Genomic DNA, 87145 nt, shown 5'->3' on the forward strand with positions numbered 1-87145 from the left:
GAGCGATGCCTGCAGCTGCGTAAAGTTGGTGTTTGCCTTAAGATCGGGATAGGCCTCGGCCACGGCGAAGAGCTGGCGCAGCGCACCGGTCAGCACGTTGTCGGCTTCCATCTTGGCCTCGGGCGTGGTGGCCTTGACGGCGGTGTTACGCGCGCTGATCACGGCGGAGAGCGTCTCCTGCTCGTGCTTGGCGTAGCCCTTGACGGTCTCGACCAGGTTGGGGATCAGGTCGTTGCGGCGCTGCAGCTGCGTGTCGATGTTCTGCCAGGCGTTATCGATGCGGTTACGCTTGGTGACCATGTTGTTGTAGATGCCGGCGATGGCGCAGACAATCACAATGACAACAACGATGCCGATGATGACGGTAATCATGATGTCTCCGTTTCGAATGGCCGCGGCGGCATGCGCCAGCTGCCGTTGGTATAACGCTACTAGTATACCCGCAACGTTTTGCCGTGCCGAACTTTCCGGCAAGCGTTATGTTTTCGGCGGGGTTGGCACCGGGACAAAGCACGCGAGGTACAGGTGTAAGATATGCGACAGATTGACGAGTGTTGTCTTTGCCCTGAGGATGGCGATACCAGTGGACCTTCGCATCAAGAAAACCTACCGCGCCCTGTTCGATGCCTTTACCGAGCTTCTCGAGGAGCATCGTTTTGAGGACCTGACGGTTGCCATGCTGTGCGACCGCGCCATGATTCGCCGCACGACGTTCTACAAGCACTTTCGCGACAAGAACGATTACTTTGCCTTTTATATCGATGAGCTCATGTCGGGCTTGCCGCAAAAACAGCCCGATGAGGCCGGCGCGGTATCTGCCGAGGACGTGCGCGCGCTTCGGCACGCGATTTTGGACGATGCCATGGATTTGATTCTGACGCACGAGCGGCTCATGGATAACATTTTGGCAAGCAGCATGTCGGGCATGTTGACCAACGTTATTTGCGACCGCATTGCCCGCTCCATCCGCGAGCGTGTGATGAACGTGCTTGCCGAGGATGCCCTGGCCCCCGTGTCACTCGAGACGACGTCTGAGTTTGTCGCCGGCGGTATTATTCGACTTTTCACGATATGGTGGGAATCGGGCCACGATCTTGAGCGCCGACCTGAGATAGCCGACGTGGTCGATGCGTTGTTTGAGCGGACCATGACACCGGTGCATCACTAGGAGTGGCGGAGAGAGGGGGATTCGAACCCCCGGAACGCTCTCGCGCTCAACGGTTTTCAAGACCGCCGCATTCAACCGCTCTGCCATCTCTCCATGAGTCGTAATGATAGCATCGTTTTGAATTTGCAACAGGGAAGGCGAACGATGACGATCACCGAAATCGACGAGAAGTTCATGCGCGAGGCACTGGCCGAGGCGCGCGCCGCCGCGGCGGTGGGCGAGGTGCCCATCGGAGCCGTAGTGGTGCGCGACGGTGAGATCGTCGCGCGGGCGCACAATCGGCGCGAGCTCGATCAGGATCCTTCGGCTCATGCCGAGTTCGCGGCCCTGTGCGCTGCCGCCCAGGCGCTTGGCCGCTGGCGCCTTTCCGATTGCACGGTTTACGTGACGCTCGAGCCATGCTGCATGTGTGCGGGCCTTATGGTCAACGCGCGCGTGGGGCGCTGCGTGTATGGCGCGGCTGATGCCAAGGCGGGCGCGTTGGGTTCGCTGTATGACCTGAATGCCGATTCGCGCCTGAATCATCGGTTTAACGTTAATGCCGGCGTGCTGGCGGATGAATGCCGCGAGCTGCTGAGTAGCTATTTTGGCGGTCTGCGCGGAGCGGGCGGCGCTGGTTGCGGTTGTGGGGCCGATCTTGAGGCACATGCCGCTCATGCCGAGGCGCTCGCGTGTGCCGAAGAGGATGCTGGCACGGCGGTTGATTTTGGCCCCGTGCAGCGCCGGCCCCGCCGTGTGCTGCTGGCGATCGACTCCTTTAAGGGCAGCGTGTCGAGTGCGCAGGCGGAGGCGGCGGTTGCCGAAGGCGTGCGCCGTGTGTGGTCCGATGCCCAGGTGGCCGCGTTGCCGCTGGCAGATGGCGGCGAGGGGACGCTCGATGCCATCGCCGCATGCGGTGGCGAGCTCTCAACCTGCGATGTCGCAGGCCCCTTGGGCGACCGCGTGTCTGCCCGGATGCTGGTGGACGACGAGCGCGACTCGGCTGTAATTGAGATGGCCGAGGCGGCGGGTATTGGGTATTCGCCTTGCACGGAGTCGTCGGCGCTGGCTGCTACAACCTATGGCGTGGGCGAGCTGATGCTCCGTGCGGTTCGTGCCGGGGCAAAGACTATCTATATTGGCTTGGGCGGCAGCGCCACCAACGATGGTGGCGCCGGCATGCTGCAGGCGCTGGGCGCACGTGTGGTCGATGATCAGGACTGCGATGTCGCCCCCGGTCTTGCGGGCCTTGAACATGTGTCGAGTATCGATTTGACGTCAGCGCTTCGTGCACTGAGCGGCGCTCGTATCGTTGTGCTTTCTGATGTCGAGAACCCACTCGTGGGGCGCCGCGGTGCGCTGGCAGTGTTCGGTGGACAGAAGGGTCTGCCGGCGGATGATGCCGAGGCGCTGGGCAAGTACGACAGCTGGATGGTCGGCTACGGCCGCCTGCTCGATGCGGCAATTACCGGGGTGCGGGCTCAGGGATTGTTGCGCCTGCCCGAGGGTGCGCGGACATTTTGCTCGGTGCTCGGCGTGCCCGGCGCGGGTGCTGCCGGTGGCTTGGGCGCGGCGTTACTGGCGCTCGGTGCGGAGCTACGCTCGGGCGTGGAGACGGTGCTCGATCTGATTGGGTTTGACGAGCGCGTACGCGATGTCGACCTGGTCATTACAGGCGAGGGCAATATGGATGAACAGTCCGCCGCTGGAAAGGCGCCGGTTGGTGTGGCTCGCCGCGCCAAGCGATATGGCAAACCGGTGGTTGCCGTCGTGGGTGGTCGCGCCGTCAACCTGGATGTGGTGTGTGTGCAGGGCATCGACTTGGTGCTTCCGATCTGCCGCAAGCCCATGCCCCTCGACCAGGCGCTCGAACCACGGGAAGCCACTGCCAACCTCATCTGTGCCGGCGAGTCAGCCGCCCAAGCCTATGACCTCGCTCGCCTCTATGGCCTATCTCCCTATAAGTTGCGGTGGAATACGGAGTGTTTTTGCCTTTAAGGTGCCAATTCAGTCCGTATTCCACCGCAACTTCGAGAATGACCATTCGAGGTTGGCTGCCTTGGGTCTTGGGTCGGACCGTTTGCCACGAAATGCGACCATCTACTACGTTAAGCCGGCCACCCTCGACCATCCCGGAATTTGCAAAAACAAAACCGCAGGTAGAAAGCTTGCCGATTTTCGAAAAAGTCGGCTATGGTCGACCCCTGTGGCCTAGACGTAGTAGATGGGCCCTTTCTGTGGTGCGGCACCAAGCCGGTCATTTTGGGATGGGACTATTTTGACTACTCATTGGCTGCTCTGGCAATCGGGCTGCAAAAGTAGTCAAAAAAGCTCCGTCCCAAATTAGCTACCTTGCTCTGGCGGGCGGGAGCAGGTAAGATATACCGAGCGCCTAGCGCGTTCGATGGGTTCGGATGACGACATGTTCCGAATCTGGTCAGGTCCGGAAGGAAGCAGCCATAAGGAGCCTCTGTCGGGCATCCGAATCCATCGAGCGCACGGGCGTTTTTTGGTGCCGCGACATGGCCCGGCCGGCGGCGAGGTGTTTGGTGTCTCGCTGGTCCTCGGCTTTGCCTGCGGGATCGCTCGACTACCAAACAGCCCGCCGGCACCGGGACCGCATCGTCCAAAAATCACCCGTAAAGGCGCGTTAGCCTAATTAAATCTATCCCTTAAGGAATGCTGCTCGTTGGCGTTGTCTGGGCATTGATGGCTACGTGGTTCAAGAGGCGGCGGTGCTGTTGCTTGAATTTTTGCAGTTAAAGAGGCTCGTTTCCCTAGGTTGGGGAAACGGGCCTCTTTTTGTCTCTGGGCTTGTGGATTGGTGAAGGCAGAATGCTCTGGCAGCTATTTTGAGTTCCTGATGCGGCGTGTGGCTGTGGCGGTTATTCCGAGGCCTGCGGCGGCGATTCCTGCGAGTGCTATTGCGCTCGGTGCTGTGTCGCCCGTGTTCGCGAGCTTGCCGGCGGTCGTATCTGCTTGCTTGCCGCTGCTCAAGTTCGCCTGCTTGGTGGAGCTTGGTAGGGCGTCTTTGCCGGTTGCAGGTGAGGCAACGGGCGGTGTCGCCTCGGCGGGTTGCGTTGAGCCGGAGGGAGGCACTGTCTCGGCGGGTTTCGTTATCTCGGGCGAGGTGGTCTTGTCTGCCGCGGCTTTCGCCTCTTCGTATGCCTTGCAGGCGTCGTCATAGGCCGCTTGCGCCTTTTCCAAATCGCCGAGGAGCGCATTTCGCTTGGCTATGTCCTCGTCGATGTGGGCTTTAGCTTCCTCTGCCTCACTTTCGAAATACTGAACCTGTTTTTCCTGGCTTTCGAGCCGGCGTTGGTAGCGGTGAAGATCATCTTCACAAGATTCTTCTCGCCTTTCTGCCGACATGATCTCACTGCGCAACTGCTTTATTTGCTCCTTAATAGCTGTGCTGGGCTCCTCGTCGCCGAGTGCTTCAAGTGCCTTATTCAATTCTGCCTGAAGGCCGCTTGTCCGGTTGTGGGCCTCATCGTATTTGGCTTGGGCTGCATCGACGTTCGCTTGCATGGCGGGAAGGGGTTCCCTCCGTTTGGCGGCTTCCGCCACCACCATGTCGTAGAGTTCTTGAAATGCGGCAATGTCATCATCGATTTCCGCAAGTTTCTCGGGACTTGCGGCGTCTTTTGCGGCTTCGAGGTTTTTGAGTGCTTCCTGCATAGCTGCATACGCTTTGTCTTTTTCGGCAGCTAGGGTTTCGCTCGAGGCCGCTGGATTGTCGCTTGCTGCATTCGTTTGCAAGGCAACTGCACCGGTGGGGGAACTGGTTTCTGCCGCGATCGCCGTTGCGGGGGCGATTCCTGTGACAAGCGCCACGGAAAGGGCGATGCCCATAGTTGCTCGTCTTGCTCTTCTTGCGAGAATGTCGTTCATCTCGGCACCTCATTTCAAGGGTCGGCGACTAACTTGGTAGCACTAATGTAAGTATATCAGGCGGTTTGCCCGCCATTGATCGGGCGTGCGCGTATGCCCCTTGATTAACAGCCATTAAATCTATCCCTTAAGGAACGCGGCTTGCTGGTGTTGTCTGGGCATTGATGGCTGCGTGGTTCAAGAGACGGCGGCATTACCATTTGTTTTTTCAAGTAAAGAGGTCCGTTTCCCTGGGTTGGGGAAACGGACCTCTTTTTGTCTCTTGGCTTGTGGATTGGCGAAGACAATAACCGCTGGCAGCTATTTTGAGTTCCTGATGCGGCGTGTGGCTGTGGCGGTTATTCCGAGGCCTGCGGCGGCGATTCCTGCGAGTGCTATTGCGCTCGGTGCTGTGTCGCCCGTGTTCGCGAGCTTGCCGGCGGTCGTATCTGCTTGCTTGCCGCTGCTCAAGTTCGCCTGCTTGGTGGAGCTTGGTAGGGCGTCTTTGCCGGTTGCAGGTGAGGCAACGGGCGGTGTCGCCTCGGCGGGTTGCGTTGAGCCGGAGGGAGGCGTCGTCTCGGTCGGTTTCGTTATCTCGGGCGAGGTGGCCTTATCTGCCGCGGCTTTCGCCTCTTCGTATGCCTTGCAGGCGTCGTCATAGGCCGTTTGCGCTTTTTTCAAATTGTCGAGGAGCGCATCTCGCCAGGCTGTGAACCGGTCGATATCGGCTTTATATTTCTCTACAGCACGTTCACAGTCATTAACTCGTCTTTCCTCTCTTCTGAGGCGGTACTGGAACTCGCGGAGCTCCGTTTCGCAATAGTTTACGTGCGTTTTTGCCGATATGATCTCACTGTGCAACTGCTTTATTTGCTGTTTAGTAGTTTCGACAAACTCCTTGTAGCCGAGTGCTTCGAGTGTCTTAAGCATCTCATGTTTCTTCTCTAATTCTGCCTGGAGCTCGCTTACCCGGTTGATGGCCCCGTCGTATTTGGCTTGGGCAGCATCGATGTCCGCTTGCATGGTGGGAAGGAGTTCCCTCCCTTCGGCGGCTTGCGCCGCCATCTTTTCGCGGTACTCTTGAAAACGGGTAATGTCATCATTGAATCTCGCAATTTTCTCGGGACTTGCGGCGTTTTTTGCGGCCTCGAGGTTTTTGAGCGCTTCCTGCATGGCTGCATACGCTTTTTCTTTTGCGGCGGCCGCGTCTTCTGTCTGCGGGGCGCCCGAATTGCCGTTGGCGGCGCTCGTCTGCGAAACGGCCGCACCGGTGGGGGCGCTGGTTTCTGCAGCGATCGCCGTTACGGGGGCGATTCCCGCGACAAGTGCCGCGGAAAGGGCGATGCCCACAGTTGCTCGTCTTGCTCTTCTTGCGAGAATGTCGTTCATCTCGGCACCTCATTTCAAGGGTCGGCGACTAACTTGGTAGCACTAATGTAAGTATATCAGGCGGTCGACCCGACACTGGCTGGGTGTGCGCGTGCCTCTCCGCTTCTTTGGAAACCGAATCCCATTAGAAATGGCGAGTTGTTTACTCGTCTTTTGGGCTCACCGTACTATCATGATTCGAATTGAGTGTGAATGATGATAGGGAGCGCCTTTTTATGATTGAGCTGCTCAGGCGTTTTGGTGGCAAGTTTCGCCGGTATATGGTGATCGGCCCTGCGTGCAAGCTGATCGAAGTGATTTTTGACCTGCTGACGCCGTTGGTGATTGCCCAGATGATCGATAAGGGTATTGGCGCACACGATGTCAACGCCGTTATCCACTACGGCATGGTACTTGGCGCCATGGCTGTGATCGGCATCTCGTTTACGCTCGTCTGCCAAAAGATGGCGGCGCTCACCTCGCAGGGCATGGGCACCGATATCCGCGGTGCGCTCTACCAGCACATCAACAAGTTGAGCTATGCCGAACTCGACCGCTTTGGCACGCCGTCGCTTATCACCCGCATCACCAACGACGTCAACCAGGTGCAGCTCGCTGTGGCGCTGGGCGTACGCATGCTCATCCGCTGGCCCTTCTTGGCGGTGGGCTCTATGTGCGCGGCCCTTGCCATCGACCTTAAGCTCGGCATGATCTTCTTGATCTGCACGCCCGCTATCGGCCTGGTGTTTTGGTTTGTCATGGCGCGCTGTATCCCGTATTACAGGCAGCTGCAGGCAAAGCTCGACCGCATCGCGCTTATCTGCCGCGAGGGGCTTTCGGGCGCCCGCGTTGTTCGCGCCTTTGTGCGTGAGGACCACGAGCGCGAGCGTTTTGCCCAAGCCGCCGATGACCAGGCCAATACTGCCATCGCGGTGGGCAAGCTCTCGTCGATCCTTAATCCCGTCACGTTTCTTGTGATGAACCTGGGCGTGTGCGCCATCCTGTGGGTGGGCGGCATCCAGGTCAACGTGGGCGAGCTCACGCAGGGTCAGGTCATGGCGTTTGTGAACTACATGACGCAGACGCTCACCTCCATCGTGTACGTCGCCAACCTGGTCGTGGTCTTTACCAAGGCGAGCGCCAGCGCGTCGCGTATCAACGAGGTGCTCAATTGCGTGCCGAGCATCGCTGACGAGGGCAACCAGCCGGTCGCGCTGCCTGAGCCGAGCGACCTGACGGGTGGCGCTGTTCCGGTCCCTGCGCTGAGCTTTGACCATGCGAGCTTCTCGTTTGGCGCCGGCGCTGCCAACGCCGTCAACGATGTGACCCTGGAGCTGCCGCTGGGCAAGACGCTCGGCATTATCGGCGGCACGGGCAGCGGTAAGTCGACGCTCGTCTCGCTCATCCCGCGCCTGTACGATGCGAGTACCGGCAGCGTGAGCGTGATGGGCGCCGACGTGCGCACCTGGCCGCTCGACCAGCTGCGCCGTGTGGTCGCGACCGTTCCACAGCGCGCGTCGCTGGTGAGCGGCACCATCCGCAGCAACCTGACCTGGCGCGATGAGGCGGCAACCGACGAGGAACTCTGGGCGGCGCTCGACATGGCGCAGGCGAGCGAGTTCGTGCGCAACAAGCCGCAGGGGCTCGATGCCCCGGTCGAGGCGGGCGGTAAGAACTTCAGCGGTGGCCAACGCCAGCGCCTGACCATCGCGCGCGCCCTGGTGGGCTCGCCTCAGATATTGATCATGGACGATTCCGCCTCGGCGCTCGACTTTAAGACCGACGCGGCGCTTCGCCATGCCATCCGCGAGCGCAGTGTGCGCGGTGCCGCCGAGGGCGGGCTGCCGCTCACGACCGTCATCGTGAGCCAACGTGTCTCGACCGTTCGCGATGCCGACATGATCTGCGTACTCGACCACGGCTCGGTTGCGGGCCTGGGCACGCATGACGAGCTGTACGCGACCTGCCAGCTCTATCGCGAGATTTGTCAGTCGCAGCTGCGCCGCGAGGAGCTCGAGGGCCAGCAGGGGAGCACGACGCCCGCGTCCGCTCCGACCGCCCCCGCATCCGTCTGCGCAAAGGAGGGATGCTAAATGAATCCGTACACTTCCTCCGGTTCGGTCGCCACGATGACGGCCAACGTGTCCGGTAACGATAACCTCAACGACCTGGGCGACGGTCCGCGCCAGCCCGGCGATCCCGAGCGCTATCCCGTGGGTGCGGTGACCCGCCGCTTGCTGGGCTACGTTCGTCCGCATCGCATTTCGTTTGTTGCGTCGTTTGTGAGCGCCGCCATCTCCGTGATTCTGCAGCTCTACACGCCCATCCTCATCGGCGAGGGCATCGACCTGATCGTTGCCGCCGGGCAGGTGGACTTTGACGCACTGCTGCCGCTCGTTACCAAGCTCGCGATTGTCGTCGTAGGTGCTGCGGCCTTCCAGTGGCTACAGGGCTACTGCGTCAACCGCCTGTCCTACGAGACGGTGCGCGACATGCGCGTGGAGGCGAGCGACAAGCTCAGCCGTATGCCGCTCAGCTTTATCGACAGCCATGCCCACGGCGACCTTATGAGCCGCGTGGTCAACGACGTGGATCAGGTGGGTGACGGCCTGCTGCAGGGTTTTACCCAGCTTTTCACCGGCGTTATCACCATCGTGGGCACGCTCGCGTTTATGCTCTCCATTAACCTGACCATGACGCTCGTGGTGGTGCTCGTCACGCCGCTTTCCATCTTTGCTGCCGGTGCTATTGCCAAGCTCTCCAACAAGAGCTTTACGGCTCAGCAGCGCATTCAAGGGCAGCTCGGTGGTCATATCGAGGAGTATGTGGGCGAGCAAAAGCTTGTCGACGCCTTTGCCTATGGCCCCAACGCTCAGCAGCGCTTCGATGCCCTCAATGCCGAGCTCTACACCGCGGGCGAGTGCGCGCAGTTTATGGGTTCGCTCTCCAACCCCGGTACGCGTTTTATCAATAACATCATCTATGCCGTGGTCGCTGTGATCGGCTGCGTGGGCGTGATCACGGGCGTGCCCGCGGCGCTTACGGTGGGCGGCGTGCAGATCTTCCTGTCCTACGCCAACCAGTACACCAAGCCGTTCAACGAGGTCACCAACGTCATTACGCAGATCCAGACCGCGTACGCCTCGGCGCGCCGCATGTTTGCGCTGCTCGATGCGCGCGAGCAGGAGCCCGACGCGTCGGACGCTGTAGAGCTTGTCGCCCCGCAGGGCGAGGTGACTTTTGAACACGTGGACTTTAGCTACGTGCCCGACCGCAAGCTGCTGCAGGATATCTGCATCGATGCCAAGCCCGGTATGCGCTTTGCCCTGGTCGGTCCTACGGGCTGTGGCAAGACGACGCTCATCAATTTGCTACTGCGTTTTTACGATATCGATGCCGGTCGCATTGCGGTCGATGGCCGTTCCTCGCGTGACTACACGCGCGCAAGCCTGCGCCGCGCCTTTGGCATGGTGCTGCAGGACACTTGGCTGTTCGAGGGCACGGTGGCGGAAAACATCGCCTACGGTTGTCCCGATGCCACGCGCGAACAGGTTGTCGAGGCGGCCAAGCGCGCGCACGCGCACAAGTTTATCGTGCAGCTGCCAGGCGGCTACGATACGGTGATCGGCGAGGACGGCGGCACGTTTAGCCAGGGTCAAAAACAGCTGCTGTGCATCGCACGCGTCATGCTCACCGACCCGGCGATTTTGCTGCTGGACGAGGCGACCTCGAGCATCGATACCCGCACCGAGCTGCAGGTGCAGGCGGCATTCGATGAGCTCATGGCCGGTCGCACAAGCTTTGTCGTGGCGCATCGCCTGAGCACCATCCGCAACGCCGACTGCATTTTGGTGATGCGCGACGGCCAGATTATCGAGCGCGGCACGCACGACGAGCTGCTAGCGGCAGGCGGCTTCTACGCCGAACTCTACCGCAGCCAATTCGCCCAGTAAGCAAGCCCGTGGGGCAAATTAATCAATCGACAGACGGTGGTTTACATCTGTCACGTTAGTACTAAGATATTCATCTAATAAATTGCATTAGTGGCTTTAGTTTTGGGGGAAACGAGGCAACGTGACTATGACGTGCTCTTTGGTGGTTAACAGCAAGAGCGGTAATACCAGGATGGTTTCGGGTGCGATCAAGCGTACGCTGCAGGCTGCGGGTGTTGAGTTTGTCCATGCCGCGGCGTTGAGCGACGATGCGGATGCAGATCAGGTTGCGCTCGAGGCGCAGGGCGCCTGCGCGGCCGACACGGTGCTCGTCGGTTTTTGGTGCGACAAGGGCGCGTGCACGCCTTCGGTCGCGGCGTTGCTCTCCGCCTTGCACGGTAAGCGCGTGTTCCTGTTTGGCACCTGCGGCTTTGGGGCCGACCAGAGCTACTATCAGCAGATTATCGACCGCGTAACTTCCAATTTGGCTGGGGATGCCGAGCTTGCGGGCTGGGCGATGTGCCAGGGCAAGATGGGCCCCGCGGTCAAGCAGCGCTACGAGGCCATGCTCGAGCAAGATCCCGACAACGCTCGCTATAAGATGCTGCTCGACAACTGGGTTGCCGCGAAGGACCATCCCACCAAGGAAGATCTGGACAACATGGCTGCAGCCGCCAAAAAGGCCGTGCTGGGGGAGTAGCTCCCATCGCTGACGGCGGTCGGTCCATCTTTCTAAATGAAACGTCCTCCCGGGCGTCGGGGGCACGAAGTTCCCTGCTCTACAGTCCTGCGCAAGACGAAGGCCACATTAAGTGGCCTTCTTTGCGTGCGGAACTCGCGATGAACTTCGTGCCCCGCCGTCCGGGAGGACGCCTCTTTATTGATGGGAGGCCTGATAGGTCGATGGTTCCGTGCCCGGATGCGTCCAAAGTGGGACGGGCTTTCCGGATGGGCAGGCTTTCGAAAAATGCGTCCCGGAATTTGCCTTTGGAATGGGACGTAGTTTCCCGTTGAGGTGCTTTGCGGAAAATGCATCCCACTCTGGGCGGTCGAAGTGGGACACACTTTCCCAAAGGCGCTCCAACGGGAAATTGCGTCCCATTATTCGGTCAAGAAACGGGATGCATTTTCCCAATGAGAGCAAAACCGGAAAATGCATCCCACAATCAGCCCTCAAAGTGGGACGCCGTTTCCCAATGAGGCTCAAGCGGAAAATGCATCCCGGAATTTGCGCTCAAAGTGGGATGCGGTTTCCGGTTGAGGGTCTAAGGGGAAAATGCGTCCCAGAATCGACGCTTGAAATGGGATGCAGTTTCCCGATGAGGCACTCGACGGAAAATACATCCCAGAAATGGCCTTTGAGCTGGGATAAGATTTCCGCGGCATCTCGGATTCTCAAAAATGAGACACGCCGTTGGCGAAAATGAGACACGTGATATCGGGCATCGGATGTATCATTTGCAAAAATGAGTCCACTCCACTCGAATAAAGCGAGGTCCCTCATGTACGTTCCACACCCCCGTATCCGTAGGCTGTCGAAAATCCCGCTTGTTGGGACGGCGGCGCTTGCTGCGTTGATCGCCACGAGCGTCGCCTGCTTCACGGCCACGCCCCAGGTTGCCCAGGCGGCAGACGCGCCCGCAATCACCGATATGACCGAGCAGGATTATCAAGCCCTGGGTCTGGGCACGAGCGAGGACATTCCGGCCGATGCCGTTGGCCCCTATTCCACTGATACCCCCACGACGTTTGCCACGCGCAGCGAGGTCTATATGGCAGCTAACGGTAGCCATGGCAATCGCTACACTCTGCGCGACAAGCTCGAGAACGTCGAGCGCGGTGACATTGGCGGCAGCAGCAAACTCACCGATGGCTATGGAAGTGTGTGGGGCGCCGCAAAGTTCTGGCAAAACGTCAACAACTTCGATACGAACAGCGATCTCTACAAGCATAGCGACTACGGTGGCGGCACCTGGTCGTACCTAAGCAACAATGAGTCCTCAACAGTACTCGCCAACGACAACAACGGTTTCTCGGGCATTCACGCCACGAGTGTTGAGTTCTGCAGCGACGCCAGTACGGGCAAAAAGAGCCGCGTTGCCGAGCTCCGTGCCTACGGCGACAGTTCCTCCACGACGATTGACGGCAAGTCATACGCCGGAAAGGTTGAGCTGGTCCTCTACTCGTTTAGCAACGGGCGTACGCGCACTCTCGACACACACCTGCCGGTGACGGTCAACACTAATATGATGTACGAAGGCCGTTTTAAGTACCTGGATGCCGGTTACCTGCAAGAGCACGACGCCGTCTTTGATGTCGAGGCGGGCGATGTCGATGGCGACGGCGTCGACGAGCTTTTTGTCTACGCGGGTTGCTATGTCGACGAGAACGGCGTGCGCAAGGCTGTAGTCGACATGTATGACTTGGAGGGCGGCAACTGGAAGCAAAGCGTCGTCAAGATCGATGCCGGTAACGCCGCGGACTACACCACGCACAACAAGGGCGGGAACGACTCCTGGACGCAGCTTCAGTCAGCTCCTGTCGTTTCGCTAGCGGCCGGCGACCTCGATCGCGATTTTTGCGATGACCTCGCCATCGTGGTCTCGGCACCCTACGGCAAGAAGAATATTGATAAGTCGACGCATTGCGAGCTGTTTTCGTGGGATGCATCCAAGGGTGCGCTCGTCCATGTCGATGCTCTGGGCGACGCGGGCGCAATCTCCCTCTCCGCGAACGGCAAGACCATGGTCGCTGCGAATGCGACGTTCGGCACGTTTGCCGCCTACGATGAAGAAGGAAAGAAGACGGGTGAAACCGTCACGGGCCTTATTCTTGCGGGCTATGACTGGCAACGCAGCGCTTTTGATTACGGCGCTTCTGACGGCAGCAAGGGGCTGTACGGCGCGCTGTACCGCTACGCGTATTTTGACTCGGAGTCTGGCGAGTTCAAGCTTTCCGATTGTAAGGAATACAGAGACGGGCTCCTCGCCTCCTATGGGCTGATGCATGTGCCCAACAGCGCATGGAAGGATAGCGCTCAGGATAAGCGCTATCCGTGCACCTTGGCGCCTATTGCCCTTGCCACTGCCAACCTTGACGGCCTGTCCGAGCAGCTGGCGGTCGACGAGGTGCTCGTGGGCGGCGATGTGTTCCGCGACTTTGCCTGCAACACGGCACAGAGCGGGGCTCAGGGCTTGGGGTCCATGGTCGGAACCATGAGCATGAGCGGTCAGCAATACAACAGCAGCAACAAGCATGACCACAAGGGTATAGAGCAGGTGTGGATCAGCGACGTCAAGGCGGGCAGCGTCTCGGGTTCGGACCGCTATAACGAGAGCTTTATCGCCGTGGTGGGCAAGCACCGCGACGAGGACCTGCGCAAGAACGATGACTACTATTGGATGACCGCCTCGCATTTTTCGCTCGACGAGAACGGAAAGGTGCGCCGCGGCGAGGAGCAGGTGATTAGCGAGAGCAACCGTCGCGGCACTACCTACGGCACATTTATCTCGCTCGCGCTGCCCGATGTCGACAACGACAGCGTCAAGATCACGTACAAGGACCGCTACAAGGTCTATACCAACCCGCGCGTGCTTGCCGTGCTGCAGGATGCGCCCTATGTTGAGGATCTGGAGCAGGCATACGGCTATCTGGTGTTGGGCGGCACGTCATACGGAGAGGAAAAGGGCACGGGGACATCCCAGGGCTATACCATTGGCGCCGAGTTGGGCGTTGCCGTCGAGGTGCAGACCGGTCCGCCCCTGGTCGCGATGAATGCTTCAGTCGATTTTGCCGCCGAGGGATGCTATGACTACCGGAGCGAGCGCACGGTCAGCGCAAGCGTAAGCTATGAGTCGCATGCCGGCGAGGGTGACAAGGCCGTGCTCTACACGATTCCGATGGTCTATTACGAGTATGAGATCGAAAATGAGGAAACTGGTGGCAAGGGCGTGATGGCGGCGCCCGTGTCGCTCGGCGCGCAGACCTCGGTCGTTAATGTCGAGGCCTATGACCGCATTGCCAAACAGCACAATATGACGCCGCTCAGCTACTTTTTGACCAACCGGTCGGGAGAACCCGGAACCTATCAAACGACGCTCAACGGCGAGACTCCCGTTGGGGATTCCTTTGGCCTGGGCAAGCCTGGCGTAACGCGCGCCTACACGCACGATGGGTTTAACGGCGCCGCCGCGCAGTCGGGGGCGAGCATTGAGCAGACCATCGAAGTCGAGGAGGGCAAGGAGCAGGAGCTCGAGCTCGGCTTGACGCTGAACGGCAGCGTTGTCATGGGCGCGAAGCTCGCAAAGCACGAGTTGTTTGGCGGCCTGTGCTTTGGTGCCAACGCCGGCTTTACTACGGGTAACTCCTCGAGTGAATCGACCGAATACGGCGGCACCGTCGACAACCTGCCCGAGGCCGCGCAGGGCAAGTACGGTTTTGTGTGGCGTCTGGGCGTCAACGCGGTGGATGTCGACAAGTTCGAGGCAGACTCGGGCGACAAGCTCGGCACCAAGGACACCGACCAGTTCTGGATCGTGGGCTATGACGTTAAGGACGTCGAGATGCCCGACGCGCCGGCCGTGACGGGCTTTACGGCAAACGCCGTCGATTCGACCAGCGTTACGTTTAGCTGGGACGATGTACTCGCAAACAAGAGTGGCTTTAGCTACGGCGTGGGCATGCTGCAGAGCAATGCGGCGGATGCGGTCGTCAATAGCTGGAAGATTGCCGACAACACGCAGACCTCGCTCAAGTGGGATGGGCTGCAGCCCAATACGGAGTATCGATTCGCCATCGCCGCCGTTAAGAATGGATCCACGACCGAAACAGGTATTCGCTCGGCAATCATCACGGTCAAGACCATGCCCGATGGCATGACGATGACCGTGAGCGGACCTGCGGCGGATGCTGCGGAGGGGTCGGATCTTGGATACGACTCTTCGGTTGAGCGCGCGGCGGGAAGCCAGCTGACGCTCTCGGCGATTGGCCATGTGAAGCAACTCGGTGCCGACGATAGCGAAACAGGGCTGGCACCGACCTATATGTGGTACCGCAAGGGCCGCGGCGAGACAGAGTTTAAGCTCGTGGGTGCCGATGGCAACCTCGCGGCTGGAAGGGCCTCAAAGCTCGAGATTGACCTGACCGCAGACGATGACGGTGCGCAGTATTACTGCCACGTGGGATACATCGACGTGGGCCTCGACACCGGCACGACGCTCGTGAATATCGAGGCCGAGGAGACGGCGCCCACAACGGTGAACGCCACCCCGATCCGCACGCGCCGCCTGTTCTCACAGGCAAGTGCGGGCGCCAAGAAGTTCCTGGACCATACGCTGGTAAACACCGCCGGCCCAACCGATTCCGAAGGCTCAAAGGACCCCGAGACTCCTGAGACCCCGACGAACCCGGACAAGCCCAAGTCCGACAACGGAGCTAAGACCGACACCAAGGTCAAGACTACGACCACAGCGAAGAACCTCGCAAACACCGGCGACCAAACATTCGCCCTAGTCGCCACCGCAGCAGCGGCGGGAGCAACGCTCGTAGTGATAGCCCTCATCATGCTGATCAAGCGCCGCAAGACCCACTAGTAGCCAGTCGAACATATCGACAACCCAAAAACCCGGGTAGCCAAAAAACAGGCCACCCGGGTTTTCTGTTGAGTGGAGACTCCGCAAGCGGAAACTGCATCCCACAATTAGCGCCCGGAACGGGACACATTTTCCGTCAAGCCCTCATCCGGAAAATCCATCCCAGTTTGAGCGCCCAGACCGGGACGCACTTTCCCAAAGGGTCCTCAACGGGAAACTGCGTCCCATAATTAGGCCGAGAAATGGGATGAACTTTCCCAATGAGAGCCAACCGGAAACCACGTCCCAGAATCAGCCCCCAAAGTGGGACGCACTTTCCCAACGAGCCTCAACCGGAAAATACATCCCGGAATCCAGCTGAATAGTGGGACACACTTTCCCAATCGGGTCCCAAGCGGAAACTGCATCCCATTCCAGACAAGAATTCCGGGACACACTTTCCGCAAACAAAGAAGGCCACATAACGTGGCCTTCAACTTATATATGTTCGGCGATACACCCAAGACAAGCCACGCTCCAACAACAGGGCGTCTGTCCGGGCGGAGGTATGTAAGGTTCATCGCGAGTTCCGCACGCAAAGGAGGCCACTTAATGTGGCCTTCGTCTTGCGCAGGACTGTCCGAGCAGGGAACCTTACGTTCCGCGTCGCCGGGCAGACGAACCAGTTAAGACGCGCTGCTACTTGATCTTGGTCGTGCCCGGTGCCAGGTTGGGGTCGGTCTCGTTGGCCTCGGTCTGGAAGTGCTCGGTGTACACGTTCTTGCCGTCGCGGAACATCTCGTAGTATTGCATCTTGGCGTAATCCTCGCGCGCCTTGGTTGCGGCAGCGGCAGCGGCGTCGTCACCGGTGACGTTGGAGGAGAGCGCCCAGCGCAGGCTGGCGTCCTCGTAGCCCACCGAGTTGATGGCGGGCAGCGACTTACGCAGCGTCATGTGCGCTTTCTGGTAGTCGGTCAGCGGGGCGCCGATCAGCTGCATCAGCTGGGTGGACAGGTAGTTGGTGGACAGGTCGTCGGTCTCGCTCGTCTGGTCGCAGCCGGCAACGTCGTAGTTGGCCCAGATGATGTAGTCGGTCTGCCAGAGACGCTCCTGATGCGTAGCGTCGTCCTCGCCGGTAAACCACTTGTCATTGAACTTGGACGGGAAGAACGGCTGGTGGTCGCCCCAGAACACCACGACCACCTTGCGGTCGAGCTTGCTCAAGGCGTTGAGGAAGTAGCGCAGCGCCTGGTCGGACTGCTCGATGCACGAGACGTACTCGTCGACATCGGAGAGCGTGCCGTCCTCGATGGTCTTGGCGTCCAGATCGGTCGTGTCGATGTTCAGGTGCATCTGCTTGTCGACCGGCAGCAGGCCCGTATCGTAGCCCGAGTGGTTCTGCATGGTCACGTCGAAGATAAACTGCGGATCGGCGTTCTGGTTGAGCATCTCAAGAATCTTGTCGTAGGTAGCCTGGTCGGTCACCATGCCGCGCAGGGTATCGGCGCCCTGGAAATCGTTGATGGACAGGAACTGGTCAAAGCCAAAGTCCTTGTAGACGTTCTCGCGGTTCCAGTTGGTGGCGTGGTTGGGGTGCATGGCCGTGGTGGAATATCCGAGCGACTTGAACTGCTCTGCCAGGTTCCCGGTCGTTTCCATGTTGTAGATGGTGTAGGGGTACACGCCCGAGCCCAGGTTGGCCATGGAGTTGCCGGTCATAAACTCAAACTCGGTATTGGCGGTGCCGCCGCCGTAGGCGCTCACGTAGAGCTTGCCGCGGCTGAGGCAGTTGGACAGGTTCTTAAAGTACTGCGGGCCTTCGTAGCCGGCGCGCATGTTCTGGTAGATCGAAAGATCCGAGAAGGTCTCGTTCATGATGGCGATGACCGTGGGCTTCTCGCTGTCGAACTGCTCCTTTGCGGCGGCGCGCTCGTCGCTCTCGGCCGCGTCGGACTTGTCGTAGGCCTTGGCGTACTTTTTGAGCGTGGCCTTGGCATCGTCGACGGAGTAGTCGGCGGGTTTGGGCGGCTTGATGGACTGCGCTGCGCTAATGAAAGCGGGCAGGTAGCCCTCGCGCCAGTAGCTCTCGAGCGGGCGCCAGGTGTAGACGGTGATGCCGAGGGTGTTGTAGTAGTCGATGAGGGTGACATGCGCGGTCACACCGCCCAGGCACAGCACGGCGACGAGCAGGTTGGTGAGCAGCATGCGCTTGGCGTTGGCGGCGCCCTTCTGACGGTGCGGTGCCACCAGGCCGGCGTACTCGCACAGCAGCATGGCGATGGCGGTAAAGCCCATGGACAGCACGCAGAACAGTGAGATCGAGAAGGTGTAGCCGGTGCCGGCGACCGCGGCGGCGGTGGAGATGGCCGAAAGGTCGCCCGGCTGGATGGGCATGGATTTAAACGTGATGACGAAGAACTCGGCAATGCCCAGGACAAAGAGGGCAAAGGCCAGGACCGCGGGAGCTGCGCCGTGGCGCTGGAACAGGAAGAACAGGCCGGTCATGAGCGTGGTGATGATGGCCCACTCGAGCAGGATGCACAGGGGGTAGACCCAGGTAAAGTCGTGGTTGGACGATACCTCCATGCCTAGCAGCGCAAAGACGCCGGCGAGCAGCAGGCACAGCACGGCGGCGACGAGTGGCTTGCCCACAAAGGCGCCGCGCAGGCGGGCGAGCTTGCCGGTGGGAGCGGGGGCGTCGGGCGCGGCGAACGCAAAGACGCGCGGGGCGATGCGGTCGCGTGCGATGCTGGCCCAAGCGCAGCCGGTGAGGATGGCGTTGGTCAGGATGAGCATCACAAAGGCGAGCGGCTCGTTTTGGGCGACGAGGCCAATGGCGCCCCAAATGGTCAAAAAGAGCTGGAACAGGCCGAAGGCGACGCTCCACCCAAGAGCGCTTTTGGCAACGGTGCCCGACTGAGCGCGAATGGCCTTGGCCTCGCGCAAGACAAGGTAGACGGTCGCCGCAAGACCGACGAGCGAGATGGCGGCAGCGAACATGCTGAGACTCCTCACAAACTAAAACGTACGAAAGCGGGGGTTTACCCGATTGTTACCAAGATATGCGCTGCAATTGGTGTCTGCGCACAACAACCAGCCATATTAACGCGCACGTGTGGCGGTGTGGCGCAATGTAGTGGCGACCTGCGCGATAATGGACGGGAATTACACGGAAACGTAAAGGCTTTTTAAAGAAATGGCGAGGGTAGGGCGATGAGCGAGCAGGTTTGTATGACGGGCGCCGAGTACTGCGGCGGAGCTGCGGGCGTGGATACGTGCGGCTATCCGGTCGAGACGACGGGCAATGCGGTGCTGGACACGTTGGAGCGCCGTTCCTCCACGCGTGCCTTCGCGCGTGATGACGACGACCGTCCCGTGGCGGTGACCGACGAGCAGCGTGCGGCGATTTTGCATGCGGCGAGTCGCGCGCCGTCGGCGGGCGCCATGATGATGTATTCCATCGTGAGCATCCGCGAGCAGGCAACGCTCGACCGCCTGGCCGACCTGTGCGACCACCAACCCATGATTGCCAAGGCGCCCTGGGCACTAATATTTGTGGTCGATTATGCCAAGTGGATCGATCTGTTTGAGCACGTGGGCTGCTTTGAGCCCGAGTTTGTCGAGCGCACGGGCAAGGCGCCCCGCCGCGCGCCGGGTTTGGGCGACTTTGCCATCGCGGCTCAGGATGCCGTGATCGCCGCGCAAAACGCCGTGGTTGCCGCCGAGGCCCTGGGCCTGGGGAGCTGCTATATCGGTGATATCGTCGAGAATGCCGAGGAAGTTGCCGAGCTACTTGATCTGCCGCCCTATACCATGCCGCTGTCGATGCTCATCATCGGCACGCCCCGTAAGGAGCGCCCGGCAATCGCGCACCCCGTGGTGAACCTGGTGCACGAGGAGCGCTATCGTCGCGCCGATATCGCGACCATGGATGCGCAGGTGGCCGAGATGGATGCGATGTTCCGTCCGCATGCTCGCGAGGTGGGGGAGCGCGTCGTGGATATCTACACTCGCAAGCACGCGAGCCCCTTTATGGCCGAGATGAGCCGCTCCATGGAGTGGTGGTTCAAAAACTGGCTTGGAAAATGACGAATGTGACAAATGGACAGTCCCTTTGTCACATTCCATATCGCCGCGGTAGCCTAAAGACTGTATAAATCTTTATCTAGCTGGGAAAACAGTGCCATTCAAACATGGGCCGATTACCTATAATTCCTTCGAACATTAAAGTTGGGAGGAAACCGGCTTATGGAACAAAAGGCCAAGGAGGCAGCCTCGCACGCTGCGATTCCTGTGAGCATCTCGGCGATGCTCGTCACGCTGGGCGTGGTGTACGGCGATATCGGCACCAGCCCTATGTATGTAACCAAGGCGCTCGTTGCCGGCAACGGCGGCATCGGAAGCGTCACGGAGGAGTTCGTGCTCGGCGCGCTCTCCCTTGTCGTGTGGACGGTCACGTTGCTGACCACTATCAAGTATGTGCTCATCTCGCTGCGCGCCGATAACCATGGTGAGGGCGGCATCTTTGCCCTGTACAGCTTGGTTAAGCGCTGCGGTAAATGGCTCATCATCCCCGCCATGCTGGGTGGCGCCGCGCTGCTCGCCGACGGCATCCTGACGCCGGCCGTTACCGTTACCACGGCCATCGAGGGCCTGCGCACCATCCCCGCGGTCCATGCCGTGCTGGGCGATGACCAAGGCCGCGTCGTCGCCATTACGCTCGCCATCATCATCGCGCTCTTCTTGGTACAGCGCATCGGTACGGCCAAGATCGGTCACGCCTTTGGCCCCATCATGACGCTGTGGTTCCTGTTCCTGGGCGGCACGGGTCTGTTCTTTGTTTTCCAGCACCCCGCCGTGCTGCTGTGCCTCAACCCGGTGCGCGGCATCGCCTTTTTGCTGAGCCCCAACAACCACGCGGGCATCATGATTCTGGGCAGTTGCTTCCTCGCCACCACCGGTGCCGAGGCGCTCTACTCCGACATGGGCCACGTCGGCCGCGGCAACATCTACGCTACCTGGCCGTTCGTTAAGTGCTGCCTGCTGCTTTCCTATATGGGCCAGGGCGCTTGGCTTATGAACAACGCTGCCAACCCCGAGCTCATGGGCATTGCCGACCTCAACCCGTTCTACCAGATGCTCGCCCCGGGCCTGCGCCCGTTTGCCGTCGGCCTTTCCACCGTCGCGGCCATCATTGCCTCGCAGGCGCTCATCACCGGCGCATTCTCGCTGGTGTCCGAGGCCAGCCGTCTGGATCTCATGCCGCACATGCAGGTCTTCTACCCTGCCGAGACCAAGGGCCAGCTCTACATCCCCATGGTCAACAACGTCATGCTTGTCGGCTGCGTCATCGTGGTACTGCTGTTCCAGAACTCGGCGCATATGGAAGCCGCCTACGGCCTTGCCATTACGCTGACAATGATGTGCACCACGCTGCTGCTCTTCTTCTACCTGCACGAGGAGCGCAAGCTCAAGGTTGCTCCGTGGATCTTCGCAGCCTTCTTCCTTTTGCTCGAAGGCTTCTTCTTCGTGAGCTCGCTCACCAAGTTCTTCCACGGCGGCTACTTCACCATCCTCATGGCTGCACTCATCATGGGCATCATGGTGTGCTGGTACAACGGCACGGCTGTTGAGCAGCGCCAGTTTACGCTGCTGCCGCTGCGCAGCTACCTGCCGCAGCTCAAGCGCCTGCGCGATGACGATCGCTACGAGCGCCTGAGCGACAACGTCGTGTACCTGACCAAGGACACCCATACCGATTACATCGACCGTGATATCGTCTACTCGATCTTGGACAAGCATCCCAAGCGCGCCCGCGCCTGGTGGTTCGTGAATGTCGAGACCATGGACGAGCCGCATACCTTTGCCTATTCGGTCGAGACGTTCGGCACCGACTACGTGTTCCGCGTGCATCTGTACCTGGGCTACAAGATTAACCAGCGCGTCAATGCCTATCTGCGTCAGGTCGTTCAGGACCTGGCTGCCACCGGCGAGCTGCCGGCGCAGACGCATGACTACTCGGTCTACAAGGATCCGGGCAACATCGGTACGTTCAAGTTCGTCCTGATTCGTAAGCTTCTGGCGCCTGAAAGCGATGTGGAGCCGAGCGAGCGTACGGCCATCACGCTCAAGTACATCATCCGCCGCGCCGCCGGCACCCCTGCACGCTGGTACGGCCTGGAGAACTCCAACGTGAGCTTTGAGTACGTGCCGCTGTTCACCAAGTTCAAGGCCGTGAACAAGATGCAGCGCCTGGCCCCCAACGAGCGGCCGTAGACGTCGGCGGCTACACGGAGTTGGTTTTTGATGGATAAGCATGAGGCCGGGGAGGTAAACATGGATACAAAGGCGCTCGATGGCCGTGAGGCGGTGGTCGAAATGGTGCGTGAGGCGCGTGTCGACGCCGCCGAAGATCGGTTCCTTACGAACCGTGCCAACATGGATATGGCCGACCGCGTGATCTCGATCGTGGCACTGGTATTTGGAGCGGTGTGCGTGTGTGCCCTGCTCGCGCACGTGCTGTTTGTCTAGCGACCGCCGGTTGCAAAGGCTATACACTTGGAACCACCACAAGGGAAACCACCACAAAGGTGCCTGTCCCCTTTGTGGTGGTTTTTGTTTTTGAGAGAGGGGCGGGACGCTGATGGACGTCCGTACGGACGGCGATATTGCCGATAGCTTTTGGTGGCGGCGCACAACGCTGACGCGCCGCACTCCTCTGTATGACGCCTGCGTATCGGTGGGGCTGCTGGTCGCGGCGACGATTGTGGGCGCGCTGCTCGACCATCCGGGTCTCGCGCCGAGCATCATGATCGTCTATGTGTTCGCCGTTCAGCTGTGCGCATTCTTTACCTGGAGTCGCCTGTATTGCTTGCTGAGCTCGGCTGCCGCCGTGGCGCTCTACAACTTCTTGTTTGTCGACCCGCGCTACTCGCTGTCGCTTATCGACCGCGGCTATCCCGGCATGTTCTTCATCATGTTCGTGGTCTCGCTTGTGTCGAGCTCGATTGCGTTGGCCCTGCGCCGCGCCTTGGCACAGGCTGCCGCCAGCGACCGCCGCACGCATATGGTGCTCGAGACCAACCGCATGCTGCAGCGGTGCGCCGGTCAGCATCAGATCGTTCACGCCATGGCCACGCAGCTGGCGCGTCTTTCGGGCTGCCCGGTCGTGTGGTACAGCGCCGACGCCGAGGGCGATGACCTGCTGCCACGCGCGACTTACACGGCCGTGGGCGATGCCGCACCGGTGCACGAACTGGCGCCGCAGATGCCGCCTCGGCTCTCGGCGTCCGCCTATGTGGGAACGCCGCTCGATGCCACCTATGGCGGCTCGGCGTTTTATGGCATCTACCTGACGGTTCGCACAGGCGACGGCTTCGCGCGCTCGGGCGACCCCGCCTCGGTGGTGGGCGTGCTGGCTATCGTTGCCGAGCCCGACGTGCTGACGCATGAGGAGCGGACACTTGCCGATGCCATCGTGAGCGAAGGCGAGCTGGCGCTCGATCGCGCCCGCGCCATGGAGGCCCGCGAGGAGGCGGCGGTGCTTGCCAAAAACGAACAGCTGCGCGCCAACCTGCTGCGCTCCATCTCGCACGACCTGCGCACGCCGCTCACCAGTATTTCGGGCAATGCCGACGTGCTGCTCGACCAGGGCTCGACCGGCACCGCGGTGCTCGATGCCCAGACGCGCCGCGGCCTGCTTCTATCCATTCGCTCGGATGCGCTGTGGCTCAACGCCACCGTCGAGAATCTGCTCGCTATCACCAAGCTCGAGGGTGGCGGCATGCATCTGTCGACCACGCTCGAGCTCATGGACGATATCGTCGAGGAGGCGCTGCGCCACGTAAGTCCGGCCGTGCGTGAGCACGATCTTAAGGTGGTGCCGTGCGACGAGCCGGCGCTCGTCAACGTCGATGCGCGCCTGATGGTGCAGCTGGTGGTCAATCTGGTGAACAACGCCATCACCTATACGCCCGCAGGCTCGCATATCGTGATTTCGATTGGCGTCGACGATGGACGCGTGGCGTGCTCGGTGGCCGATGACGGTCCGGGCATTGCGCCCGAGGATCGCGAGCGGATCTTCGAGTCGTTCTATACCGCCAACCATGGTCTGGCCGACAGCCACCGCAGCGTTGGCCTGGGTCTTTCGCTCTGCCGTTCCATTGCGTTGGCACATGGCGGTAGCATAGAGGTTGCCGCGGCGGACCCGCACGGTTCGGTCTTTACGATTGAACTTCCCGCCGCCGACGTTTCGTTTGATAAGGAGTAGCGCTGTGCCGAACTCTGCCGTAAAACCGCTCATCTTGGTCGTTGAGGACGACCCCGCCGTTCGCAATCTTATTGTTGCCGCGCTCGAGGCGCACGGCTTGCGTCATATGGCCGTGGAGACCGCCCATGCCGCCATCGCCGCCGCCTCATCGCAGGCGCCGAGCATCGTGCTGCTCGATCTGGGCCTGCCCGATATGGACGGCGTCAAGGTGGTGGAATCGGTGCGCGCATGGTCGGGTATGCCGATTATTGTGGTCTCGGCGCGCAGCGAGGATGCGGACAAGATTCGCGCGCTCGATGCCGGCGCCGACGACTACCTGACCAAGCCGTTTTCGGTCGAGGAGCTGCTCGCGCGCATTCGCACGACGCTCAGACGCCTTTCGTATGCGCAAACGGGCGGTGTTTCCTCTGAGGGCTCGTTCGATGCCGGTGAGCTGCATATCGATTTTGATGCCGGCATCGCCACGATGAATGGCGAGGAACTGCATCTGACGCCGATCGAGTATAAGCTCCTGTGCCTGCTGGCGCATAACGCCGACAAGGTACTGACGCACCAGTTTATCCTGCACGAGATTTGGGGCACGGCAACTAAGAGCGACCTGGCGAGCCTGCGCGTCTTTATGGGCACGCTGCGCAAGAAGATTGAGTCCGACCCCGCGCATCCGCGCTATATCCAAACGCACGTGGGTATCGGCTATCGCCTGGTCACCCAAGGGTAGGACGGCGTCCGCCATCCCACTATGAGTTGCGGTGAAATACGGTCTAAATTTGCCTAATTCCTGGCAAAGCAGTCCATATTCCACCGCAACTTTGTTATTTGCCCTTGGGCTTGCTGGCGTAGAACTTCTTCTTTTTGGGCTTGCCGGCAGGGGAGGGTTTGCCGGCAAAGTTCGACTTGCCGTTGCCGGCCTGCGCGTGCGCGGGCGCCGTTGCGCGAGGCTTGCGGGCCTCGGGGTTGCGCAGCTCCTCGACGCGCTCGGCAATTTCCTCGGCGCTAAAGCCGACCTCGGCCATGGCGTCCTCGATGGGCAGGCGGCGCACGATATAGCAATGGTGCACCTTCTGGTTGCGTGCGAAGTCCTCGGGGATGGTCTGCGCCGTAATGTCTTCCAACACGACGCCCGCGCGTGCGAGCTTGCGCGTCTCGGGGCGGAAGCCGCGCAGGTTGCAGCTAAAGATGGCATGCCCGCCCTGTGCGAGCAGGCGCGACACGCCGGCCAAAAGCTCAACATGGTCGCGCTGGACATCCCAGGTGCGACGGCCCATTTTGGACGAGTTCGAAAACGTGGGCGGGTCGACAAAGATCAGGTCCCAGCGGTTGCGCGTCTGGCGCTGGTCGCGAATCCAGGCGAGCACGTCGTCGCGCACAAAGTGATGCTGCGGACCAACAAAGCCGTTCTGGCGCATATTGCGCTCGGCCCAGTCCAGGTAGGTGTTGGAAAGGTCGACCGTCACGGTCTCCTCGACGCCGCCGTCTGCCGCGTAGCAGGTGGCAGTGCCGGTATAGGCGAACAGATTGAGGAAGCGGCGTGCCTGTTTGGCGTGCTCGCGCACCAGGTTGCGGGTGACGCGGTGATCCAAGAAGATGCCCACATCCAAATAGTCGTCAAAGTTGACGGCAAAGGTGAGTCCGCCCTCTTCGATGAGCGGCAGGCGACGGCGCGCGATGTTGGCGCGCTCGCCCGAGCCGCCCTTGCCGGCGCCCTGCTTACCGTACTGCGAGCCGCCGCGCGAGCGCATGCGGGCCTTGGCGTGCACATGCTCGGCGGGAACATCTAGGATGCGCGGCGCGATGGCCAAGATGTCGAGCATACGGGCCTGGGCAAGTGCGGGATCGATGGTCTTGGGCGCGGCGTATTCGGCGATGACGAGCCAGCGGCCCGGCGTCTGCGGGCAGCCCTCGTACAGGTCGATGGCGGCGGAGTAGTCGGGCAGGTCGGCATCGTAGACGCGGTAGCAGCTCACGCCCTCGCGCTTGGCCCACTTGCGGCGCAGACGGGCGTTCTTGCGCAGGCGGTTGGCGAACTGCTCGGACTCCGGGATGAGCACGGGCAGCGGCTTGCCGTCGCCCAAGTCGAGCGTGGCGGCAGGTTCGGACATGGGGGTGTTGGCGGCTTCGCCTTCGGCGTCCGTGGACTGTTCCTCGGCGTTTGCGCTGGTCGCAGCCTCGAATGCCGCGGCGGCGTGGTCGAGCGAGGGCCAAACCTCAATAGTTGCCTCTTCGTTATTGGGCATGACGGCGATGGAACGCTCGGGCTCGGCGTGGAGCGCGCGGGCCAGCAATCCGTCGCGGGTGAGCGCGGCGACCGGTGCCGAAGCGAGCTCGGGCGCGCGGCGCAACTCGCCGACCAGCGTCATGGCGTCGTGCATGAGCGAAAGCGGGGTCTCGGTGATGTCTGCGACCACGGCGGCACCGGCGACGGCGCCCGCATGGTCCAGCACGGTGGCGGGCTTGGCGGCACAAAAGTCGACAAAACGCTTGTAGCCGGCGCACTTGGCCATGCGCTCGGCAGTCTTGCGGGCGGCGGGGTCGATGTTTACGGCCACGATGCGCGCCTGGCGCTCGCGCGCTGCCGCCTCGCGCTCGCGCGCCTCGGCAAGCAGCTGCTCCCACAGGGCGGCGTCGTGCAGCTGCCAGCCCTCAAAGCCCCAGCGCTCGCGTGCGGCGCCCGGGGCGCGGTCGGTCAGAATGTTCACGGCTTCCAGCAACAGGCCGCCGCCGGCGCACGAGGCATCGATTAGCGTGGGAAGGGCTTCATTCTCGTAATTGTCGGCCGTCAGCTCGCGCTCGCACAGTGCGGTCCAGCCGACCTGCGCCAGCACCAGGGCGGCGTAGTCGGGGCGCAACACGTGCGCGCCCTCGCCGGCACGGGTCGCCGCGGGCGGCAGGCGCTTGAACAGCGGGTCGCCCGAAAGGTCCAGGCTTATGCTCGCGCGACGCTGACGCAGCGAAAGCAGCAGGTGAACGTCAGGGTCGGCGGCATCGACGTCGGCGCGACGGCCCGTGTTCTCGGCCAGGCGGTCACACAGCGCGTCCTTGGCGCGCAGGGCCGAGAAGCGCGTGTTGCGCAGCTGCTCGGTCACGCCGCGGGCGGTGATGGCAATGGTGGCGCCGGGGCGGATGACGGTCTCCCAGGCGATGTCGTAAACGCTATCGTACAGCTCGTCGGCGTCCTGCGCCTCAAAGCGCCCGAGTACCACGAACACACGGCTCGCCAGGCGCGACCACAGACAGGCGCGGTAGCCTTCTTCGAGCTCGCCCTCAAATGTAGCGCGGCCCTTCAGCCGGCGAACATGCGAAAGCCCGAGGCGTTTAAGCTCATCGGCGAGTGCGGACTCAAAGCCCTCAGGGCAGCTTGCGTAAAATTCCATGGGTGACCTCTCTGGTTGCGTCGCTCCATTATATGATGGATACTTCGTTTACTCTCGCCCCCGAAAGGAACCCATATGATTGATGCGTGCCCCGATTCCGCCGTGCTCTTTTTTGACGTGGACGGCACGCTGACGTCGTTCGATCCCGACAACATGACCGACAAGGACTTTTCGGCGGTTCACCCCTCGCAGGCGGTCGTCGAGGCGTTTCATCGTCTGCGCGACGCGGGACACCAGGCATTTATCTGCACGGGTCGTCCCTTGTGGCTGATTGCCGATGGCCTGCGCGCGCTGAACCCGGCGGGTGTCGTTGCCATGGCGGGAGCGACGCTCGAGGTCGAGGGCCGCATGGTGCATGAGGACTGCTTTGACGAGGACGTTGTTGAGGAGCTCGCGCGCCGCGTTGTGGATGCCGGCATCGAGGTTTTTTTCGAGTCCAATGCTGCGACCTTTGCGCTGGAGCCCGTGGGCGTTGAGCAGTCGTCTCTGATCGGCACGTCTGTGGTACACAGCGCCGAGGAGATGCGCGTCGACGGCAGTCTGCGCGTGGGCAAGGTATGCCTCAGTGTGCCCAGTTTGGCTCGCGTGACCGGCGATGACGGCTTTATCGATCGCGAGTTTGAGCTGTGCAACACCGGTGGCCAGAATCGCGAGCTGAGCCCCAAGGGCATTGACAAGGGCGTGGGCGTGGCGCGAGCGCTGGCGTATCTGGGCCGCACTGGCAATGCACGCACCTTTGGCTTTGGCGATTCGGGCAACGACCTGGGCATGCTCGCCGCCGTCGAGACAGCCGTGGCCATGGGTAACGCCATGCCCGAGGTCAAGGCGGTCGCCGACTACGTGACCGACGATGTCGCACACGACGGTACCGTCGCAGCGATGCAGCATTTCGGCCTCATCTAATGAATCTCGCGTTCTGACGTTTGCTCAAACTGCGACTCTTTGCTTTTGCATGCGCAATCGATTTATCAATCCAAACACTGAGGTGTTTATACCGTTCGCCGAGAAGATAAAAAACCGCAGCTCACGCCTTGATAAACGTAGGTAAAGTGTTTAGCAGTTTAACGCCCGTGTGCAAGCGAAAGGAATCAGGCAGATGGCAATCAAGGTGTTCGCTGACGGTGCAAACCTCGAGGGCATGCTCGACATGTACGAGAACGGCAACGTTCAGGGTTTCACGACCAACCCGTCCCTTATGAAGAAGGGCGGCGTGACGGATTACCGCGCGTTTGCCAAGGAGGTCCTGGCCCACATCACCGATGTGTCCGTCTCGTTTGAGGTCTTTGCCGACGACGTCGAGACCATGGAGGTCGAGGCCCGCGAGATCGCTACCTGGGCCGAGAACGTCTACGTCAAGATTCCGTGCGTGACTACCAAGGGCGAGTCCACCGCCGAGCTGGTCCGCAAGCTTTCGGCCGACGGCATCAAGGTCAACGTCACCACCATCTTTACGCCTAAGCAGGTCGATGAGATGGTCGAGGCCGTTGACACCGAGACGCCGTCCATCATCTCGCTCTTTGCCGGCCGCATCGCCGACACCGGCGTCGACCCCATTCCGTTTATGACGGAGTCGGTCAAGAAGGCCGCCGCAAAGCCCAACTGCGAGGTCCTGTGGGCGTCCACGCGCGAGCTCATTAACATTTACCAGGCAGAAGCCTGCGGTTGCCAGATCATCACGGTGCCCAACAGCATCCTGGCCAAGCGCAAGAATATCGGTCGCGACCCGTACGAGGTCTCGCTCGACACCGTCCGCGGCTTTGCCAAGGATATCGCGGCGCTCGGTTTCCATATCCTGCCGTAGCGCGAACACCGACTGTACCGTGGGCTGTTCGCCCCGGCCTTTCCTTTCCCTATCGCTCACGCGCTCCGCGAGGGTCGCGCTAGGCAAAGGAAAGGCCGGGGCTGCCGGCACGAGCTTGCCAGCAAGTTGGCGATTGGCTTCCATATCCTGCCGTGGGCAAAGGTACCCCCGCCTGCGCCGTGCAAAATTGAGAGTATTCAGCAAGGTAAAGGTCTTTATCAGTTGACCGAAGCATGGAACGGCCCCCGTTTTGGCTCTGACGACGCTAAAACGGGGGCTGTTATTTGTTTTTTCGTCTCTGAGGGGCATCCGGAACGGTGGAATTTGCAGAATACTCGCGATTTTGCACATCGCTACAGGGGGTACCTTTGCTTTGGCGGTTTACTTTCCCTGCACCATGGTGAGCGAGATCTTCTTGCGGTCGCGATCGACCTTTTCTACCCACACCTTGACCGTGTCGCCGACGCGCACCACGTCGCTCGGGTGCTTGACAAAGCGATTGGCCAGCTTGGAGATATGCACGAGGCCGTCCTGGTGCACGCCCACGTCGACGAACGCGCCAAAGTCGACGACGTTGCGCACCGTCCCCTTGAGCTCCATGCCGGGTTCCAGGTCGTCGATGGAAAGCGCCGAGCGGCTAAAGACCACCTCGGGCGCGTCGTCGCGCGGGTCGCGGCCGGGCTTCTTGAGCTCGTTGACGATGTCGATGAGCGTGAGGGTGCCGCAGTTCAGGTCACTTGCCAGCGCCGAGATACTGCCCAGACGGCGCTCGATGTCGGGCACGCCGCCGCGGCTGAGCTCGCTGGCTTTAACGCCGGCGCGTTCCAGGACGGACGTGGCCACCTCGTAGCTCTCGGGGTGGACGCTCGTCGCGTCGAGCGGGTTCTTGCCGCCGCTGATGCGCAGGAAGCCCGCGGCGTTGAGGTATGCCTTGGGTCCTAGTTTGGGGACCTTCTTAAGCTGGCGGCGATCGGTAAAGGCACCGTTTTCCTCGCGGTAGGCCACGATGTTTTTGGCCACGCTCGGCGTGATGCCCGATACGTATCCCAGCAGGCTCGCGCTCGCGGTGTTGACGTCGACGCCCACACGGTTGACGACGTCTTCCACCACGTGGCCCAGGGTGCACGAAAGCTCGGCCTGGTCAAGGTCGTGCTGGTACTGACCCACGCCGATGGACTGAGGCGGAATCTTAACGAGCTCTGCCAACGGATCCTGCAGGCGGCGGCCCAGGCTCATGGCGCCACGCACGGTGACGTCCAGGTCGGGGTATTCCTGACTGGCGAGCTCGGAGGCGGAGTACACCGACGCGCCGGCCTCATTGACGATGGTGTAGCGAAGGCTGGGCGCCTGCTCGGCAATGAACTCCGAGACGACTTCCTCGGTCTCGCGGCTGGCGGTGCCGTTGCCGATGACGATGGTGTTGACGCCATCCTTCTTGACGAGGCGGGCGAGCTCGCGCTTGGTGCCGGCGACGTCGTGGCGCGGCTTGGTGGGGTAGACCACGCCGTGGTCGAGTAGCTTGCCGGTCTCGTCCATGACGGCGACCTTGCAGCCGGTGCGGTAGCCCGGATCGAGCGCGAGCACGCGGGCGCCGCGCACGGGGCGTGCCGAGAGCAGGCCCTCGAGATTCTTGGCAAAGACATTGATGGCCTCGGTCTGCGCACGGACGGTGAGTTTGGCGCGGGCCTCGCGCTCCAGCGAGGGGGCCATGAGGCGCTTGTAACCGTCAGCGATGGCGGCGTCAAAGACGGGAGCAAACACGCCCTGACGGCGGGGCCAACGGCTGCCGAGGCGTGCCGTGGCGGCAGCACCGTCGACGTTCACGCGCACGCGGAGCTTGCCCTCGCGCTCACCGCGGTCGATAGCCAGCACGCGGTGGTTGGGTATACGGCGCAGCGGCTCATCATAGCTGTAGTACGGCTCGTAGGGGGTCTTCTCGGTGGGGTCGGTGGCCTCGACGACGATATCGGCGGTGTTTTGCGTAAAAGCGCGCAGGTCGGCGACGTTCTCGGGGTCCTCGGCCACCGTCTCGGCCACGATGTCCGCCGCGCCAGCGAGCGCCTTCTCGGGCGTGTCGAAGCCGGCTTCCTCGTTGACGTAGGCCGCGGCGGCATCGAGTGCGCTGCCCTTGGCCGAGGCCTGCATGATGATCATGTTGGCAAGCGGCTCCAGGCCTGCCTCGCGGGCCTTCTGCGCGCGGGTCATGCGCTTTTTGCGGTAGGGCTTGTAGAGGTCCTCGACACGCTGGAGCTGCGTGGCCTCGCGAATCTGCTGCTCGAGCTCGGGCGTGAGCTTGCCCTGGGCGTCGATGAGCAGAATGACGTCCTCTTTGCGCTGTTCAAGATTGCGCAGGTAGGACAGGCGCTCGTCGAGTGCGCGCAGGGCGACGTCGTCCATGCCGCCCGTTGCTTCTTTGCGGTAGCGCGAGATAAAGGGGATGGTGTTGCCCTCGTCGATGAGCTTGACGGCTGCCTCGATGTTGGCGGCCTTAAGGTTGAGCTCGTGGGCGAGCTGGGCGATAAGATCCATGGGACTCCTTGCGTTTAAGGTGCGTTTGCAGCACAGGGCTACCAAGGATACCACCCGTTTCAAAAGACTGTTTTGGGCCCGCGCCACGAAAACGACCTATCTACTACGTTTGAACCGTATGGGTCGACCATCCCCCGGTTTTCCGAGAATGCGCAAGCCGTCTACCTGCGCTTTTGATTTTAGGAAATTCGGCATGGTTGAGGGCGGTCGGTTAAACGTAGTAGATAGGCCCATTTCGTGGCGAACGAATCAAGCCGAGGTGCAAAATAGCCCCCGCCCCAGAAAAATCGTCGGCAAGGTAGCAAAATGCCCCGCGGGCAGGAGGCTGCTCGCGGGGCAAAGAAGAGGGGCTTGTTGGTGACGGACCGAAGGGTTCGGCATGGGGTTTCTGCCGCGGTCGCTCTTAAGGCATTACAGCTCGACGAGCTGGCCGGTCTCGGCGGCCTCCTTGATAGCGTTGAGAAGCGTGAGCGTCTTAACGTTGTCGGCGGGGGTCACGACGGGCTCGACCTCGCGGCGGACAACCTTCACAAAGTGCTTGAGCTGCATCTTGTGTGGCAGTGCCGGGTCGACAGCCGGAATCTCCATCTGCAGCGGCTTGTGCCAGTTGGAGGCGCCGTCGTAGGAGAACTGGTGCAGGCGGGGCAGCGACAGGGCGCCCTTAGTGCCGCCGATAAAGTAGGCGTCGGCGTCGAAGGGGCGGTACTGCGGATCCTCGCGAGCGGTTGCCTCCCAGTTCCAGGGGCTGGCGGTGGCGTCGGAGATGGTCATGCTTGCGAGCGCGCCATCGGCAAAACGGACGTTGACCACGGCGGAGTCCTCGGTCTCAAAACCGCGGGCGGCGCTGGACTGCATACCCTGGACGGCAACGGGCTCGCCCAGCAGGTAGCGGAGCAGGTCGACGTCGTGCACCAGGTTGACCAGGATCGGGCCGGCACCCTTCTTGCGGCGCCATTCGACATCGAAGTACTCGTCATTCTTATAGATCATGTAGTGGAAGCTCGACACGGTGAGCTTGCCCAGCTCGCCGGACTCGATGATCTCCTTGGCCTTGTTGACGAAGGGGTTGTGGCGACGGTGCTGACCCACGAGCACGGGCACGCCGGCGGTCTCGGCCTCGGCAGCGAAAGCCTGGGCATCCTCCAGGTCGTTGGAGATCGGCTTTTCGACCAGCGGCACGATATTGCGCTTCACAGCCTCGCGGGCAACGCCCAGGTGCAGGTCGTTGGGCGTGGCGATGATGACGGCCTCGGGCTTAACCTCGTCCATCATCTGGGCGGGATCGGTGAAGAACGGCACGCCGGCGGCCTCAGCCGTGGCGCGGGCGCCCTCAAAGGCGTCGGCGATGGCGACGAGCTCGGCCTCGGGCTCCTCGGTGACAAAGCGGATGTGGTTGCGGCCCATGGCGCCGGCGCCGATAACGGCAATGCGGACGGGGTTGAGCTCAGACATTTCGACTCCTTAATACTGGTGACCGGTGGGATGCGACAAAGGGGCTGTCCCTTTGTCGCATCGGTAAAACTAGGCGGACTTCTTCTTGCTGTCGGAGACCATCATGTAGACGGTGAGCACGACGGCGATGGCGGCGATCACAATGGCGCCGTAGAAGGACTGCTGGTAGGCGGCGCTGCCGGCCTCGGCGTGATACAGCACGGCGGTGATGGGCTGGCTGATCCAGGTGGAAGCGGCATAACCCAAAAACATGATGCCGTAGTTGACGCCGATGTTGCTGGTGCCAAAGGCGCCACCGGTGAGCGGCGGGTAGATGACGAGCAGAGCGCCAAAGCTAAAGCCGAGCAGGGCGAGCGCCACAAAGAACATGCTCTGCGTAAAGCTCATCGACATGATGACGAGTGCGACGATGGTGACGACAAGGCTGATGAGCAGCGACTTATAGGCGCCGAGCTTGTCGATGATCTGGCCAAAGGACAGACGGCCGACCAGGTTGGCGCAGGTGTTGACGGAGACGACCACGCCGCCGAGGGCGACGGCCGCGGCGCTCGTGGGGTCGGCGAAGAGCTGGACGGCGGCGATGGAGGCAACCTTGCCCACGAGCAGGGTGCCCGCGGTGGCGGCAAAGGCGAAGGTGACGATGAGGACCCAGAAGCGCGGGGTCTTGACCATCTCGCCCGGGGTGAGGTCGCCGAAGGTGCCGGCATGCGCGCCGCCCTTGGGGGCCTCGAAGCCCTCGGGCAGCCAACCGGCCTCGGGGGCCTTCAGGAACAGGGCGGAGGCGGCGATCGTCACAAAGAAGATGACGCCGAGCGCCTTAAGGGCGCCAAAGATGCCCAGGCTCGGGATGAGCAGCGAGGCGAGCACCGGGGACAGCACGGCGGGGCCGGCGGTCGAAGCGGCCAGGGTGATGCCGGAGGCGAGACCCTTCTTGTCGATAAACCACTTTTGGCCGGTGGTGAGCGCCGGGTTGTAGCCCAGGCCGTTGCCGATGGCGGCGACGAGCGAGAACCACAGGTAGAACTGCCACGGCTCGGTGACGGTACCGGACATGAACCAGCCCAGGCCGTAGCACACGGCGGCGGCGATCACGACGTTGCGCGGGCCGATCTTATCGGAGATGCGGCCGGCGAAGATGCCCGTCACGGCCATGATGGTCTGAAAGACCGGGAAGGCCCAGGTAAGAGCGCTGGACCACTCGGGGTAGACGGCGAGCAGGTTCTTGCTCACGACGGAATACAGCGCGATGGAGCTGATGAAGAACATGGTGACGCACGCGGCGGAAAGCACGACGGCGCGACCCTTGTTGGAGTTGGTGGAAGCCATTGGACTCTTTCTAATCGATACGGGGGAGGAACAGGCGTGTCTGCGGGTCCTCCCTGTCGGGTTGGTTTACTGGTCAGTCGGCTTGGCGACGCCGGACTCATCGGACCAGAGCTCGACACCCTTGTTCTTAAGGTAGTTGTCGGCATAGGCGCGACGGCCGCCGGGCTTGGCGGTGAGGTCGCCCATCATGTTGGAGAAGCCGCCGTCGACCTTGATGGCGTCGCCGGTGGTAAAGTCCGAGCGCTTGGACGCCAGGAACATGACGGCGTTGGCGATATCGCTGACCTCGCCGATGCGGCGCGTGGCGATCAGGCGGCTGCGGCTCTTTTCGACCTCGGGGTCGGCGTAGAAGTTGGCCGACATCGGGGTCTTAACGAAGCAAGGCTCGACGCAGTTGGAGCGGACGCCGTAGGGGCCCCATTCGGCAGCCAGCATCTTGGACATCATGTTGACGCCCGCCTTGGTGGAGCTGTACACGCCCGAGAACGTCTCGGGGGAGTGGCTGGCAACGGTCGAGATGTGCACCAGGCGACCCTGGCCGGCCTTGATCATCTCGCGACCAAAGCGCTGCGAGGTGATGAAGTAACCGGTGAGGTTGACGTTGAGCACCTGCTCCCAGTCGCTCAGCGGCAGGTCCTCCATGGCGGCGAAGCGCAGGATGCCGGCGGTGTTGACGAGGACGTCGACGCGGCCGAAGTCGGTGATGGTGGCGTCGACGGTGGCCTGAACCTCGGCCTCATCGGTGGCGTTCATCTTGTAACCCTCGGCGTGGATGCCAAACTCGGCGGCGAGGTCGGCGGCTGCGGCCTTGACCTTTTCCTCGTCCAGGTCGAGCAGGACGACGTTGGCGCCGTTGCGGGCGAACTCGCGGCAAATCTCGACGCCCATACCGCCGAGCGCGCCAGTCACGGCGCAGACATCGCCCTCGAGCTTAAGCCAATTGCTCATAGGAACTTCCCTTCTTGTGCCTCCCGGTGGGTCGCTCCCATTAACCGACCCACGTGGTTTTCGCTGGTTATCGTATGCTTTGCATTTGCGCAGGTGAATTGCATATTTGTTAGAATGGCGTTAACCGTAGGTTTATACTGTGCGATGCAGTTTTTCTCAATCGAGCGCGTGACCTGCCAAAACGACCCCCTGTGGCGCCATGCGTTCACAGGCGCGAAAACGGGAGATTGACGTGTACGATCGACGACTCGAGGCCATATCGGCCGCCGCGGAGCTGGGAAGCTTCTCACGTGCGGCGGCAAAATTGCGCGTGTCGACCCCGGCGCTCGTCAAACAGGTGTCGGGTTTCGAGGCCGAGTTTGGCATCACGTTGTTCGAGCGCTCGCATTCGGGTGTTAAGGTGACGCCGGCGGGCGCTCTGCTGGTGGACGACGCGCGCTCGATCATGCGGCAGTCCGAGGACGCGCTGCGCCGCGCCCGACGCGCGGCGGGCGATGGCGGTGCTGTGCGTCTGGGTGTGTCGATGATGTGCCCGGGGCGCCAAACGCTGTCGATGTGGTCGGGCGTACACGAGCTGGAACCGTCGCTGCGATTTGAGATCGTGCCGGTAAGCGACCTCTATGACGAGCGCGAGACCGTCATGCGCAGCCTCGGTCGTGAGGTCGATGTGGTGCAGTCGAGTTTTTCGACCCCGCGCTGGGGTGACGCCTGCCATAAGCTCCGCATTGTCAACGTGCCGTTTTATATCGACCTGCCGCGCACGAGCCCGCTGGCGCGCAAGAATCGCATTACGGTCGCCGACTTGGAGGGTATGCGTCTGCGCGTGCTCCGCCACGGCAACGACGCTATGGACAGCCTGCGTATCGATCTTTTGGCAGACGGCGGCGTGGACGTGATCGATGTGGATAGCTTCGACTTTGCGCTCTTTAACGAGGCGGAGGAAAAGGGTGACGCGGTGCTCACCTGCGGCGCATGGTCGGGGGTGCACCCGGCCTTTGTGGGCGTACCGTTCCTGTGCGGCCGCGAGGTGCCGGTCTTTTTGCACTATCCGCTCGAGCCGACCCTCCAAGTCCAAAAATTCGTCAACGCCATGGCCCAACTCCTCAAATAGCTCATTTGGGACGGGTTTAGCGGTCCTCGCGTTGCGGGTCGGCTGTCTCGGCTGCCTTTACGCGGTTCTTATCGACGTACATGTTCTTGTCGGCCTGGGAAAAGAGCTCGCGCATCGTAGGCGGTTCATCAAAATCACTGGAAAGCGCATAGCCCACCGCATAGCTGATAGGCATGTCGGGATGAGTCTCGGAATACTCGTTCACGTTCGCGCGAACCCGAGCGAGACAGGACTCCACGGCAGCTCGATCGGTATCTCGCAGCACCGCGATAAACTCATCGCCGCCGTCGCGGCCCACAAAGCAGGTCTCCGACGCCACGCGCCCCAGCTGCTGGGCAAAAGAACGGATGTATTCGTCGCCCTTCTCGTGGCCGAAGCTATTATTGACCGTATGCAGATTGTTAAGGTCGAAGACGCACACCGCAACGGGCGCCTCCGCGGAGACAGGCTGCTCCTGCCCCAAGACCTCCTCGCACTTGTTCTTGTTGGGCAGTCCTGTGGCTTCGTCGAGATAGACTTTGTTCTGCAGTTCGCGATTGAGCGCGGCAGTTCGCACCGCGCGAACAAGTTCGACCGCAAAGGTCGCCACCAAGCCCATGATGTCGATGATCACCAGGCCCTCGAGATAGTTGAGCGCCGACGCCTTCTCCTGAGAGTAGTCCTCTGCGAGTCGCGTAGCATCGTCGCAAATGCCAAAGAACTCCTCGCTCATGGCGATGATGTCGGTGTTCTCATAGCCGACTTCGCGCACGCGGATGATCTCGGTGCAAAGCTCATCAAAATAATTTGCAAGCTCGGTCATCTTTGCCTGATACTCGTCGTCGTCGAGACGGACGAGGTTGAGGTCGTCACTTCCGTAACGCAAACCGTTGATGTATGAATCCACGGCTTTAAGCAGGTCATCTTGAGGCTGGCCCGCGTCCTCGAGCTTAACGATTCGCTGCGTGGTACCGCGAACCAGACCGGCGTAGTTGACCACGCGCGCCGTGCCCTGGATATCGGAGACGAGCAGCATAACATTGATGAAGAAGAAGATGAGAACTGCCGTGAGCACCATCATGAGCAGGCGCACCGCCTGGCCGGCCTTCTTGGCGACAGAAGTATTCACAAGTTCACTCCCCTAAATGACAAAAGAACAGGTAGCACGCAGTGTGCTGAAATTCATGGGTGGTTAACTCTACCATATGGGCCAGCAGCCTCAAACTGCAGCAGACGCTCGTCCAAATTGGCGTGACGCTTGCCTTGTTGTTCTTGACCTGGCCGCGCTATCGGACATGCTTCTGGTCTTGGATCACCATGGGAAAGCTCATCCCGTTTTGTGCGTACAGAGTGGGATGCGGCTTCCCAAAGGTGCCGTTAGGGGAAATCACATCCCGGTTTACTCCCTTGAAATGGGATGCCGTTTCCCGGAGGGGTCCAGCGGGAAACGGCATCCCATTTTGGGCCCGAAAAGTGGGATACGGTTTCCGGCCGGCATGAAAAAGCCTCCGCAGCTCGTGTGGCTGCGGAGGCTTTATTCGTTGCGGCGCATTGTGTTTGGGTCGCTGAGATGAGTCGATTTGCCCCGATAGAGGAGGGCATTGACCTTAGGGTCATGCCCGACGAATGAGCGGCAAATCGGCCATCTCGGCGAGCCGAACTACTCCAGCTCAAACGCTCCGGTATAGAGCTGATAGTAGTATCCGCGCTTGGCGATTAGCTCGTCGTGGTTGCCGCGCTCGATGATGCGGCCGTGGTCCAGACAGATGATTGCGTCGGAGTTGCGCACGGTGGACAGGCGGTGCGCGATGACAAACGTCGTGCGGCCCTCCATGAGCTTGTCCATGCCCGCCTGCACGATGGCCTCGGTGCGGGTGTCAATGCTCGACGTGGCCTCGTCCAGAATCATTGCCGGCGGATCGGCGACGGCGGCGCGTGCGATCGAAATCAGCTGACGCTGGCCCTGCGACAGCTGTGCGCCGTTGCCGGTGAGCATGGTGTCGTAGCCGTCGGGCAGGCGGGTGATAAAGTCGTCGGCGCCCGCGAGTTTGGCCGCCGCGATGCACTCCTCGTCGGTAGCGTCCAGGTTGCCGTAGCGGATGTTATCCATCACAGTGCCGGTGAACAGGTTCACGTCCTGTAGCACGACGCCCAGCGAGCGGCGCAGATCGGCCTTGCGGATCTTGTTGACGTTGATGCCGTCGTAGCGGATCTTGCCGTCGGCAATGTCATAGAAGCGGTTGATGAGGTTGGTGATGGTCGTCTTGCCGGCACCGGTGGCGCCGACAAACGCGACCTTCTGGCCCGGCTTGGCAAACACGGACACGCCGTGCAGCACCTCGTGGTCGGGCGTGTAGCCAAAGTCGACGTTGTCCATGACCAGGTCGCCGCGCAGCGGCACGTACTCAATCTCGCCGGTTGCGCGGTGCGGATGTTTCCATGCCCACATGCCGGTGTGGTGGTCGGCCTCCTCGAGCTGCCAGGTATCGGGGTTCACCTGCGCGTTGACGAGCGTCACATAGCCTTCGTCGGCCTCGGGCTCCTCGTCGATGAGTTCAAAGATACGGTCGGCGCCGGCGAGGCCCATGACCACGGCGTTGATCTGCTGCGAGATCTGACCGATCTGTCCGCAGAACTGCTTGGTCATGTTGAGGAACGGCACCACGACGGCGATGGACAGCGCCATGCCCGAGATGCTCAGGTTGGGCACGCCCAGCGCCAGGAAAATGCCGCCTGCCAGTGCGACCAGCACGTAGAGCAGGTTGCCCAGGTTCATAAGGATAGGCATGAGGATGTTGGCGTACATGTTGGCCTTCTGCGAGACCTCGAAGAGCTTTTCGTTGCGCTCGTCAAAATCGGCCTCGGCGGCAGACTCGTGGCAGAATGCCTTGACGACCTTCTGGCCGTTCATGACTTCCTCGATGTGGCCCTCGACCACGCCGAGCTCGGTCTGCTGCGCAATAAAGAAACGCGCGGAGTTGGAGCCGAGCAGCTTGGTCATAAAGGTCATAAAGGCGACGCCTGCCACAATGACCAGGCACATCCAAACGCTGTAGTACAGCATGATAAAGAACACCGTGACGATGACGATGGTCGTCATGAGCAGGTTGGGCAGCGACTGGCTGATCATCTGGCGCAGCGTGTCGATGTCGTTGGTGTAGTGGCTCATGATGTCGCCGCGCTGGTGCGTGTCGAAGTAGCGAATCGGCAGGTCCTGCATGCGGTTGAACATCTTCTCGCGCAGCTTCTCGAGCGAGCCCTGCGTGACGATGGCCATGGCGCGGTTCCAGAACAGCGAGGACAGGATGCCGACGCCGTAGATGCTGGCAAGGGTGGTCACGAGCTGTGTGATCTTGGGCTGTGCGGCTTCCCAGTCGCCCGACTGCCACGATTCGCTAATAATCTGCAGGGCGCTCTGAAGGAAGGTCGCGCCGATGGAGTTGATGATGGCGCAGAGCACCACGCCGACGACGACGAGGGGCAAAAGCACGGGGTAGAAGCCAAAGAGCGTCTTGATGAGGCGCGACATGGTGCCACCCTTGCGGTTGAGCGCGCGCTCGGCGGTCGTTGCCTTACTCATGTGCCTCGCCTCCTTCCTGGGTCTGAGCTTGTGTTGCGGATGCCTCGGTGTCGGCTTCGACGGCCTCTTCGCCCTCGGCAGACATCTTGTTCTGCGAGGTAAAGGTCTCGCGGTAGATCTCGCTCGTCTTGAGCAGCTCATCGTGGTTGCCGATCTGCGCGATGCGGCCGCCCTCCATGACGATGATGCGGTCTGCATCCTGCACGGAGCTAATGCGCTGGGCGATGATGAGCTTGGTCGTGTTGGGCAGATAGCTTGCCAACCCTGCGCGGATCTTGGCGTCGGTCTTGGTGTCGACGGCGCTCGTGGAGTCATCCAGGATTAAGATCTTGGGGCGACGCAGCAGGGCACGCGCGATGCAAAGGCGCTGCTTCTGGCCGCCGGAAACGTTGGAGCCGCCCTGTTCGATCCAGGTGTCATAGCCCTTGGGGAAGCCATCGACAAACTCGTCGGCGCAGGCCAGATGCGCCGCCTCGCGGACTTCCTCGTCGGTGGCGTTCGGGTCGCCCCAACGCAGATTCTCGGCGATGGTGCCGCTAAACAGCACGTTTTTCTGCAGCACCATGGCGACTTGGTGGCGCAGCGCGTCCAGGTCGTAGTCGCGCACGTCCATGCCGCCCACACGCACGGTGCCTTCGGTGGCGTCGTACAGGCGGGCGATGAGGTTTACAAGCGTGGACTTGGCCGAGCCGGTGCCGCCGATGATGCCGATGGTCTCGCCGCTCTTAATGTGCAGGTCGATGTCGTCGAGCGCCTGGCGTTTCGCATGCGCGGAATACTTAAAGCTCACGTGGTCAAAGTCGATGGAGCCGTCGGCAACCTCGAGCACGGGCTCGGCGGGATTGGCGATTGTGGGCTCGGCGGCAAGCACCTCGGTAATGCGGTGCGCCGATTCGTCGGCCATGGTCACCATGACAAAGATCATCGACAGCTGCATCAGGCTCATGAGGATCTGGAAGCCGTAGGTAAAGATCGAGGAGAGCTGGCCCACGTCGAACAGCGTGCCCTGGCTCGTGATGATGAGCTTGGATCCCAGGTAGATGATGACGACAAACGCGCCGTTGACGCAGATGTTCATCATGGGGTTGTTAAAGGCAAGCAGCTTCTCGGCGCGGGTGAAGTCCATCTGGACGTCGCGCGCAGCGGTCGCGAACTTCTCCTTCTCAAAGTCTTCGCGCACATAGCTCTTAACTACGCGCATGCCGGTGACGTTTTCCTCGACGGACTCGTTGAGCGCGTCGTACTTGCGGAACACGCGGGCAAAGATCGGGCGCACCTTATAGATGATAAAGAACAGGCCAAAGCCCAGCAGCGGAATGATGACCAGGTAGACCATGGCGACGCTGCCGCCCATGGCGTAGGCCATGGCAAAGGCAAAGACCAGCACCAGCGGCGCGCGCACGGCGATGCGGATGAGCATCATAAAGGCCTGCTGCACGTTGTTGATATCGGTGGTCAGGCGCGTGACGAGCGAGGAGCTTGAGAACTCATCGATGTTGGCAAAGCTGAACGTCTGGATCTTGTAGAACAGGTCGTGACGCAGGTTCTTAGCGAAGCCGCAACTCGCATGGCTGCAGGTGACGCCGGCAGCGGCGCCAAAAGCAAGCGACGTCAGCGCGATGAGCACCAAAAAGCCCGCGGTGGGAAGCATCTCGGCTACGGTGGCGCCGTCTTTGATGGCATCGATCAGGTTGGCGGTGATAAATGGAATCAGCATCTCGCAGAGCACCTCGCCAAGCACGAGCAATGGCGTGGCAACAGTGACTTTCATATAGTCGCGGATGCTGCCCATGAGGGTTTTAATCATCCAGTTCCTCCCAGGTTACACGGATTTTCTCGAGCATTTCGGCGAGCTGCTCGCGCTCGTCGTGGGTGAGGGCACTAAAGGCCTGCTCTCTAAAGCGAATGCGGGCTGCCTGCTCAACGCGGGCCTTTTCCCATCCCGCATCGGTCAGGCGGATGGTGAGCTGCCGACGGTCTTTGGGATTGCGACTGCGCTCGATAAGACCGCCCAGTTCGAGCTTGGACAGAATCTCGGAAAGGGACCCCGGCTTGAGGTCGAAGTGCATGCCGAGCTCTTGTTGGGACAGCTCGCCGGTCGGCTGCTTGGCGAGCAGGCAGACGATGGGCGCCTTGCCAGATATGCCGCCGCCGTGAAAATGCATGTAATGGCCGCAAAATCCCAGGCCGCTCAGGATGCGCTTGGCGAGTTTGTCTTCGGCGCTGACCGCTTCGGGTATGTCTACCGGTTGCGACGGGTCGCCGCCGGGCTCATGCGGAAGGACGAGTGGTTCAACACACATATCTAAGCTTCGCTCCTTTCTTTAGTTAGGTAGAGTAATTGTTTTGTGCCTAACTAATTTAGGAGCGTGAGAAACCAATGTCAAGGTACCAAACTTATTAAGTTACGGCGTTTTGCCAAACGCCGTAACCGCTCGACGCTGCAAACGTTCCTAAGCGAGCAAGGTGGCGTTCAATCGTCGGGCATGGCCACAAGGCCTATGCCCTCCTCTTTCACGCCACCTTGCTCGCTTAGGAACGCTTTCGCTGTCCGTCCTCAATCTGCAGCGCTGCCTGGGTTGGCATTTGAGTGATCCGTGGGGGACGGAGGATAACGGATCATTTTGGGCTGCGGTGACACCCTTCCGAAGCTGCTTTGCCCAAAACTATGCCGGATTACTACGATGAATTCGAAATCTCAGACCTCGGCATTGTTTTTCGGAAAATCACAAGCTGTCTACCTGCGGTTTTGCTGGAGTGCAATTTGTTGTGGTTGGAGACTGGCGGTTTATCGTAGTAATCCGGCATAGTTTTGGAATGGTAGTAAATAGGTGGCAGCTACTGTGCCGCTACTGCCGTGATTTGCCTTCCATTTCCGAAACCTTTCCGCAACAATGTGCTCTTCGCGACCCTAGTGACTGCTCACGACGCCTCCTGCGCTACACTTAGTCGCACTGTGGCGCTGCTGCGCCGTGCCCGAACCAAGGGAGACCCTCATGAAGAACACTCAGCTGCTGCTGATCAACGATATGTGCGGCTACGGCAAGGTTGCGCTTTCCGCCATGCTGCCGGTGCTGTCGCACATGGGCTACCGCATCCACAACCTGCCGACGGCACTTGTGTCCGATACGCTCAACTATCCCAAGTTCTACATCCACGACACCACGGAGTACGTGCGCCAAAGCCTCGCCATCTGGGAGGAGCTCGGCTTTGAGTTCGACGCCATCTCGACCGGCTTTATCGTGACCGAGGAAGAGACGCGCATCATTTCGGACTTCTGCCATCGTCGCGCGCAAAAGGGTACCAAGGTGTTCGTCGACCCCATCATGGGCGACAACGGCAAGCTCTATGCGGGCGTGCCCGAGTCCACGATTGGCCTTATGCGGCATCTGCTGGAGTGCGCAGACTACGCGGTGCCCAACTATACCGAGGCATGCCTGCTCACCGATACGCCTATCGCCGAGCAAATCACGCCCGACGAGGCCCGCGCCCTTGTGGACGCCGTGCGCGAGCTGGGTGCCAAGTCGGTGGTCATTACGAGCGCCGTGGTCAATGGCACGAACGCGGTTATCGGTTACGACCATGTGGCGGGGGAGTACTTTACGATTCCCTTCGAGCTGATTCCGGTCTACTTTCCGGGCACGGGCGACACGTTCTCGGCGGTGCTCGTCGGCCGCGTTATGGCCGGTTGGAGCCTGCAGCGCGCGACGAGCGATGCCATGCGCGTGGTAGCGGAGCTTATCGAGCGCAATGCCGACCAGGAGGACAAGTCGGCCGGCCTTCCCATCGAGGCCTGCCTGGATGTGATCGACCATGAGTAACGCTGGCGAGAACGGCGCCAGGCCTGCGGGCGGGGGCAAGCCGCTCGGCGCGCCGCGTGGAAAGCGTCCACGTATCCGCGTGAGTTGCGTGGACCAGTTGGGCACATGCCGCTGCCATCACGGGCACAAGCCGGGCGACGTTTTTGACTTCGACCGAGACCGCGGCAAGATGTGCGCCATGGCCTGCCATGTGGGCTTTCCCTATATCGATATCTTGCGCTATGGCGGAACCGTGCCCGGCAACGAGCCTGGTACGGCAAAGTTCTGCTGCCCCGAGGTCGATACGCTGAACGTCTGGCTTGCCGAGATCGTCGACGAATAGTCGAGCGCAATGTGACAAAGGGACAGTTCTTTTGTCACATTCGCCGGTGGTGCCCCTTCTATTATGCTTGTAATCTCAAATCTCTGCATTTCATCCGATTTTAGGTTCTAAAAATTCTGCGTTTCATCGATAATCAAGCGTATAAAACTTTGCATTTCATTTGATGACACTGAGGGGAGAGCCTATGCTGCGCAGGAAAATAGCTGCAGAGCTGGAGCGCTGGCTGAAGTCTGCCGAGCAAAAGGCCTTATTCATTACGGGTTCTCGCCAGATTGGCAAAAGCTATTCGATTCGCGCATTTGGCAAAGCCAACCATGCAACCTACATCGAGCTTAACCTCATGGAAAATCGCCAGGCAAAAGATGCTCTTCTCGAAGCGCGGGATGCCGATGATTTCATCAGCAGGGTGACGCTTCTTTCGGGAAAGCCGATAGCGCCAGGCAAAACGCTCGTGTTTATCGATGAGGTCCAAGAGGCCCCCGACATCATGACGATGGCAAAGTTCCTTGTTGAGGACGGGAGGTGCCGCTGGGCGTTTTCGGGGTCAATGCTTGGGACCCAGTTCAAGGGTGTCAGGTCCTATCCCGTGGGGTATGTCCACGAGCTTAGGATGTTCCCGCTCGATTTTGAGGAGTTTTGCTGGGCAACCGGGGTGAGCGAGGGGGCTCGCCAAACGATACGCGACGCGTGTATCAGCGAGAAGCCCATTCCTGGTTACATTCATGACGCGATGATGGCAAACTTCAGGACCTATACCGTTGTCGGCGGAATGCCGGAGGTCGTGCAGCGTTTCCTTGACACGCAGGGCGACCTTGCCTCTGTTCGTCAGCTACAGTCCGAGCTCAACGAACAGTACCGACGGGATATTTCCAAGTATGCAAGCGGGCGTGCCCTTCAGGTGCAGAGCATCTACGATCAGCTCCCCATTATGCTTGAGGGCGAACACAAGCGTTTCGTGCTCAATTCCATTGACCCCAAGGCGCATTATGAGAAGTACCAGCGAGATTTTGTCTGGCTTGTCGATGCCGGCGTTGCTCTCAAAGCCGATATCGTAACCGAGCCAAAGTCGCCCCTGCTCAAGACGGCACGGCCATCGCAGTTCAAGCTATACCAATCGGATACGGGCATGTTGATGGCGCGCTACCCCGTTGGAGTCGCCCAAGCGGCGTATCTTGATAGCAAGGAGCCCAATCTGGGCGGCATTTACGAAAACGTGGTGGCCCAGCAGCTGGCTGCCCAAAATCGCCAGCTTTACTACTATCAGACAAAAAAGCGCGGTGAAGTGGACTTTGTGGTCGATGGACCGGATGGGACGGCTGTTCCGATCGAGGTTAAATCGGGCTCCTATTACCACGCGCACGCTGCGCTCGGTCATGTGCTTGATACGGCTGAATATGGCGTAAGGCTCGGGATTGTTTTCTCGAGAGGCAACGTTGAGCGCAACGGAGCGGTTCTCTATTTGCCGCTATATGCGACCTGGGCCCTTTCGGATGTTTTGGGCGACTCCTGTGCCAAGGGGATTAAGCTGGAGGTCAAGCCGGTCTAGGGTCGGTCCCGGATGTGGCAAAGGGGCAGTCCCTTTGCCACATCCATGAGCGTGGATTTTCTCCCGTTTAGAGCGCACTCGAACGCTCAAAGTGGGAGAAAATCCACGCTCGTTTCGCGCCGAAGGCGTGGCCCGCGGCCTCGCTTGCCTACAGTTGCTCGAGCATAGCGGTGCAACCGGCGAGCACGTCGCGGTACGTGGCATCGAAATTGCCGGTGTACCAGGGGTCGGCCACGTCGCCGGGGCGCTCGGCCCAATCGAGCAGGCGCGTAATCTTGCCGTCGGGGTCGTCGCCAAAGATGCGACGCAGGCCACGCGCGTTCTCGGCATCCATATAGACAATGTGATCCCAGTCGCCATACTCCGCGCGACGCACCTGGCGGGCACGGTGCGCAACGACGGGAATCCCGACTTCACGCAGCTTGGCGACCGTGCCATGATGCGGCGGGTTGCCGATCTCCTCAGTTGAGGTCGCAGCGGAGTCAATGACAAACTCGCCCATGCGCCCAGCGCGGTGCACCAGCTCGGTAAACACCGACTCGGCCATCGTCGAGCGACAGATATTGCCGTGGCAGACAAAGAGAACGCGGTGGACGGGCTTTGGACTATTCATGACCAGCTCTCTCCAAACGAAGCCAAGTACGACGCATTATCGAACGGCGTCCCTAGGCCCTGACGATGCCAGCGAGCGCGACAGGTTCATGCTGGGAATCTCGATTATGCGCCAGAACGCAACGGAGACGAGCATGCTTGCGGGCAGCGAGACCGCGGCAATCGCGAGCGGGTCGACAATCCCGAGCCTGGGCAGCAGGGCAACGAGCGCACCGATGACAATGGCGTGGGTAAGGTAGAGGCTGTACGACACCTTTCCCAAAAAGACCATGGGGGCCGCAGAGAGCGCACGGCGCGTGAACCCGTCGGCGATCGCGACGACAACCACCACCAGGCAGGCCGCGTTCATGGCGGTGGACTTCAACGCCTCGAGGACCCCGCCGGGATGCCACACGAGCGAGAGCTCGATAACACCAACGGAGGCTACAAGCAGCGCCAGCTCGGCCAGCATTGAAAGCTTGACGGCCTTGATTTTGTCGAATCGCCGGGCCACCATGACGCCAAGCCAGAACATCAGGCAAAAGCGCAGCGGAAAGTAACCCGTCCAGTGCGAGACAAGCACCGCAATAAAGGTCGCAACAACCGCCAGACCCGTCCGGCGAATCTTTGATATGCACCAGATGGCCAGCGGAAGCGTCAAGCTAAACCAGAGCTCCCAGCTCATGGACCAGACGGGAGAGTCAACGCGGACGAGCTGCGCGCCAAAGAGGTTGTTGACGCCATCGGACACGTTGAACAGCACGTCGAACTGCATGAGGATGTCATGAACCGCAGTGGGAAGGCCCGCGTCGTAGGCGACGGCAAGCGCGGAGCGCGACGTGGACCCCAGGCGCCATGCCACGTAGCCCGCAGGAAGGGCCAGTGCAATCGCCGCAAACAGCGGCACGCAAAGGCGGACGACCCTTCTTGGGTAATAGCCAAGCCAGTCGTACCCGCCGTTTCCCATGTGCTTAAAGGGAACAAGAGACAGCACTATGCCAGACAGGATGAAGAACACCATAACCGACGCGGTGCCAGGGAAGAGGCTCGGACCCCCCGCGCCAAACGGCTTGACCATGATGTCGACGTGGTACAGGAACACCATCAGCGCTCCAAGCCCTCGCAGGCCGTCAAGCGACAAGACGCGCTTCTCGTGAGCAGGCATCGTCACCCCTTCCTTTGTGCATTCGAGCAGAATATCTCATTATATACCCTCATGGATTTAGCGTACATTTTGACGAGCCAGACCCCCAAATCGGGCGGATTCGGGGGTCTGGCTCATGTGCATGTTAACGGCGGCGTGCAGATTGTCTACGGCAACATGGCATCTAACTACGCAACTCAGATGCGCGAGCTGTTGGGTATGGAGTAAACGCCCCACATATCTATAAAATCCGGTATAAAAGGCGGCGGCAGACAATGAACTGGCGCCGCCTTTGAGTTACCCCACGCGCATTTCGTGTACTTGAAATACACGAAATAGTAGAAAAGCGTGTATCTGAAATACACGAAATTGCACTGCCGGAGCTTGCAGGCGGATAAACACTGCTCGTATGGGACGGTTTTCACCGGTTGCTCGCCACCTTGGGCTATATTCGCCCCTATGCCTGCATCTGGGGCTGTGCTGATTGACGACGGCGCTCCCAGCGAGCCAACTTAATCGTCACCAGCGTAAGCACCCAGGCCACAAGCGAGAACGCGGCACCCACTGCGCCTACATATGCAATGCCAACGCTGCTTACCACGGCGCCGCCCACTGCGGTGCCAAACGAGATGCCGACGTTAAACGCCATGGGCTCAACCGAACTTGCGAGTACCATCGACTTGGGATGGCGGCTGCGTGCCACGTCCATAAAGTGCGTGATGCACGACACCGAGAACAGGTACATGAGCAGCGCCAGGCTAAAGACAAAGACCAGCGCGAGCGGCATGGTGCCGCCCACAGCAAACAGTCCTAGTAACGCTGCAGCCTGCAGCACAAACGTCACGAGTAGCGCCTTCATGCCAAAGCGCGCATCGATCCATCCGCCCAGGATGTTCGAGATCAGGCAGAACACGCCGTAGGCCATGAGCGTGGTACTGGCTTCGACCGTGCCCATGCCCAGCACCTGCTCAAGATAAGGCGTCACGTAGCCGTAGAAAACGTAGACCGACCCCACGCCAAACAAAAAGATGAGCATGCCGGTGATGATGCTCGGCTCGCGTAGCAGACCCGCCTGCTCGCGAAAAGTGGCGGGCTCGTCGGTTTGCCCAGCGCGCGGCATAAACGCCACGAGCGCTCCGCAGATCAGAACGGCAAAGGCCAGCGTGCCGTACATGGCCACGTGCCAATCGAGCGTGTCGGCCACAAACTTGCCGATCGAAGTGACAAAGACCATTGCCACGGAAAACGCACCATATACCACCGAGATGGCAAGCGAAGTTTGCTGCGGAGACAGAAGCTCGGGGATGTACGTCACGCCCACGGCGAGCAGTGCGCCCGAGACGGAGCCCAGGATGATGCGCGAGATGAACAGCACCTGGAAGTTGGGCGCCAACGCCATGACCAGGTTGCCGAGCACAAAGACGATGCTGTAGCACACGAGCAGCTGGTAGCGGCGAAAACGCCCCGTGCTGAGCGCGAGCACCGGCGTCGAGATAGCGTAGATCAGTGCGAACACGCTAATAAATTGGCCTGCGGTGGCAAGCGATACGCCGAGTTCCGTCGCCAAGTCACTTTCGATGCCGATGACCACGAACTCGGAGCAGCCGAGCGAGAATCCCAACAGCACGAGCAGCGCCAGGCAAAGATTGGTGCGCGCGGGGGAGAGCGCGGCGGCGGTTGATGCTGTTGTGGACGAAGTTACGGTGGTCAAGGCAGTTGCTCCCATGTTGCGCTATATGAGCTGGATTCAATCCCTGCAACTCTAACAGAATGTGACAAAGGGACAGCCTCTTTGTCACATTCGCGGCGTGGCTGCCGCCTAAACCGTCACAACATTCGATGAAAATCTCGAAAACGAGGAAAAACGTCGAATGTTGTGACGGTTTTCGTGTCCGGCGCGGGTGAGCTTCGGTGCCGTCTGGGGGTATAAGACTAGCGAGTGTTTATTTGCGAGGCCTAAGGGGCGCCCCGTATGGATATCGATAACTTTGAATGGTGGTATAGCGAGGGCGAGGCTCCGGACGAGGAGTGGGACGAGCCCGCGTCGCGTGACGTGTCGAGCGACGAGGACGAGACCGGCAACGATGCCGCTGTCGAGCCTGATGCCGCCTCCGATGCCGCCGAGCCCCTGACCTTTGAGCAGGCTTGGGCCCAAGCCGAGGCCGATGAGGCTAAGGCCGATGCCACGGCCACACTCGGTGAGCCGGCGGACATGTCCATCTCGCCGGCAAAGATCCCGCAGCCGCGTCACACCATCGACCCCGACAGCACGGCATCCTTCAGCATTCTCGACGTGCCCGCGCAAGGCGCCCAGGCGCCTGCGCCCACACATCGCCCCGACCTGGCTCGTGAGGAAGACGCGGGCCGCCGTTCTCCGCTCGGCCCCATCCTCATCGCCTTCATGGCCGGCGTTATCGCCTGCTCGGCAATCGGTAGCGTTTGGAGCCATGTCGAGCAGCAGCGTCAAGACGCCGCCAAGGTCGAGATGTCTGTCGAGCAATCGCTCAGCCGCACGCGCTCGGTACATGTGTCGGTCGAGGTCAAGGACGGCGCGATGTGGGACACCGCGCGTGGCGACAGCCAAATGCTCATCCACATCGTGGGGCGTACGCTCAAAGGGCAGACGATTGACGAGTATCAATACGTCAATTCCGCTGGTGACGGCATCGAGCTCAAGCCCGGCGACTACGAGCTCACCGTCGACGAACCGCCCGTCGCCACCGACGGCACGCGCTTCCGCGCCTCAAAGCGCATGGTCCCCGTGAGCTTTAACTCACAGGCGCCCGACACGGTCGACACCACACCGCAGGGTGGGTTCGACCTTTACGTGGATGCCCAGTAGGCGCTCGCCACTCATTCCGCTATGGCTACTCAATAATCGCCTGCCGTCCCGTCTCGCCGCCAAGAGTGGGACAATAGCCCTCGACACTATTGTTTACTTTTGGAGGAAGTAGCATGTCTACTGTCACTACCATCAAGCGCGGTGGCCTCACCGCGGCCATCGATTCCATGGGTGCCCAGCTCACGAGCCTTGCCCTCAACGGCAACGAGTATCTGTGGCAGGGTGACCCCGCCTTTTGGGGCAAGCATGCGCCCATCCTGTTCCCCATTGTGGGCTCGCTGCGCAACAACACGGCGACGTCTGCGGCCGGCACCTGCGAGATGCCGCGCCACGGACTCGCACGCATCGTCGAGCACAAGCTGGTCGAGGTTTCGGAGGACGGCTCCTCGGTAACGTACGAGATCACCGACACGCCCGAGTCGCTCAAGGCCTTTCCGTTCCACTTTAAGCTCAACATGACCTATGCCCTGACCGGCGACGCCACCCTCACGCAGACCTTTGCCGTCACCAACACCGGCGACGTGGACCTGCCGTTCTCGGTGGGCGGCCACCCCGCGTTTAACGTACCGGCTCCCGGTGCCGAGGACGAGGCATTCGAGGATTACGAGCTGGCGTTTACCGAGGCTTGGACTAATGAGGCTCCCATCATCACGCCCGACGGTCTTATGACGTTCGAGGGTAGTTACAAGGCTCCCGATAACTCGGACGTGCTGCCCATCACGCACCGCAGCTTCGATAACGACGCCATCATGTTCACCGATACCCCGGGCTCCACGCTCACACTGCGCGGCCGCAAGTCGGGCCACGGCGTCAAGATCGACTTTGAGGGCTTTAAGTACATCGGCGTGTGGTCTGCCGCCAACGACGCTCCGTTTGTGGCGCTCGAGCCCTGGACCGGTCACACCACCATGGACACCGAGGACGACGTCTTTGAGCACAAGGTCAACACCATCACCTTGGCTCCCGGCGCTACCGATAAACGTAGCTTTAGCGTCACCTTGTTCTAGAGGTTCCGCCGTTCTAACGAACGGCGGACCGGTCGACGCTGCGCGCCACCCAGAGCGACAATTTGTCATTCAAAAGGCATGGCATGACCAGAAGGTCTATGCCGTGCCTTTTTCATGCCAACTTGTTCGCTCTGGGCGGCGCTCGCTGGCATTGCCAAAACATCGACGCTCCCAATGACTACCGTGTGTCTATTAATTTTTCGAGCTTGTGCTGCGCTGCTGGTCGCTGGCGTATATCCTGTTAAGTCGTCAGCATACGATTCAACAGGGAAGGCAGATTATGCATTCTCCCCATCAACGCGACGCGCATCCACAGCCGGTATGCAGCCGTCGCATCTTTTTGGGTAGCGCTCTCGCTGCGAGCGCTACTGTCGTCGCCGGCGCACTTGCCGGTTGCCAGCGCCCCTCCACGCTGGAAGTAGTTCAGCCCACGACGGGTGGCGGTCGCGACGACCTGTCCGATTCCGTTATCGGCAAGGATAAGATCCGCATTGGCATGGAGGCGGCCTACGCCCCGTACAACTGGCAGGTTTCCGAAGCCAGCGAGTACACCATCCCCATCGACAACGTGCAGGGCGCCTATGCCGATGGCTACGACGTGCAGATCGCCAAGATCGTCTGCAAGACCCTCGGTGGCGAGCCCGTTGCCGTCAAGCAGAGCTTTTCGGGCCTTATCGATTCGCTCAACAACGGCCAAATCGACCTCATCATCGCCGGCATGAGCGCCACGCCCGAGCGCGAAGAGTCGGTCGGCTTCTCCGACCCGTACTTCATTGGCTACTTTGGCCTATTCGTAAAAGAGGGCTCGCCCTACCAAAACGCCACCAAGCTTAGCGACTTTAGCGGTGCCACGGTGCTCGGCCAAAAGGACACCATGCTCGACACCGTCATCGACGAGATCCCGGGCGTTGTGCACAAAAACCCGGTCGATTCGGTCCCCACGGTGTTTTCGAACCTGCTGCAGGGCACCTGCGACGCCGTGACCTACAACACCGAGAACGAGAAGGGCTATATGGCTCAAAACCCGGGCATCGTTCCCATTCATTTTGCCGAAGGCGAGGGCTTTAAGCAGGAGGTCGCGGCAAACGTCGGCTGCCGCAAGCGCTCGGACAAACTGCTTAAGCTCATCGACAAGACACTCAAGGGCATTAGCCAAGAGGAGCGCGACCAAATGTGGGACGCGTGCCTCGACCGTCAGCCGGCATAGGGAGGCAGCATGAAAACCGTCAATCGCCTGGCCTCCTTTATTAAGGCCGACCACCGTTATGTATACCTGGGCACGAGCGTTATCGCGGCGCTCGGCCTGGCGTTTAGCCAGCGCAACCCCACGCCGCTGAGCTTCTTGGCCCCCACCGGTATCTTCCAGGATTGCCTTTGGGCGATTCTTTGGGCCTGGATTGTCGTGTCGGCGGCGGCGCTGGTCACCAAGCTTATGCACTGGAGCGACTATCGCGTAAAGTCGCCGTTCGCCTCCGAGCGTTTCCGCCGCGGCGCGCGCCTGGGTAGCTATGTTGTGGTCGCCATCGCAGCGATCTTTTTCGTGGACCGCTGCATCATGTCGTTTATCGACCTGGTGCAGGTGAGCATTGTCTCGGATTCCAACCCCAGCGACTTTTTGTCGAGCCTGGTCTACATGACCTACAAGAGCGGCGACTTCTTCATCCGCGGCATCGAGATCACCATCGCGCTTGCCACCTTCGGCACCGTCATCGCATTCTTCCTGGCGCTGCTCTTTGTGTTCCTGCGTATTCAGACCTTCGACCGCGTGGACAACGACCTGGTGCGCTTCTTTAAGAGTATCGGCCGCGGCTTTGCGACCATCTATTCCACCATCGTGCGCGGTACGCCCATGATGGTCCAGGGCCTACTCATCTATTACGCGGGCTTCACCGTTTTGCGCGGCATGGGCTTCGAGACCGCCCAGGCCAACCAGATCTGGAGTACCTTCACCGCCGGCCTCGTCACCATCTCGCTCAACTCCACCGCCTACATGATGGAGGTCCTGCGCGGCGGCATCGAGTCCATCGATCCCGGCCAGGCCGAGGCGGCGCGCTCGCTGGGTCTGTCGCAGTGGCAGGCCATGCGCAAGGTCGTGTTCCCCCAGGGCATTAAAAACGCGATTCCGGCGCTCACCAACGAGCTCATCATCAACATCAAGGATTCGTCGGTGCTCTCGGTCATCGGCGTGTTCGACCTTATGTACGCTACTACCACGGTCGCCGGCGTGTACTACCGCCAGATGGAGGTCTACTGCGTGGCGCTCGTGGTCTACCTGATCCTGACGCTCGTGGCGAGCCGCCTGCTCGAGGCCTTTGGCAAAAAGCTCGGCGCCGAGGCTCCTGCCACGCTGCCCAGCTCTAACTAGGCTTAAGACGAGGAGAATCATCATGGCAGATACCGCCATTACCGGCGTTGCAGCCGCCGCACAGATCAATGAGCCGCTCATCCGCGTCGAGGGCCTGCGCAAGAGCTTCGGTTCGCTCGAGGTGCTCAAGGGCATCGACCTGTCCGTCAATCCTGGCGAGGTCGTCACCATCATCGGCGCTTCGGGTTCGGGCAAATCGACCTTCCTGCGCTGCCTCAACCTGCTCGAGACCCCGGACGCGGGCCACATCTGGTTCCACGGCCAGGACCTCACGGCCGAGCGCTGCAACATCAACAAGCTACGTGAGGACATCGGCATGGTGTTCCAGGGCTTTAACCTGTTCAACAACATGGACGTGCTCGACAACTGCACGCTCGCGCCCGTCACGCTCAAAAAGATGGGCAAAGATCAGGCCGAACAGGTCGCGATGGAGCATCTGGCAAGCGTGGGACTCGAAAAGTTCGCACACGCCGCCGTGGGTCGCCTGTCCGGCGGCCAAAAGCAGCGCGTGGCCATCGCCCGCGCCTTGTGCATGAACCCGCAAATCATGCTGTTCGACGAGCCGACCTCTGCGCTCGACCCCGAGATCGTGGGCGAGGTGCTCGAGGTCATGCGCAAGCTCGCTGCTGACGGCATGACCATGGTCGTCGTCACGCACGAGATGGCCTTTGCCCGCACGGTGTCCGACCGCGTGGTCTTTATGGACAAGGGCGTGGTGCTCGAGGATGCCGCGCCGGCCGAGCTCTTCGGCAACCCCAAGCACCGGCGTACCCGCGAGTTCCTCTCGCGCTATCTCGAGGACAAATAACCGACCGCAAACGCTTATGTGGCAGGGCCGCTCCGGTGGGGCGGCCCTCGTCATCACAATCGAAAGGATGTCATGGCCGAGGTTTGGCGCTTCTTTGCGCACGAGGATGATTTTGCCGATATCGACGAGGTCGGCGCGTGCGAGCGCCTGGGCCGCGTGCTGTCGTTTCCGACGATTTCGAGCATGGATGCCCAGACGGTGGACTGGCAGGCGTTTGCCGACCTGCGCGCCTATATGCAGCAGGCCTGGCCGCGCGTGTTTGCGGCGGGCGAGGTCGAGCTCATCGACCATTCGCTGCTCGTGACGCTTGCCGGCATCGACCCCGTCCTCAAGCCGGTCATGCTCATGGGCCACATGGACGTGGTTCCCGTGGTGCCGGGCACCGAGACAGACTGGACGCACAATCCCTTTAGCGGGCACGTGGACGACACCTATATTTGGGGTCGCGGCGCCATCGATATGAAAGACCAGGTCGCAGGCATCCTGGAGGCCGTTGAGTATGCGCTGGCGCACGGCTGGCAACACGAACGAACCCTGCTGCTGGCCTTTGGCCAGGATGAGGAGACCACGCAGTGCGGCGCGGGTGCCATTGGCCGCGTGCTCGAGGAGCGCGGCGTTGAGCTTGAGTACCTGATTGACGAGGGCGACTATCGTATCGTTGAGGCTGCCGAGTACGGCGCAGGCGAGGGTTGGCTTATGCATGCCGATCTTGCCGAGAAGGGCTATGCCGATATCGTGCTCAGGACGAAGAGCGAAGGCGGGCATTCTTCCAACCCTTACGGCGGCACGTCGCTCGAAGTGCTCAGCCGCGCTATTGCCGCGATTTGCGATATCGAGTGGCCGGCGCGTGTGACCGACCTGCTTGCCGCGCAGCTCGTCGAGCTGGGGCTTTATACCGCATACGAGATTGCTGCCAGCAAGGATGCCATCGTGCGCGACTGCCTCGCCAGCAAAAAGCTGTACCCGCTTGTAACCACCACCTGCGCGCCCACGCAAATCGAAGGCGGCAGTACCGGTGCCAACGTAATGCCGCAGGATATGTGGGCCAATATCAACTTCCGCATGCTCGAGGGCACGAGCGTGGCCGATGTCGTGGCCTGCTGCCGCGAGGCCGTTGCCACCGCTGGGCTCGCTGGCCGAGTCGAGGTCGAGCTGGGCCCCGGCAGCTCCGAGCCCTCGCCGTCCCCGCGCGTGGGCGGTCCGGGGCTCGAGGCCGTTCGCGCCATCGCCGCCCGCTATTTCCGTGATCCCAAGGGGACGGAGGAAAACGGATCGTCTGCGGTGGGCCAAGAGCCGATCAGCATCGTGCCCTCGACCGTGATTGGCGCAACCGATGCCGCCAACTACCAGCGCATTTGCCGCGAGTGCATCCGCTTCTCCGCCTTTGTGGTCGACGATGACGAATGCGACCGCGGCGTCCACGGCACCAACGAGCGCATCACCCGTCGCGCCTACCTCCAAGGCACCCGCTTCCTCATCGCCCTGCTCCGCACGCTCTAGAATGTGACAAAGGGACTGAGCCGATTTCATCGGTAATGAGACAAAAACTGTAATAGAAAAAGCTAAGATATCTTAAGAGACATATGCTGGGGTTGGTATTCCTTGAACGACCGCGGGCATGTGCCAGACCGCCTCGGCCCCCGGGGAGCGCCCGGGCAGGTCGCCGTGTGACTGGGGAGGAAATTATGCAGGAGCTCAGAGAGATGACGTCTCGACTCGTGAATATTGCTACCGGGGGGTGTCTAAGCAGGGAACTTCCTGGTGAACACCGGCCGCGCGAGCGGTGGTCCGTCATGTCTTATGGCCGTCGTCGTGGGCTGCGCCCGGTCTCGCCATATGTGATTGTTTTGGCCCTCGCCGTCGCGCTGACGGCGAGTATCTTCCTGCCGACCCGTGCGGAAGCGGCGTTTTCGGACCACACGGTTACGACGATTTCGCCTTCGGGGACAACAATCAACCTGTTTGATTACTGGGTGAATCCCGATAACCATCTGTCGGTTTCCGGCAACGGCGGCGTCAACGCAAACCACCGGTTCCAGTTTAACGACGGCCAGGGTGGTGAGTCGCTCAACCATTGGACGGGCAACACGAACCCGCAGCCCGGCATTGTCAACAACACGCTTTTAGACGGCTATCCGCAGCTTTCCAAAACCTGGGGCGGCGAGTCCCTCTGCTACCTGTTCGATTCCTCTGCCCAGATCGGCAAGACGTCCCATTTTGGCGTGACGGGCCTCCTCAAGGTTCAGAACGGCTACTACGTCTATGACAGCTCCAAAAACTACGCAGCCTACAACGCTGACAAGAATGCCTTCGACATCTATGACACCTGGGGCATTGACAAAGTGGGCGATTCGTCCCACCAGGGTCAGTTCTTCCCGTTCGACGCGGCAGACAAGGTGCTCAAAGAGGAAAACGGCCGGCTCGTCCAAACCGGCATCAAGGCAGACAACACCGGTGATTCGCGCTACAACGACGGCCGCCCCGTCAACCACCACTTCGGCCTCTCAATGTCCACGCGATTCGTGCAGCCTGCTGGCGGCAAGACGAACGCGGGCGACGACATGGTGTTCGAGTTCGCCGGCGATGATGACGTCTGGGTGTTCATCGACGATGTCCTCGTGGGTGATATCGGCGGTATTCACAACCGCGCGAGTCTGAGCATCAACTTTTGTACGGGCGACATTAAGGTGAACGGTAATAACGACGGCACACTGAAGAACAAGTACCAGAAGGCGAATAAGGACACTTCGGGCTTCAACGGCAACACCTTCGCTGAAGGCACCAACCACACCCTCAAGTTCTTCTACCTGGAGCGCGGCGCCACCGACTCCAACATGGAGCTCAAGTTCAACCTCGTGACGGTGCCCGAGTCCGACATCATCAAGTTCGACCAGGACGGCAAGTTCGTACAGGGTGCCGAGTTCAAGCTCTATAAGACCGACAAGGACTTCAAGACCGTGGGCGAGCTCATCGGCTCCGGTACCACGGACGAGGCCGGCCACCTAACGCTCACGAACGACGTGGACAACGGCGTCATCAACTTCGACGATCTCTACAACAAGGATCACGACAACAACAAGTACTACCTCCTGAAGGAGACGCGCGTACCCGAGGGATACCGCTCGAGTCTCGCGGCGACGGGTGGTAGCATGCAGCTCGAGTACGTGCCCGCGAGCGCTGAGAACGGCGCGGGCGGCGTCATCATCAACCGCGGCGGTATGGACGCGGGCAGCGTCGTGTGGAAGACCGGTGCGTTCGCCGCCGCGAAGGAGACCATCACCGCGCCGTCGACCGTGTACAAGGCAAATAATGACCTGACGAAGTCCGACAAGACCGTCAATCTGGACTCCGGCATACTGTTCGCTGTGGTGCTCAAGCGCGACAAAAGCGCAGGCACAGGTATCAAAGATCCGAGCAATTGGTACGCCGTGTCGGGCGACCCATCGACGGGAGCGGGATACACCCTCGCCAAGGAGCCGGGCATGACCGGTGCTATCGAGGCGGCGAAGAAGGACCTGCACGCCTTCACGCTCAACACAAGCGGCCAGTACCAGGTAGAGATTCAAAATCTGCCCGGTGACATCTCCAAGTACTACTACCTGCTGAGCGGTGATGCCCGCAAGGATGCCGAGTACACGGTGGCCATCTACCACACAACGGCGAGCTCGATCGGCGACGCGACGCCTGAGAACACAGTCCACGTGTACAGCGACGACATCGCAGACGGCACGAACTTCAAGCGGCAGTTCGCCACGCGCCTGCTCGTCACGAACATCCAGAATCGCCTGTTCGTGCAGAAGACCGATACCGAGGGTAAGCCCGTTGACGGGGCGAAGTTCGGCCTTTACAAGTCCACCCAGGTGACTACGGATGCGAACGGCAAGGCCGTGCTCGATGGCGACCAGGCCCCCTACGACACCCTGACGACGAGGTCGGTCGCCAACCCGGTCAAGCTCGAAGGGGCGGGCGTATTCCCGTCTACGAGCGACAGTAGCGAGCCGCTCGTGAAGGGTACCTACTTCCTGAAGGAGGTCTCGGCGCCCAATGGCTTCCTGCTTAATGACAGGCTCATCAAGGTGATTGTGGACGATTACGGCGTCCACGCCGATGCTGGTACAGTTGATGACGGCGTTTCGACGTTCGTGGGCGTGGGCTCGCTCATGAAGAGCCTGGGCCAGTTTGGCGCAGAGGTCGACATTGACAACACGCTCACGTGGATCAAGGGCCAGCGCCAGACGTCCGACGGGACGCTCGACGGCAACGGCAACCTTTCCTGGAACAATGACGCCAAGGGCGGCGAGAATGAGGTACATCTTAAGTACGGCGCCAATGGACGTGTCTACCAGTATGGGCCCACCAAGAAGGACGAACCTTACCGCCTGGAGACCGAGACGGGCTGGATACGTATGGGCATCACGCAGGACGTGTCTGGTGACACTAATGCGAAGGGCGCCCGCGTCGACCTGGGCGACATGAATCTGAACGCCCTGTTTACGGGCGCCACCTGCGTGCGCGTGGCGAACGAACGCGAGGCGAGCCTCGAGGTGATGAAGAAGGTCATGGTGCCAGCGGGCCTGACGGGAAAACCGGACGCGGGGTTCACCTTCAAGTTCACCGTGCCCACGACGGCGGGGAAGACGTACAAGGCCGCGGTGTTTGAGAACGCGGGGACCGCAAGCGAGAAGCAGGTCGGCAAAATGTTCGACCTCGAGAACGGCCGCGAGCAGACCATCACGGCCGACCAGACGATCCGCGTGTACGGTCTCGCCGAGGGTGACCAGTACGCGGTGCAGGAGCTGACCGGCGCAGACAAGATGCCCGCGGGCTATAAGCTGACCGGCCGCAAGCAGGGTGACAAGAATCTGACTGAAGAAGGCGATAGCATCTCGGGCAGGATTGCCCCGCAGAATTCCGACGGCACGGTGGCCAAAGACAACAAGCTGGTGTTCACCAACAGCTACAGCGTGAAGTCTTCGGTGACGCTCACAGGCATCAAGGCGAAGAAGAAGTTCACCGGCCGTGAGTGGACTAGCGCCGACAGCTTCGAGCTTTGCCTGCGCGCCGCCGATGGAACGCCGATGCCTGATGGTGCCACGGCAGCGCCCGTGGCCGGCATGAAGCAGGTCGAGAAGACCGTTACGAGCGCCGAAGAATTTAGCTTCGGAGAGATTAAGTATGAGAAGCCTGGCAAGTACACCTACTACATTGCCGAGACTACGCCCGCCAAGAGCGATCCCAGTTGGCTGGGCGGTGTCAGCTACTCCAGCGCCGAATACAAAGTGACCGTAACGGTGAAGGATGACGGCAAGGGAAATCTGACCGAGCCAGTCGTCAAAATGGAGCAGATCTATAAGGATGATGGCACCGCCACATCTCAGGTGATCGACGATCAGATTGCGGTGATCACGAACACGTACCGCCCGAAGGAGACCTCGGTAACGCTCAAGGCGACGAAGCGCTTCACGGGCGGTGAGCTCGCGGGGAGTGACTTCACGTTCCAGCTGCTCGACAAGGACGGCAGCGTGGTCCAGACTGTCCAAAACGAGAAGGACGGCAAGGTCGCCTTTGCAGCCATCGACTACGCTACGCCGGGCGACCACGACTACACCATCAAGGAGGTGAAGGGCGCCGACTCGACCGTCGTCTACGACGCGAAGGGCGTGAAGGTCCACGTCAAGGTCACCGACGAAAAGGGCGAGCTGAAGGCGACCGTCACCTACGACGGTGAGAAGGCCGTGCCGACCTTCACCAACACGAAGCCGACGGCGGACGTCACCGTTGAGGCCACGAAAGTTCTCGCGGGCAAGGACCTGACGGCCGATGCGTTCACCTTCGGCTTGTACGACCAGGACGGCAATGAGGACGCTCGCGGCACCAACGATAAGAATGGCAAGGTCAAGCTGACCGTCAAGGGCCTGAACCTGGGCGAGTACGACTACACGCTCAAGGAGGTCGCTGGCAGCGATTCGACCATCACCTACGATTCCACGGAGGTGAGGGTTCACGTCTCGGTGAAGGCGGAGGGCGACAAGGCGAAGGCGACCGTCACTTACGACGGCAAGAACGATATCCCGACCTTCAAGAACACGTATCAGCCCGCCGAGACCTCGGTGACGCTCGCGGCGAAGAAGGCCTATGTGAAGTCCGACAGCACGCCGGCTGCGCTCAAGGGCGGCGAGTTCGCCTTCGACCTGTACGAGGGCGATCTGACGGCCGAGCAGCTGAAGGGCAAGCAACCCATCCGGAGCGCCAAGAACGGCGAGGACGGCACCGTCACCTTCCCGGCCATCAACTACACCAAGGCCGGCGAGTACAAGTACACCATCGTGGAGAAGAAGGGCGACCTGTCCCACGTGACCTTCGACGACGCGGTGCACCATGCCGCGGTGAAGGTCATGGACAAAGCTGGCAAGCTGGACGCCGCCGTTGCCTACGATGGTGACAAGGCCGATGCCCCCACCTTCACGAACACCTACACCGCAAAGGGATCCGTGGAGCTGACGGCGACCAAGGTCGTTGCGGTCGCGCCGGGCTTCACGCACGACACCAAGCTGAAGGGCGGCGAATACACGTTCGAGCTGAAGGACGCCGACGGCAAGGTGCTCGACACCGCGAAGAACGAGGCCGATGGCACGGTGAAGTTCACGCGCGACTTCGAGCTCGCCGACCTGGGCGGCGCCGCGAGCAAGGACTTCGCCTACACCATCGCGGAGAAGCCGGGCGCGGAGGCCGGCATGGTCTATGACAACCATACCCTCACCTATACGGTGACGGTCACAGACGATGGCGCCGGTACGCTGACGGCCACACCGCAGGTAACGAGTGGAGACAAGACCTTCACGAACACGTACCGCCCGAAGGAGACCTCGGTAACGCTCAAGGCGACGAAGCGCTTCACGGGTGGCGAGCTCGCAGGGGGCGACTTCACGTTCCAGCTGCTCGACAAGGATGGCAACGTGATCCAGACCGTCCAGAATGACAAGGACGGCAAGGTCGCCTTCCAGGCAATCAGCTACGACACGCCGGGCGATCACGACTACACCATCAAGGAGGTTGCCGGCAACGACCCGACCGTCGTGTACGACACGAAGGACGTGAAGGTCCACATCAAGGTCTCCGATGAGAAGGGCGAGCTAAAGGCGACCGCCACCTACGACGGCGAGGCCGACGTTCCGACCTTCACCAACTCGAAGCCGACGACGGACGTTACCGTCGAGGCGACGAAGATCCTCACGGGCAAGGACCTGACGGCCGACGCGTTCACCTTCGGCCTGTACGACCAGGCCGGCAACGAGGTCGCCAAGGGCACCAACGACCGGGGCGGCAAGGTCGAGCTGGCCGTCAAGAACCTGAACCTGGGCGAGTACGACTACACGCTCAAGGAGGAGAAAGCCGGCCAGACCGTCGACGGCGTGGCCTACGACGCCAAGGAAGTCAAGGTCCACGTCAAGGTAGAGCAGAACCAGGGCGACAACAACAAGACGAAGGTGACCGTCACCTATGACGGTGCCGCTACGGCTCCCACCTTCAACAACACCTACGACGCAAAGGGCTCCGTAATCCTGACGGCGACCAAGACCATCAAGGTTGCGGACGGCTTCGACCACACGACGAAGCCCGCGGACGGCGAGTTCACCTTCGACCTGAAGGACGCTGCCGGCAACGTGCTCGACACCGCGAAGAACGATGCAAACGGCAAGGTCAGCTTCACGCGCGAGTTCCAGCTCTCCGACTTGGACGGCGCCGCGAGCAAGGACTTCACCTACACCATCGTGGAGCAGCCGGGCGCGGAGCCGGGCATGGTCTATGACAGCCATCCCCTCACCTATACGGTGACGGTCACGGACGGCGGGAACGGAGCACTGAATGCGAAGGCGATCGTGACGAGCGCATCCGGCTCGGATACCTTCACTAACACCTACCAGCCGGCCGCGACCGGCCTGGCCCTCGGTGCGCAGAAGAGCTATGTGAAGAAGGACGACAACACGCCGATCGTCCCCAAGTGGGGCGAGTTCACCTTCGATGTGTACGAGGGCAACCTGACGGCTGAGCAGCTTGCCGGGGCCAAGCCCGTCCGGACCGCGACCAACGGCGCGGACGGAAGTGTTAACTTCGACGCCTTCTCCTACGCGAAGCCGGGCACGCACGAGTACACCATCGTGGAGCGGAAGGGTGATCTGGCCTACGTGACCTACGACGCCGCGGTGCACCATGCCGTGGTGACGGTTGCGGACAATGCCGGCACGCTGCAGGCGAGCGTCGCCTACGACGGCACGAATGTCACGAAGCCCAGCTTCACCAACACCTACGAGGCACAGGCGACGGACTCCGGCGCGATCGCCCTCACCAAGAGCGTTGACGTGCACGACGGCAGCTATCAGCTAAAGGCGGGAGACTTCGCCTTCGAGCTGGTGGGGTCTGACGGCTCGGTGATCCAGACCCAGAAGAACGATGCGCACGGCAAGGTTGTCTTCGACAAGCTGACCTTCGACCATGCGGGCACCTTTACCTACACGGTCCGCGAGGTGCAGCCGACGGGGGACGCGCCGGGCGTGTCGGGCGTGACCTACACCGGCAAGACGTACACCCTGACCTACGTGGTGAAGGACAACAACGACGGCAAGCTGGCGGTAGAGAGCTCCACGGCGAAGCCGAGCAAGGGCACCGAGAACGGCGTCACCCCCAACACCATGACGTTTGCGAACAGCTACCAGCCGGGCGCGACCTCCTACCAGATCTCCGGCATCAAGGTGCTTGAGAATACCGATTCGGCCACCATGCGGACGCCCGCCGATGGCGAGTTCACGTTCGCGCTGATTGACGCGGCCACCGGGCAGGAGATTGACCGGACCACGAACGCGGGTATCGCGTTTACCTTCAAGGCCATCTCGTACACTGCGACTGGTTCGCATACGTACCAGGTGAAGGAGGTTGCGGGCCAAGATGGCACCATCACTTACAGCGATGCGGTGTTGGATGTGACGGTGAGCGTGACCGACGACGGCAGCGGCCAGCTGACCGCGACGGCGAACAAGACGGCCGCGGATCTGACCTTCACCAACACCTACACGCCGACGGCAACGACGGCGACGATTACCGGAACGAAGGCCCTGACCGGCCGCGACCTGGCCGAGGGCGAGTTTTCCTTCGACCTGAAGGACGCCGCCGGCAACGTGGTCCAGACGGTGCAGAACGGCGTCGACGGCACGTTCGGCTTCGCGCCGCTGCAGCTGGACAAGGTGGGGACGTACGTCTACACCGTGTCCGAGCGGGCAGGGGCGACGGCGAACGGCGTCACCTACGACACGACGGTCTTTACCGCGACGGTGACGGTGACGGAGAATGCGGAGACGCACGCGCTGGAGGCGCAGGTTGCCTACAGCAAGGGCGGCAAGGCTGCGGATGCGGTGGCGTTCAGCAACAGTTACGCGCCGGCCGCGACTGAGGTGAAGCTGGGGGCCTCCAAGGTGCTGAGCGGCGAGGACCTGAAGGAAGGGCAGTTCTCCTTCCAGCTGAAGGATGCCGACGGCAAGGTGCTGCAGACCGCAAAGAACGCGGCGGACGGCACGGTGGGCTTCGAGGCGATCTCGTACGACAAGCCCGGAACGTACGCCTACAGCATCTCCGAGGTGGACGACGGTCAGAAGAACGTGACGTACGACGCGGCCGAGCACCGGGTAACGGTGACGGTGACGGACGACGGTGCGGGCCATCTGGTGGCGACGGTAACCTATGACGGCGCCGTGGCGCCGGTGTTCAAGAACACGTACACGCCGCCGACCACCCCGCCGACGGAGCCGCCCACCAATCCGCCGAGCAAGTCACCGGTGCCGAAGGAGGAGAAGCCGGGTCTGCCGTATACGGGCGATACCAGCTTGTCGCCGATGGCCCTGGGTGGCATCGCGGGCGGCGCGGTGGTGCTGATCGCCGCAGGCGTTATCCTGCGGCGCCGGAACCGGTAGCTATGGCGGCCGAGAAGGGCTTTGATTGAGGGCGGGTGGTCGCAGGGCGCGGCCGCTCGCCCTTTTTGGTGAAAGGCTATGTTAACCCGCCGTTTGCACGTCCGGCTCCAGATGGAACTCGTACTCCGGCTCCATCATCTTCTTCCGGATCTTTTCGTAGCGCCCGTCGTCGAGCTGCTCGCGCATGAGCGACGTCCTGTCCCCGACGCGTGCGGCCTCGCGCAGCCATCTGAACCACATCAGGCAGCTGTGGAGCCTGCGGGTCGATACGCCCTTGAACCTCTCGAGGAAGTGGCCGAGCGAACCCTGCGCTTCAGCATCCTCTGGACCGTGTCCCGCTCGTACCCGGTGAGCCTGCCGTGGGTCCTCGGGACCGCCCTCGCGGCGCCCTTCCCGCCCTTTCCGGACATGGCGTCCTCCGATCTCCCGGGGCCGGCCGATCCGGCCCTCAGGGTATCGGATTCCCAAATTTATCCGTATATGTGCGGATGAATGCGGGAGGCGTTCGGATGAAGTTGTATTCAAGGAAAGAGACTGACCCTTTGTCGCATTCCGTGCGGGTTATATGCAGGTATGCCTGCGCACGCTATCATGTATGGGTTAGACCGCAACTATGTACCTCATACGCGAAGGGATGCGCATGTATCTGAAGATCGACATGTTCTAGCTGGGCTTACCCCCGCAGTGGCGCCGCGCGCCCCATCAACTCTGCCGATTTTCGCCTTCACGCACATAAAGGAGTCCCGCCATGCGCGACAAGCTCGAAAAGATCATTAAGGCCTACGAGGAGCTCGAGAAGAAGCTTTCCGACCCGGCCGTCGCCTCCGACATCAAGGAGTTCACGCGTCTCAACAAGGAGTACGCACACCAGTCCGACCTCATCGCTGCCTCGCGCGAGTACATCGGCGCGCTCGATGACATCGAGGCCGCCAAGGAGATGCTCCGCGACACCAGCGATGCGGACGAGAAGGAGATGCTCCAGATGGACATCTCCGAGAACGAGGAAAAGCTTCCCCAGCTCGAGGAAGACATCAAGTACATGCTCATCCCGAGTGACCCCAACGACGACAAGAACACCATCGTCGAGATTCGCTCCGCCGCCGGTGGCGACGAGGCGGCCATCTTCGCCGGCGACCTGTACAAGATGTATCAGCGCTTTTGCGAGTCGCGCGGCTGGAAGACTACCGTGCTCGATTCCAGCCCCAGCGAGGCCGGCGGCTTTAAGTCCATTGAGTTCAAGGTCGAGGGCGACCGCGTCTACTCCGTTATGAAGTACGAGTCCGGCGTGCACCGTGTCCAGCGCGTCCCCAAGACCGAGTCCCAGGGCCGCATCCAGACTTCAACGGCTACCGTCGCCGTGCTTCCCGAGGCCGAGGAAATCGACGTCCAGATCAACCAGTCTGACCTGCGCATCGACACCTACTGCGCCTCCGGCCCTGGCGGTCAGTGCGTTAACACCACCTACTCCGCCGTGCGCATCACCCACCTGCCCACCAACACCGTGGTGCAGTCGCAGGAGCAGCGTTCCCAGATCCAGAACCGCGAGGTCTGCATGCAGATGCTGCGCGCCCGTCTGTACGAGATGGAACTCGAGAAGCAGCAGGCCGAGCTCGGTGCCGAGCGCCAGAGCCAGATCGGCCACGGCAACCGTTCCGAGAAGATCCGTACTTACAACCAGCCCCAGGACCGCGTGACCGATCACCGTATCGGCTTCAACTCCACCTACAACGGCGTCCTTCTGGGCGATCAGCTCGGCACCGTGATCGAGGCACTCGCCGCCGCCGAGCGTGCCGAGAAGCTGGCACAAGCAGTTTAAGTTACGGCGTTTTACCAAACGCCGTAACGGCTCGACGCTGCAAACGCCCCTAAGCGGCAATCTGACGTTCAATCGTCGGTCGCGTACCGAAGTACGCTTCCCTCCTCTTTCACGTCACCTTGCTCGCTTAGGGACGTTTTCGCTGACTTATGCTCAACCTGCGGGATTTCCAAGGTAGTCATTGGGGACGTTCTTAAATGACTAGGTTGGGTAAATTACTTTTCGAGTTTATTTAATCTGCTTTGTTAGAAATTAAGCTGCCTACCTGCTCAAAGTAATTAACAGCCTTCATCTGCTATTGATAATATTGCTCGAAAAATCGTCCAAGAAGTCGCGGGGCGATTTTTGATGTGTCGCGCGTCAAGTGATTTGGCAAGTTCTTGGTTAGATATTGGTCAGTTTTGGGCGACCTTGCCAAAAGCTTGACGAATGCAGATTTAGACGTCGACGAATGAACATTTCAGGCAGGTTCCAAGCAAAAATCTGGGCTGATTCTCGATAATCGCCTTCAATCGCCCCTTGCCAAGCGCTAGCCTCGCTTACAATCTGCTCCGACATTCGCGCGCCGTCCGGCGCTTAAGAGGGGAGGGCCCCATGGCAAACGAGATTTGGACCATCAAGCGTTGTCTCGAGTGGACCAAGGAGTACCTGGCCGAGCGCGGCGAGGAGCACCCCCGTCTTTCTGCCGAGTGGCTGCTCTGCGCTGCCACGGGTTTGGCACGCATCGACTTATATATGCGCATGGACGAGACGCTTAACGCGGCTCAGCTCGAGACCATGCACGCGGCCGTTGTTCGTCGCGCTAAAGGTGAACCGCTGCAGTACATCACCGGCAGCACGCAGTTTCGCATGATCGACGTCACGTGCGCCCCCGGCGTGCTCATTCCGCGTCCCGAGACCGAGATGCTCGTCGAGGAAGTCCTCAATTATCTGGATGCCGAGGTGCTGAGCCCCGAGGCTGCTGCCCGTCAGCGTGTTGAGCTGCCTTGGAACGATGAGGTCGAGGAGGCACGCAAGGCTGAGGCCGCGCTGGCAGACGAACGCGCGACCGCCGAGCGCCGTGCCGCCAACCTGACGGCCGCCGATGAGGCTGCGCTGGGTAGCGACGTGCTCGGCAGCCGTGCCTATGCCGAGGAGCTGGCCGACCGCGAGGCCGAGGAAGCCGCCGCGCAGGCAGCAGAAGCCGAAGTCGCGGAAGCCGCCGAGTCCGAGCTCGACGAATACGGCATCGCCATCGAGGGTGCCGACCAGGAGACGGCTTCAGCTCAGGATGCCGCTTCGCCTGCCCCAGCCGAGCCCCGCATCGCCCGCGTTCTCGAGGTCGGCTGCGGCACGGGCTGCATCTCGCTCTCCCTTGCCTGGGAGCGCCGCGGCCACGTTACCTGCACCGCCACCGATATCGAGCCGCGCGCTATCGATCTGGCCACCAAAAACCGCGACGCGCTCGGTCTCACATCCGATGAGGTTGCCTTTAGCCTCACCAACCTGGTGAGTTCCATTCCCCGCGAAGAGTGGGGCACCTTTGACGTGCTCGTCTCCAACCCACCTTACATCCCGACCGGCGTCATGCGCTCGCTGCCGCACGAGGTCAAGGACTTTGAGCCCGATCTGGCGCTCGAGGGCGGTGCCGACGGCCTCGATATCTTCCGCCGCCTGCTCAACGCGGCGCCCTACATGTTGCGCGCCGGTGGCCTGTTTGCCTGCGAGCTCTACGAGGGCGCCCTCGATGCCGCGGCCGAGCTCTGTCGTCAAGCGGGTCTGTCGGACGTGCGCATCGTCCACGACCTCACCGATCGTCCCCGTATCGTCCGAGCCATCGTCACCGAGCCCAAACAGCGCCAGTAATATTCATTAACTGGTTAGCAAAAATTATAAAGTAGTTTATAATTAGGACGGCTGAAAGAGGCCGGCCCATGCAACCTCCTACCTTTCGGGAAATCATTGCCCTACTCAAGCACGATGGATTCGTGAAGGTCGCGCAAGTCGGTAGTCATGCTAAGTATGTTTCTGGTGACCGTGTTGTCACCGTGAACGGCTCTGGTGGTGATCGACCAAAGAAGGGCACGTGGGCAAGTATTCGTCGCCAAGCTGGATGGTAGTTGGAGGCAAAATGAGGCAGCGATTTACCTATGACTGCGTTCTCATAAAAGAAGACGACGGTTACTGCGCCAGCTTCCCGCAGATTCCCGGCGCCTTTGCCGATGGCGATACGCGCGAAGAAGCGATTGCCCATGCCACCGAGGCGCTGATGGCGTTTTTGGCCGACGACCTCAACAACGGTTTGACTCCGGCAGGGTACGAACACTCGGCCGAGGTCGTGGCCCTTTCAGTCGAAATCGACCACGAGGACGCTCGGGAAGCGGCGTGCCGAACATTTAAAGACGCAGCGCTGGACCTCAAAGTCTCCGCTCCGCGGATTACCGCTCTGGTCAAAGCCGGAAAGCTCGATGTTGAACTCGTCGACGGCCGTCGGATGATAACGATAGACAGCATCGAGCGCTACGCCGCCCAAAAACGCCACGCCGGCAGGCCAAAGAAGTTCGTCGCAGTTCAATAACCCCCTCACTTTCACCGACTACTAAAGCCGCTCACCAAACCAACATGCGCTCTGGGCAAATAGGTTGAATGTTTCGTGCGAGAATGCCCTTCAGTAAACAAACTTTCACCAGGGCGTAAGGGGCTGGCATACACATGCAGACGGTCTATCGGGTATACGAGGGAACGCGCGAGCCGCATCGGCTCGCCGTCGAGCGCACGGCCGAGGTGCTCGGCCGCGGCGGCCTGGCCTTGATCCCGACCGAGACCGTCTACGGTGTCGCCGTGGCAGTCAACGCCTTCTCGGACGCCGTGCCCCAAGATACAAGCGAATCCTTGTTGTGGCCGCGCGATCCGCATGCCACCGTTAACGGCGCCGCGGTCCCCGCGCTTGGTACTGGCTACCGCCGCATCTTTACCCTCAAGCAGCGCAAGCTCACCCAAACGGTCGCCTGGCTGGTCGATGGCGTCGAGGCGCTCGACCGCTATGGCGTGGATATCCCGGAAGATGCCCGCGTACTTGCGCGACGATGCTGGCCGGGAGCCCTGACTATCGTGGTCAAGGCGGCTCCCTGCGTGCCGACCTTTATGCGTGCTGCCGACGACACCGTGGCCCTGCGCGCTTCGGCTTCTCCCGTGGTCCAAGCGCTCATCCGCGCCTGCGGCAGTCCCCTTGCCTGCACGAGCGCCAACACACACGGCGCGCCCTCGCCGGCAAGCTTTGCCGCCGTCGAAGGTCGCATCCTGGAGGGGGTCGATGTTGCCGTCGACGCCGGCGAGACCCCGTGTCGCGACGCCTCGACCATCGTGTCGTTCCAGCACGGCGGGCTCCAGATCCTGCGCCAAGGCGCACTTCCCGCATCAGAGATCGAACGGGTCCTGTCCGACCCGATGCAATAGAAAGGTGTAAGCGATGTCGTTGAATCTGGGCAGCCTGGGCATGGAAGATGCCTCGTTTAACTTTGGCGGTTCCTACATCATGGCGCTCGACTGCGGCACCACCTCGGTACTTGCGACCATCGTCGACGAGTACGGCTGCATCGTCGCGCAGGCACGTCGTAGCGTCAAAACCGGCTTCCCGCGTCCCGGTTGGATAGAGCAAGACCCCATGGAGGTGCTTGCCAGCCAGATCGGCGTGATGATGGAGGTCCAGTTTAAGAGCGGCATCCATTCTGACCGCATCGCCGCCATCGGTATCTCCAACCAGCGCGAGACCACGGTGGTGTGGGACCGCATAAGCGGCCAACCCATCTATAACGCCATCGTGTGGCAATGCCGTCGCACCGCACCTCTGATCGACGAGCTGGTCGAGCGGGGCGCAGAAGAGCTGGTGCGCTCCCGCACGGGACTCACGCTCGACCCGTATTTCTCGGCCTCCAAGGTGCAGTGGATTCTCGACAACGTCGACGGTGCGCGTGAGAGCGCGGCGGCGGGCGACCTCATGTTCGGCACCATCGACACCTGGCTCATCTACAACCTCACCGGCAGTCAGGTCTTTGCCACCGACTACACCAATGCCAGCCGCACGGCACTCTTTAATATCCATACGCTCGATTGGGACGACGACCTGCTGGCGCTCTTTGACGTTCCACGTTCCATGATGCCCGAGGTTCGTTGGAGCTCGGGCGACTACGGCCGCGTCGCGAGCGATATCATGACCAACATGCCACCCATCATGGGCGTGGCGGGCGACCAGCAGGCGTCGCTGTTCGGCCACTGCTGCTTCCATCCCGGCCAGACCAAAAACACCTATGGCACGGGTTGCTTTATGCTCATGAACACCGGCGACGAGGTCGTCGAATCCAAGAACGGTCTGGTCTCCACGATCGGTATCGCCGCGGACGGCAAGATCAGCTATGCACTCGAGGGCTCCATCTTTGCTGCCGGTTCCACCATGAACTGGCTTCGCAACAACATGGGCATCATCTCGAGTGTGAGCGAGTCCGCGCAACTCGCCGCTTCGATCAACGACAACGAGGGCTGCTACTTCGTCCCCGCCTTCGCTGGCCTGGGCGCTCCCTGGTGGGACCCGCGTGCCCGCGGTATCGTGTGCGGCCTGACCGGTGCCTCGAGTCGCGCGACCATTGTGCGTGCGGCCTGCGAGTCCATGGCCTACCAGAGTTATGACGTGCTGCGCGCCATGGAGCAGGACGTGGGACTTTCGATTGAGCGCCTGTCCGTCGATGGCGGCGCCTCACGCAACGAGTTCATCATGCAATTCCAGGCCGACCTGCTGGATATCCCCGTGCTGCAATGCGAGACGGTGGAGACCACGGCAATCGGTGCCGCGTACTTGGCGGGTCTTGCCGTCGGCTATTGGGAAGACCTTGAAGAGCTGGAGCAAAATGCCCAGATCGTTAGGACCTTCCTTCCCCATATGTCCGCCGAGCGTCGCGAGCAAAACCTTGCGGGCTGGCGTGATGCAGTCAAGCGCTCGCTCAGTACCGCACAGTAGGGCTGCGATGGGCTGCTCGATACAACAAACCGCTAAACTTATGCACGGCGCGCGGCAACAACATCGCCATGCGCCTTGTCAGCAAGGCCATCTTCCGGCCGCAACGAAAGGGGCAATCAACCCATGACCGTCACCTACGATACGTCCCGTGTGACCCTTGTCGATCACCCGCTCGTCCAGCATAAGCTGTCGATTCTGCGCGACAAAAACACCGGCACCAACCAGTTCCGCCAGCTCGTGCGCGAACTCGCACTTTTTGACGGCTACGAGGCCATGCGCGACCTGCCCATGGAAGACGTCGAGGTCGAGACCCCCATCACCACCGCAACGTTTAAGCAGCTCGCCGGCAAAAAGCTCGCCATCGTTCCCATTCTGCGTGCAGGCCTTGGCATGGTCGATGGCATCCTCGACTTGGTACCCTCCGCTCGCGTGGGCCACATCGGTATGGAGCGCGACGAGGTTACCCACGAGCCGCACGAGTATTACTGCAAGATGCCCAAGGATATCGACCAGCGCATCTGCCTGGTCGTCGACCCCATGCTCGCCACGGGCGGTTCGGCCGAGATGGCCATCAGCTACCTGCGCGAGCGCGGTGTCAAGGACATCCGCATGCTGTGCATCGTCGCGGCCCCCGAGGGCCTCAAGTCGCTGACTGAGAAGGACCCCGATGTGCATATCTATACCTGCGCCATCGACGACCATCTCAACGAAGCTGCCTACATCGTTCCCGGCTTGGGCGACGCCGGCGACCGCATCTACGGCACGCTGTAATCTCTGGGCCATACCGGCTAACGTCGAAAATACGAAGAAATGGTGCGCGCGGTCGAACAAAAGACGACCGCGCGCACTCCTGTTAACGGACGTTTTGCCCCGCAGGGTTCGAGAAAAACGTATTACCGTACCTGCGGCATAAAGAAGGTCTTAAGAAAACGAACAGGTGCGTATTAACCGATGCTTTTTCGGTTGTACTTTAGCGATTGGCTCGTACAATAGTCACCAATGTTTGGCGGGAACTGTCCTGTGAGGCGATAAAAAAGGAAAGTGAGGACGCCAGTGTTTCAGATAGCCGATCTGCTCGCTATCGTTGCAGGTGCCATCGCGGGCGCGATTGCCTTCCTTCCCTTTGTCTTTACGCTCAAGCCGGTTCTTGACGATAAGCAGAATGCGGACATGCTCAAGGGTATGGTGAGTCTGGCGGTCTCGGCAATCGCTCTGCTCGTCTTTACCTTGGTTGTGTTTGTGTTGTTCGGAGAGGCATTTCGCATGTTCCTCCTGGGCGAGGCGATCGGCTTCGTGGCCTTTATGGCCGCCTGCGCGGTTCGCGTCGCCAAGGCGCTACGAGATCCTCATGAGGTCGAAAGGTAAGTCGTGGAAATTTTTGAAAAGCTGCCTGATGAGATTAATCATCTGGTCAGCGAGTTCAGCTCCACCCCTGTCGTGGGCGATCTGAGCTGCGGCATCACGCAGTACTCGTTTTGGCTGATCGTCTCCACGATCGTGCTCCTGATCGTCCTGGCCGTGTTCAAGAAGAAGCAGACCCTGGTCCCCAAGGGCTTCTTCGTCAACGGTTTCGAGTACATCATCGAGTACGTCGAGAACGATATCGGCAAGGGCGTCGTGGGTGAGAACTGGAAGAAGCACTTCCCGTTCCTGTGCTCGCTTTTCCTGTTCATCCTGATCAATAACATGATCGGCCTGATCCCGGGAATGAAGCCCGGCACCGGTGCAATCGGCTCCACCGCCGCGCTCGCCATCTTCGCCTTCGTGTACTTCATCTACTACGGATGCAAGGCTCACGGCGTGATCGGCTACATCAAGAGCCTCGCTCCGCAGGGCGTGAGCTTCCCGATGAACGTGCTCGTGTGGGTCGTCGAGCTTTTCTCGACCTTCCTGCGCCTCATCACGCTCGCCGTCCGTCTGTTCTGCAACATGTTCGCAGGACACGTGGTCATGGGCTCGTTCGCCATCATGGCGAGCATGTTCATGCAGCCGCTGCTTCAGCAGGTTTCCGCGGCCCACGCCGTCGGCGCCCTGCCTTCGCTGGCCTGGCTTGCCATTCTCATCCTGATCTATGCGATCGAGCTTGTGGTCGGCGCCATCCAGGCTTACGTCTTCACGGTCCTTACCGCCGTGTATGTCTCCGAGGCAGAGGAGGTCGCGGAGGAGGAGTAGTCTTCCGTTCGCGCCTTAAAGGTAAGGCAATTCGTTAAACCGCCGGTGCCCGTACCCATGGAGCCCGGCAGTTATAAAAAGGTTATCCTGCGTGAAATAAGACACGCACGACAAAGGAGGAATCGTGGGAGTTATCGGTTACGGTCTCGGTGTTATCGGCGCTGGTCTTGCTATCGGCCTGTCTGCTCTGGGTGCTACGGGTGCTATGGCCCGTCAGCCTGAGGTCCAGGGCCGCGTGTTCACCGTCTTCATCATGGGCTCCGCTTTCGGCGAGGCTCTGGCTCTGATCGGCTTCGTTGTCGCGCTGATCGTTAAATAGCACGGAGCGTCAAGTATGAATCTTTCATCCCAGAAGAGCGCGATCGCACTCTCCGCGTCCGCGGCCGCGCTGCTCATGCCGGTTTCCGCGTTCGCCGAGGACGGCGCCGCCGGTGCGGACATCCTCATCCCTAAGATGGCGGAGTTCATCCCGGCGCTTATCGCCTTCCTGATTATCTGGATCGTGCTGGCCAAGGTCGCCCTGCCGGGCATCATGAAAACCATGGAGGAGCGCGGCAAGAAGATCGAGGAGAGCCTCGACGAGGCCGAGAAGACCAAGCAGGAGGCTATCGCCAAGCGCGCTGAGTCCGACTCGATCGTCACCGACGCCCGTCGTCAGGCTGCCGACATCGTTCTCGAGGCCCGTAAGGACGCCGAGTCCGAGCGTGCCCGTATCATCGAGGCTGCTCACAAGGAGGCCGAGGAGATCATCGCCAAGGCCCATACGACCGTCGAGGACGAGCGCAAGTCCATCTACGCCGGTGCCGCGAGCTCCATCGCCGACCTGTCCGTTGCCGTCGCCACCAAGATCGTGGGCGAGGCACTCGAGGACGATGCCGAGCAGAAGAAGCTCATCGAGCGCTACATCCAGGAAGCAGGTAGCCTGAATGCCGACTAGCCGCTATCAGGACAAGGTGCTCGAGACCTACGCGCGTTCCCTTTTGGAAGCCGCCAAGGCCGAGAACCATGTGTTCGAGGACCTCGAGATGATCGAGCGCTTGGCTTCTGCCAGCCCCGAGATCATCGCCGTGCTCGACACCATGTCCAAGCGCGACCAGCTCGACCTTCTTCCCAAGGTGGCAGCTGCCTTTAAGTATGTTGCCGAGGAAGACGAGGATGTAGTGGGCGTGACCGTCACCACGGCGATCCCGCTCGACGACGAGCTGCGTCAAACCATCACTAAGAAATGCGAGCAGGACTTCGGCCGCAAGGTATTCCTTATCGAGCAGGTCGACCCGTCTATCGTGGGCGGCCTGGTGCTCGAGGCCCGCGGCGAGCGTCGTGACATTTCCGTCAAGACGCAGCTGCGCATCGCGCAGGAGACCCTCGCAAACTCTGCTAATTCGTACGGAGGTGAAGCCTAATGTCCGAAACCCTCAATGCCCAGGATATCGCCAAGAAACTGCAGGAGCAGCTCACGAGCCTCTCCGCGACGGTCGATACGCATGAGGTTTCAACGGTCGACGAGGTAGGCGACGGCATCGCGCGCGTCTCCGGCCTCAAGAGCGCCATGGCAGGCGAGCTTCTGGAGTTCAAGAGCTCCGATACCGGTGAGACCGTCTTCGGCCTTGCCCAGAACCTTGACCGTGACGAGGTCGGCGCCGTTCTGTTTGGTGCCGTCGACTCCATCAAGGAAGGCGACGAGTGCCGCACCACTGGCCGCATTATGGATATCCCCGTGAGCCGTGCCATGCTCGGCCGCGTCGTCAATCCGCTCGGCCAGCCCATCGACGGCCTGGGCGACATCGTCGCCACGCACCGTCGCCCCATCGAGTTCAAGGCTCCCGGCGTCATCGATCGTACCCCGGTGTGCGAGCCGGTTCAGACCGGTCTGCTCGCTATCGACTCCATGGTGCCTATTGGCCGCGGTCAGCGTGAGCTCATCATCGGCGACCGTAAGACCGGTAAGACCGCCATCGCCATCGACGCTATCCTCAACCAGCGCGGCAAGGGCATGGTCTGCATCTATGTCGCCATCGGCCAGAAGGCCTCCACGGTTGCCAACATCCGCGAGACCCTCGCTCAGCACGGTGCGCTCGACTACACCATCATCGTTTCGGCCACCGCTGCCGATTCCGCCCCTATGCAGTACATCGCGCCTATGGCCGGTGCCGCTATCGGCGAGTTCTTTATGTACAACGGCGAGGACGGCAAGCCCGCCAGCGAGACCAACCCCGGCGGCCACGTGCTCGTCATCTACGACGACCTGTCCAAGCAGGCTGTGGCCTACCGTCAGATGTCGCTGACGCTGCATCGTCCGCCCGGACGCGAGGCCTATCCTGGCGACATCTTCTACCTGCACTCTCGTCTGCTCGAGCGTGCCGTCAAGATGTCCAAGAAGAACGGTTACGGCTCCATGACGGCACTGCCGATCATCGAGACCCAGGACGGCGACGTCTCGGCCTACATTCCGACCAACGTCATTTCCATTACCGATGGTCAGATCTACCTGCAGTCCGAGCTCTTCTTCCAGGGCCAGCGCCCGGCAGTCGACGTGGGCATTTCCGTGTCCCGCGTCGGTGGCGACGCGCAGACCAAGGCTATGAAGCAGGTCGCCGGCAACCTCCGTCTGGACCTCGCTTCGTACCAGGAGCTCGCCGGCTTTACGCAGTTCGGCTCCGACCTCGACGAGGCTACTCAGAAGCAGCTGACCCATGGTGCCCGCATGACCGAGCTCCTGAAGCAGCCGCGTTACGAGCCGTTTGAGGTTGGCGAGCAGATCGTTACGCTGTTCGCTGGCAACGAGGGCTTCCTGGATGACCTGGAGATCGCCGACGTGCTGCCTTTCCGTGCCGAGCTCATCGAGTACATGGACAATGGCTTTGGCTCGCTGCTCGACAAGGTTCGCGCCAAGAAGATCGATGATGACACCAAGGCTGAGCTCTTGCGCGTCATCGGCGACTTCAAGCAGCAGTTCATGGCCAAGCACCATTCGGATGTTTCTGGATCAGAGGAGAACTAAGCCCCATGGCCAACCTTCGCGACATTAAGAAGCGAATCTCCTCGGTTACCACGACCAAGCAGATCACGCGCACGATGGAGATGGTCTCTACGGCCAAGATCCGTCGTGCCCTCGATCGCTCCAAGCAGGCCGAGCCCTATAAGGAGGCGCTGACCGACGTCATGTTGACGGTCGCCGGCGACGCCTCCTGTTCGGGCACCGATCCCATGCTGCAGAAGCATGAGAGCGTCAAGCATGGCCTGATTGTCGTTATTGCCTCGGACCGTGGCCTTGCCGGCGGTTTCAATACGACGGTGGAGCGCACGGCCGAAAAGCTCGCCGCTTCTTGGGCGAACGACGGCATCGAGTGCGAGATTATCGCGTGCGGGCGTAAGCCGGCCACGTATTTCCGTGACCGCGCAAACGTCGTCATGCACTTTGAGGGCAACTCCTCTGAGCCCGATTTCAATCAGGCCCGCATGATCTCCTCTCATATCTGCGATGCGTATCGTGCCGGTGAGCTTGACCGTGTCGAGCTTGTCTACCACCACGCCAAGAACCGCGTGGATCAGGAGCTTCGCGTCGAGCATCTGTTGCCGCTCGACCCCGAGATGATCGCTATGGCCCACGGTCCGCGTAAGAACGAGACCGACGCCCCTAAGCGCATCTCGTCCACGTTCGAGTTCGTGCCCTCTCCCGAGCATGTTCTCGGCAAGCTTGTGCCGTCTTATATCCTGACGGTCATCTACCAGGCCCTGATCGATTCGGCGGCTGCCGAGCAGGGTGCACGCCGCAAGGCCATGCACTCCGCGACGGAAAACGCCACCGCGATCATCTCGACCCTTACCCGCACGTATAGTCGCGTGCGCCAGGCTTCGATCACGACCGAGATTAACGAGATCGTCGGCGGAGCCTCAGCATTGGAGGAACAGTAATGGCTAATAACACCGTAAAGCTTGCGGTCGAGGAAGCCACCAAGAAGACGACTGCCGGTGATGGTCGCATCGTGCGAATCATCGGCCCTGTCGTCGACGTCAAGTTTGACGGCGCGGTGCCCCCGATCTACAACGCGCTCACGGTCGAGGCCGAGACCCCGATCGGTCATCTGAGCACGATCCTCGAGGTCGAGAGCCAGCTTCCGGGCGGCGTCGTCCGCACGGTCGCCATGTCCTCGACCGACGGCCTGCAGCGCGGCCTCATCGCCACCGATACCGGTGAGCCCATGAAGATGCCCGTTGGTCCCAAGACGCTCGGCCGCATTTGGAACGTCATGGGCAAGCCCGTCGACGGCAAGCCCATGCCCGAGGTGGAGGAGTTCTACCCCATCCACCATGCAGCGCCCCGTTTCGACGAGCTCACCACCAAGACCGAGATCTTCGAGACCGGCATCAAGGCCGTCGACCTGCTCGAGCCCTACATCCGTGGCGGCAAGACAGGCCTGTTCGGCGGCGCCGGCGTCGGCAAGACCGTTCTGATTCAGGAGCTCATCAACAACCTCGCCCAGGAGCACGGTGGCACCTCGGTGTTCACCGGCGTCGGCGAGCGTACCCGCGAGGGCACCGACCTGTTCCTCGAGATGAGCGAGTCTGGCGTTATCGACAAGACCTGCTTGGTCTATGGTCAGATGAACGAGCCGCCCGGAGCGCGTCTGCGCATCGGTCTGGCCGGCCTTACCACCGCTGAGTACTTCCGCGATCGTGGCCAGGACGTTCTGCTGTTCATCGACAACATCTTCCGCTTCTCCCAGGCAGGTTCCGAGGTTTCCGCACTGCTGGGCCGTATGCCGTCCGCCGTTGGTTACCAGCCCACGCTGGCAACCGAGATGGGCGACCTCCAGGAGCGCATTACCTCGACCAAGACGGGCTCCATTACCTCCGTCCAGGCTGTCTACGTCCCCGCAGACGACCTTACCGACCCGGCGCCTGCCACGACGTTTACGCACCTCGACGCCACCACGGTTCTTTCGCGTAGCATTTCGTCGCTCGGCCTGTTCCCGGCTATCGACCCGCTCGCATCTTCCTCCGACGCTCTCGATCCCTCGATCGTCGGCGAGGAGCACTACCGTGTCGCCGTCAAGGTCCAGGAGCTCCTGCAGGAGTACTCCGACCTTCAGGACATCATCGCCATTCTGGGTATGGACGAGCTGTCCGAGGAGCAGCGCCTTACGGTCAACCGTGCCCGTAAGATTCAGCAGTTCCTCTCGCAGTCCTTCCACGTCGCCGAGAAGTTCACCGGCAACCCCGGTGTCTACGTCCGCGTCGAGGATACCGTCCGCTCCTTCGCCGAGATTGTCGACGGCAAGGCCGATGACCTGCCCGAGCAGGCTTTCCGCTATGCTTCCACGATTGAGGACGTGCGCGAGCGCGCCCGCAAGATGGGGGAGAAGTAGGTTATGCGTATCCGCATCGTGTGCCCCGTGAGCTGCGCCTATGAGGGCGACGCTGCGTTTGTGTCGATTCCGTCCACGGATGGCGAGTTTGGCGTTCTGCCTGCTCACTCCAGCGAGATCTGCACGATCGACCGCGGTTACGTTCGCGTTTCCGATAAGGCCATGGGCACTGTCGACCACACGTTTGCCGTGGCCGGCGGCTATGCCCAGGTTGCGGACGATGCCGTGACCGTTCTCGCCGAGCGCGCTTGCGATTTGGCGACCGTCGATGCCGACAAGCTTAAAGCTGATATTCAAGGTTTTGAAGAGAAGCTGGGTAATTTGTCGGAGGATGATGCACGCCGCGCCTACCTCTATAATGAAATCGCATGGTGTAAGCTCAAGCTTGCCCAATAGTCAAACGATTTAGCGTTCGACCATTTGCGAACACATCATGCCCGGGATGGCCCAGCCACCCCGGGCATGCTTTTTGAAAGGGTAGACCTTGGATATTATCCGCGTTGAGGGTGGCCACGCCATCGGAGGCTCCGTGCCCGTCTCGGGTGCCAAGAACTCCGCGCTCAAACTCATGGCGGCAACGCTTCTGGCGCCGGGCAAGACGACGCTGCAGAACGTGCCCGATATTTCCGATGTTCACGTGATGGGCAAGGTGCTCAAGGGCATGGGCGCTACGATCGATGTTCTCGACGAGCACACGCTCGAGATTGATACCTCTCAGGTCGATTCTTGGGAGGCCCCCTACGAGCTCGTTGCCAAGATGCGTGCTTCCACAGCCGTGATGGGACCCCTGCTGGGTCGCTTCCATCGCGCCAAGATCGCCATGCCGGGCGGCTGCAACCTGGGTGCTCGCAAGATCGATATGCACATTCTTGGTCTTGAGGCCCTGGGCGTTGAGTTCGATACCGCCCACGGCTACATCAACGCTAATGCGCCCCAAGGTCTGCGCGGTACCACCGTCACGCTCGAGTTCGCCAGCGTCGGTGCGACCGAGAACCTCATCATGGCATCCGTGCGCGCGCAGGGCACCACAGTTATCGACAATGCCGCCCGCGAGCCCGAGATCGTCGATCTCGCCAACATGCTCAACGAGATGGGCGCCAAGATTGTTGGCGCCGGTACGCCCGTCGTGACCATCGAGGGCGTGGAAGAGCTGCATCCTGTTACCCATCGCGTAGTGGGCGACCGCATCGAGGCCGGTACCTTTATCGTTGCCGGTGCGTTGATGGCCGACGATCGCGGTGTCGATGTCACGGGCTTTTGCCCCATTCACTTGGGCATGGTGCTCAAGAAGATGGAGCTCATGGGTATCGACTGCGAGCGCGTCGAGGATGGCGTCCATGTGAACCGTGCCAAGCGTATCAAGCCGGTCGACATCCAGACGCTTCCGTTCCCCGGCTTCCCGACGGACATGCAGGCGCAGATTATGGTGCTCTCCGCCCTTGCCGATGGTAGCTCCGTTATCACCGAGAACATCTTCGAGAATCGCTTTATGTTTGCCTCTGAGCTGGTGCGCATGGGTGCCGACATTCGTATCGAGAGTCATCATGCCATGATTCATGGCGTCAAGGGCTTCTCGGGTGCACAGGTTACCTCGCCCGATCTGCGTGGCGGAGCGGCCCTCGTCGTAGCGGGCTTGATCGCCGACGGGACGACCGAGGTTTCGGCCATCCATCACATCAAGCGCGGCTACGAGCAGTTTGTCGAAAAGCTGCAGGCGCTCGGCGCGCATGTCGAGCATGCTACCGTCCCCGATCCCGTCATCTACTAATACAGGTTGCCTATGTTTAATAAAAAGCCCCTCGCGGATACCACCGCCCGAAGACCCTCAACTGGTGCGCAGGCCAAGATCTACAGTCGCGATAACGTGGCTCGCTATTCCGAGCGCGCTCGCCAACGTCGTCGTAGCCACACGATTCGTCACGTCGCGCTCATTGTCGTGCTTGGCGTGCTGCTGAGTGCCACTACCGTTGCCGGCCTGTGGTTTGCCACCATTATGGGCAAGCTCGGCGATTCTAATGTCATTACCGACAATCTGCGTCGGGTTCTGGTTGACACCGATGAGGCAAAGGATCCGTTCTACGTGCTGCTTCTTGGCACCGACGGCCGTCCGGGCGAGGATACGTATCGTGCCGACTCGATTATCCTGGCACGCATCGACCCCACGCAAAAGCAGGCGACGCTCATTTCCGTTCCGCGCGACACCAAGGTCGAGTACAAGGGCGAGACCATGAAGATCAACGCCTGCCATACCGTTGGCGGCGCCGAGGCCATGGTCGAGGCGGTCAACGAGCTGTGCGGTGTTCAGATTTCCCACTATGCCGAGGTCAGCTTCGACGGTATGCAGGCGCTGATTGATTCGGTTGGCGGTATCGACATTAACGCAACCGATGATGTTGACGACCCCGAGCACCTGGATATTAAGATTACCGCTGGCCAGCAGCATATGGACGGTGCCACCGCCCTTACCTATGCCCGCTGCCGCTACACCTATGCCGACGGCGATTACACGCGCATGCGCCACCAGCGTCAGGTGCTTGGCGCCCTTGCCAACCAGATTCTCAATAACTTCGATGCCACGAAGATCTTTGGCCTGGTTAATTCGCTGTCCGATATGCTCGTAACCGATATGAGCGTTCAGGATATCGTGGCTACGGTCAACGCCATGCGCGGTATGGATGTCGACGGTATCTACTCGGCCAACCTGCCCTCGTACGCCGACGACAGCACCATGATCGACGGTGTGAGCTACGTCTTTGTCTACGAGGACGAGCTCAAGGAAATGATGGAGCGCGTCGATGCCGGCAAGGATCCCAAGGGTCCCAACACCATGGGTCTTTCCGACGGTTCCAGCTCTACGATCGGCGACCTGAACAACAACACGTCTGACGATTACGCAAACGGTACCGCAACCTCATCGGTCAGCTCTGACGATTCCGATGACTCAAGCGATTCAAGCGATTCGGACTACTACGAAGAGCCCACCGGCGACGGCAACGGCTACGAAGCTAACTACTAGAGTTACGCGGTTTTACCAAACCGCGTAACCGCTTGACGCTGCAAACCCGCCAGAGCGGCAATCTGCCTTTCAACTTCGGCGGCATGACCAAAAGGTCAATGCCGCCTTGTTTCAAGGCACCTTGCTCGCTCTGGCGGGTTTTCGCTGTCCGCGCCAAAACATCGGCGTTGCCGGAACACTTGGCACTTGGGGACGTTCCTTTTGTGCCGGCAGTTTGGGACACTCCTTGCGTTAAGAGGCTGGCGTGCGTCAACCTATTCTCGTTGCAGTAAAAAAATCGCCCCGTTCTTGGTTGAGGACGGGGCGATTCGTCTTTTGGACTTGTGCAGCCAGGCTTATGCAAAGCGGGCGACGAGCTCCTGGAGCACGTCGGTCATCTTGACGAGCGAACTGACCGGGACGAACTCGTTGACGCCGTGGTAGCAATAGCCGCCGGTGGAAAGGTTGGGGCAGGGCAGACCGCGGAACGACAGCTGAGCGCCGTCGGTGCCGCCACGAATCGGCAGCACTTGGGGCTCAACGCCGCAGGCAAGGTAGGCTTCCTTGGCAACATCAATAAGCTCGGGATAGTCACGAACGATCTCGGCCATATTTCGATACTGCTGCTTAATCTCGACTGTCACGCGCTCCTCACCCAGACGCTGGTTGAGCATCGAGGCGGCGGCATCAATAAGGTCGAGTTTCTGCTGGAACTTGGCGGCGTCATGGTCGCGGATGATATAGCGCGCTGTGGCGTGATCGACGGTCGCAGATACACCCTCAAGGTGATAAAAGCCCTCGTAGCCTTCCGTATACTCCGGGCGCTGCACGTAGGGGAGCAACGCGTTGAAGTCGCAGAACAGATTGCCTGCGTTGACCATGCGACCCTTAGCGTCGCCCGGGTGGATGGACTGGCCCTCAAAGCGGACGGTCGCCTCGGCGGCGTTAAAGCACTCCCACTCCAGCTCGCCGATGGGGCCGCCGTCGACCGTGTAGGCGTACTTGCAGCCAAAGGTATCGATATCCAACAGCTCGGCTCCGTGGCCGATCTCCTCGTCAGGGCAGAAGCAAATGCCGAGTGCGGGATGGGGCAGAGAAGGGTCCTGAGCGATACGTGCGACAAGCGACATGATCTCGGCGACGCCCGCCTTGTCGTCTGCGCCCAGCAGCGTGGTGCCATCGCTGCAGACCAGGTCCTCACCCGCGAGGTCGTTCAGGGCGGGAAGCTTGGCGGTACTCATGGCAACGGGCTTACCGTCAACCGTGCCGCAGATCAGGTCGCCGCCTTCGTAGTGTACGATGTGCGGCTTCACGCCGGCGCCCGGTGCAACTTCGGTGGTGTCGAGATGGGCGATCAGGCCCAGGGCGGGCTTGTCCTCAGCGCCCGCACTTGCGGGGATATGCGCGCAGACATAGGCGTGCTCGGTCACGTAGGCATCTTCCGCACCAAGCTCGCGCAGCTCTTCAGCCAGCACGTTGGCAAGGTCAAACTGAACGGCGCTCGAGGGTACCTGGTCGCAGTTTGCATCCTCGGACTGCGTGTTGATCTGGACGTAGCGCAAAAAGCGCTCGAGGACATCGGGGCTCGTGGTGGTGTTTTCCATAAAGACCGCTCCAATCTTGGTCGTCGTGTGCAACAAGAACTCTAGCACGGTATGCCACGGCATACCACGACGCTTGGATGGGGTAGAATCAGCCATTGAATGCAGAAGGGACGGAAGATCATGGATACGACAAATAGCTCGCGCGAACTACATCTGACGGTGGCGAACGAAGACTACTTGGAGTGCATGGTTCGCATTGAAAGCGAAGAGGGGGAAACCAACGGCGTGCGATCGGTCGACATCGCGCAGCGCCTTGGCGTCTCCAAGGCATCGGTCAATAAAGCGGTTTCGGCGCTCAAGGCATCCGAGCTTGTCGAGCAATCGCACTACGGCAAGGTGATCCTGACCGATCGCGGCCGCGAGGTTGGCACGGCTATCTGGTACCGTCATCGCCTCATCCGCACGTTTTTGGTTCAGGAGCTCGGTGTCGAATTTGAGCGAGCCGATTCCGAGGCCTGCATGATGGAGCATGCGCTATCCGAGGACACGATGAGCCGCTGGCTCGCCTATCTCGAAAAGCAGGGAATCAGCGTCGAGGAATAGCGGGATATATATGGATACGAGTTATTACAACCGCTTTGGTGCCGAGGAACTTACGCGCCGCTTGTCGAGCGAGACCTTGTTGGCGCAGGGTCCCATGGGCAGTGTTCTGTTGAGTGAGTACGATGCCGCCGACATTCCACCGGCGTTTTGGAATCTGGCAGAGCCGCAGACCGTTTCTCGTATCCATCGCTTGTATGTCGCCGCCGGCGCGCAGGTGCTCATTACCAACACCTTTCAGGCATCGAGCTATGCCCTCAAGCACGACCAGATTGCGCCGTCCGTGGCGGAGGTCAATCGCGGGGCTGTCGACGATGCCCGCCAGGCGCACCCTCAGCTGCTGCTGGGCTCGATGGGCCCGATCGGTATTGAGTGGTTTGCCGAGGACTCTGCCGAGTATCGTGAAATCCGAGGCATTGCGCGCGAACAGGCGCACGCCTTGCTCAATGCTGGTGTTGACGGTCTGCTGATCGAGACGGTGACGTCTATCCGTAATTTGCAGCCCATGCTTGCCGGCGCCCGAGACGCCGCCGACGGCATGCCTGTTCTGGTGAGTTTTGTCGTTGACGATAAAGGCGACCTGTTGGGCGATGGCCTCAACATCGAGGCAGCCGTTTTGTACGCCGAAAAACACGGCGCAAACTCGGTTGGTGTTAATTGCTGTTCGCTTGCGGCCGCGAACGCGGCGGTGCCCAGGATGGTTGCATCGGCGACTACTCCCGTCACGGTGCGTCCCAACGTAGGCGATCCGGTCCAGACTCAGGATGGCCCCGTATGGCACGAGAACCCCGAAGCTTTCGCGCGCGCATGCATCGAATGGAGACATGCCGGTGCCGCAATGGTGGGCAGTTGCTGTGGAACCACGGCAATCACTACGGCAGCGATGGCCGAGGCGCTCGATATATAAAGGGTAAAACCGCTCCATACGGGGCGGTTTTTTTTATTGCCTGCATGTCCTCGGCAGCATTTGCCCAAATGGTGAATGCTGGTGCCGGCAGGTTGCCGAGTGCATGTTGCGGGTATACCCCATGCGTACCATGATCCAAACACTGTGAGGTGTCTGCGCGTGTGCGCGATAATTCATTTTGGAACTGACGGTTGGCGCGCTCGCGTCGATGAGGACTTTACTGCCGATAACGTTGCCCGTATCGCCGATGCCGTCGGCGAGTTGTGGCAAAAGACCAATCCGGGCAAAACGGTATATATAGGGTTCGACACCCGGCCCCTGGCGAGCGAGTTCGCTGAGCTTGCGGCGGGCGTGCTAGCAGCGCACGGGCTGGACGCCGTGCTCGCTTCGCGACCTGTTCCGACCCCTGCCCTTACGTGGGCGGCGGCTTATGACGGTGAGGCGTGCGGCGCGCTCATGGTGACGGGGTCCCATCATCCGCAGGGTTATCTGTGCCTCAAGATTCGCATGGGTGACGGCTCGACCGCCAACCAGGATGTCATCGAAGAGCTCGAAGAGACCATGGCTCCCGAGCCAATGGGGATCGAAGGGCAATATCGCACCGCGGATATTATTCCTGACTATATGCAGGCGGTGGCATCGTTTGTCGATGCCGAAGCCATCCGCGCCGCGCACCTGCGCGTGGTCGTCGATCCCATGGGCGGCGCAGCCCAGGGCTATCTAGCCGACTTGCTGCGCGAGCTTGGCGTTGAGGTGCACGAGATTCACGCCGGGCAGGCGTCTGACCAAGAAGATATCTGCCCCGACCCCGTTGAACCGTGGGTGGACGCTTGCGAGCGCACGGTTATCGAGGACGGAGCTTGCGCTGGCCTGGTGACCGACGGCGACGCCGACCGTATCGGCGCGGTTGACGAGCGCGGCAGATATATACATCCGCATCAGATCATGGCGCTCGTTTTGGGCGACTTGGTTCAATTTCGTAATTTGGAGGGGCGCGTCGTCGTCAATCTTTCATGCTCGACGCTCGTGCGTCGCATTGCCGAGGCGCTTGGCTGCCGCGTGACCGTCAAACCAGTCGGTTTCAAATATATAGCGGCGGAGATGAAGAAGGGCGGCGTCCTCATGGGCGGCGAAGAAGCCGGTGGTATCGGCATCGCCGCGCATATGCCCGAGCGCGATGGAATCCTCGCCTGTCTGATTCTGTGTGAGCTTATGGCAAAGACGGACGCGCCTTTGGGCGTTCTGGTCGACCAACTCGAGGACAGTTTTGGTAAGACGAGTTACGGTCGACGCGACTTGCGCCTTGAGGCCGAAGATGCCGAAACGTTACGAACCCTGCTGCCGGGCGTAAACCCCAAGTCGATTTGTGGCAAGGTGCCGCAAAACGTTAGTCATATGGACGGCTTGCGTCTGTCATTCGAGGATGACACGTGGCTGCTGGTCCGTCCTAGCGGGACCGAACCAGTGGTGCGCGTCTACGCCGAGGGGTTCTCGGTGGAAGAACGTGATGAGTTGCTCGATGCTGGCTGTGCTTTAGCTAGGGGGACGTATCCGCTTTAACCATGAGACTGCCTTATATAAAGAGATGCTCGGCGAGCGGTAGTTAACGGCTGGCAAACGTTAGTCGGATCACAAGATGTGTAGGAAATGTGTACGCCCAGATTCCCGCCCGCGGGACCCCTCCGGTCTGGCAATATATCTCCTTGCCGCGCGGCCCGGTGGAACCGGATGAGCCGCGGGGCGTGCACCTTGAGAACCGGATACTGCGAGGATGGACACACCAGATGTGTCGCATCCGGGCAGACATCGAACCATTTGAAATGGTCTAACTTGGATTTGTTTTTCGCAAGGCCGCCGAGAGGCGGCCCCGAGAAATTCCTTTTCCTATCTAATAGAACCATATGAATCGAACGGAACCGATCAGCGATGAACTGAGAGGACCGGACGGGCTCGAAGCCCATATATTTTGGACGGAGAGTTCGATCCTGGCTCAGGATGAACGCTGGCGGCGCGCCTAACACATGCAAGTCGAACGGCACCTATCTTCGGATAGAAGCGAGTGGCGAACGGCTGAGTAACACGTGGAGA

63 protein-coding genes, 1 tRNA gene, 1 rRNA gene and 1 other RNA gene (1 of these 66 running past the window's edge) are annotated in these 87145 nt (G+C 60.8%); 47 read left to right on the plus strand and 19 right to left on the minus strand.

Annotated elements, in window-relative coordinates; translation table 11 throughout:
• Nucleotides 1-372 carry the 5' portion of a LemA family protein gene (locus tag AAAX72_RS06075; protein WP_082421874.1) on the minus strand. The gene continues 180 nt to the left of window position 1, outside the view, so only the first 372 of its 552 coding nucleotides appear in the window; it begins with the start codon at nucleotides 370-372; the stop codon falls past the left edge of the window.
• Between the two features lie 211 nt (nucleotides 373-583).
• Between AAAX72_RS06075 and AAAX72_RS06080 the strand changes: the two genes are divergently transcribed.
• On the plus strand, nucleotides 584-1168 hold the full coding sequence (locus AAAX72_RS06080) for a TetR/AcrR family transcriptional regulator (protein ID WP_158557017.1): 585 nt from the start codon (nucleotides 584-586) through the stop codon (nucleotides 1166-1168).
• A 3-nt stretch (nucleotides 1169-1171) separates the two neighbouring features.
• On the opposite strand, the gene AAAX72_RS06085 is transcribed toward AAAX72_RS06080, so the two are convergent.
• Nucleotides 1172-1261: transfer RNA gene (locus tag AAAX72_RS06085), tRNA-Ser, on the minus strand.
• 51 nt (nucleotides 1262-1312) lie between these two features.
• Here AAAX72_RS06085 and tadA point away from each other — a divergent pair.
• Nucleotides 1313-3145 (plus strand): tRNA adenosine(34) deaminase TadA, encoded by a 1833-nt coding sequence (gene tadA / locus AAAX72_RS06090; RefSeq protein WP_349129557.1) that lies wholly within the window; start codon nucleotides 1313-1315, stop codon nucleotides 3143-3145.
• Nucleotides 3146-3548: 403 nt separating this feature from the next.
• Nucleotides 3549-3644: signal recognition particle sRNA small type (gene ffs, locus AAAX72_RS06095), an RNA gene on the plus strand.
• A gap of 350 nt (nucleotides 3645-3994) precedes the next feature.
• Here ffs and AAAX72_RS06100 read toward each other — a convergent pair.
• Nucleotides 3995-5041 (minus strand): LPXTG cell wall anchor domain-containing protein, encoded by a 1047-nt coding sequence (locus AAAX72_RS06100; protein WP_349129558.1) that lies wholly within the window; start codon nucleotides 5039-5041, stop codon nucleotides 3995-3997.
• Between the two features lie 300 nt (nucleotides 5042-5341).
• Nucleotides 5342-6409 carry an LPXTG cell wall anchor domain-containing protein gene (locus AAAX72_RS06105; RefSeq protein ID WP_349129559.1) on the minus strand — a complete coding sequence of 356 codons (1068 nt, stop codon included), beginning with the start codon at nucleotides 6407-6409 and terminating at the stop codon, nucleotides 5342-5344.
• A 215-nt stretch (nucleotides 6410-6624) separates the two neighbouring features.
• On the opposite strand from AAAX72_RS06105, the gene AAAX72_RS06110 reads away from it, so the two are divergent.
• The 4 genes from AAAX72_RS06110 (at nucleotide 6625) to AAAX72_RS06125 (ending at nucleotide 15911) form a co-directional block, all read left to right on the plus strand.
• Entirely contained in the window at nucleotides 6625-8481 is a 1857-nt protein-coding gene (locus tag AAAX72_RS06110) for an ABC transporter ATP-binding protein (RefSeq protein WP_349129561.1), read from the plus strand.
• Entirely contained in the window at nucleotides 8482-10341 is a 1860-nt protein-coding gene (locus AAAX72_RS06115; RefSeq protein ID WP_349091432.1) for an ABC transporter ATP-binding protein, read from the plus strand.
• A 127-nt stretch (nucleotides 10342-10468) separates the two neighbouring features.
• Nucleotides 10469-11020, plus strand: a complete 552-nt coding sequence (gene bilS / locus AAAX72_RS06120; protein WP_349129563.1) for a flavodoxin family protein BilS — start codon at nucleotides 10469-10471, stop codon at nucleotides 11018-11020.
• Nucleotides 11021-11822: 802 nt separating this feature from the next.
• Entirely contained in the window at nucleotides 11823-15911 is a 4089-nt protein-coding gene (locus AAAX72_RS06125; protein WP_349129565.1) for a fibronectin type III domain-containing protein, read from the plus strand.
• A 678-nt stretch (nucleotides 15912-16589) separates the two neighbouring features.
• On the opposite strand, the gene AAAX72_RS06130 is transcribed toward AAAX72_RS06125, so the two are convergent.
• On the minus strand, nucleotides 16590-18890 hold the full coding sequence (locus AAAX72_RS06130; protein WP_349129567.1) for an LTA synthase family protein: 2301 nt from the start codon (nucleotides 18888-18890) through the stop codon (nucleotides 16590-16592).
• A 213-nt stretch (nucleotides 18891-19103) separates the two neighbouring features.
• Here AAAX72_RS06130 and AAAX72_RS06135 point away from each other — a divergent pair, with 213 nt between their 5' ends.
• The 5 genes from AAAX72_RS06135 to AAAX72_RS06155 all read left to right on the plus strand — a co-directional run bounded on the left by AAAX72_RS06135 (nucleotide 19104) and on the right by AAAX72_RS06155 (nucleotide 24877).
• Entirely contained in the window at nucleotides 19104-19979 is an 876-nt protein-coding gene (locus tag AAAX72_RS06135) for a nitroreductase family protein (protein ID WP_349129568.1), read from the plus strand.
• Nucleotides 19980-20138: 159 nt separating this feature from the next.
• On the plus strand, nucleotides 20139-22166 hold the full coding sequence (locus AAAX72_RS06140) for a KUP/HAK/KT family potassium transporter (protein WP_349129570.1): 2028 nt from the start codon (nucleotides 20139-20141) through the stop codon (nucleotides 22164-22166).
• Between the two features lie 60 nt (nucleotides 22167-22226).
• Nucleotides 22227-22421, plus strand: a complete 195-nt coding sequence (locus tag AAAX72_RS06145; RefSeq protein ID WP_195363687.1) for a hypothetical protein — start codon at nucleotides 22227-22229, stop codon at nucleotides 22419-22421.
• 112 nt (nucleotides 22422-22533) lie between these two features.
• Complete coding sequence (locus tag AAAX72_RS06150) at nucleotides 22534-24159, plus strand: ATP-binding protein (protein ID WP_349129572.1); 1626 nt, start codon at nucleotides 22534-22536, stop codon at nucleotides 24157-24159.
• Between the two features lie 4 nt (nucleotides 24160-24163).
• On the plus strand, nucleotides 24164-24877 hold the full coding sequence (locus tag AAAX72_RS06155) for a response regulator transcription factor (protein ID WP_349129574.1): 714 nt from the start codon (nucleotides 24164-24166) through the stop codon (nucleotides 24875-24877).
• A gap of 94 nt (nucleotides 24878-24971) precedes the next feature.
• Here AAAX72_RS06155 and rlmKL read toward each other — a convergent pair whose 3' ends face one another.
• A complete protein-coding gene (gene rlmKL, locus AAAX72_RS06160) occupies nucleotides 24972-27530 on the minus strand; it encodes a bifunctional 23S rRNA (guanine(2069)-N(7))-methyltransferase RlmK/23S rRNA (guanine(2445)-N(2))-methyltransferase RlmL (protein WP_349129575.1) in 2559 nt (852 codons plus the stop codon).
• Nucleotides 27531-27605: 75 nt separating this feature from the next.
• On the opposite strand from rlmKL, the gene AAAX72_RS06165 reads away from it, so the two are divergent.
• Nucleotides 27606-28433 (plus strand): HAD-IIB family hydrolase, encoded by an 828-nt coding sequence (locus tag AAAX72_RS06165; RefSeq protein WP_349129576.1) that lies wholly within the window; start codon nucleotides 27606-27608, stop codon nucleotides 28431-28433.
• Between the two features lie 193 nt (nucleotides 28434-28626).
• Nucleotides 28627-29331: a transaldolase gene (locus AAAX72_RS06170; RefSeq protein ID WP_254881759.1), complete on the plus strand. Its 705-nt coding sequence runs from the start codon at nucleotides 28627-28629 to the stop codon at nucleotides 29329-29331.
• A 381-nt stretch (nucleotides 29332-29712) separates the two neighbouring features.
• Here AAAX72_RS06170 and AAAX72_RS06175 read toward each other — a convergent pair whose 3' ends face one another.
• From AAAX72_RS06175 to AAAX72_RS06190, 4 genes are all read right to left on the minus strand, one after another.
• A complete protein-coding gene (locus AAAX72_RS06175; protein WP_349129577.1) occupies nucleotides 29713-31860 on the minus strand; it encodes a Tex family protein in 2148 nt (715 codons plus the stop codon).
• Between the two features lie 411 nt (nucleotides 31861-32271).
• Nucleotides 32272-33312, minus strand: a complete 1041-nt coding sequence (locus AAAX72_RS06180; protein ID WP_138375132.1) for a Gfo/Idh/MocA family oxidoreductase — start codon at nucleotides 33310-33312, stop codon at nucleotides 32272-32274.
• Between the two features lie 69 nt (nucleotides 33313-33381).
• The gene (locus tag AAAX72_RS06185; protein WP_117646283.1) at nucleotides 33382-34638 is read right to left on the minus strand and encodes an MFS transporter; all 1257 of its coding nucleotides are present in this window, start codon (nucleotides 34636-34638) and stop codon (nucleotides 33382-33384) included.
• A 66-nt stretch (nucleotides 34639-34704) separates the two neighbouring features.
• Nucleotides 34705-35586: an SDR family oxidoreductase gene (locus AAAX72_RS06190; protein WP_349129578.1), complete on the minus strand. Its 882-nt coding sequence runs from the start codon at nucleotides 35584-35586 to the stop codon at nucleotides 34705-34707.
• 232 nt (nucleotides 35587-35818) lie between these two features.
• Here AAAX72_RS06190 and AAAX72_RS06195 point away from each other — a divergent pair, with 232 nt between their 5' ends.
• A complete protein-coding gene (locus AAAX72_RS06195) occupies nucleotides 35819-36697 on the plus strand; it encodes a LysR family transcriptional regulator (protein WP_349129580.1) in 879 nt (292 codons plus the stop codon).
• Nucleotides 36698-36713: 16 nt separating this feature from the next.
• Here AAAX72_RS06195 and AAAX72_RS06200 read toward each other — a convergent pair whose 3' ends face one another.
• The 4 genes from AAAX72_RS06200 to AAAX72_RS06215 all read right to left on the minus strand — a co-directional run bounded on the left by AAAX72_RS06200 (nucleotide 36714) and on the right by AAAX72_RS06215 (nucleotide 42559).
• Complete coding sequence (locus AAAX72_RS06200; protein ID WP_349129582.1) at nucleotides 36714-37805, minus strand: GGDEF domain-containing protein; 1092 nt, start codon at nucleotides 37803-37805, stop codon at nucleotides 36714-36716.
• A 531-nt stretch (nucleotides 37806-38336) separates the two neighbouring features.
• Nucleotides 38337-40256: an ABC transporter ATP-binding protein gene (locus tag AAAX72_RS06205; protein ID WP_349129583.1), complete on the minus strand. Its 1920-nt coding sequence runs from the start codon at nucleotides 40254-40256 to the stop codon at nucleotides 38337-38339.
• Nucleotides 40249-42063: an ABC transporter ATP-binding protein gene (locus AAAX72_RS06210; protein WP_349129585.1), complete on the minus strand. Its 1815-nt coding sequence runs from the start codon at nucleotides 42061-42063 to the stop codon at nucleotides 40249-40251. Before AAAX72_RS06210 ends, AAAX72_RS06205 begins: the two co-directional genes overlap by 8 nt.
• Nucleotides 42056-42559 (minus strand): MarR family winged helix-turn-helix transcriptional regulator, encoded by a 504-nt coding sequence (locus AAAX72_RS06215; RefSeq protein ID WP_349129586.1) that lies wholly within the window; start codon nucleotides 42557-42559, stop codon nucleotides 42056-42058. Before AAAX72_RS06215 ends, AAAX72_RS06210 begins: the two co-directional genes overlap by 8 nt.
• A 693-nt stretch (nucleotides 42560-43252) precedes the next feature.
• Between AAAX72_RS06215 and AAAX72_RS06220 the strand changes: the two genes are divergently transcribed.
• From AAAX72_RS06220 to AAAX72_RS06230, 3 genes are all read left to right on the plus strand, one after another.
• A complete protein-coding gene (locus AAAX72_RS06220) occupies nucleotides 43253-44077 on the plus strand; it encodes a PfkB family carbohydrate kinase (protein ID WP_117843253.1) in 825 nt (274 codons plus the stop codon).
• Nucleotides 44070-44399, plus strand: a complete 330-nt coding sequence (locus AAAX72_RS06225; RefSeq protein ID WP_349088742.1) for a TIGR04076 family protein — start codon at nucleotides 44070-44072, stop codon at nucleotides 44397-44399. The genes AAAX72_RS06220 and AAAX72_RS06225 overlap by 8 nt, the downstream gene beginning before the upstream one ends.
• Nucleotides 44400-44583: 184 nt before the next feature.
• The gene (locus AAAX72_RS06230; RefSeq protein ID WP_349129587.1) at nucleotides 44584-45945 is read left to right on the plus strand and encodes an ATP-binding protein; all 1362 of its coding nucleotides are present in this window, start codon (nucleotides 44584-44586) and stop codon (nucleotides 45943-45945) included.
• A gap of 148 nt (nucleotides 45946-46093) precedes the next feature.
• Here AAAX72_RS06230 and AAAX72_RS06235 read toward each other — a convergent pair whose 3' ends face one another.
• Both AAAX72_RS06235 and AAAX72_RS06240 read right to left on the minus strand, forming a co-directional pair.
• Nucleotides 46094-46558 carry a low molecular weight protein-tyrosine-phosphatase gene (locus tag AAAX72_RS06235; RefSeq protein WP_349129589.1) on the minus strand — a complete coding sequence of 155 codons (465 nt, stop codon included), beginning with the start codon at nucleotides 46556-46558 and terminating at the stop codon, nucleotides 46094-46096.
• 36 nt (nucleotides 46559-46594) lie between these two features.
• Entirely contained in the window at nucleotides 46595-47701 is a 1107-nt protein-coding gene (locus AAAX72_RS06240; protein ID WP_349129590.1) for an acyltransferase, read from the minus strand.
• Between the two features lie 69 nt (nucleotides 47702-47770).
• Between AAAX72_RS06240 and AAAX72_RS06245 the strand changes: the two genes are divergently transcribed.
• The gene (locus AAAX72_RS06245) at nucleotides 47771-47908 is read left to right on the plus strand and encodes a hypothetical protein (protein WP_349129591.1); all 138 of its coding nucleotides are present in this window, start codon (nucleotides 47771-47773) and stop codon (nucleotides 47906-47908) included.
• A 229-nt stretch (nucleotides 47909-48137) separates the two neighbouring features.
• Here the strand turns inward: AAAX72_RS06245 and AAAX72_RS06250 are convergent, their stop codons facing one another.
• Complete coding sequence (locus AAAX72_RS06250; RefSeq protein ID WP_349129592.1) at nucleotides 48138-49391, minus strand: MFS transporter; 1254 nt, start codon at nucleotides 49389-49391, stop codon at nucleotides 48138-48140.
• A gap of 261 nt (nucleotides 49392-49652) precedes the next feature.
• On the opposite strand from AAAX72_RS06250, the gene AAAX72_RS06255 reads away from it, so the two are divergent.
• The 7 genes from AAAX72_RS06255 to AAAX72_RS06285 all read left to right on the plus strand — a co-directional run bounded on the left by AAAX72_RS06255 (nucleotide 49653) and on the right by AAAX72_RS06285 (nucleotide 64664).
• Nucleotides 49653-50522, plus strand: a complete 870-nt coding sequence (locus AAAX72_RS06255; protein ID WP_349129593.1) for a hypothetical protein — start codon at nucleotides 49653-49655, stop codon at nucleotides 50520-50522.
• 113 nt (nucleotides 50523-50635) lie between these two features.
• On the plus strand, nucleotides 50636-51529 hold the full coding sequence (locus tag AAAX72_RS06260; protein WP_349129595.1) for an aldose 1-epimerase family protein: 894 nt from the start codon (nucleotides 50636-50638) through the stop codon (nucleotides 51527-51529).
• Nucleotides 51530-51809: 280 nt separating this feature from the next.
• Nucleotides 51810-52736 (plus strand): transporter substrate-binding domain-containing protein, encoded by a 927-nt coding sequence (locus tag AAAX72_RS06265; RefSeq protein WP_349129597.1) that lies wholly within the window; start codon nucleotides 51810-51812, stop codon nucleotides 52734-52736.
• Between the two features lie 9 nt (nucleotides 52737-52745).
• Nucleotides 52746-53894: an amino acid ABC transporter permease gene (locus AAAX72_RS06270; protein WP_349129599.1), complete on the plus strand. Its 1149-nt coding sequence runs from the start codon at nucleotides 52746-52748 to the stop codon at nucleotides 53892-53894.
• Nucleotides 53895-53916: 22 nt separating this feature from the next.
• A complete protein-coding gene (locus AAAX72_RS06275; protein ID WP_349129600.1) occupies nucleotides 53917-54702 on the plus strand; it encodes an amino acid ABC transporter ATP-binding protein in 786 nt (261 codons plus the stop codon).
• 72 nt (nucleotides 54703-54774) lie between these two features.
• A complete protein-coding gene (locus AAAX72_RS06280) occupies nucleotides 54775-56202 on the plus strand; it encodes a M20/M25/M40 family metallo-hydrolase (RefSeq protein ID WP_349129602.1) in 1428 nt (475 codons plus the stop codon).
• 293 nt (nucleotides 56203-56495) lie between these two features.
• The gene (locus AAAX72_RS06285) at nucleotides 56496-64664 is read left to right on the plus strand and encodes an FctA domain-containing protein (RefSeq protein WP_349129604.1); all 8169 of its coding nucleotides are present in this window, start codon (nucleotides 56496-56498) and stop codon (nucleotides 64662-64664) included.
• Nucleotides 64665-64745: 81 nt separating this feature from the next.
• Here the strand turns inward: AAAX72_RS06285 and AAAX72_RS06290 are convergent, their stop codons facing one another.
• Nucleotides 64746-64904, minus strand: a complete 159-nt coding sequence (locus tag AAAX72_RS06290) for a hypothetical protein (protein ID WP_158567811.1) — start codon at nucleotides 64902-64904, stop codon at nucleotides 64746-64748.
• Between the two features lie 508 nt (nucleotides 64905-65412).
• On the opposite strand from AAAX72_RS06290, the gene prfA reads away from it, so the two are divergent.
• From prfA to AAAX72_RS06375, 17 genes are all read left to right on the plus strand, one after another.
• Entirely contained in the window at nucleotides 65413-66480 is a 1068-nt protein-coding gene (gene prfA / locus AAAX72_RS06295; RefSeq protein WP_138113479.1) for a peptide chain release factor 1, read from the plus strand.
• Between the two features lie 594 nt (nucleotides 66481-67074).
• Complete coding sequence (locus AAAX72_RS06300) at nucleotides 67075-68325, plus strand: HemK/PrmC family methyltransferase (protein WP_349129607.1); 1251 nt, start codon at nucleotides 67075-67077, stop codon at nucleotides 68323-68325.
• Nucleotides 68326-68545: 220 nt separating this feature from the next.
• The gene (locus AAAX72_RS06305) at nucleotides 68546-69037 is read left to right on the plus strand and encodes a type II toxin-antitoxin system HicB family antitoxin (protein WP_349129608.1); all 492 of its coding nucleotides are present in this window, start codon (nucleotides 68546-68548) and stop codon (nucleotides 69035-69037) included.
• Nucleotides 69038-69171: 134 nt separating this feature from the next.
• Nucleotides 69172-69915 carry an L-threonylcarbamoyladenylate synthase gene (locus AAAX72_RS06310; protein ID WP_349129610.1) on the plus strand — a complete coding sequence of 248 codons (744 nt, stop codon included), beginning with the start codon at nucleotides 69172-69174 and terminating at the stop codon, nucleotides 69913-69915.
• Between the two features lie 13 nt (nucleotides 69916-69928).
• The gene (gene glpK / locus AAAX72_RS06315) at nucleotides 69929-71470 is read left to right on the plus strand and encodes a glycerol kinase GlpK (protein WP_349129611.1); all 1542 of its coding nucleotides are present in this window, start codon (nucleotides 69929-69931) and stop codon (nucleotides 71468-71470) included.
• 123 nt (nucleotides 71471-71593) lie between these two features.
• Nucleotides 71594-72241, plus strand: coding sequence for a uracil phosphoribosyltransferase (gene upp / locus AAAX72_RS06320; RefSeq protein ID WP_117746943.1), 648 nt, complete (start codon nucleotides 71594-71596; stop codon nucleotides 72239-72241).
• A gap of 282 nt (nucleotides 72242-72523) precedes the next feature.
• Nucleotides 72524-72835 (plus strand): hypothetical protein, encoded by a 312-nt coding sequence (locus tag AAAX72_RS06325; protein WP_035138788.1) that lies wholly within the window; start codon nucleotides 72524-72526, stop codon nucleotides 72833-72835.
• 3 nt (nucleotides 72836-72838) lie between these two features.
• Nucleotides 72839-73642: a F0F1 ATP synthase subunit A gene (gene atpB, locus AAAX72_RS06330; protein WP_022094263.1), complete on the plus strand. Its 804-nt coding sequence runs from the start codon at nucleotides 72839-72841 to the stop codon at nucleotides 73640-73642.
• 124 nt (nucleotides 73643-73766) lie between these two features.
• Entirely contained in the window at nucleotides 73767-73961 is a 195-nt protein-coding gene (locus AAAX72_RS06335) for an ATP synthase subunit C (protein WP_022094262.1), read from the plus strand.
• Between the two features lie 15 nt (nucleotides 73962-73976).
• Nucleotides 73977-74579 (plus strand): F0F1 ATP synthase subunit B, encoded by a 603-nt coding sequence (atpF, locus tag AAAX72_RS06340; protein ID WP_006235712.1) that lies wholly within the window; start codon nucleotides 73977-73979, stop codon nucleotides 74577-74579.
• Complete coding sequence (locus AAAX72_RS06345; RefSeq protein WP_006235713.1) at nucleotides 74569-75045, plus strand: F0F1 ATP synthase subunit delta; 477 nt, start codon at nucleotides 74569-74571, stop codon at nucleotides 75043-75045. The genes atpF and AAAX72_RS06345 overlap by 11 nt, the downstream gene beginning before the upstream one ends.
• Nucleotides 75045-76643, plus strand: coding sequence for a F0F1 ATP synthase subunit alpha (gene atpA / locus AAAX72_RS06350; protein WP_349129613.1), 1599 nt, complete (start codon nucleotides 75045-75047; stop codon nucleotides 76641-76643). Before AAAX72_RS06345 ends, atpA begins: the two co-directional genes overlap by 1 nt.
• A 5-nt stretch (nucleotides 76644-76648) precedes the next feature.
• Nucleotides 76649-77557 (plus strand): ATP synthase F1 subunit gamma, encoded by a 909-nt coding sequence (atpG, locus tag AAAX72_RS06355; protein ID WP_006235716.1) that lies wholly within the window; start codon nucleotides 76649-76651, stop codon nucleotides 77555-77557.
• A complete protein-coding gene (atpD, locus tag AAAX72_RS06360) occupies nucleotides 77557-79011 on the plus strand; it encodes a F0F1 ATP synthase subunit beta (RefSeq protein ID WP_006235717.1) in 1455 nt (484 codons plus the stop codon). Before atpG ends, atpD begins: the two co-directional genes overlap by 1 nt.
• Before the next feature lie 3 nt (nucleotides 79012-79014).
• Nucleotides 79015-79407 carry an ATP synthase F1 subunit epsilon gene (atpC, locus tag AAAX72_RS06365; protein WP_349129614.1) on the plus strand — a complete coding sequence of 131 codons (393 nt, stop codon included), beginning with the start codon at nucleotides 79015-79017 and terminating at the stop codon, nucleotides 79405-79407.
• Between the two features lie 88 nt (nucleotides 79408-79495).
• A complete protein-coding gene (murA, locus tag AAAX72_RS06370) occupies nucleotides 79496-80779 on the plus strand; it encodes a UDP-N-acetylglucosamine 1-carboxyvinyltransferase (protein ID WP_349129615.1) in 1284 nt (427 codons plus the stop codon).
• A gap of 12 nt (nucleotides 80780-80791) precedes the next feature.
• A complete protein-coding gene (locus AAAX72_RS06375) occupies nucleotides 80792-82027 on the plus strand; it encodes an LCP family protein (protein WP_349129616.1) in 1236 nt (411 codons plus the stop codon).
• A 335-nt stretch (nucleotides 82028-82362) separates the two neighbouring features.
• Here the strand turns inward: AAAX72_RS06375 and pepT are convergent, their stop codons facing one another.
• On the minus strand, nucleotides 82363-83610 hold the full coding sequence (gene pepT / locus AAAX72_RS06380; protein WP_349129618.1) for a peptidase T: 1248 nt from the start codon (nucleotides 83608-83610) through the stop codon (nucleotides 82363-82365).
• 120 nt (nucleotides 83611-83730) lie between these two features.
• Here pepT and AAAX72_RS06385 point away from each other — a divergent pair, with 120 nt between their 5' ends.
• The 4 genes from AAAX72_RS06385 to AAAX72_RS06400 form a co-directional block, all read left to right on the plus strand.
• Nucleotides 83731-84153 carry a metal-dependent transcriptional regulator gene (locus AAAX72_RS06385; protein ID WP_040359600.1) on the plus strand — a complete coding sequence of 141 codons (423 nt, stop codon included), beginning with the start codon at nucleotides 83731-83733 and terminating at the stop codon, nucleotides 84151-84153.
• 10 nt (nucleotides 84154-84163) lie between these two features.
• Nucleotides 84164-85057 (plus strand): homocysteine S-methyltransferase family protein, encoded by an 894-nt coding sequence (locus AAAX72_RS06390; protein WP_035138801.1) that lies wholly within the window; start codon nucleotides 84164-84166, stop codon nucleotides 85055-85057.
• A 159-nt stretch (nucleotides 85058-85216) separates the two neighbouring features.
• Entirely contained in the window at nucleotides 85217-86617 is a 1401-nt protein-coding gene (locus AAAX72_RS06395) for a phosphoglucomutase/phosphomannomutase family protein (protein WP_117799130.1), read from the plus strand.
• Between the two features lie 407 nt (nucleotides 86618-87024).
• Nucleotides 87025-87145 (plus strand): 16S ribosomal RNA (locus AAAX72_RS06400); the annotation flags it as partial.

This window comes from Collinsella sp. CLA-ER-H8, from assembly GCF_040092335.1.
Classification (GTDB): domain Bacteria; phylum Actinomycetota; class Coriobacteriia; order Coriobacteriales; family Coriobacteriaceae; genus Collinsella.

Coding starts and splice junctions, on each gene's coding strand:
- tadA (WP_349129557.1), top strand. CDS start 1,313: ATGACGATCACCGAAATCGACGAGAAGTTCATGCGCGAGGCACTGGCC.
- AAAX72_RS06100 (WP_349129558.1), bottom strand. CDS start 5,041: ATGAACGACATTCTCGCAAGAAGAGCAAGACGAGCAACTATGGGCATC.
- AAAX72_RS06105 (WP_349129559.1), bottom strand. CDS start 6,409: ATGAACGACATTCTCGCAAGAAGAGCAAGACGAGCAACTGTGGGCATC.
- AAAX72_RS06110 (WP_349129561.1), top strand. CDS start 6,625: ATGATTGAGCTGCTCAGGCGTTTTGGTGGCAAGTTTCGCCGGTATATG.
- AAAX72_RS06115 (WP_349091432.1), top strand. CDS start 8,482: ATGAATCCGTACACTTCCTCCGGTTCGGTCGCCACGATGACGGCCAAC.
- bilS (WP_349129563.1), top strand. CDS start 10,469: ATGACGTGCTCTTTGGTGGTTAACAGCAAGAGCGGTAATACCAGGATG.
- AAAX72_RS06125 (WP_349129565.1), top strand. CDS start 11,823: ATGTACGTTCCACACCCCCGTATCCGTAGGCTGTCGAAAATCCCGCTT.
- AAAX72_RS06130 (WP_349129567.1), bottom strand. CDS start 18,890: ATGTTCGCTGCCGCCATCTCGCTCGTCGGTCTTGCGGCGACCGTCTAC.
- AAAX72_RS06135 (WP_349129568.1), top strand. CDS start 19,104: ATGAGCGAGCAGGTTTGTATGACGGGCGCCGAGTACTGCGGCGGAGCT.
- AAAX72_RS06140 (WP_349129570.1), top strand. CDS start 20,139: ATGGAACAAAAGGCCAAGGAGGCAGCCTCGCACGCTGCGATTCCTGTG.
- AAAX72_RS06145 (WP_195363687.1), top strand. CDS start 22,227: ATGGATACAAAGGCGCTCGATGGCCGTGAGGCGGTGGTCGAAATGGTG.
- AAAX72_RS06150 (WP_349129572.1), top strand. CDS start 22,534: ATGGACGTCCGTACGGACGGCGATATTGCCGATAGCTTTTGGTGGCGG.
- rlmKL (WP_349129575.1), bottom strand. CDS start 27,530: ATGGAATTTTACGCAAGCTGCCCTGAGGGCTTTGAGTCCGCACTCGCC.
- AAAX72_RS06165 (WP_349129576.1), top strand. CDS start 27,606: ATGATTGATGCGTGCCCCGATTCCGCCGTGCTCTTTTTTGACGTGGAC.
- AAAX72_RS06170 (WP_254881759.1), top strand. CDS start 28,627: ATGGCAATCAAGGTGTTCGCTGACGGTGCAAACCTCGAGGGCATGCTC.
- AAAX72_RS06175 (WP_349129577.1), bottom strand. CDS start 31,860: ATGGATCTTATCGCCCAGCTCGCCCACGAGCTCAACCTTAAGGCCGCC.
- AAAX72_RS06180 (WP_138375132.1), bottom strand. CDS start 33,312: ATGTCTGAGCTCAACCCCGTCCGCATTGCCGTTATCGGCGCCGGCGCC.
- AAAX72_RS06185 (WP_117646283.1), bottom strand. CDS start 34,638: ATGGCTTCCACCAACTCCAACAAGGGTCGCGCCGTCGTGCTTTCCGCC.
- AAAX72_RS06190 (WP_349129578.1), bottom strand. CDS start 35,586: ATGAGCAATTGGCTTAAGCTCGAGGGCGATGTCTGCGCCGTGACTGGC.
- AAAX72_RS06205 (WP_349129583.1), bottom strand. CDS start 40,256: ATGAGTAAGGCAACGACCGCCGAGCGCGCGCTCAACCGCAAGGGTGGC.
- AAAX72_RS06210 (WP_349129585.1), bottom strand. CDS start 42,063: ATGATTAAAACCCTCATGGGCAGCATCCGCGACTATATGAAAGTCACT.
- AAAX72_RS06215 (WP_349129586.1), bottom strand. CDS start 42,559: ATGTGTGTTGAACCACTCGTCCTTCCGCATGAGCCCGGCGGCGACCCG.
- AAAX72_RS06220 (WP_117843253.1), top strand. CDS start 43,253: ATGAAGAACACTCAGCTGCTGCTGATCAACGATATGTGCGGCTACGGC.
- AAAX72_RS06225 (WP_349088742.1), top strand. CDS start 44,070: ATGAGTAACGCTGGCGAGAACGGCGCCAGGCCTGCGGGCGGGGGCAAG.
- AAAX72_RS06230 (WP_349129587.1), top strand. CDS start 44,584: ATGCTGCGCAGGAAAATAGCTGCAGAGCTGGAGCGCTGGCTGAAGTCT.
- AAAX72_RS06235 (WP_349129589.1), bottom strand. CDS start 46,558: ATGAATAGTCCAAAGCCCGTCCACCGCGTTCTCTTTGTCTGCCACGGC.
- AAAX72_RS06240 (WP_349129590.1), bottom strand. CDS start 47,701: ATGCCTGCTCACGAGAAGCGCGTCTTGTCGCTTGACGGCCTGCGAGGG.
- AAAX72_RS06255 (WP_349129593.1), top strand. CDS start 49,653: ATGGATATCGATAACTTTGAATGGTGGTATAGCGAGGGCGAGGCTCCG.
- AAAX72_RS06260 (WP_349129595.1), top strand. CDS start 50,636: ATGTCTACTGTCACTACCATCAAGCGCGGTGGCCTCACCGCGGCCATC.
- AAAX72_RS06265 (WP_349129597.1), top strand. CDS start 51,810: ATGCATTCTCCCCATCAACGCGACGCGCATCCACAGCCGGTATGCAGC.
- AAAX72_RS06270 (WP_349129599.1), top strand. CDS start 52,746: ATGAAAACCGTCAATCGCCTGGCCTCCTTTATTAAGGCCGACCACCGT.
- AAAX72_RS06275 (WP_349129600.1), top strand. CDS start 53,917: ATGGCAGATACCGCCATTACCGGCGTTGCAGCCGCCGCACAGATCAAT.
- AAAX72_RS06280 (WP_349129602.1), top strand. CDS start 54,775: ATGGCCGAGGTTTGGCGCTTCTTTGCGCACGAGGATGATTTTGCCGAT.
- AAAX72_RS06285 (WP_349129604.1), top strand. CDS start 56,496: ATGTCTTATGGCCGTCGTCGTGGGCTGCGCCCGGTCTCGCCATATGTG.
- AAAX72_RS06290 (WP_158567811.1), bottom strand. CDS start 64,904: ATGTGGTTCAGATGGCTGCGCGAGGCCGCACGCGTCGGGGACAGGACG.
- prfA (WP_138113479.1), top strand. CDS start 65,413: ATGCGCGACAAGCTCGAAAAGATCATTAAGGCCTACGAGGAGCTCGAG.
- AAAX72_RS06300 (WP_349129607.1), top strand. CDS start 67,075: ATGGCAAACGAGATTTGGACCATCAAGCGTTGTCTCGAGTGGACCAAG.
- AAAX72_RS06310 (WP_349129610.1), top strand. CDS start 69,172: ATGCAGACGGTCTATCGGGTATACGAGGGAACGCGCGAGCCGCATCGG.
- glpK (WP_349129611.1), top strand. CDS start 69,929: ATGTCGTTGAATCTGGGCAGCCTGGGCATGGAAGATGCCTCGTTTAAC.
- upp (WP_117746943.1), top strand. CDS start 71,594: ATGACCGTCACCTACGATACGTCCCGTGTGACCCTTGTCGATCACCCG.
- atpF (WP_006235712.1), top strand. CDS start 73,977: ATGAATCTTTCATCCCAGAAGAGCGCGATCGCACTCTCCGCGTCCGCG.
- AAAX72_RS06345 (WP_006235713.1), top strand. CDS start 74,569: ATGCCGACTAGCCGCTATCAGGACAAGGTGCTCGAGACCTACGCGCGT.
- atpA (WP_349129613.1), top strand. CDS start 75,045: ATGTCCGAAACCCTCAATGCCCAGGATATCGCCAAGAAACTGCAGGAG.
- atpG (WP_006235716.1), top strand. CDS start 76,649: ATGGCCAACCTTCGCGACATTAAGAAGCGAATCTCCTCGGTTACCACG.
- atpD (WP_006235717.1), top strand. CDS start 77,557: ATGGCTAATAACACCGTAAAGCTTGCGGTCGAGGAAGCCACCAAGAAG.
- atpC (WP_349129614.1), top strand. CDS start 79,015: ATGCGTATCCGCATCGTGTGCCCCGTGAGCTGCGCCTATGAGGGCGAC.
- AAAX72_RS06375 (WP_349129616.1), top strand. CDS start 80,792: ATGTTTAATAAAAAGCCCCTCGCGGATACCACCGCCCGAAGACCCTCA.
- pepT (WP_349129618.1), bottom strand. CDS start 83,610: ATGGAAAACACCACCACGAGCCCCGATGTCCTCGAGCGCTTTTTGCGC.
- AAAX72_RS06385 (WP_040359600.1), top strand. CDS start 83,731: ATGGATACGACAAATAGCTCGCGCGAACTACATCTGACGGTGGCGAAC.
- AAAX72_RS06390 (WP_035138801.1), top strand. CDS start 84,164: ATGGATACGAGTTATTACAACCGCTTTGGTGCCGAGGAACTTACGCGC.